Source organism: Nocardia sp. NPDC059236, assembly GCF_042754085.1.
In the GTDB taxonomy this organism is placed as follows: Bacteria; Actinomycetota; Actinomycetes; order Mycobacteriales; family Mycobacteriaceae; genus Nocardia.
This window is the reverse complement of the sequence record NZ_JBHZAF010000028.1, coordinates 1-88,860: the sequence shown is the minus strand read 5'-3', so window position 1 is coordinate 88,860 and position 88,860 is coordinate 1. Positions and strand designations below refer to the sequence as shown.

Annotated in this window: 83 protein-coding genes and 1 pseudogene; 44 read left to right on the top strand and 40 right to left on the bottom strand. The window is 67.1% G+C overall.

The features are described from left to right. Positions 1 to 423: 423 nt before the first annotated feature. Positions 424 to 552: a hypothetical protein gene (locus ACFXIV_RS42770; protein WP_379402680.1), complete on the top strand. Its 129-nt coding sequence runs from the start codon at positions 424 to 426 to the stop codon at positions 550 to 552. A gap of 10 nt (positions 553 to 562) precedes the next feature. Next, complete coding sequence (locus tag ACFXIV_RS42765) at positions 563 to 1,579, top strand: YncE family protein (RefSeq protein WP_379402679.1); 1,017 nt, start codon at positions 563 to 565, stop codon at positions 1,577 to 1,579. On the opposite strand, the gene mqo is transcribed toward ACFXIV_RS42765, so the two are convergent. Next, positions 1,510 to 2,988: a malate dehydrogenase (quinone) gene (gene mqo, locus ACFXIV_RS42760; protein ID WP_379402678.1), complete on the bottom strand. Its 1,479-nt coding sequence runs from the start codon at positions 2,986 to 2,988 to the stop codon at positions 1,510 to 1,512. The two genes, ACFXIV_RS42765 and mqo, sit on opposite strands and share 70 nt — an antisense overlap. Before the next feature lie 92 nt (positions 2,989 to 3,080). Here mqo and ACFXIV_RS42755 point away from each other — a divergent pair, with 92 nt between their 5' ends. Then, complete coding sequence (locus ACFXIV_RS42755; RefSeq protein WP_379402677.1) at positions 3,081 to 4,034, top strand: LysR family transcriptional regulator; 954 nt, start codon at positions 3,081 to 3,083, stop codon at positions 4,032 to 4,034. Here ACFXIV_RS42755 and ACFXIV_RS42750 read toward each other — a convergent pair. Further along, positions 4,000 to 5,352 carry an FAD-binding oxidoreductase gene (locus ACFXIV_RS42750; protein WP_379402676.1) on the bottom strand — a complete coding sequence of 451 codons (1,353 nt, stop codon included), beginning with the start codon at positions 5,350 to 5,352 and terminating at the stop codon, positions 4,000 to 4,002. The two genes, ACFXIV_RS42755 and ACFXIV_RS42750, sit on opposite strands and share 35 nt — an antisense overlap. Before the next feature lie 24 nt (positions 5,353 to 5,376). Next, entirely contained in the window at positions 5,377 to 5,841 is a 465-nt protein-coding gene (locus tag ACFXIV_RS42745) for an NUDIX hydrolase (protein WP_379402675.1), read from the bottom strand. Here ACFXIV_RS42745 and ACFXIV_RS42740 point away from each other — a divergent pair. From ACFXIV_RS42740 to ACFXIV_RS42705, 8 genes are all read left to right on the top strand, one after another. Then, entirely contained in the window at positions 5,807 to 6,721 is a 915-nt protein-coding gene (locus tag ACFXIV_RS42740) for an SDR family oxidoreductase (RefSeq protein ID WP_379402674.1), read from the top strand. The genes ACFXIV_RS42745 and ACFXIV_RS42740 overlap by 35 nt on opposite strands. Before the next feature lie 116 nt (positions 6,722 to 6,837). After that, a complete protein-coding gene (locus ACFXIV_RS42735) occupies positions 6,838 to 8,079 on the top strand; it encodes an AAA family ATPase (protein ID WP_379402673.1) in 1,242 nt (413 codons plus the stop codon). A 26-nt stretch (positions 8,080 to 8,105) separates the two neighbouring features. Then, the gene (locus tag ACFXIV_RS42730; protein ID WP_379402672.1) at positions 8,106 to 9,080 is read left to right on the top strand and encodes a DUF58 domain-containing protein; all 975 of its coding nucleotides are present in this window, start codon (positions 8,106 to 8,108) and stop codon (positions 9,078 to 9,080) included. Positions 9,081 to 9,097: 17 nt separating this feature from the next. Further along, complete coding sequence (locus ACFXIV_RS42725; protein WP_040863982.1) at positions 9,098 to 10,102, top strand: VWA domain-containing protein; 1,005 nt, start codon at positions 9,098 to 9,100, stop codon at positions 10,100 to 10,102. Between the two features lie 49 nt (positions 10,103 to 10,151). After that, on the top strand, positions 10,152 to 10,871 hold the full coding sequence (gene fabG1, locus ACFXIV_RS42720) for a 3-oxoacyl-ACP reductase FabG1 (RefSeq protein ID WP_364611676.1): 720 nt from the start codon (positions 10,152 to 10,154) through the stop codon (positions 10,869 to 10,871). An 88-nt stretch (positions 10,872 to 10,959) separates the two neighbouring features. Further along, the gene (gene inhA, locus ACFXIV_RS42715) at positions 10,960 to 11,799 is read left to right on the top strand and encodes an NADH-dependent enoyl-ACP reductase InhA (RefSeq protein WP_379388415.1); all 840 of its coding nucleotides are present in this window, start codon (positions 10,960 to 10,962) and stop codon (positions 11,797 to 11,799) included. A 114-nt stretch (positions 11,800 to 11,913) separates the two neighbouring features. Further along, positions 11,914 to 12,921, top strand: a complete 1,008-nt coding sequence (locus ACFXIV_RS42710) for a ferrochelatase (RefSeq protein WP_379402686.1) — start codon at positions 11,914 to 11,916, stop codon at positions 12,919 to 12,921. A 10-nt stretch (positions 12,922 to 12,931) separates the two neighbouring features. Beyond that, the gene (locus ACFXIV_RS42705) at positions 12,932 to 13,165 is read left to right on the top strand and encodes a hypothetical protein (RefSeq protein ID WP_354849335.1); all 234 of its coding nucleotides are present in this window, start codon (positions 12,932 to 12,934) and stop codon (positions 13,163 to 13,165) included. Positions 13,166 to 13,181: 16 nt separating this feature from the next. Here the strand turns inward: ACFXIV_RS42705 and ACFXIV_RS42700 are convergent, their stop codons facing one another. Next, positions 13,182 to 13,874, bottom strand: a complete 693-nt coding sequence (locus ACFXIV_RS42700) for a hypothetical protein (RefSeq protein ID WP_379402671.1) — start codon at positions 13,872 to 13,874, stop codon at positions 13,182 to 13,184. Between the two features lie 110 nt (positions 13,875 to 13,984). Here ACFXIV_RS42700 and msrB point away from each other — a divergent pair, with 110 nt between their 5' ends. The 3 genes from msrB (at position 13,985) to ACFXIV_RS42685 (ending at position 16,305) form a co-directional block, all read left to right on the top strand. After that, complete coding sequence (gene msrB / locus ACFXIV_RS42695) at positions 13,985 to 14,440, top strand: peptide-methionine (R)-S-oxide reductase MsrB (protein ID WP_379402670.1); 456 nt, start codon at positions 13,985 to 13,987, stop codon at positions 14,438 to 14,440. Beyond that, entirely contained in the window at positions 14,437 to 14,949 is a 513-nt protein-coding gene (gene msrA / locus ACFXIV_RS42690; protein WP_379402669.1) for a peptide-methionine (S)-S-oxide reductase MsrA, read from the top strand. Before msrB ends, msrA begins: the two co-directional genes overlap by 4 nt. A 141-nt stretch (positions 14,950 to 15,090) precedes the next feature. Beyond that, complete coding sequence (locus ACFXIV_RS42685) at positions 15,091 to 16,305, top strand: FAD-dependent monooxygenase (RefSeq protein ID WP_379402668.1); 1,215 nt, start codon at positions 15,091 to 15,093, stop codon at positions 16,303 to 16,305. A gap of 57 nt (positions 16,306 to 16,362) precedes the next feature. Here the strand turns inward: ACFXIV_RS42685 and ACFXIV_RS42680 are convergent, their stop codons facing one another. Continuing rightward, positions 16,363 to 16,557, bottom strand: coding sequence for a hypothetical protein (locus tag ACFXIV_RS42680; RefSeq protein WP_379402667.1), 195 nt, complete (start codon positions 16,555 to 16,557; stop codon positions 16,363 to 16,365). Between the two features lie 233 nt (positions 16,558 to 16,790). Between ACFXIV_RS42680 and ACFXIV_RS42675 the strand changes: the two genes are divergently transcribed. Next, the gene (locus ACFXIV_RS42675; protein WP_379402666.1) at positions 16,791 to 17,114 is read left to right on the top strand and encodes a hypothetical protein; all 324 of its coding nucleotides are present in this window, start codon (positions 16,791 to 16,793) and stop codon (positions 17,112 to 17,114) included. Positions 17,115 to 17,184: 70 nt separating this feature from the next. Here ACFXIV_RS42675 and ACFXIV_RS42670 read toward each other — a convergent pair whose 3' ends face one another. After that, complete coding sequence (locus ACFXIV_RS42670; protein ID WP_379402665.1) at positions 17,185 to 18,327, bottom strand: acyl-CoA dehydrogenase family protein; 1,143 nt, start codon at positions 18,325 to 18,327, stop codon at positions 17,185 to 17,187. A gap of 75 nt (positions 18,328 to 18,402) precedes the next feature. Here ACFXIV_RS42670 and ACFXIV_RS42665 point away from each other — a divergent pair, with 75 nt between their 5' ends. Both ACFXIV_RS42665 and ACFXIV_RS42660 read left to right on the top strand, forming a co-directional pair. After that, entirely contained in the window at positions 18,403 to 18,999 is a 597-nt protein-coding gene (locus ACFXIV_RS42665) for a TetR family transcriptional regulator (protein ID WP_379402664.1), read from the top strand. Between the two features lie 91 nt (positions 19,000 to 19,090). Then, positions 19,091 to 20,578 carry an FAD-binding oxidoreductase gene (locus ACFXIV_RS42660; RefSeq protein WP_379402663.1) on the top strand — a complete coding sequence of 496 codons (1,488 nt, stop codon included), beginning with the start codon at positions 19,091 to 19,093 and terminating at the stop codon, positions 20,576 to 20,578. Positions 20,579 to 20,582: 4 nt separating this feature from the next. Here the strand turns inward: ACFXIV_RS42660 and ACFXIV_RS42655 are convergent, their stop codons facing one another. Next, positions 20,583 to 21,329: a S1 family peptidase gene (locus ACFXIV_RS42655; protein WP_379402662.1), complete on the bottom strand. Its 747-nt coding sequence runs from the start codon at positions 21,327 to 21,329 to the stop codon at positions 20,583 to 20,585. A 72-nt stretch (positions 21,330 to 21,401) separates the two neighbouring features. Here ACFXIV_RS42655 and ACFXIV_RS42650 point away from each other — a divergent pair, with 72 nt between their 5' ends. The 3 genes from ACFXIV_RS42650 (at position 21,402) to ACFXIV_RS42640 (ending at position 24,274) form a co-directional block, all read left to right on the top strand. Further along, positions 21,402 to 21,917, top strand: coding sequence for a pyridoxamine 5'-phosphate oxidase family protein (locus tag ACFXIV_RS42650; RefSeq protein ID WP_379402661.1), 516 nt, complete (start codon positions 21,402 to 21,404; stop codon positions 21,915 to 21,917). 117 nt (positions 21,918 to 22,034) lie between these two features. Next, on the top strand, positions 22,035 to 22,760 hold the full coding sequence (locus ACFXIV_RS42645) for a helix-turn-helix domain-containing protein (protein WP_379402685.1): 726 nt from the start codon (positions 22,035 to 22,037) through the stop codon (positions 22,758 to 22,760). Between the two features lie 62 nt (positions 22,761 to 22,822). Further along, entirely contained in the window at positions 22,823 to 24,274 is a 1,452-nt protein-coding gene (locus tag ACFXIV_RS42640; RefSeq protein WP_379402660.1) for a DUF222 domain-containing protein, read from the top strand. A gap of 396 nt (positions 24,275 to 24,670) precedes the next feature. Here ACFXIV_RS42640 and ACFXIV_RS42635 read toward each other — a convergent pair whose 3' ends face one another. Genes ACFXIV_RS42635 through ACFXIV_RS42625 form a run of 3 tightly spaced genes read right to left on the bottom strand, consistent with a single transcriptional unit; the run spans position 24,671 to position 26,771 of the window. Further along, a complete protein-coding gene (locus ACFXIV_RS42635; RefSeq protein ID WP_379402659.1) occupies positions 24,671 to 25,063 on the bottom strand; it encodes a VOC family protein in 393 nt (130 codons plus the stop codon). Between the two features lie 51 nt (positions 25,064 to 25,114). After that, positions 25,115 to 25,924, bottom strand: coding sequence for a hypothetical protein (locus ACFXIV_RS42630; protein ID WP_379402658.1), 810 nt, complete (start codon positions 25,922 to 25,924; stop codon positions 25,115 to 25,117). A gap of 22 nt (positions 25,925 to 25,946) precedes the next feature. Then, on the bottom strand, positions 25,947 to 26,771 hold the full coding sequence (locus ACFXIV_RS42625) for a DUF3097 domain-containing protein (protein ID WP_379402657.1): 825 nt from the start codon (positions 26,769 to 26,771) through the stop codon (positions 25,947 to 25,949). A 128-nt stretch (positions 26,772 to 26,899) separates the two neighbouring features. Here ACFXIV_RS42625 and ACFXIV_RS42620 point away from each other — a divergent pair, with 128 nt between their 5' ends. Next, positions 26,900 to 27,331 carry an NfeD family protein gene (locus tag ACFXIV_RS42620; protein ID WP_357007533.1) on the top strand — a complete coding sequence of 144 codons (432 nt, stop codon included), beginning with the start codon at positions 26,900 to 26,902 and terminating at the stop codon, positions 27,329 to 27,331. Next, positions 27,331 to 28,572: an SPFH domain-containing protein gene (locus ACFXIV_RS42615; RefSeq protein WP_379402656.1), complete on the top strand. Its 1,242-nt coding sequence runs from the start codon at positions 27,331 to 27,333 to the stop codon at positions 28,570 to 28,572. The genes ACFXIV_RS42620 and ACFXIV_RS42615 overlap by 1 nt, the downstream gene beginning before the upstream one ends. A 97-nt stretch (positions 28,573 to 28,669) precedes the next feature. Here ACFXIV_RS42615 and ACFXIV_RS42610 read toward each other — a convergent pair whose 3' ends face one another. The 6 genes from ACFXIV_RS42610 to ACFXIV_RS42585 form a co-directional block, all read right to left on the bottom strand. Then, complete coding sequence (locus tag ACFXIV_RS42610; RefSeq protein ID WP_379402655.1) at positions 28,670 to 29,608, bottom strand: TauD/TfdA dioxygenase family protein; 939 nt, start codon at positions 29,606 to 29,608, stop codon at positions 28,670 to 28,672. Positions 29,609 to 29,626: 18 nt separating this feature from the next. Further along, a complete protein-coding gene (locus tag ACFXIV_RS42605) occupies positions 29,627 to 30,973 on the bottom strand; it encodes an LLM class flavin-dependent oxidoreductase (RefSeq protein ID WP_379402654.1) in 1,347 nt (448 codons plus the stop codon). 24 nt (positions 30,974 to 30,997) lie between these two features. Beyond that, positions 30,998 to 31,870: an ABC transporter permease gene (locus tag ACFXIV_RS42600; RefSeq protein ID WP_379402653.1), complete on the bottom strand. Its 873-nt coding sequence runs from the start codon at positions 31,868 to 31,870 to the stop codon at positions 30,998 to 31,000. Beyond that, positions 31,863 to 32,699, bottom strand: coding sequence for an ABC transporter ATP-binding protein (locus ACFXIV_RS42595; protein ID WP_379402652.1), 837 nt, complete (start codon positions 32,697 to 32,699; stop codon positions 31,863 to 31,865). Before ACFXIV_RS42595 ends, ACFXIV_RS42600 begins: the two co-directional genes overlap by 8 nt. After that, positions 32,696 to 33,775, bottom strand: coding sequence for an ABC transporter substrate-binding protein (locus ACFXIV_RS42590; RefSeq protein ID WP_379402651.1), 1,080 nt, complete (start codon positions 33,773 to 33,775; stop codon positions 32,696 to 32,698). The genes ACFXIV_RS42595 and ACFXIV_RS42590 overlap by 4 nt, the downstream gene beginning before the upstream one ends. 172 nt (positions 33,776 to 33,947) lie before the next feature. After that, positions 33,948 to 34,688, bottom strand: a complete 741-nt coding sequence (locus ACFXIV_RS42585) for an IclR family transcriptional regulator (protein ID WP_379402650.1) — start codon at positions 34,686 to 34,688, stop codon at positions 33,948 to 33,950. A 438-nt stretch (positions 34,689 to 35,126) separates the two neighbouring features. Between ACFXIV_RS42585 and ACFXIV_RS42580 the strand changes: the two genes are divergently transcribed. Further along, a complete protein-coding gene (locus tag ACFXIV_RS42580) occupies positions 35,127 to 35,462 on the top strand; it encodes a transglycosylase family protein (RefSeq protein ID WP_379402649.1) in 336 nt (111 codons plus the stop codon). Between the two features lie 78 nt (positions 35,463 to 35,540). Here the strand turns inward: ACFXIV_RS42580 and ACFXIV_RS42575 are convergent, their stop codons facing one another. Together ACFXIV_RS42575 and ACFXIV_RS42570 are read right to left on the bottom strand one after the other, a co-directional pair. Then, complete coding sequence (locus ACFXIV_RS42575; protein ID WP_379402648.1) at positions 35,541 to 36,002, bottom strand: ABC transporter ATP-binding protein; 462 nt, start codon at positions 36,000 to 36,002, stop codon at positions 35,541 to 35,543. Between the two features lie 98 nt (positions 36,003 to 36,100). Further along, a pseudogene (locus tag ACFXIV_RS42570) lies at positions 36,101 to 36,238 on the bottom strand (ABC transporter permease); the annotation flags it as partial. A gap of 182 nt (positions 36,239 to 36,420) precedes the next feature. Between ACFXIV_RS42570 and ACFXIV_RS42565 the strand changes: the two are divergent. The 3 genes from ACFXIV_RS42565 to ACFXIV_RS42555 all read left to right on the top strand — a co-directional run bounded on the left by ACFXIV_RS42565 (position 36,421) and on the right by ACFXIV_RS42555 (position 42,860). Further along, a complete protein-coding gene (locus ACFXIV_RS42565; protein WP_379402647.1) occupies positions 36,421 to 37,761 on the top strand; it encodes a lipase family protein in 1,341 nt (446 codons plus the stop codon). Between the two features lie 223 nt (positions 37,762 to 37,984). Further along, positions 37,985 to 39,277, top strand: a complete 1,293-nt coding sequence (locus ACFXIV_RS42560) for an ABC transporter substrate-binding protein (protein WP_379402646.1) — start codon at positions 37,985 to 37,987, stop codon at positions 39,275 to 39,277. Positions 39,278 to 39,284: 7 nt separating this feature from the next. After that, a complete protein-coding gene (locus ACFXIV_RS42555) occupies positions 39,285 to 42,860 on the top strand; it encodes a hypothetical protein (protein ID WP_379402645.1) in 3,576 nt (1,191 codons plus the stop codon). On the opposite strand, the gene ACFXIV_RS42550 is transcribed toward ACFXIV_RS42555, so the two are convergent. After that, complete coding sequence (locus ACFXIV_RS42550; protein WP_379402644.1) at positions 42,839 to 43,552, bottom strand: TVP38/TMEM64 family protein; 714 nt, start codon at positions 43,550 to 43,552, stop codon at positions 42,839 to 42,841. The genes ACFXIV_RS42555 and ACFXIV_RS42550 overlap by 22 nt on opposite strands. A gap of 168 nt (positions 43,553 to 43,720) precedes the next feature. Here ACFXIV_RS42550 and ACFXIV_RS42545 point away from each other — a divergent pair, with 168 nt between their 5' ends. The 4 genes from ACFXIV_RS42545 (at position 43,721) to ACFXIV_RS42530 (ending at position 49,435) form a co-directional block, all read left to right on the top strand. Further along, on the top strand, positions 43,721 to 45,538 hold the full coding sequence (locus ACFXIV_RS42545; RefSeq protein ID WP_379402643.1) for a methylmalonyl-CoA mutase family protein: 1,818 nt from the start codon (positions 43,721 to 43,723) through the stop codon (positions 45,536 to 45,538). 2 nt (positions 45,539 to 45,540) lie between these two features. Continuing rightward, positions 45,541 to 47,799 (top strand): methylmalonyl-CoA mutase, encoded by a 2,259-nt coding sequence (gene scpA / locus ACFXIV_RS42540; protein ID WP_379402642.1) that lies wholly within the window; start codon positions 45,541 to 45,543, stop codon positions 47,797 to 47,799. A gap of 125 nt (positions 47,800 to 47,924) precedes the next feature. Then, positions 47,925 to 48,923, top strand: a complete 999-nt coding sequence (meaB, locus tag ACFXIV_RS42535) for a methylmalonyl Co-A mutase-associated GTPase MeaB (RefSeq protein WP_379402684.1) — start codon at positions 47,925 to 47,927, stop codon at positions 48,921 to 48,923. Between the two features lie 5 nt (positions 48,924 to 48,928). After that, on the top strand, positions 48,929 to 49,435 hold the full coding sequence (locus ACFXIV_RS42530) for a GNAT family N-acetyltransferase (RefSeq protein ID WP_379402641.1): 507 nt from the start codon (positions 48,929 to 48,931) through the stop codon (positions 49,433 to 49,435). 334 nt (positions 49,436 to 49,769) lie between these two features. Here the strand turns inward: ACFXIV_RS42530 and ACFXIV_RS42525 are convergent, their stop codons facing one another. Beyond that, complete coding sequence (locus tag ACFXIV_RS42525; RefSeq protein ID WP_379402640.1) at positions 49,770 to 50,747, bottom strand: alpha/beta hydrolase; 978 nt, start codon at positions 50,745 to 50,747, stop codon at positions 49,770 to 49,772. A gap of 193 nt (positions 50,748 to 50,940) precedes the next feature. Next, entirely contained in the window at positions 50,941 to 52,125 is a 1,185-nt protein-coding gene (locus ACFXIV_RS42520; protein WP_379402639.1) for an acyl-CoA dehydrogenase family protein, read from the bottom strand. Positions 52,126 to 52,326: 201 nt separating this feature from the next. Here ACFXIV_RS42520 and ACFXIV_RS42515 point away from each other — a divergent pair, with 201 nt between their 5' ends. The 3 genes from ACFXIV_RS42515 to ACFXIV_RS42505 are packed head-to-tail and all read left to right on the top strand — an operon-like array spanning position 52,327 to position 54,208. After that, positions 52,327 to 52,779 (top strand): MarR family winged helix-turn-helix transcriptional regulator, encoded by a 453-nt coding sequence (locus tag ACFXIV_RS42515; protein ID WP_379402638.1) that lies wholly within the window; start codon positions 52,327 to 52,329, stop codon positions 52,777 to 52,779. Then, a complete protein-coding gene (locus tag ACFXIV_RS42510) occupies positions 52,779 to 53,201 on the top strand; it encodes an organic hydroperoxide resistance protein (RefSeq protein WP_379402637.1) in 423 nt (140 codons plus the stop codon). Before ACFXIV_RS42515 ends, ACFXIV_RS42510 begins: the two co-directional genes overlap by 1 nt. 11 nt (positions 53,202 to 53,212) lie before the next feature. Continuing rightward, positions 53,213 to 54,208: a zinc-binding dehydrogenase gene (locus ACFXIV_RS42505; RefSeq protein ID WP_379402636.1), complete on the top strand. Its 996-nt coding sequence runs from the start codon at positions 53,213 to 53,215 to the stop codon at positions 54,206 to 54,208. Here ACFXIV_RS42505 and ACFXIV_RS42500 read toward each other — a convergent pair. The 3 genes from ACFXIV_RS42500 to ACFXIV_RS42490 all read right to left on the bottom strand — a co-directional run bounded on the left by ACFXIV_RS42500 (position 54,194) and on the right by ACFXIV_RS42490 (position 56,593). Next, on the bottom strand, positions 54,194 to 54,556 hold the full coding sequence (locus ACFXIV_RS42500; protein ID WP_354849236.1) for a DUF1304 domain-containing protein: 363 nt from the start codon (positions 54,554 to 54,556) through the stop codon (positions 54,194 to 54,196). The genes ACFXIV_RS42505 and ACFXIV_RS42500 overlap by 15 nt on opposite strands. Positions 54,557 to 54,677: 121 nt before the next feature. Beyond that, positions 54,678 to 55,565 (bottom strand): amidohydrolase family protein, encoded by an 888-nt coding sequence (locus ACFXIV_RS42495; RefSeq protein ID WP_379402635.1) that lies wholly within the window; start codon positions 55,563 to 55,565, stop codon positions 54,678 to 54,680. Next, positions 55,562 to 56,593: a nucleoside hydrolase gene (locus tag ACFXIV_RS42490; RefSeq protein WP_379402683.1), complete on the bottom strand. Its 1,032-nt coding sequence runs from the start codon at positions 56,591 to 56,593 to the stop codon at positions 55,562 to 55,564. Before ACFXIV_RS42490 ends, ACFXIV_RS42495 begins: the two co-directional genes overlap by 4 nt. Positions 56,594 to 56,726: 133 nt before the next feature. Between ACFXIV_RS42490 and ACFXIV_RS42485 the strand changes: the two genes are divergently transcribed. After that, a complete protein-coding gene (locus ACFXIV_RS42485) occupies positions 56,727 to 57,299 on the top strand; it encodes a TetR/AcrR family transcriptional regulator (RefSeq protein ID WP_379402634.1) in 573 nt (190 codons plus the stop codon). 27 nt (positions 57,300 to 57,326) lie between these two features. Here ACFXIV_RS42485 and ACFXIV_RS42480 read toward each other — a convergent pair whose 3' ends face one another. Together ACFXIV_RS42480 and ACFXIV_RS42475 are read right to left on the bottom strand one after the other, a co-directional pair. Next, positions 57,327 to 58,895: an MFS transporter gene (locus tag ACFXIV_RS42480; protein WP_379402633.1), complete on the bottom strand. Its 1,569-nt coding sequence runs from the start codon at positions 58,893 to 58,895 to the stop codon at positions 57,327 to 57,329. Positions 58,896 to 59,063: 168 nt separating this feature from the next. Further along, complete coding sequence (locus ACFXIV_RS42475; RefSeq protein WP_379402632.1) at positions 59,064 to 60,434, bottom strand: CoA transferase; 1,371 nt, start codon at positions 60,432 to 60,434, stop codon at positions 59,064 to 59,066. Between the two features lie 65 nt (positions 60,435 to 60,499). Between ACFXIV_RS42475 and ACFXIV_RS42470 the strand changes: the two genes are divergently transcribed. Continuing rightward, entirely contained in the window at positions 60,500 to 61,288 is a 789-nt protein-coding gene (locus ACFXIV_RS42470) for a thioesterase II family protein (RefSeq protein ID WP_379402631.1), read from the top strand. A gap of 62 nt (positions 61,289 to 61,350) precedes the next feature. Then, entirely contained in the window at positions 61,351 to 62,712 is a 1,362-nt protein-coding gene (locus tag ACFXIV_RS42465) for a cytochrome P450 (RefSeq protein WP_379402630.1), read from the top strand. Positions 62,713 to 62,761: 49 nt separating this feature from the next. On the opposite strand, the gene ACFXIV_RS42460 is transcribed toward ACFXIV_RS42465, so the two are convergent. Both ACFXIV_RS42460 and ACFXIV_RS42455 read right to left on the bottom strand, forming a co-directional pair. Next, positions 62,762 to 63,538: an O-methyltransferase gene (locus tag ACFXIV_RS42460; protein WP_379402629.1), complete on the bottom strand. Its 777-nt coding sequence runs from the start codon at positions 63,536 to 63,538 to the stop codon at positions 62,762 to 62,764. Positions 63,539 to 63,573: 35 nt separating this feature from the next. Further along, positions 63,574 to 64,134: a helix-turn-helix domain-containing protein gene (locus ACFXIV_RS42455; protein WP_379402628.1), complete on the bottom strand. Its 561-nt coding sequence runs from the start codon at positions 64,132 to 64,134 to the stop codon at positions 63,574 to 63,576. 90 nt (positions 64,135 to 64,224) lie between these two features. Here ACFXIV_RS42455 and ACFXIV_RS42450 point away from each other — a divergent pair, with 90 nt between their 5' ends. From ACFXIV_RS42450 to ACFXIV_RS42440, 3 genes are read left to right on the top strand one after another with little or no spacing between them, the layout of a single operon-like run. Next, positions 64,225 to 64,428 (top strand): PLDc N-terminal domain-containing protein, encoded by a 204-nt coding sequence (locus ACFXIV_RS42450; protein WP_379402627.1) that lies wholly within the window; start codon positions 64,225 to 64,227, stop codon positions 64,426 to 64,428. After that, the gene (locus tag ACFXIV_RS42445; protein WP_379402626.1) at positions 64,421 to 65,248 is read left to right on the top strand and encodes an ABC transporter ATP-binding protein; all 828 of its coding nucleotides are present in this window, start codon (positions 64,421 to 64,423) and stop codon (positions 65,246 to 65,248) included. The genes ACFXIV_RS42450 and ACFXIV_RS42445 overlap by 8 nt, the downstream gene beginning before the upstream one ends. Next, on the top strand, positions 65,245 to 65,997 hold the full coding sequence (locus tag ACFXIV_RS42440) for a hypothetical protein (RefSeq protein WP_379402625.1): 753 nt from the start codon (positions 65,245 to 65,247) through the stop codon (positions 65,995 to 65,997). Before ACFXIV_RS42445 ends, ACFXIV_RS42440 begins: the two co-directional genes overlap by 4 nt. Here ACFXIV_RS42440 and ACFXIV_RS42435 read toward each other — a convergent pair. The 6 genes from ACFXIV_RS42435 to ACFXIV_RS42410 form a co-directional block, all read right to left on the bottom strand. Then, on the bottom strand, positions 65,981 to 66,121 hold the full coding sequence (locus ACFXIV_RS42435) for a hypothetical protein (RefSeq protein WP_379402682.1): 141 nt from the start codon (positions 66,119 to 66,121) through the stop codon (positions 65,981 to 65,983). The genes ACFXIV_RS42440 and ACFXIV_RS42435 overlap by 17 nt on opposite strands. A gap of 78 nt (positions 66,122 to 66,199) precedes the next feature. Next, entirely contained in the window at positions 66,200 to 67,729 is a 1,530-nt protein-coding gene (locus ACFXIV_RS42430; protein ID WP_379421439.1) for a tyrosine-type recombinase/integrase, read from the bottom strand. 245 nt (positions 67,730 to 67,974) lie between these two features. Next, a complete protein-coding gene (locus ACFXIV_RS42425; RefSeq protein WP_379402681.1) occupies positions 67,975 to 68,214 on the bottom strand; it encodes a helix-turn-helix domain-containing protein in 240 nt (79 codons plus the stop codon). Between the two features lie 1,429 nt (positions 68,215 to 69,643). Continuing rightward, positions 69,644 to 72,916: a protein kinase gene (locus ACFXIV_RS42420; protein WP_379402623.1), complete on the bottom strand. Its 3,273-nt coding sequence runs from the start codon at positions 72,914 to 72,916 to the stop codon at positions 69,644 to 69,646. Positions 72,917 to 73,291: 375 nt separating this feature from the next. Next, positions 73,292 to 74,158 (bottom strand): alpha/beta fold hydrolase, encoded by an 867-nt coding sequence (locus tag ACFXIV_RS42415; RefSeq protein ID WP_379421438.1) that lies wholly within the window; start codon positions 74,156 to 74,158, stop codon positions 73,292 to 73,294. Between the two features lie 25 nt (positions 74,159 to 74,183). Further along, positions 74,184 to 75,410 carry a serine hydrolase domain-containing protein gene (locus tag ACFXIV_RS42410; protein ID WP_379402621.1) on the bottom strand — a complete coding sequence of 409 codons (1,227 nt, stop codon included), beginning with the start codon at positions 75,408 to 75,410 and terminating at the stop codon, positions 74,184 to 74,186. A gap of 62 nt (positions 75,411 to 75,472) precedes the next feature. On the opposite strand from ACFXIV_RS42410, the gene ACFXIV_RS42405 reads away from it, so the two are divergent. Further along, the gene (locus tag ACFXIV_RS42405) at positions 75,473 to 76,588 is read left to right on the top strand and encodes an NAD(P)-dependent alcohol dehydrogenase (RefSeq protein WP_379402620.1); all 1,116 of its coding nucleotides are present in this window, start codon (positions 75,473 to 75,475) and stop codon (positions 76,586 to 76,588) included. A 65-nt stretch (positions 76,589 to 76,653) separates the two neighbouring features. Here ACFXIV_RS42405 and ACFXIV_RS42400 read toward each other — a convergent pair whose 3' ends face one another. From ACFXIV_RS42400 to ACFXIV_RS42380, 5 genes are all read right to left on the bottom strand, one after another. Next, positions 76,654 to 78,462 (bottom strand): flavin-containing monooxygenase, encoded by a 1,809-nt coding sequence (locus ACFXIV_RS42400; protein ID WP_379402619.1) that lies wholly within the window; start codon positions 78,460 to 78,462, stop codon positions 76,654 to 76,656. Positions 78,463 to 78,604: 142 nt separating this feature from the next. Continuing rightward, positions 78,605 to 79,561: an alpha/beta fold hydrolase gene (locus ACFXIV_RS42395; RefSeq protein WP_379421437.1), complete on the bottom strand. Its 957-nt coding sequence runs from the start codon at positions 79,559 to 79,561 to the stop codon at positions 78,605 to 78,607. A 63-nt stretch (positions 79,562 to 79,624) separates the two neighbouring features. Then, the gene (locus ACFXIV_RS42390; protein ID WP_379402617.1) at positions 79,625 to 80,653 is read right to left on the bottom strand and encodes an LLM class F420-dependent oxidoreductase; all 1,029 of its coding nucleotides are present in this window, start codon (positions 80,651 to 80,653) and stop codon (positions 79,625 to 79,627) included. A gap of 67 nt (positions 80,654 to 80,720) precedes the next feature. Beyond that, positions 80,721 to 82,109 carry a phosphotransferase family protein gene (locus tag ACFXIV_RS42385; protein ID WP_379402616.1) on the bottom strand — a complete coding sequence of 463 codons (1,389 nt, stop codon included), beginning with the start codon at positions 82,107 to 82,109 and terminating at the stop codon, positions 80,721 to 80,723. After that, positions 82,106 to 82,741, bottom strand: coding sequence for a TetR family transcriptional regulator (locus tag ACFXIV_RS42380; protein WP_379402615.1), 636 nt, complete (start codon positions 82,739 to 82,741; stop codon positions 82,106 to 82,108). The genes ACFXIV_RS42385 and ACFXIV_RS42380 overlap by 4 nt, the downstream gene beginning before the upstream one ends. Before the next feature lie 122 nt (positions 82,742 to 82,863). Here ACFXIV_RS42380 and ACFXIV_RS42375 point away from each other — a divergent pair, with 122 nt between their 5' ends. After that, on the top strand, positions 82,864 to 84,135 hold the full coding sequence (locus tag ACFXIV_RS42375) for an acyl-CoA dehydrogenase family protein (protein WP_379402614.1): 1,272 nt from the start codon (positions 82,864 to 82,866) through the stop codon (positions 84,133 to 84,135). A 29-nt stretch (positions 84,136 to 84,164) separates the two neighbouring features. Continuing rightward, positions 84,165 to 85,739 (top strand): long-chain-fatty-acid--CoA ligase, encoded by a 1,575-nt coding sequence (locus tag ACFXIV_RS42370; protein WP_379421436.1) that lies wholly within the window; start codon positions 84,165 to 84,167, stop codon positions 85,737 to 85,739. An 87-nt stretch (positions 85,740 to 85,826) separates the two neighbouring features. Here the strand turns inward: ACFXIV_RS42370 and ACFXIV_RS42365 are convergent, their stop codons facing one another. After that, entirely contained in the window at positions 85,827 to 86,924 is a 1,098-nt protein-coding gene (locus tag ACFXIV_RS42365; RefSeq protein ID WP_379402612.1) for a CaiB/BaiF CoA transferase family protein, read from the bottom strand. Between the two features lie 70 nt (positions 86,925 to 86,994). Between ACFXIV_RS42365 and ACFXIV_RS42360 the strand changes: the two genes are divergently transcribed. Both ACFXIV_RS42360 and ACFXIV_RS42355 read left to right on the top strand, forming a co-directional pair. Beyond that, positions 86,995 to 88,032: an LLM class F420-dependent oxidoreductase gene (locus tag ACFXIV_RS42360; protein ID WP_379402611.1), complete on the top strand. Its 1,038-nt coding sequence runs from the start codon at positions 86,995 to 86,997 to the stop codon at positions 88,030 to 88,032. Positions 88,033 to 88,366: 334 nt separating this feature from the next. Next, a complete protein-coding gene (locus ACFXIV_RS42355; RefSeq protein ID WP_379402610.1) occupies positions 88,367 to 88,744 on the top strand; it encodes a recombinase family protein in 378 nt (125 codons plus the stop codon). Positions 88,745 to 88,860: the final 116 nt, after the last annotated feature.

Below are 88,860 nucleotides of genomic sequence, written 5' to 3'. Positions count from 1 at the left end.
CCTATTTCAAGGTGCCCGCGCGCTGGCTGGTCACCGCGCAACCCTTGCCGCGCAATGCCACCGGCAAAGTCCTGCGCCGCGACCTAACCCTGGGATTCCACTGAGCTGGCTGGCACCGAGACCCGCCCGTCGCGCGTTCAGCGCACATGCCGATCATGAACAACCGCGTGAGCGGGTCGCGACCATCCTGGCCGTGGCGGCCGGCAACGGGGATGTCGCCATACTGCTGCGGGAGGCGTTCGAGTACTACGGCACCCCGCGCGGTGCGGTCCCCAACTATACGAATGGTTTCGCGGTCGAATCCTTCGAGCACACGGCCGGTTTCGACGCCCAGGAGGCCGCCGCGCGACTGACGGTTTCCTTCCTGCTGATGCATCCGAGAACGCGTTGGTCCCGCCCTGGGTCCGCACGTTCTATGCTGCGGTGGCATCCCCGAAATCGGAGCTGTGGCTGAACTCGGTCGGCCAGATCGACTTCTACGACGATCCCCGCCTGATCGAGCCCGCCAACGCGGCCGCCGCGCTGTTCCGCGACGTCTGCCGAGTCCCATGAGGTGAGCCGGATGTGGTCGAGACGGGTGGGGTGGGTGCTGGCCGGGGCCATGGTGGCGGCGGCCTGCTCCGCTGCCCAGGGACCGGCCACGACCGGCGGGCAGCTGCCGCTGCGCATGGTCGCGGAGGTCGACGTGACCGGGGGCTCCGGCCGATTCGATTATGCGAGCCTGGATTCCGGCCGCGGGCTGATGTTCCTGGCGCACATGGGGGCCGGTGAGATCGTCGAGGTCGATGTACGGGCACACACCGTGGTTCGGACTATCCCCGACGCGCCCGATGTGCACGGCGTGCTGGTCGTCCCCGGGAAGCATCGCCTGTACGCCACCGTGACGGGCCGCGATCAGGTCATGGCACTGGACGAGGACAGCGGGGCGGTGCTGTTCACCGCCCCGACCGGCGCCTATCCCGACGGACTGGCCTACGACCCGGTGCGGAACGCGGTGTGGACCACCAACGAGCGAGCGGGCACCGAGAGCGTCGTCGACGCGGACGGCGGAACCGTCCGCGGCACCGTCGCACTGGGCGGGGAGGTGGGCAATGTCGTCTACGACGCCACGGTCGATCGGATGGTGGTCGCGGTGCAGGGCCGCGGCGAGCTCGCCGTCATCGCACCGGATTCGCTGACCGTCATCGATCGCATCCCCACACCCGGATGTTCGGGGCCGCATGGTCAGGCACTCGATGCAAGCGCGCAGATCATGTACGTCGGATGCGAGGACAACGCGACCCTCATCACGGTGGATCTCGCGAAACATGCAGTGATCGACCACAACAGCGTGGGGGAAACGCCCGATGTCCTCGCCTACGACCCGGGTCCGCAACGGGTGTACGTGGCCAGTGAGAGCGGGTGGGTGAGCGTCTTCGATCGGCGGGACGGACATCCGAAACCGGCCGGGGCCGCGCACCTCGCGGACGGCGCGCACATCGTGGTCGTCGATCCCGCCGATCATCACAGCTACTTTCCGATCGCCACCGGGACGTCGGGCAGGGCACCCACGCTCTGGGAGTTCGAGCCGTCGGCATAGCCCGGCATGAGTTCCCGCAGCGTCGATTCCCACTGCGAGTGCTGCTGCGGGAAGCACCGGTTCAACAGGTCGGCCATGATGGCCGGCGCGGTCGAGGCACCGGGCGACGCGCCCAGCAGCCCCGCGATGGTGCCGTCCGCGCCGGTGACCAGCTCGGTGCCCATGGTCAGCACGCCGAGGCGGTCGGGGTCGGGTTTGACCAGCTGGGCGCGCTGACCGGCCTGCACCAGGTACCAGTCGGCGGGGTCGGCGTCGGGGTAGAACCGTTGCAGCTGTGCGAATTTGCGGCGGCGTGTCGAGAGCAGTTCGCGAATCAGATAGCGCACCAGCGGCAGGTTCTGGACGCCCGCGGCCACCAGCGCCACGATATTCGAGACCCGCAGGGTGGTGAACAGATCGGTGAGCCTGCCGTGCTTGAGCAGCCGCGTACTGAACGTGGCGTAAGGACCGAACAGCAGCGACGATTCGCCGTCGACGATGCGTTTGTCCAAGTGCGGCACGGACATCGGGGGAGCGCCGACCAGCGCCTGGCTGTAGACCTTCGCCTCGTGGCGGGCCACGACGTCGGGGTTGTCGGTGCGCAGGAACTGCGCACCGACCGGGAACACCCCGTAACCGCGGACCTCGGGAATCCGGGCCTTCTGGAGCAGCTTCAGGGCGTAGCCGCCCGCCCCGACGAACACGAAGCGCGCGCGGATGGTGAAGCGCTGCTTGCTGTTCCGATCGCGTCCGGTCACCGTCCAGATACCGTCGTCGCCGCGCCGCAGCCCGGTGACCTCGCGGCCGGTGCGCAGCTGACCGCCCGCACCGGTCATGGCCTTTACCAGGGATGCGGTGAGCGCTCCGAAATCGACGTCGGTGCCGCCCTCGCACCGGGTGGCCGCCACCGGCTCACCAGGTTCACGTCCGCCCATGAGCAGGGGAGCCCACCGCGCGATCACGGCCGGATCCTCGCTGTACTCCATCGCCGAGAACGCGGGCAGTGCCCGGAGCGTCTCGAAACGCCGGCGCAGATATGTCACATCCCGCTCACCGAACACCACATCCATATGCGGCGTCGCGGTGACGAAGGTCGTATCCGGCAGCATGCCCCGATCCGCGAGGCCCGCCCAGAGCTGCCGCGACAGCGCGAACATGGACGCGATTTCGGCCGATTTGCTCGGATCGCCCGCATCCGGCATGTAGTTGAGTTCGCAGAAGCCCGAGTGTCCCGTGCCCGCGTTGTTCCACGGATCCGAGCTCTCCGCCGCGACCCGATCGAGCCGTTCCAGCAGGACCATCGACCAATCCGGTTGCAGCGCCGCGATCATCGCACCGAGCGTGGCGGACATGATGCCGCCCCCGATCAGTGCGACATCGAGAATCGCTGTGTCCGTGTGGGATTCGGTGCTGTCGGCGTGCGTGTCCATCTGACTGACCTCCTCGGCTGCTGGTACCGACAATCGTCACGCCGCGCCCATTCATCCGTCCAATGTTCATTTCGAGCGATTATGATCCGAATATGGATGGATTGCCGTCTGCCCAGGTCGAGGCCCTGATCCCGCTGCTCGCGGCGTTCGACGCGGCCGCGGCCGAGGGGCATATCACGCGCGCGGCGCAGCGGCTCGGTGTGCCGCAGTCGTCGCTGAGCCGCCGGTTGAAAGCGGTCGAGCAGGCCGTCGGGGTGAAGTTGTTCCAACCGGTCGGTCGCCGAGTCGCGCTCACCGCCGCGGGCCAGGAGCTGTTCGACCGCACGCGCGGACTGGTCCAGGCCCTCGGCGATGCGGTCGACGTGGTCCGCAGCGACGCCGATCCGGAGAGCGGCCTGGTCCGCTTCGGCTTCCCCTTCACCCTGGGCCCGGTCAGCATCCCGTCACTGCTGGCCGACTTCCACGCGGGCGCACCCCGCATCCGCCTGAGTCTGGTGCAGGCGCACGGCACGGCCCTGGTCGAGATGGTCCGCGAGGGTCGCCTCGATCTGGCCGTCACCATCCCCGCGCCCGATGACCTGCCCGCGATCATCCTCGGGTTCCAGCGCCTGCACCTCTATGTCGCGAACGCCCACCCGCTCGCGACCCGCGGACTGGTCGATCTCGCCGAACTCGCCGACGAGCCGTTCATCGCCAATCCGCCGACCTACCACCTGCGCAGGCTCGTCGACTCCTGGTGCGCCGACGCCGGATTCACCCCGAATGTCGGCTTCGAGATCACCGAGTTCGAAACCCTGCGTGCCCTGGTCGCCCAGAACCTCGGCATCGCGGTGCTCCCGGCCCCGGAGACCCCGCACCCCGGCCTCACGCGTGTCCCCCTGACCGGGGAGCGGGAGCGCAGCATCGGCCTGGTCTCGGGCAATCACCGCCCGACGCCCGCGGTGGCGCGCCTGCGCGATCATGTTGCGGCGCATGCCATGTCGTACCTCGAGCATGCGCGCGAGACCGTGGTCAGGGACCGTTGGGAAGCGGATTTCCCGGGTTGACGTCGAGCACCTTGCCGGGGTTGAGCAGTCCCAGCGGGTCGAGCGCCCGCTTCACCGCCGCCATCAGGTCCACCGCGGCCCCGTGCTCTTCCCGCAGGTACTTCTTCTTGGCCAGCCCGATCCCGTGCTCACCGGTGGCGGTGCCGCCGACCTCGAGCGCATGCCGCACCACCAGATCCGAGAACTGCTGCGCAGCCTCGTATTCGGCCTCGGTATAGGGAACGATGGTGTGGACGTTCCCGTCCCCGATATGCCCCGCGACGGTGATGTTCAGCCCGAGTTCCGCCCCCAGCCGGGTGGCGGTCTCCACGGCCCCCGCGATCCGCGAATAGGGCACGGCGGTATCGGTGATCATGAACCGGCAGCCGGGATTGCCCGCCTTGACCGCGAAGTAGAGATTGTGCCGATCCTCCCAGAGCGCATGCCGATCCCCGTGCGTGCGTGCGGTCGCCACCTCGATCGCGTCGTGTGCGTCGGCGATCCGCCCGATCTCCTGCTCATTGGCGGCCACCGCCGCGGACGACCCGGATTCGATGTCGATGAACAGGGCGGGCGTCTCGGCGTACGCGGTACCGCGGAACACGTTGATGGCCGCCATGCTCGGCGCATCCACCAGTTCCAGCCGGCTCACCGGCAATGCCGCGCCCAGCATCTCGACCGCGGTGTCCACGGCATCGGCCACCGTCGGGAACGAAATGCGCAGCGAGTGAATCCATTCCGGAATCGGATGCAGCTTCACGGTCAGTTCGGTGATGATCCCGAGCGTGCCCGCCGACCCGATGAGCAGGTCCTTCAGGTCGTATCCGCTCGAGGATTTGCGCACCGCGCGCCCGATCCGGGTGACGGTGCCGTCGGCGAACACCGCCTGCAACGCGAGCACATTGGCCCGCATGCCGCCGTAACGGACGGTGGTGGTGCCGCTGGCATTGGTGGCCGCCATCCCGCCCAGTGACGCGTCGGCACCGGGATCCACCGTGAACTGCAGCCCGAATTCGGCGGCCGCCGCATTGAGCCGGGTTCGGCTGACGCCGGGCTGCACGGTGGCGGTGAAGTCGCCGGGGGAGATGTCGAGGATCTTGTCGGCTTGCGTGAAATCCAGGATCAGCTCGTCACCCCGGGCCAGGAGATGCCCTTCCAGGCTGGTCCCCGCCCCGCGCGCGATCAATGGCGTGCGGTGTTCCCGGGCCCAGTCGACCACGGTCACCACGTCCTCGGCGGCGACCGGATAGACGACGCCGCGGGGACGCTGCCCCGCCCGGCCGGTCTCGTCGACCGTGAATTGGTCGAGGACCACCGGACGAGTGTCGATCTCGAGCATGTGGTCCTCCGCAGCGGCGAGTGGCTACTCCTGGTACGTCTCGAGAATACGGCGGATCGACGGGGTGACCGGCAGTTCGCCACTGAGCGGGACCCAGCGGTATTCGGCGTAGTTCGTGACCCGCACCGGCCCAGAACTCGCCACCGAGGCCGCGAAATGCTCTCTGCGGACCCGCTTTCCGGCACTCGAGAGGTAGTCGAAGCTGCCGAGGTGGCGCACGATGTCGACCACTGCGAGCCCGGTCTCCTCCTGCACCGCCCGCACCACCGCGCCGGCCAGCGACTCGCCCGGGCGGACCACCGTCCCGGGCAGGTGTAGCGGGCTGCGTCCCTCGACGTGCTCCTCGTGCTCGAGCATCAGTACCGCGTCATTGTGTTCGACAACCACTCCCACCCGTAGCGCGACCCCGTCGGCGGCCGCCCGCTCCCGGAGTTCTTCCAGCACCGTCTCGCCGATGGATTGCCTGGGCGAAACCTCGAAATCCCACACGTCACACCACATCCCGTATCACCGGACACCGTCGACCGATACCGACAACGCTACCGGCGCAGAAGCGGTCGGCGGCAGAGACATTCGCAAGATTAGACGCATCTTCGCCCCGCGCATCGGTGCTCCGGAAACTTTCTGGTACCGATCGAATCCTTCCGCCGGTCCGATGGAAAGCTGGGGGTGTGCCCGCCTACGAGAGGAGTCACCGATGAAGGTATTCCAGATCGGAGCGGCCGGCGGCATCGGACGCCGTCTGTCGACGCTGCTGACCGGCCGCGGTGACACGGTCACCGGCATGCACCGCAACCCGGACCAGGCGGCGGTGATCGCCGCGACCGGCGCGACCCCGGTGGCCGGCGACCTGGTCACCGATTCGGTGGACGAACTCGCCGCCAAATTCCACGGCCATGACGCCATCGTCTTCTCCGCGGGCGCGCACGGCACCGGGATGGACCAGACCTCGCTGATCGATGGCAGGGGACTGGAAAAGTCGGCCGATGCTGCCCGATTTGCCGGTGTTGCCCGTTTCATTCTGGTGTCCGTGTTCCCCGACGCGGGTCGCGATCTCAATACGACACCCGCCTTCGAGCACTACATGCGCGTGAAGAAGATGGCCGACGCCTACCTCGTCGCGACCGACCTCGACTGGCTCATCGTGCGTCCCGGCACACTGCGCAACGAACCCGGAAAAGGCCTGGTCACAGCCGGACTGGCAATCGAATACGGCAACGTCCACCGCGACGACGTCGCCGCCTTCATCGACGTCGCCCTGCACCGTCCCGCCCTCAACCGCGTCATCATCGAACTGACCGACGGTCACACCCCCGTCGCCGACGCCGTCGAACTGGTCCTCGACCACGCCACCACGGCCAGGAAATAGCCGAAAGCCACATTTCACGACCGAAATTCGCGCCGCGATCGGATCCGGGTGCGGCAATTGCGCGAGATACCTGGAATAGTTGGGGCGGAACGCACAGGACCAAGGCGAAAGCGGGGATGTTGGTGACTTCGACTGACGGTGTGAGCGGGGTAAGCACGGTGAAGGATGCACCACCCTCGCCTCCGAACACCCTCGAGCGCGATGTCCAGACCCTGGAAAAGGCGATCTACGAAGTCAAGCGGGTGATCGTCGGTCAGGATCGGCTGGTCGAGCGGCTGTTGGTCGGTGTCCTCGCCAAGGGGCACGTGCTGCTGGAGGGCGTGCCGGGTATCGCCAAGACCCTGGCCGTGGAGACCTTCGCGAAGGTGGTGGGCGGCAGCTTCTCGCGCGTGCAGTTCACCCCGGACCTGGTGCCCACCGACCTCGTGGGTACCCGCATCTACCGGCAGGGCCGCGAGGAGTTCGACACCGAGCTGGGCCCGGTCGTCGCCAACTTCGTGCTCGCCGACGAGATCAACCGCGCGCCCGCCAAGGTGCAGTCCGCACTGCTCGAGGTGATGGCCGAGCGGCACGTTTCCATCGGCGGCAAGACCTACCCGATGCCGAATCCGTTCCTGGTCATGGCGACCCAGAACCCGATCGAGTCGGAGGGCGTGTACCCGCTGCCCGAGGCGCAGCGCGACCGCTTCCTGTTCAAGGTCGTCGTGGACTACCCCTCCGTCGAGGAGGAGCGCGAGATCATCTACCGGATGGGTGTCACCCCGCCGGAGGCCAAGCGGGTGCTCGATCCGGAGGAACTGGTCCGGCTGCAGAGCGTGGCCGCCAATACGTTCGTCCACCACGCGCTGGTCGACTACGTGGTCCGCGTGATCGCCGCGACCCGCAAGCCCGCCGACTTCGGCATGCAGGACGTGGCCGGCTGGATCTCCTACGGCGCCTCGCCGCGCGCCTCGCTCGGCATCATCGCCGCGGCCCGCGCGGTCGCGCTGATCCGCGGCCGCGACTACGTGGTCCCGCAGGATGTCGTCGAGGTGATCCCGGACGTGCTGCGCCACCGCCTGGTGCTGTCCTACGACGCCCTCGCCGACGAGGTCAGCCCCGACGACGTGATCAAGCGCGTGCTGCAGACCGTCGGCCTGCCGCAGGTCGCCGCCCAGGCCAATGCCCCGGCCGGCGCCCCCGCACCCGCCGCCCCGATGCCCGCCCCGGCGCAGCCGCCGGTGATGGTCCCGCACGGCGCCGCCCCGCAGCAGCCCGGCGTACCCGCCCAGGGCATTCCGCAGCCGCCGCAGCAGGGTATTCCGCAGCCCCCCAACGGTCAGGTGTCCGGAGTTCCCGGTCAGCCGCAGCCGAAGTGAGGCCGGTCTCGGAATCGATTGCGCCCGTGACGATCTCACCCCCCAGCGGCTCCACGCACGCCCCGCCCTCGTTCCGGCAGGGGCAGTTGACCGACCCGCGGTTGTCGGCGGCGTTGAAGACGCTCGAACTCACCGTGCGCCGGCGCCTGGACGGCGTGCTGCACGGTGACCACCTGGGCCTGATCCCCGGCCCCGGCTCCGAACCCGGCGATGCCCGCATGTATCAGCCGGGCGACGATGTGCGGCAGATGGATTGGTCGGTCACCGCCCGCACCACCCATCCGCACGTGCGGCAGATGATCGCCGACCGCGAACTCGAGACCTGGCTGGTCATCGACCTGTCGGCCAGTGTCGACTTCGGTACCGCGCTGTGCGAGAAGCGGGATCTGGTGGTCGCCGCGGCGGCCGCGGTCACGCATCTGACCAGTGGCGGCGGCAACCGGATCGGTGCGGTGGTGGCCAATGGCCAGCAGCTGATCCGCATTCCGGCCCGCAGCGGCCGCGTGCACGAGCAGGCGATGCTGCGCAAGATCGCGACCACCCCGCACGCTCCCGACGGGGTGCGCGGTGATCTGCGCGGGGCCATCGAGGCCCTGCGCCGCCCGCAGCGCAAACGCGGTCTGGCCGTGGTCGTCTCCGATTTCCTCGGGGACATCGACTGGCAGCGTTCGCTGCGCGCCATCTCCGGCCGCCACGACCTGCTCGGCGTCGAGGTGCTCGACCCGCGCGATCTGGAACTCCCGGACGTCGGCGATGTGGTCCTGCACGACCCGGAGTCGGGCCGGACCCGGGAATTCAGTGTGACCCCCACGCTCCGTGCCGATTTCGCGCGCGCCGCGCAGCGTCATCGCGACCAGGTCGAGCAGGCGCTGCGCAGCTGCGGTGCGCCGGTGATGACCCTGCGCACCGATCGCGACTGGATCGCGGACGTGGTCAGATTCGTGTCGACCCGGCGCCATACCTTCGGCGCCCCGACTGCCGGGCGGGTGCCGCGACAGTGAGCATTGGCAATGTCACTTTGAGCCTTTCGCATTTCACGGCGCAGTACTGGCTGGGCTTCCTGGCCGTGCTGGCCGCGATCGCGCTGATCTACATCCTGATCCAGCAGCGGCGGCGAAAGCACATGCTGCGCTTCGCCAATATGGATCTGCTGGAGAAGGTCGCACCCTCGCAGCCCAAGCCGTGGCGGCACATCCCGGTGGCGCTCACCCTGGTGGGCTTGATCTTCCTGACCTTCGCCGCCGCCGGTCCGACCGCGGCCAAGAAGGTGCCGCGCAACCGGGCCACGGTCATCCTGGTGATCGACGTGTCGCTGTCCATGGAGGCGACCGACGTGCCGCCCAGCCGAATTCAGGTGGCCAAGAAGGCCGCCAAGGAGTTCGCGGACAATCTGACGCCCGGTATCAACCTGGGCCTGGTCACCTTCGCCGGTACCGCGTCGGTGCAGGTGTCGCCGACGACCAACCGGGAAGCGGTCAAGGCGGCCATCGACAATATGAAGCTGGCCGAGCGCACCGCCACCGGCGAGGGCATTCTCACCGCCCTGCAGTCGATCGACACACTGGCGTCGGTGCTGGGCGGCGCGGAGAAGCCGCCGCCGGCCCAGATCGTGATGATGTCCGACGGTAAGCAGACCGTTCCGGACGACAAGGACGTCGAGAACCCTCGCCACGGCTTCACCGCCGCACGGCTGGCGAAGGAGAAAGGCGTTCCGGTGTCGACGATTTCGTTCGGCACCACCTGGGGCACCGTCGAGATTCCGGATCAGGACGGCAAGGGTTCGCAGCGGGTGCGGGTGCCGGTGGACGACGATTCGCTGCGCGAGATCGCGAAGTTGTCCGGCGGCGAGTTCTTCACCGCCTCCACGCTGGAGGAACTCAAGAACGTCTATGGCCATTTGGAAGAGCAGATCGGCTACGAGACCACCATGGGCGACGCCAGCCGCCCGTGGCTGTTGCTCGGCCTGCTGGTGACCGCCGGTGGCGTGCTCACCGCTCTGCTCTATCGTCAGCGTCTGCCGTAAATCGGTACCGCGCGCCGAGTCCCGAACACGAACAGATAGGTTTGCCCTTATGTCGAACATCACATCCCGGTCGGTACTGGTGACCGGCGGTAACCGCGGCATCGGTCTCGCGGTCGCCCAGCGCCTGCTCGCCGACGGACACAAGGTCGCCGTGACTCATCGTGGGTCCGGCGTCCCCGAGGGGCTTTTCGGCGTGAAATGCGATGTGACCGATGCCGAATCGGTCGATCGCGCGTTCTCCGAGGTGGAGGCGCACCAGGGTCCGGTCGAGGTCGTCGTCGCCAATGCGGGCATCGTGGACAACGTCCTGTTCATGCGCATGAGCGAGGAGTCGTTCTCGAAGGTCATCGACGCCAACCTGACCGGTGCGTGGCGAGTCGCCCAGCGCGCCAACCGCAATATGCTCAAGAACCGCTTCGGCCGCGTCATCTTCCTCGGCTCGGTGGTCGGTCAGATCGGTGCGCCGGCGCAGGTCAGCTACGCGGCGGCCAAGTCCGGTCTGGTCGGTATGGCGCGCGCCATCACCCGTGAGGTCGGCAAGCGCAACATCACCGCGAATGTGGTCGCGCCCGGGCTGATCGACACCGACATGACCCGTGACGAGATGACCCCGGAGATGCGCAAGACCGCACTCGATTTCATCCCCGCGGGCCGGATCGGTCAGGCCGAGGACGTCGCCGGTGTGATCAGCTTCCTCGCCTCGGACGACGCCTCCTACATCTCCGGCGCGATCATCCCCGTCGACGGCGGTATGGGCATGGGCCACTGAGCTTTTCACTGTGCACGGCACAGTGCGCTCAGGCCCGACCAGAACCCTCAACCCCAGCACTTTTCAAACGAGGAGAACCGACCACCCCATGGCTGGATTGCTCGACGGCAAAACCGTCCTCATCACCGGCATCATCACCGATTCGTCCATCGCCTTCCACGCGGCCGCGGTCGCGCAGGAGCAGGGCGCGAAGGTGATCATCACCGGTATCCCGGAGCGCCTGCGGCTCATCGACCGCATCGCCAAGCGCCTGCCGCAGGAGGTCCCCCCGGCCATCGGCCTGGACGTGACCAATGAGGAGAACCTGGCCGAGCTCGCCGACAAGGTCCGCGAGCTGGCGCCCGAGGGCATCGACGGTGTGCTGCACTCGATCGCGTTCGCGCCGCGCACCCTGATGGGCCCGGAGGCCCTGCCGTTCCTCGACGGCCCCGGCGCCGACGCCGCCAAGGCGTTCGAGATCTCGGCGTGGTCCTACGCCTCGCTGGCCCGCGCCGTGCTGCCGGTCATGAACGAGGGCGGCTCCATCGTGGGCATGGACTTCGATCCGCGCACCGCGATGCCGTACTACAACTGGATGGGTGTGGCCAAGGCCGCGCTCGAGTCGGTGAACCGGTACGTGGCGCGAGAGGTGGGCGAGGCCAAGAAGGTTCGCTCCAACCTGATCGCCGCCGGTCCGATCAAGACCCTCGCCGCCAAGGCCATCGCGGGCACCGCCACCGATGACGCCAAGCAACTGAACATGCTCAACACCTACTGGGACGGCGCGTCCCCGATCGGCTGGGATGTCGACGACCCGACGGTCGTCGCCAAGTCCGTGGTGACCCTGCTGTCGGATTGGCTGCCGGGCACCACCGGTTCGATCATCTACGTCGACGGCGGCGCCAGCCACAACACCTGGTTCCCGGCGGACGGCTTCGGCGCCAACTGAACCGGTAGAGACTCGAGGGTAAGGAGGAGAGCAGTGGCTGCGGAGCCCACGGCTCGTGAAGTGGACGCCCTGCTACTGCTGTCCTTCGGCGGTCCCGAGCGCCCCGAGGATGTGATGCCGTTCCTGGAGAACGTCACTCGGGGCCGGGGCGTGCCGCCGGAGCGTCTCGCCGAAGTCGCGCAGCACTACCTGCACTTCGGCGGGGTATCGCCGATCAATGCCCTGAACCTGGACATCATCAAGGCCATCGAGGCCGAATTCGCCACGCGCGGTATCGATCTGCCGGTGTACTTCGGCAACCGCAATTGGCATCCGATGGTCGAGGAGACCGTCGAGCGCATGCGCGCGGACGGTGTCCGGTCCGCGCTGGTGTTCCCGACCTCGGCGTGGGGCGGGTACTCCGGCTGCCTGCAGTATCACGAGGACATCGTGCGCGCCCGGGCCGCGGTCGCCGACGCGCCCGAATTGGTGAAGCTGCGCCAGTATTTCGACCATCCGCTGTTCATCGGAGCCTTCGCGGACTCGATCCGCGCGGCCGTCGCGGAACTGCCGGTCGACAAACGTGAGTCCGCCCGCCTGGTCTTCACCGCCCACTCGGTGCCGGTCTCCGCCGATGTCGCCTCCGGCCCGCCCGCCGAGCAGCACCTCTACAGCGGTCAGGTCGCCGAGGCGGCCCGATTGTGCGCTGCCGCAACCGGATTCGACGACTACGACCTGGTGTGGCAGTCGCGTTCCGGCCCGCCGCAGATCCCATGGCTGGATCCCGACATCGTCGACCACCTCGACGCCCTCGCCGAGCGTGGCGTGGACGCGGTCGTGGTGTGCCCGGTCGGTTTCGTCTCCGATCACCTCGAGGTCATCTGGGACCTGGACAACGAGGCGAAGGAGCGGGCCGCCGAACTGGGCATGGCCTTCGCCCGCGCCGCCACACCCGGCCCGGACCCGCGCTATGCGCAGCTGGTCGCCGACCTGGTGGACGAGTACCGCACCGCCGCCGCCCCGACCCGCCTGAGCGAGATCACCGCCCTGGGCTGCACCGTCAACGGCGCGCCCTGCGTTGTGGGCTGCTGTGTGCTCCCGCCGCGCCGCCCCGCGGTGGCACCGGCGGCCGCCGAATTGTAGTCTCGCCCAGGTGACTACACCCGGACGCGGAACCCCGCAACGCCGCCAGCCCGCCTCGAGCGGTGCCGCCGCCCGCAAGCAGCGCACCTTCGGCCCGCCGGACATGTTCGTCTGGGCGCCGGTCCTGACGCTGTTCCTCGCCGCCGGCATCGTCGGCACTATCGGCCAGTCCATCGGCTTCGCCGCCGCCTTCGTCGGTGTCGCGGTGATCATGCTGGTCGCCGACATGTGGTTCAACCGCTGACACAACAGGTTCGGCACTACTTCAGGACGTTGACCGCGCGGGCGATGACCAGGCTCACGGTGATCAGTGAGATCGCCGATTGGATCATCATCAGGGTTTTCGCCCAGCGGGACATGGGCATCACGTCGGTCGGGCTGAACGCGGTGGCGTTGGTGAAGGACAGGTAGAGGTAATCCGGAAATTGCGGTTCCCACTCGGGATCCGTGAGAGCCGGATTCTGCATCTGCACCCACAGGAAGTCGGGATAGGGCTTACGGGCGTGGGCTCGGGCGGCGGGCCCGCCGCGGTCGAAATCCCAGTACCAGAGCGCGAATACGAGCACATTGGTCAGCCAGACCGCGCCGCCGGAGGTCAGCAGGCCGGCTGCGTTGTCGCTGACCGAGCCATTGATCAGCGCCCGCACCAGGTGCGCCACCGACCACACCATGGCGAATCCGAGCAGCGCCATCAACAGCAGGCTGAAGCGGCGCAGGCGGATCTCGTCCCGGTCCAGCCGGACGGGGTTGCCGATCATCAGGACGATCAGCAACAGCAGCCCGATGCCCGGGACCACCCAGCGCGGTCCGGCCGTGAATTGCGCGGGCAGAAAGAACTGCACGACCAGGATTCCGACGATCGCCGCGGTCGCCGCCCACCGCGATTCCCCTGCTGTTCGCCGCGCCCACGCGGGTACCTGATCGTCGTCGGTCTCGTTCCCGGGCGCGCTCACGCTGGTGAGTATGCCCGGCGGCCAATGGTGACAGAAGTATGACGCGGGGTTGAGGGTGGACTTTCCAGCGGGCAGGGTGGGTTGTAGCTGAGGCCGATCAAGGAGGTCATGTGGCACGGGAGTACAACCGGAATCCGGCGGCTGTGGCCGCGCTGTCGCCTGAGCAGTATCACGTCACGCAGGAGAACGGGACCGAGCGGGCGTTCACGGGCGAGTACTGGGACAACCACGAGCCTGGTATCTATGTGGATGTGGTGTCCGGTGAGCCGTTGTTCGCGTCGACGGACAAGTTCGAGAGCGGATCGGGGTGGCCGAGTTTCACCAAGCCGATCGACAACGCCAATGTGGTCGAGAAGCGGGATCTGAGTCACTTCATGATCCGGACCGAGGTGCGCTCGTCGCACGGCGACAGCCATCTGGGTCATGTGTTCACCGATGGGCCGCGCGATGCGGGTGGGCTGCGCTACTGCATCAACTCGGCGTCGCTGCGGTTCATCCACCTCGACCAGCTCGAGGCCGAGGGCTACGGCCAGTACAAGTCTCTGTTCACGAAGGAGGAAGCGTGACCGACACGCGGAAGGCCATTCTGGCCGGCGGATGCTTCTGGGGCATGCAGGATCTCATCCGGAAGCAGCCGGGTGTGCTGTCGACCCGGGTGGGTTACACGGGTGGTCGCAACGACAACCCGAACTACCGCAATCACCCCGGGCACGCGGAGGCGGTGGAGATCGTCTACGACCCCGCGCAGACGGATTACCGTGCGCTGCTGGAGTTCTTCTTCCAGATCCACGATCCGAGCACCAAGGATCGGCAGGGCAATGACATCGGGACGAGCTACCGCTCTGCCGTCTTCTACCTGGACGACGAGCAGAAGCGGGTCGCCGAGGACACCATCGCCGACGTCGACGCGTCGGGCCTGTGGCCGGGCAAGGTGGTCACCGAGGTGACCCCGGCGAGCACGTTCTGGGAGGCCGAGCCGGAGCACCAGGATTACCTGGAGCGGTACCCGAACGGCTACACCTGCCACTTCCCGCGGCCGGGCTGGAAGCTGCCGAAACGGCAGGCCACGGCGTAGATCCGAGTGGGCCTCATCGGGGCGTGTCCCCGGTGAGGCCCCTTTTTGTTCCACAAACTAGTTGCGCAGAAACTAGTTGCATGGATACTATTACTGCAGCGGTCGCGAGGGTGATCGAAGGAACCGGGGAAGGCAATAGTCATGAACGGCATCAAGAAGGCACTGATCATCGGCGGCGGCATCGCGGGCCCGGTGACCGCGCTGGCGCTGCAGAAGGCCGGCATCGAGGCGACGGTTTACGAGGCGTACCCGGCCGCGGCCGACACCGGCGCGATGCTCACCGTCGCGCCGAACGGCCTTGCGGCGCTGGGGATCATCGGCGCGGACAAGCTTGTCGAGGCCGCCGGGCACCCGCTGCACAGCATGGTGATGGAGACCGGCACGGGCCGCACGCTCATGCAGGTCGACGCGCTGCCCGGCCTGCCGCCGAGCTGCACCATCCTGCGCTCGGACCTGTTCCGGGTGCTGCACGACCACGCGGTCGCCAACGGCATCACCATCGAGCACGGTAAGCGGCTGGTCGACCTCGAGCAGACCGAGACGGGCGTGATCGCGCAGTTCGAGGACGGCACCACGGCCACCGGCGACATCCTGATCGGCGCGGACGGCATCCACTCCACCGTGCGCACCCTGATCGACCCGCAGGCCCCCGGTCCGGAGTACACCGGCCTGATGAGCTTCGGCTTCGGCGAATTCACCCCGGACGGAAAGCTTTCCGACGGCGGCGAGGGCGATATCGAGGCGATGCACTTCGCATTCGGCAAGCGTGCCTTCTACGGCTACTGGCGTCAGCCGAACGGCAAGTATGTCTTCTTCAGCAACTTCCCGCAGGAACAGCCCATGACCCTCGCCGAGGCGAAGGCCGTGCCCGCCGAGGACTGGCTGGCGAAGCTGCGCGCCGCCCACATCGGCGACACTCCCGGCGAGCAGCTGTTCGCCGAGGCCGGCGTCGAGGACATGATCGTCACCGGCCCGATGGAGCGGATGCCCCACGTGCCCAACTGGTTCCGCGGTCGTGTGGTCCTGGTCGGCGACGCCGTGCACGCCCCGTCCTCCAGCTCGGGCCAGGGCGCGTCGCTGGCCATCGAGTCGGCCGTCGAGCTGGCCCGCTGCCTGCGTGACATCCCGGACCCCGCAGCGGCTTTCGCGGGCTACGAGCGCCTGCGCCGCCCCCGCGTCGAGGACATCTCGGACAATGCCGCCAAGACCAACAACGGCAAGACCTCCGGCCCGGTCGCCAAGGCCCTGTTCGGTCTGATGATGCCTATCGCGACCCGCACCTTCCTCAAGCCGGAGAAGATGTTCGGCCCGGTGCACCGTTTCGTCATCGACTGGGACGTAACGGTTACCGCGTGAGTCGGGCACAGTGATCCCCGGGGGCGACTCGGGGATTTCGCCTGTTGCGGGCGCCGGTCAGCGACGCAGCGCCCGGTACCCGGTCCAGAGCAACAGGCCCGCGCCCACCACGACGAGAACACCACCGAGGTAACTCCATTCGGAGTGCCCGGTCATGGGCGATCCGTGCAGGGAACCGGTGCCCTGCACGATCCAGATCACTCCGATGATGCACAACACGACGCCGATCACGGCCGAAACGATTCGCCCCATGACAACTCCTCGGTGGTCTCATCTCAGCATAGGAGTTCAAGGAGCGGGCCGTGTGACGAGACCAGACTGTAGGCGGACCGAGCATCGATCTTCCGCTGGGCCATCCGGTGATGGTCCCGGACCCAGTGTCACGGTCACGAATCCGCCAGTAGAGCGCAGTGCGTGGTTGCCACGTCGGTTGAGGGTGCCCCATCCTGACGCTTTTATGGCCGTGCCGAGAAAGAGGTATGGCCATGACTATTTCCGAGAAGGCACCCGCCCGACACCGGCTGGCTCGGGCTCTCGTAATGGGCTCACTCGTAGTCTTGCCGATCGGCTACGCCGCGCCCGTGCTGGCCGCGCCGCTCACCTTGGCCGACAACGACTACGACAACGGTTGGCGCCAGGACTGCGATCACACCGGCCAGAACAGCTGGCAGCAGGACCGCGGCCAGTGGGGGATGAGCTGCGACCACGGTCGTGGCCACTGGGAGTGGCGCGACTACGACTGGCGCTGGCATCACGACCGTGACGAAGCCCCGGCGCCGACCCCCTGGAACCCCTTCGGCAGCCTGTGACCGTTCCTGATGCCGTCCCGCGCGCCCATGCGGCGCGCGGGACGGCCGAACACTGTCGTTCTCGCGATGGTCAGCCGTTGGCCAGCGACCGCGCGATGACCAGGCGCTGGATCTGGTTGGTGCCCTCGAAGATCTGGGTGATCTTGGCCTCGCGCATGTAGCGCTCGACGGGGAAGTCCTGGGTGTAGCCGTAGCCGCCGAAGACCTGGACGGCGTCGGTGGTGACCTTCATGGCGGCGTCGGTGGCGGTGAGCTTGGCGACGCTGGCCTGGCGGGAGTAGGGGAGGCCGGCATCGCGGCGGCGGGCGGCGTCGAGGTAGGTGGCGCGGGCGGAGTCGACGGCGGCGGCCATGTCGGCCAGGACGAAGCCGAGGCCCTGATGGTCGATGATGGGGCGGCCGAAGGCTTCTCGCTCCTTGGCGTAGGCGACGGCGTCGTCGAGGGCGCGCTGGGCGATGCCGGTGGCGACGGCGGCGATGCCGAGGCGGCCGGAGTCCAGGGCGCTGAAGGCGATCGGAAGGCCCTGTCCCGGTTCGCCGATGAGGCGCTCGGCCGGGAGGAAGACGTCGTCGTAGGCGGCGGTGGTGGTCGGGACCGCGCGCAGGCCCATCTTCTCCTCGGGCTTGCCGAACGACAGGCCCTCGGTGCCGGCGGGGACCAGGAAGCACGAGATGCCGCGTGAGCCCTCGCCGGTGCGGGCGAACAGGGTGTAGTAATCGGCCTTGCCGCCGTTGGTGATCCACGCCTTGGTGCCGGTGATCCGGTAGCCGCCCTCGGCCTCGACGGCCCGGCAGCGCAGGGCCGCAGCGTCGGATCCGGCGTGTGACTCGGACAGGCTGTAGGCGCCGATCAGATTGCCGGACAGCATTTCCGGCAGCCAGCGCTGCTTCTGCTCGTCGGTGCCGTAGGCGAACAGCGGATGGCACGACAGGCTGTGCACGCTCACCGCCACCGCGACCGCGGCCCAGCGTGCGCCGAGCTCCTCGAGCACCTGCAGATACACCTCGTACGGCTGCCCGGCCCCGCCGAACTCCTCCGGATACGGCAGGCTCAGCAGCCCCGCCGCACCGAGCGCGCGGAACGCCTCGGCGGGGTAGCGCTCCTGCTTCTCGTACTCCACGACCTGGGGCTCGAGCACCTTGTCCGCGATATCGCGGGTGAGCTCGATGAGGTCGCGGGCTTCGGGCGTGGGCAGCAGGCGATCGACGGGCATACCGGTCACATTACGACCGACACCCAATTGCGTGCAAGGGAGCACGCAATTTCGCCAGGCGGCTAGACTGACCAGGTGGTATCCGGTCTGCCCCCGAACAAGCATCAGGAGAAGAGTCTCCGCACCCGAGCGCTGCTGCTGGACGCGGCCATCGAGAGCCTGGCCGAGGTCGGGTACGCGAGCGCGTCCATCGCCGACATCACCGCGCGGGCCGGGGTGACGCGGGGCGCGCAGCTGCATCATTTCCACACCCGGCAGGAATTGTTCGCCCAGACCATCGAGCATCTGACGCAGCGGCAGGGGGAGGCGCTGCAGCGGCGGGAGCGGACGCTGTCGCGGGCGGTGTCGGCGGGGGAGGTGCTGGTCGAGCTGGTGACCGCGCCGTTCGCGGGGAAGCTGGGCAAGGCGGCGGTGGAGCTGTACGTCGGCATCGCCAATGACAAGGACCTCCGCCGGAACATGCTGCGCGTGCAGCACGACCTGACGATCGAACTGCTCGACGCCTGCGGGCGTTTCATCGACGCGCCGCGCGAACGCCTCGAGGCCGCGTTCTGGCTCACCATCAACCTGGTGCGCGGCGCGACCCTCGACGAGATCGTGGGACGGGATCGCCTGCGGCGCAAGCAGGTTCTCGCCGATTGGGCGCGGCTCGCCGAGGGCATGCTCGGGTGAAACACGAACGTTCGCGGTCGCGATAACCGACCGTTGGATGGTTCGTGTGTGCCCGGCGGGCCGGGCACACCCTCGGGGGAGGGACGCCGTCGTGGCGATCAATCGGCGAAATCTGTTGCGGGCGGCCGGACTCGGCGTGAGCCTGGCCGCACTCGGATCGGCGACCGGCTGCGTGCCGGAGGTGCCAGCGGCGCAACCGCCTGCCGGAAAAGTGGATTGGGTTGGGCTACGGCAGCGCTTGAGCGGGACACTGAATCTGCCGTCCGACTCCGGTTATGCGACGGCGAAACTGGCCTACAACCCCGCGTTCGACACCCGGCAGCCTGCGGCAATCGCGCAGTGCGCCACGGCTTCCGATGTGCAGGCCTGCGTCGGTGCCGCCGCGAGTGCGAAGATCCCGGTGGCGGCGCGCAGTGGCGGGCACAGCTACGGCGGCTACTCCACACCCGACAACGGCCTGGTCGTGGATCTGGGCGGGATGAGCGGGGTCGAGGTGAAAGCGGACGGCACCGCGGTCATCGGTGCGGGCACGCGGCTGATGGACGTGTACTCCGCGCTGGCCCAGGCGGGCCGCTGCCTCCCGGCCGGGTCCTGCCCGACGGTCGGGATCGCCGGGCTGACGCTCGGCGGCGGGGTCGGCGTGCTGGCCGGGAAGTACGGATTGACATGCGACAACCTGGTTTCGGCGCAGGTGGTCACCGCGGACGGCACGCTGCGGACCGCCTCGGCGACCTCGGAACCGGATCTGTTCTGGGCGCTGCGCGGTGGCGGTGGCGGCAACTTCGGCATCGTGACCTCGTTCACCTTCCGGACCGTGGCGGCACCGCGGCTGGCGGTCTTCCAGGTCCGCTTTCCGGCCGGATCGCTGACCGACGTGCTGGGCGCCTGGCAGACGTTCACCGCGTCGGCTCCGGACGAATTCTGGTCCACCCTCGGTCTTTCCGCCGGGAGCCCGCCGACGTGCCGGATCAATGGCTGCTATGTCGGATCCGAGAGCGAGATGAACGGTCTCGTCGACAAACTGGTGGCAGCCACCAAGACCCAACCGTCCAACAGGTATTCGCTGACCAAGGACTACCTATCGGCAATGATGTATTTCGGCGGGTGCGCGAATTATTCGGTGGAGCAGTGCCGGCCGAATTGGAATGGCGGGGGAGTATTGGGTCGCGAGTCGTTCACGGCCTCCTCGCGAGTACTGACCACACCGCTTTCCGACCCGAGTCGGTTGACTGCACTGGTCACCGGACGGGAAGGGATGGATATTCTGCTGGACAGCCTCTGCGGGGCTCCCTCGCGAATCGGCGCGAAGGACACGGCTTTTCCGTATCGCGGCGCACTCGCGACCGCCCAGATCTATGTCGGCGCCACCACATCGGATGCGCGGAACGCCGTGAACGAGGTACGGGATCGGCTCGGCGACCTGACCGGGAACACGGCATTCGTCAACTACATCGACCCCGACCTATCGAATTGGGGCAGCGCCTACTACGGCGACAACGCGTCTCGTCTGCACGGCATCGCCGAGCACTACGACCCCAATGGCGTCTTCACCTTCGACCAGTCGGCGGCGAAGGTCTGACGGCTCAGAACGGTGCGGGCAGCCGAGCGTAGACGGTCGGAGAGCCGGCCAGGGCTGTCCCGCGCGCCCACGAGGTGATGCCGACCAGCTTGCCGTCGATGAGTAGCGGTCCGCCGCTGTCGAATTCGGCGGTGTCGGCCTCGGTCGAGCCGGCGCACACCATCTCGGTGGCATCGAAGACGCCGGGGTAGTCGGCGGCGCAGTCGGCATCGGAGACCAGTGGGACGGTGGCGCGCCTGAGCACGGTGTTGGACAGGTCGTTTTCGGAGGTCCCGCCCCAGCCGAGCACGGTCGCGCTGCCGCCCTGCGGCGCGGCGATCGGCACGGTGGGTCGGTGCTGTGGGGTCGCGAGGGTCAGGATGGCGAGGTCGTGATAGTAGACGTTGACGCCGTCGACCGTGCCTGTGCGGAAATCGGGGTGCAGGTGAACATTGGTGACGCTCACGGTGATTCCGTCGTGCGAAGTCAGGTCGCTGCGATCGAAGGTGACCGTCAGCGCCTGCGGCAGCAGCTGGGCGATCGCCACACAGTGGGCGGAGGTGAGCACCTGGTCGGGCGCGATGAGCGCGCCGCCGCAGAACTGGCCGGAGGCGCGGGGGAAGAACAGCGGGGTGCCGACTGCGGCGAGCCAGGGATAGTCGCCGGCCTGGGCTTCGGTGCCGCCGACCACGGCGTTCGCCGGGAGCGTGGCGGGGATGACGCAGCCGATGAGCGCCGCGGCGAGCACGGCGATCCGGCGGGAGATCGACATCTGGCCATTCAAACAGAGATCAGGGAGTTTCGACGAGCGGAGGTGTCGGTCCCCCGGAGTACGGTCGCGAACATGACCTCCTGGACCGAGTTCGCCGCCGCCGCACCCCGCATCTCGACCATCTTCACCCGTCGTCATGCCGCCACCGGCAACCTGTGCATGCTCGCCACCCTCCGCAAGGACGGCTTCCCGCGCATCAGCCCGCTCGAACCGCGCATCTTCGAGGGCGAGCTATGGCTGGTCGGCATGCCGGGGACGAAGAAGTTCGCGGATCTGGCCCGCGACCCGCGCTTCTGCCTGCACACGGCGACGGTGGACACGCAGGTCAGCGATGGCGACGTGAAGATCTTCGGCACGGTGCACGATGTCCAGGATCCCGAGCTGCAGCGGCGCTGGGCCGAGGACCTGTTCGCCGAGAGCGGGTTCGACCTGCGCGGCCGCAAGTTCGAGCCGTTCTACGCCGTCGACATCACGGGGGCGTCGTCGGTCGAGATCGTGGACGGGCGCATGGAGGTGACGGCCTGGAAGCCGGGGCAGTCCGAGCACGTGGTCGAGGTCTCCGATGCAGCGGAACCCGCGACGACATAACGTGCAATATTGCATCGAGTGCAAACAAGCAAACGATGCAAGTGCGCACGAAGTGCTGAACAAGGGTGTATTTCAGCGCTTTTCGGGGTCGGGATGCGGTGAGGAGTGGGTGTGGTGATGGAAATCCACCCGCCGCGGGGCTATCGGGAGCGGCTGTCGGGGGTCGGCGGCGCGGTGGTGTGGACTCGCGAGGGCGTCGTGGACACGGATCTGCCCGTGCTGCCGGACGGCAGCATGGATCTGCTGTGGATCGACGGGCGACTCTCGGTGGCGGGCCCGGACACTCGCGCCTACCGTCCGCCGGTGGGATTCGCCGACCGGATCACGGGGATCCGCTTCTTCCCTGGCGCCGCTCCGGCTCTGCTCGGGGTGCCCGCGCACGAACTACGCGACGCCAGAGCTGATCTCGCCGACCTCTGGTCGCCGGCAGACCTCCGCCGCGCCTCCGAGCTGATCGCCAAGGCGCCGAATCCGGCGGTCGGTCTCGAGACCATCGCACGCTGGCGTGCGAGCGAGACCGATGCCGCGGATCCGATGGTGCGATTCATCGTGACCTCGTTGGGCTCGGGGATGTCGGTGTCGGCGACGGCCGAAGAATTGGGGACGGGTCCGCGGCGGCTGCATCGACTCTCCTTGGCGGCCTTCGGGTATGGGCCGAAGACTCTGGGCCGGGTATTGAGGATGCAGCGGGCGTTGGCGCTGGCGCGGGGTGGGATGGGGCTTGCGGAGGTTGCCGCATCAGTGGGATACGCGGATCAAGCGCATTTCACTCGGGATATTCGAGAGTTTTCGGACATGTCGCCCGGGCAATTGCTTGGGTTAGTGGAAATGTCCTTGGTCTGAATTTCCTTATATCACATGGTAATTCATGCTTTATTGGCATGTGGCAGACGTATAATTGATGCATGGATTCGAAGGGGGAAACACTCGACACGTGCGGCATCGCCGACCTGGCGACCGCCGTCGAAACCCTGTCGAATTCCGTCCTCAACGGAAACCTCACCCCGTTCTCCGACGATGATGTCGTGGAGTTGATGCAGCGCCTGGAGACCTGCAAACGTCAACTGTCGGCGCTGGATTCACGTCTGATCATCGAAGCCTGCAACCGTTCACTGCCCGAAGGCAGCGGGGCAAAAGACGTGGTGCCATTCCTGCGGCAGACATTGGGATTGTCGAGGTACGACGCGTCGGTGCGAGTGAAGATCACCCGCCAGTGCGGAGAATTCTTCGAACCCACCGGCCACCTGCGCCCGCCCACCTTGGCCGCAACCGCCGAAGCCTATGAGGCAGGCGACATCTCACGCGACCACGTCCGCAACATCATCGACGTCATAAACCACCTGCCCACCGACATCCCCGCCGAGACCCGCGCCGAGGCCGAAGACATCCTCGTCGGCCACTCCCGGGTCGGCTGGCCCGACGACCTGCCCAAGATCGGCCGCGACATCCTCGCCCGCATCGACCCCGACGGCAAGGTCGTCTCCGACACCGACCGCCGCCGCCGACGCGGCCTCATCCTGGGCCGCCCCGGCGTAGACGGGATGAGCTGGATCGAAGGCTGGATCACCCCCGAACTGCGGGCCCTGCTCGATGCCGTCTTCGCCAAGCTCGCGCGTCCGGGCATGTGCAACATCGACGACACCGACAGCGTCGCCGCCACGGTCAAAGTCGTCGATTCCAAGGTGCTGGAGGCCGCCGCGCGTCGTGACCGTCGCGATGCCGGTCAGCGCACCCACGACGCGTTGTTCGCGTTGCTGCAGCCCGGTGTCGACCCGGCCAAGCTGGGTTCGCACCGTGGCCTGCCGGTGCAGGCCATCCTGACCATGTCCGTCGCTGATCTCGAGCGTGGTTCCGGGGTCGCGACCACGGCTTCCGGTGGGCACGTCTCCATCGACGAGGCCCTGAAGATGGCCGAGGGCACCCGCCCGGTGCTGGCGGTCCTCGACGCCGACGGGCTGCCGCTGTACCTGGGCCGGTGCGAGCGACTGGCCACTCCCGCCCAACGGTTGGCGTTGATCGCCCGCGACAAGGGCTGCACCCGACCGGGATGCGATGCGCCCGCGTCGATGTGCGCGGTCCACCACATCACCGACTGGGCCAAGGGCGGCCCCACGGATCTGACCAACCTGACCTTGGTGTGCGATCACTGCCATGCGCTGGTCAATGACAGTGCCGACGGGTGGAAAACCGTTGTCATGGGCAAAGATTCCCCTCATCAGGGGCGGATCGGGTGGATTGCCCCGAAACGTCTTGACCCCACCGGCATTCCGCGCGTGAACGACAGGCATCACGTGGGGCAGTGGGTCGCCGCTGCGATCGATTCCAGTTGCCTGAGGTGGGGTTCACGGGCGGCGTGATTCGCGGCTGCTCGTGTCGGGCTGGCGTGCGCAGGGACGGGGAAGTGTGGTCACCTCGCCTGCCCTACCGGACTCGAGCTGACGCCAGGTTGACAGCCGCCACCCGCCGATCCCGGCCCACGGACTGCACCCATCACCTTTTACGGACACCCCCACCGCCACCTCACCGCTGATCCCCGAACCCACAACGCCCACAGTCATATTCCCGCCACGGCGATTGCCGCGGCCATCTCCACCACACTTACCTCCGTGACCGTGGAATACCTCCTGCAGTAACCCCACATGTGGCTTCAAAGGTGAGCGGGCTGGTAGGTGGAGGCGCGGACGTGAGCCCGGCCCCTCCCTTCTCCAGGCGTCTGTTGATCCTTTGTCTTTTCGTCCTTGGGCCTTGCCGCTTTACGCGAGGGCGGCGTAGAGGTCGACACCATTCCCGTCGGGGTCGAGGACCGTGGCGTACCGCTGACCCCAGAACGCATCGAAGGGTTTGAGCTCAGCGCGGTAGCCTGCGCTGACCAGCTCTTCGAACTTCTGGTCCACCCGGGCGGGTGAGCCGCAGTCACACGCGAGACCGATTCGCCCGGCCCCGGGAACCGCCTTCCAGTTCGGATGGAATGACCGGACTGTTTGCTCGGTGTCGAGCATCAGCTTGATACCGCCGCCCAGGTCGGCGTCCACGTGCGGCTGCTGCTCGGAGCCGTCGGCGAACTCCACGCCCAGACGCCGATAGAACTCCAGCGAGGCACCCATGTCCGTCACCACGATCCCGATCACATTCAGTCGAATAGCCATATCCGAACGGTATGCGACCCCATCACGAGAGGTCTTGAAGAAATCGGACAGTCAGCGGGCGTGGACCGCGGCCAGGCGGGCGGCCCGGATCGCATTCCAGAGTGGCCGGAGTAGGGCCTCCTGTGCGGCCACGGCGGTCGCGGAGGTGGGGGCCGAGGCTGGCTCGCGTTCGGCGACGGTGAGGATCGCGGCCACCTGGTCGGCGGTATCGAGGATCCGCCGGGCACGCAGGGGCATCGAATCGGGGTACTTGTGCTTGGTATGTCCGGCCAGTTCGGCTTCGACGAGTTCGCGAGGCCCGACTCCGCCGGACCCGAGCCGGGTGGTCTGGAGCTGCTGGAGTGCGTCGGCGGCATCGCGGACCGCCTCCCGCATGGTGTATTCGGCTTCGCCCAGCGGCATTTCGGGTGCGAGCGCGAAGGGGATCGGTGCCGAGTAGACCCGCCATTGCAGTGCGTCGTCGTCGGTCCAGACCGGTACCAGCCCGGTACCGGACGATCCGGCCGTCCCGATCAGAATGCCTTCCTCGGCTTCGGTTGCGGCGGCGGTGAATTCGGTGCCGACCGGGAGTCCGCGCACGTCTCCGGGAATCGGCAGCACCAGCCGCATCTGTGCCTCGGGCCCGTCGATCGCTTCGCGGATGACTTTGAGCAGCACCATGATTCCCGCCCCGGCCACCGCCGCGGGCTCGTCGTCGGACGCCCACGGTAATCCGGTGCGCCCGCCGGTCACGGGATCCCCGGCGGCCACCGTCTGCTGGGGAGCCCAGGCGCGCAGCGCGTCCAGCACGTCGTCGGGGGCGCTGCGGCCGGCCAGCCAGGCACCGGCCCAGACCGTCAGCGATGCACTCGGGGAACTCATGCATTCGAGGATAACTGGCGGGCTACTCCTGCTCGGTGACGAAATCGATCAGTCGTTCGACCGCGCCGATGAGCGGGGTCTCGAGGTCGCGGTAGGAGTTGACCGCGTTGTAGACGCGCCGCCACCCCTCCTGCGGCGTGCCCCAGCGTAGCCGCTGGCAGATGCCGGTTTTCCAGTCCTCGCCGCGAGGGACATCGGGCCAGGCGGGGATGCCGACGGCCTGCGGGCGGACGGCCTGCCACACGTCGATGTAGGGGTGGCCGGTGACGAGAACGTGCGTGCCCAGGCCCTGGGTCAGGCCGGATTCCTTGGAGCCGGTGATCAAGTGGTCGACCAGGACTCCGACGCGCCGGGTCGGTCCGGGCTGGAATTCGGCGAGTTTGGCGCCGAGATGGTCGAGGCCCTCGAGCTGTTCGACCACCACGCCCTCGACCCGCAGGTCGTGTCCCCACACCCGTTCGACCAGAGCGGCGTCGTGCACACCCTCCACCCAGATGCGGCTGGCCTTCGCGACGCGCGCCTTCAGCCCGTCGACGCGGGTCGATCCCGAGGCGGATCGGGTGGGCTGCGTGGGCGCGGCGGCGGTCGGCTTCACGAGTGTCACCGGCTGCCCGTCGATCAGAAAGGCGGCTTCCCGCAGCGCGAACAGCCGGACCCGCCCCCTGCGATCCTCGAGTTTGACGAACTCGCCGTCGTAGCTGCGATCGAAACCCACTACGGCGCCGCAGAATCCGGTGGCCGCGTCCTCGGCGACGAGGTCGCGTTCGGCGACCACGCGGGGCACCTCCCGTTTCTGCTTGCGCGCGTGCCCGGAGAAGATGTCGCCGTACCGTTGGTGCCCACTCACCGCGTCGAGGTTACCGGCGGTGAGCGGGAATCCCCCTCGCGCCGCGCCCATTCCGATATGTCCGGTAGAAAGCGCGGAGTGATCACGAATACCGGCCGTAACCCGCGATTACGGTTACTGTTGGTGACGTGGCCGCAATAGTTTGGCTGGTCGCGGGGATCCTGCTCGCGGCGGCCGAGATGCTCACGGGCAGTCTCGTGCTGATCATGCTGGGTGTTGCCGCGCTCATCACTGCGGGCGCCAACGAGCTCACCGGCTCGTCGGTACTCATCGACGCGGTGGTGTTCAGTGTCTCGTCGATTGCCCTGCTCGTACTGGTCCGCCCATTCCTGTTGCGGCGCTACGCGATTCCGCCGCCGCATCAGACCGGGGTGGACGCGTTGCCCGGCAAGACCGCGAAGGTGCTCGAAACGGTCGACGAGCACGGCGGTCGCGTGAAGCTCGGTGGCGAGGTGTGGAGCGCGCGTCCCTATGACGCCGCGGAGTCCTATCCCGTCGGTTCGACCGTGTACATCATGAGGATCGACGGCGCCCACGCCGTCGTCATGAAAGGGCCGTGATGGCTGTACTGATAGTCGCCGTCGTACTCATCCTGCTGGTCGTGGTGGTGGTCTTCAAATCGGTGGCCCTGGTGCCGCAGGCCGAGGCCGCCGTGATCGAGCGGCTGGGCCGGTATTCGCGGACGGTGTCCGGGCAGCTGACCTTCCTGGTGCCGTTCGCCGATCGGGTGCGCGCCAAGGTGGATCTGCGCGAGCGGGTGGTGTCGTTCCCGCCGCAGCCGGTCATCACCCAGGACAACCTGACCGTGCAGATCGACTCGGTGGTCTACTTCCAGGTCACCAGCCCGCAGGCCGCCGTCTACGAGATCTCCAATTACATTGCGGCCGTGGAACAGTTGACGATCACCACGCTGCGCAACGTGGTCGGCGGGATGACCCTCGAAGAGACCCTGACCTCCCGCGACCAGATCAACACCCAGCTGCGCGGGGTGCTCGACGAGGCCACCGGCCGCTGGGGTCTGCGGGTGTCGCGTGTCGAGCTGAAGGCCATCGATCCGCCGCCGTCGATTCAGGAATCGATGGAGAAGCAGATGAAGGCCGACCGTGAGAAGCGCGCCATCATCCTCACCGCGGAAGGTCAGCGGGAGGCGTCGATCAAGACGGCCGAGGGCCAGAAGCAGGCGCAGATCCTCGCGGCCGAAGGCTCCAAGCAGTCGGCCATCCTCTCCGCCGAGGGCGAGCGGCAGTCCCGCATCCTGCGCGCGCAGGGTGAGCGGGCCGCCGCCTACCTGCAGGCGCAGGGCCAGGCCAAGGCCATCGAGAAGGTGTTCGCCGCGATCAAGAACGGCAAGCCGACTCCCGAGCTGCTGGCCTACCAGTACATGCAGACCCTGCCGCAGGTCGCCAAGGGCGACGCCAACAAGGTGTGGCTGGTGCCCAGCGATTTCGGCAAGGCCCTCGAGGGCTTCGCGCGCGGCTTCGGCAAGCAGGGTGAGGACGGCGTGTTCCGGTACGAGCCGTCCGAGGACGGTGCGGCCGCGGAAGCGCCCGAGAACGATGCCGACGAGGTGGCCGACTGGTTCGACACCGCCACCGACCCGGCCACCCAGCGGGCCGTCCGGGCAGCCGAGGCGGATGCGCGGGCACCGGTCGAGCCGGTCGGTTTGCCGCAGACCTCGACCCGGCCGAATCTGGAACAGCGGTCCCCTCAGCAGCAGCCGGTGCAGCCGCAGTACCGCCAGGAACCCCCGGACCAGCGCTGGCAGAACCCGCCTCCGCCGCCGCGTCCGCTGGGCCGCTGACCGTCCGGGGTATCGAACACAGGGATCGAATTAGGAACTGGGGCCCTCTCGACACTGTCGAGAGGGCCCCGCTGATTCCCTGGCGAGCGCTGCGGGATCAGTTCTGCGAGCCGCCGAAGTGCTCACCCGCGATGGAACGTGAGGGCTCACCGTCGACGCCGACCGGCACGTCGCCCTCCAGGGTCGTGCGGTAGAGCACGCGGGTCACGTCCAGGTGGGTGAGGTCGCCGGGTGCGAGGTGCGCGGTGGCACGGTTGTCCCAGAACGCGACACTGCCCTTCTCCCAACGGAATCGGACCGTGTACGCCGGATCGGAGAGTTCGGAGTAGAGCAGTTCCAGCAGCGCGTCGCTCTGGCGCGGGCTGAGGCCGACGATGCGGGTGGTGAAGCCCGGGTTCACGAACAGCACGCGTTCGCCGGTCACCGGATGCACCCGCACCACCGGGTGTTCGGTGATCAGCGGTGCGGCCGCGACCCGCTTGGCGTAGTCGCTCTCCGCGTCCCAGGCGGGCAGTTTGCCGCCGAATCGGTGTTCGGCGCGCAGTCCGTCGAGGAAGGACTTGAGCGAATCCGGCAGGCCCGCGTAGGCGGCGGCGAGGTTGGTCCACTGGGTGTCGCCGCCGCGCTCGGGCGCGATCTCGGCCCGCAGCAGCGAGGCCGCCGGCGGGTTGATGAGCGGCGAGACGTCGGTGTGCCAGTGGTTGGTGTAGCTGAATTTCTTCTTCCCGAACCGCTTTTCGTACAGGCGGCTGTCGACGGCGAGGATCTCCGGGTACTCGGTGGGCGCGTTATCGTCGTACGGGTGCGAGGGCGTGACCGTGCCGAATCGCCGGGAGAAGGCGATCTGTTCGGCGTGCCCGATGTGCTGGTCCCGGAAGAACAGCACCTTGTATTCGGGCAGCGCGGCGGTGAGTACCTCGATCTGGTCGTCGGTGAAGTCGTCGCGCAGGTCGATGCCGCTGATCTCGGCGCCGATATGCCCGGCGACGGGTCCGATGCGGAAGGTGCCGACCTGATTCTCGGTTGCGGTGGTCATGTGCTTTCCTTTCAGATCTCAGGCGGTCGCCTGGGTACGGGCGGGGGCGAATTGGCTTTCCACGGGCGCGAGTCCGTAGTGGCCGCGCAGGGTCGGGGCGGTGTAGTCGGTGCGGAACAGGCCGCGCTCCTGCAGGATCGGGACCACGCGGTCGGCGAAGTCCTCGAGCCCGCCGGGCAGGTAGGGCGGCATGATGTTGAAGCCGTCGGCCGCGCCCTGGTCGAACCAGGACTGGAGTTCGTCGGCGATCTGTTCGGGCGTGCCGGCGAAGGTGCGGTGGCCGCGGCCGCCGCCGAGTTTGCCGATGAGCTGGCGGACGGTCAGGTCCTCCTTCTCGGCGAGCTCCTTGACGAGGGTGAATCTGCTCTTGCCGCCTTGGATGTCGCTTTCCTGCGGCAAGGGCGGCAGCGGTGCGTCGAGGGCGTGCTCGGTGAGGTCGACGCCGAGCAGGGTGGAGAGTTGCCGCAGCGCGTAGTCGGGGGAGATGAGGTCGGTGAATTCCTGTTCGAGTACGCGGGCTTCGGCCTCGGTGTCGGCGATGAAGGGGACCAAGCCGGGCAGGACCTTGAGGTCGTCGGCGGAGCGGCCGTATTTGGGCAGCCGGGACTTGAGGTCGCGGTAGAACTTCTGCCCCTCCTCGATGGTGCGCTGCGCGGTGAACACCGCTTCGGCGTGGCGGGCGGCGAATTCCTTTCCGCTCTCGGAGGATCCGGCCTGCACCAGCAGCGGGCGGCCCTGGGGGCTGCGAGGCGAGTTCAGCGGGCCCCGCACCTGGAAGCGTTCGCCGCGGTAGTCGAGAGTGTGAACCTTGTCGGGGTCGGCGAAGATGCCGGTCTCCGGGTCGAGCACGATGGCGTCGGATTCCCAGCTGTCCCAGAGCCGTACCGCCAGATCGACGAATTCGTCGGCACGCTCGTAGCGGCGGGCGTGCTCGGGGATGGCGTCGTAGCCGAAGTTGAACGCCTCGTCCTCGCTACCCGAGGTGACGATGTTCCAGCCGGCCCGGCCGCCGCTGATGTGATCGAGGGACGCGAATTTCCGTGCCAGGTTGAAGGGTTCGTTGTAGGTGGTGGAGGCGGTCGCGATCAACCCGACGTGCTCGGTGACGGCGGCGATGGCGGCGAGCAGGGTGATCGGCTCGAAGACGGAGAGCGCGTTGCGCTTGATCCGGGGTCCGACGGCCAGCCCGTCGGCGAAGAACACCGAGTCGAGCTTGCCGCGTTCGGCGATGCGGCCCAGTTCCTGGAAGTGCTTCACATCCAGGACCCGATGCTCCTCGGTGCGCGGATGCCGCCAGGCGGCCTCGTGGTGGCCGACGCCCATGAGGAAGGCGTTCAGGTGGAAGGTCTTGCGTGCGTTGGACATAGAAGAGGGTTCCTTCGACGGATTTCAGTGGGCGCGCCAGCGGGACAGCCGTCGCTCGATGGCCACGAGCACGCCGTTGTAGGTGAGTCCGACCACGGCGATGGCCACGATCCCGGCGTACATGTCCGGAATCTGGAAGTTCTGCTGGGCGGCGGTGATCAGGTAGCCGAGCCCGGAGCGGGCCCCGAACATCTCGGCGGCGATGAGCACCAGGATCGATCCGGACGCGGCCATGCGGATGCCGGTGAAGATCGACGGCACGGCGGCGGGCAGGATCACCTTCTGGAACAGGCGGAGCGGCGAGAATCCCAGCGAGACAGCCGATTTCACGAGCAGCGGATCGACCGTCCGCACCCCGCTGATGGTGTTGAGCAGAATCGGGAAGAACCCGGCGTACACCACCAGCGCGATCTTGGAGGTCTCGCCGATGCCGAGGATCAGGATGAACACCGGCAGCAGCGCCAGGGCGGCGGTATTGCGGAACAGTTCCAGCACCGGGCTCAGGAACTCCGCCACCGGCCGGTACCAGGCAATGGCCACACCCACCGGAATGGCCGCGACCAGGGCGATCGAGAAGCCGATGAGCGACCGGGTCACGCTGGCCGAGACGTGTTCCCACAGTTGGCCGTTGCGGATGAGCTCGAGCCCGGCCTGCACGACCGTCGAGAACGGCGGCAGGAACACCTCGTCCACCAGCCCCAGCCGTGGCGCGGCTTCCCACAGGGCGAGGAAGGCCGCGATCACGATGGCGGGCTTGCCGATTCGCCATGCGATGCTGGCGACGGTGGGCAGCACGGCCGGAGCACGCCGGGTTTCCGTGTGGGTGCCGTCGCCGGTGCCGGCCGGCTCCGGACGGAGATCGATGGATGCTTCGACGAGTTGCAGTGCGCTAGACATGGGAGCTCCTCTTGTCGGCGGTGAGCGCGGCCTGCTCGAGGTCCTGTGCCCGCGCGACCTCGTCGTGCAGCAGGGACCAGACGTGATGGCGTAGTTCGCGGAATCGTTCGCTGGAACGGATATCCGGATCCCCGGCACGGTCGAGGTCGATGTCCACGACCGCCTTGATCCGCCCGGGCCGCGAGGTCAGCACCGCCACGCGCTGCCCCAGGTACACCGCCTCGTCGATGCCGTGGGTGATGAACAGCACCGTCTTGCCGGTGGCCCGCCAGATCCGTAACAGCTCGTCCTGCAACGACTCCCGGGTCTGGGCGTCGAGGGCGGCGAAGGGCTCGTCCATCAGCAGCACCTCCGGGTCGAAGGCCAGGCTGCGGGCGATGGCGACCCGCTGTTTCATGCCGCCGGACAATTCGTGCGGATAGCGGTTCCCGAATCCGGCCAGGCCGACCAGTTCGAGATAGTGCTCGGCGATCTCGCGGCGTTCGCGGCGGCGAATGCCCTTGGCCTCCAGCCCGAATTCGATATTCGCCCGGGCGGTGCGCCAGGGCAGCAGCGCGTACTGCTGGAAGACGATCCCGCGGTCCAGACCGGGTCCCGTCACCGGCGCCCCGTCCAGCAGGATCTGTCCGGAGGTGGGTTTGCCGAGCCCGCCGAGCAGATCCAGCAGGGTGGACTTGCCCGAGCCGCTGGGCCCGACCAGGACCAGGAACTCACCGTCCCGTACATCGACGCTGATATCGGCGAGCGCGGTGAAACTCTCCTGCTCCCCGCGCACGGCGAATTCCTTGCTGACCCCGGTGAGCGCGAGTTTGACGGTCGCGGAACTCATTTCGCCACCGCCTCACCGCTGGGACCGCTGGTGGCCGGGTAGGTGCCGTTGGCGTAGGGATTGTCCTTGTTGGTGTAGAGGTCCTTGGCCGCGAGCTTGCCCGCGGGCAGTTCCCCATTGCGGACCAGCCAGTCGATCCAGATCTGCAGTTCGCGTTCGGCGATCACGCCGCCGGGGACGGGGATACCCGAGCTCTTGTAGTACTGCAGCAGTCCGGTGTTCTCGTTGTGCCCGCGCTGGTGGATGATGTCGGCGAACCGCGCCACCACCTCGTCGCGGGGCGTGACCTGCAGCCAGCGGGTGGCCCGTGCGGTGCCCTGCACGAAATCGGCAACGGCCGCGGCATGCGACTTCAGGTAGTCGTTGCGGAAAACGTAAGTGCCGTAATCGAACTGTCCGAACAGGTCCTTGTCGGTGTAGAGCGGATGCACCCCGCCCCGCCCGACGGCGGTGTCACGGAAGACGCCACCGAGCGCGGCCACATCGATCTGGCCATTGCGCAGCGCGTCCTCGGTACTGGCGGGCGGCAACACGACCAGCTGGACCTGCTTGATCTCCTGATCGCTGAGCCCCTGGTCGTGCAGCCACTGCCGGGTGATGAACTCGTGGTGTGCACCCAGGGTGTTGACGCCGACCTTCTTGCCGATGAGGTCGCGCGCGGAAGTGATGCCGGAATTGTCGCGGACGAAGTAGCCGGTGAAGTTGAGTTCGTCGGCCCCGTAGGAGCTGAGGACAGCGGTGACGGGAGCGCCGCCCGCGACCAGCTTGATGACCGCGCCGTTGAAGGCGCTGCCGAATTCGACCTGCTTGGTGGCGGCGGCCTGGATATTGGCCGGCCCGCTGGTGGTGTCGCCCTCCCAGTGGAGGTCGATCTTGCTGAAGTAGCCGAGGTCGGCGGCCAGTTCGAAGGCGGAGACCTGACCGGTCGAGCCCTGATAGCGGAGGACGGTCCTACCGTCGGCGGTCGTGCCCGCGTCGGTTTTCGCGCAGCCGGTGAGCAGGACCAGAGCACTGGAGACGGCGAACGCGGCGGCGAGGGCGCGGCGCACCCGGGTCCGGCGGGGAGGGAATGCCATGGGGGAGTCTTTCGGTGAATACGACTGTCGCTCGGTGGGATTCGAGGGCTGGGCGACAACAGAGCGTCATGGGGATTCCTTTGCCGGACAGGGGAACTGGCGATGATTCGGCGGTGGTCACATGCTGCGATGGGCGCTGCGGTGCGGCAACCGGCGTTTCACCATGTGGAAATCAGCGTGAGCGAAACTCGGCGGCGGCGGGCACCGCGCCGTCGGTGGTCTGGAACAGCGGTGCGATCCGGCCCGCGGCGATCCGCATGGCGGGCACGACGGCCCGGATCAGCTCGCTGTCCAGGCGGGCCGAGCGGGCCTGCACCGCCAGCGCCCCGTGCACCTGCCGGCCGGGCCCGACGATGGGCACCGCCAGGGCGCGGATGGGGTCGTCGGTCTCGATCAGCTCGGAGGCGAAGCCGGTGCGGCGGACCCGGTCCAGGTCGACGTCGGCGGCGGCGCGGGCGGGGGAGTGGGCCAGCAGGGCGTGGCCCGCTGCACTGGCGTGCAGGGACTGCCGGGACCGCGGCACCTGGTGGTGGCAGAAGTGGATCGGTGGTCGGGCCTGGAAGACGGTGAGCGCGTCGCTGTCGTCCATCACGCTCACGCTGACCGTGATCCTGATGCCCGCGGCGAGCGCGTACAGATGCGGCGCAGCGGACTCCAGACCCAGCCGGGCGAGTGCGGGCCGGGCCAGGGTCGCCAGCCCGTGCCCGACGCGGTAGCGATCACCGGCTGGGCCCTGCTCGAGCAGGCCGCCACGCACCAGCGCCTGGGCGAGACGGTGTGCGGTGCTGACGGGCAGCCGGGCCCGCTGGGCGAGTTCGCTCAGCGACAGCTCCGGATCGTCGCCGTGGAAGCAATTCAGCACCTGGATCGCACGGTCGACAGCGCGTGCTCCGGAGCGGGGTTCATCGGCCATGGAGGCACTATGGTCAGGGCGCTGAACTGGGGCAATGATTGTGCGCACCGCGATCCGAGCCGGTCGGAGGGCGATTTCGGGGCGCGGATCGTTTTGTTTCGTGTTTGTATTGCGCGATCGAGGTCACTATTTTCGCGTGACCTCCGTCACAAAATAGTTTACGAATTCCAGAAATGTCATTCGACGAAATTCCGATGCGAACTGCAAAAACGGATTGAGCATCCCAGACATCGATCTGTCAACTGCCCGTGATCGTTACGTGATCTAACGTGATTGATCCGTTACCGTCGTTTCATGGCTCGGATTCGACCGGGCCCCGCTCGAATCGACGAACACCGGCAACTCCGTCCCGCGATTCGAGAGCAACCGAGAAACCCCTGGGGACGGGGACCCGCAGCCGAGAGCGCGGGCCGGCGGGCGCAGGCGAGGAAATACCTTATGCATCGCAACCGGAAGCTCACCACCCGCACATTCGCCGCCGCTGCGGCCATCGGTGCGCTCGTGTCCATCCCGTTCGCGCTGTCCACCGCGACCGCCTCGGCCGCCGGGCACAACTGGGACGCTGTCGCGCAGTGCGAGAGCAGCGGCAACTGGGGCGCCAACACCGGCAACGGGTTCTACGGCGGTCTGCAGTTCACCCAGAGTACCTGGAACGCATACGGTGGTGGCGGCAGTGCTGCCAACGCCAGTCGTGAGGACCAGATCCGCGTCGCGGAGAACGTGCTCGCCGGTCAGGGTGCGGGCGCCTGGCCCGTGTGCGGCGCCTACCTGTAATTCAGGTTTCGCGTCGGTTCGAAACGTCCGATGGCCCGTTCCGCAAAGTTGCGGCACGGGCCATCGTCGTATTCATGATCAAACGTGGGCTGCGTAGATCGCCTTCGCCAATTCGGTTTTGAGGGCCTGGAATTCGGGTGTCGCGGTGACGGTGATGGCCCGGGCGCCCGCCTCGTCATCGCCCGGTAATACGACCTCACGGTCCACGATGATTCGCCCCGGACGGGTACTCATGACCAGGACCCGGGTGGAGAGGAATACCGCCTCCTCCACCGAATGGGTCACGAACACAATGGTTTTGCCCGATTCGCGCCACAGTCGCAGCAGCTCCACCTGCAGCAGCTCCCGGGTGAGCTGATCCAGCGCCCCGAACGGTTCGTCCATGAGGATGATGCGCGGATCGTTGACCAGCACCCGCGCGATCTGTGCCCGCTGCTGCATGCCGCCGGACAGCTCGTAGGGCCGCTTGCCGCCGGCATCACCGAGCCCGACCAGCTCGAGCAGGCGCTGCGCCTCGGCGCGCCGCGTCTTCCGATCCACACCTCGGCATTTCGGACCGAACTCGAGGTCCGTATCCAGAGACCGATGACAATGATGCGGGCCATGGTCAGCGGTGTATTGAGTTGCTGACCGGCCAGATAGGCGAGCCCGCCGATGCCGGGAATGCCATTGTCGAGTTCGGCGGCGACCACGGTGGTCCAGGCGAAGCCGACCGCGACCCGGATGCCGCCGATGAGGTCGGGGAGCGTGGCGGGCAGCAGGACGCGGCCGATCACCTGGATCCGATTCGCGCCCAGGGAGCGCGCGGCGTTGATCCGGTCGGCCGTCAGCGTGATTCTGAAGGGTGAATGTGGGTCGGACCGGAGTCAACCCTCTTCCCACGGTCTTCGCCTGTGGCTAGAGTAACCGCGTTACTCGAGTAACGGTGTTACTCGCGAGTCCGCAGAGAAAGCAGAAAATGTCTGGACAACGCCGTCCGAATCCTGGGAAGCGACACACGTCCCGGAAGGTCGATCACGCCCTCGCCATCGCGGCGGCGCTGTGCCTGACCGCCGCCGGTGCCGCCGCCGTTCCGGGGTCGGCCTCCGCCGATCCGGTCAACGACTTCTATGTTCCCCCTGCGCAATTCGATTCGACGCGCGGAGCGATCATCAAGACCACCGATATCTCGGCCTACCTGGCGCAGCCGGCGGACAACGGAGTCTGGCCGTTGCCCGCTGAACAGGTCATGTACACGACCCGGATGCAGGACGGCACGCCCGTCGCGGCGACCGGTGTCTTCCTCGATTCCACCCGGCCCTGGCACGGGTCCGGGCCGCGGCCCACCATCGTCATCGCGCCCGGCACCACCGGTCAGGGCGATCAATGCGCGGTGTCGCTGGCCTTCTCGACCGGGATGTACGCGAGCATCACGCCGCCGACCTTCTCCGCGAACCAGGAGGCGATCTCGGCGCTGGTGTGGAATTCGCTGGGCGCCCGCGTCTTCGTGGCGGACTACATCGGCATGGGAACACCGGGGACCCATACCTATGTCAACCGCGTCGAGGAGGCCCACGCCGTCCTCGACGCCGCGCGCGCGGCCAACAACCTCGCCGGTTCCGGCGATGACACACCGCTGGCGCTGTGGGGGTACTCCCAGGGTGGCGGCGCCACGGCCGCAGCGGTCGAGATGCAACCCGACTACGCCCCCGAACTGAACCTGAAGGGAACGTGGGCGGGCGCGCCGGTCGCGGATCTGACCGAGGTGCTGAAGCGGGCCGACGGCAGTCTGATCAGCGGCGTGATCGGGTTCGCGCTCAACGGTTTCGTCGCGCGCTACCCCGATCTGCAGCCGATTCTGGACGAACGCACCACGCCGGAGGGCAAGGCGCTGTTGAGCGACCTGGGCAACGAGTGCATCGGTGATGTGATCCTGAAGCACCCGTTCCTGCGCAGCACCGAATTCACCGTCGATCATCGGCCGATGATCGATCACCTGCAGGAGGTCCCCGAGGCCGAGGACATCCTGCGGCAGCAGCACATCGGAAACCTCACTCCGGCAAGCCCTGTCCTGATCACCAGCGGCCGCAACGACGACACCGTCCCCTACGGTCAGGCCCGGCAACTCGCCACCGAGTGGTGCGGCAGGGGCGCCACCGTCAGCTTCCGGACCGACGAGCTGCCCCCGATCCTGCCCGGGGCCACCCTCCCGAACCATTTCGGCCCCGAATTGATCGACGGCTTCGGCACCGACAATGCGATCGGCTACCTGGTCGATCGCCTCGACGACGTGCCGATCTCGGGCTGCACCCTCGACTGACTCCCGCCGCGAAAACCCCCGCGCTGCTGTCCATTTCGTCCTGACCGCAGTGGCGTGGGGCGCAGCGCGGGGGTGGGGCCGGCTCGCGAATAGCGATCGTGCCGGTCCGTCCACAGGAGTAACGTGTCCCGCACCGAGGCCGGAACCGGGGCAAAGTCGCATCGGTTGGGGGGACGGAATGGCGACCCGCAGAACCATTTTGCGTGCAGGCGCACTGCTTCCGATGGCTGCGGCGTGCACCCCCTTCGTGTCCGGGCCGAATTCCGACACGGTGAAACTCGCGGTGCCCTGGGGCGGCGCGGAGTTGCGGGCATTCGAGGACGTGCTCGCCGATCTGCGGGATTCCCACCAGTTTTCGCACAGCACGCAGGTATTCACCCTGGGCGACGATGTGGGGACGGTGTTCTCGGCCGGCCGGTACACGCCGGACATCGTGGTGTTGCCGCAACTCGGGCAGATAACCCGGTTGGCGCAGGACGGACGGCTGCGCGCGCTCGACGAATCATTGTGGGGCGATGAATGGAAAGCGCCGCGTTATGCCCACGGCTGGTGGGAACTGGTGCATGTCGAGACGGTGTCCGGCAATCGGCTCTACGGACTGCCGTTCAAGGCCTCCTGCAAATCGCTGGTGTGGTTCGACCTGGCGAAGTTTCGACGGCTCGGCCTGCCGCCACCGGGCAGCTGGGCGCCGTGGCAGTGGCCCGTCCTGCTGGACCGCCTGGCGCGCAGTGGAACCCACCCGTTGGCGCTGGGCGCGGCCGACGGCTGGATGCTCGCCGACTTCTTCGCGAATGTGCTGCTCGCCCAGTCACCCGACGCCTACGAGAGCGTGGTGAGCCCGAACGACTGGCGTCCCGGGCAGCGGCGTGCCGAAATCACCCGGGCACTCGAGACCCTCGCCGGAATCTGGGGTTTTCCGAATGCCTTTCCCGGCAGTATCGGCCGAGCGCTCACCCAGCAATTTCCCGATGCCGTGCGCGAGGTGTTCGCCAAGGGTGACGCGGCCATGGTGGTGGCGCCCGATTTCGCCGAGCCGATAGTCAGGAGTTGTTTCCGCGGCGATGACGTGGCGATGAAACAGGCCGTCGGGGTGTCGCTGTTTCCGAGCATCCTCCCCGGATTCCGCGACGGCCCGGTGATCGGCGGCGGCGACGTCATGGTCCTGACCCGATCGGCCAAGGACGCGGCAGGCGAACTGATCCGCTTGCTGTCGCTGCCCGATGCCCCCGGCAGCTGGATCGGAAAGGAAGGCGGATTCATCGCACCCGACCTGCGCACCCGCCCGGCCTATTCGGCCATGCTCGAACCCCTCGGTCCGCGCGTCCGCTCCTGGACCGAATTCGACCTGGCCGACCGCATCGGTTCGCGGGGCGGCGACAATCCGCTGTGGGGGATCATCACGCAATTCCTGATGGATCTCGATGGCACTGCGGCGAATTCGTCGCAGCGCGCCGCCGCGGCCGTGCGCACCGCCGTGGACGCCATCTACGAGCTGGAACGCAATCGGCAGGGGTGAGATACGCGTGTATTCGGTGCATTCCAACGGCCTCGAACTGACACTCGCCACCCGCAGGCTGTCGGGGCCGCTGGTGCCGGGCCGGCATCCGCACGTCGAGGTCGTGGTCAACTACCTGGTCCGGGCACCGGCCGTCGTGCTGATGGGGCTGCTGCTGGTGGCTCCGGCGCTGTACACCGTCGGGCTCGGCGCGCGCACGCATCCGGGGCTCGCCCTCGGCTGCGGACTGCAACTGTTCGGTGGCGGCACTCTGCTCGTCGTCGACCGGCGGCGGCTGCGCACCGGAATGGCCGCCCTGCCAAGCCTGTTCGCGTTCACCGTGTGGGCGTTCGCGGCCGCGCTCGGGCTCGGTTGCCTGGCGGCCGGATCCCTGGTGGTGTGGCGGGAGCTGCCCCGCGCGAGCCGCAGCGCGTACCTACACACCGCGGGCTGGGTGGCGCTGGCCATCGTCCTGGTCGGTGTGGCCCTGGTGCTGGCCTGGCCCAGCCGACGCCTGCCGTGGCTGTGGTGGCCGTTCATCGTGCCGTTCGGCGTCTCGGCCTTCACCTCGGGGATCGCCTTCCGGCTGATACTCGAAACCGTCACGCGCGGACGGTATTTCAGCGGTGTCGCAGCGGAACGCTATGCGTTCGAAGCGGTTCTGGTGGCGGCCTTCGTCTGGACCTGGCTCGGACTGCTGGTCGGCCTGTTCCGTGCCGCCATCCTCGCGATCGAGGACGATCCGGTGCGCGCCCCGGAATTGGCCGGCGGTCCGCGCTGGCTCATCCCGATCCGGTTGTGGGCGCAGGTGCGGCCCGTCGCCTCCGTGGCCTTCCTGGTGGTGGCGGTCGCCGCGGCCCGGGTATTCGACGCGGTACTCGGTGCCGTGCCGCGGTCGCTGCAACACGATGTCGGCACCGCGACCGTGGAATGGTGGCGTCTCAACAGTGCGTGCGAGGCGAATTCGTGCGGCGAAGCGGCCGCGTACGCCCTGCCATTGACGGCCGCTCTCGTGCTGGCCGCGCTGTTCGCGCAGGATCGGATCAATGTGCGCCGCCCGAGCGGTCCGCGTCCGCTGCGCCCGCGCCCCTCCGCGTGGCGCGAGCACCTGCCCCTGTGGCGGGCCATTCCGCGCTGGCTGCTGGTGGGAGTCGCCGTGCTGGTGGTGCTGTCGCCGATCGGGGAGCTGGTCTACGTCGCGCTGCACGGGACCGTCGGGCCGAAAGCCGTTGGCGTACCAGCTGTCACGATCGATCCGGCCCTGCGCGACGCACTGCGCACCACCCTGACCGTGGCGGTCCCCGCGACCGTGATGGTCGTGGCCTTCGCACTGCCGGTCGCCCACTGGCTGGCCGCCGCGCGCGTCCGAATCGCGGTGCCCTGCCTGGTGATTCTGACCGTGCTGCCCGTATCTGGGCGCACTGCAGCGGGTGATCGGGTCCTCCGGCTGGTTCGGCACCCTGGTCCCCTTGATCTTCACCCATGCCGCCGCGGGACTGCCGATCTCGATTCTCGTCCTGCGCGGGGCCCTCCTCGCACCGGCCTACACCCCGGCCGCCGATGCCCTGTACGGACTGGCATCGCTGCGCACCATCGTCGCCCGGCTGGGTGCCGTGGTGCCGGCCGTCGTCGCGGTGGCGGTGCTGGAGTTCATCCAGGTGTGGAACGACTTCTTCATCGGACTGCTGGTCAACGGCACCGGGGGCAGCCCATGGTCGCTGCTGCTGTGGGGCTACACCCGCCAATTCGACGAGAGCTCCGCCCAACTCGCGACCGGGGCGCTGGTCTCGGCGGTCGTCCCGCTGGTGCTGCTGCTGGTGTGCTGGCGACGCTGGCTGGTGCCGGGCCTGGCCGGGGGAGCGCGGATATGAGCGAAACCGAATCCGCGCCCGGCGGACCCGAGTCCACCGAGCTGGCCCGCGAGAGCCGCAGCCTCATGGCCACGCCGAAATCCGCGGTGTGGCAGTGGCTGCTGGGCGGACCGGCGCTGGTGGGCATCGGTATCGCCACCCTGATCGCCAATGTGATGACCGAAGCGTTCAAGGCGAACCCCGCCGTGCGGTGGACCGAGTCCGCCGTCGGGTGGGTCGTTCTCGCCTACTTTCTCACCGAATCCGCCCGGCGCGGTTATCGATTGGTGCAGGATCGCGCCGGGCTCAGGGGTCCGCGACCCGTGGAGTTGCCCGATCCCGAAGCGCCCTGGGGGCCGGAGCCCGAGCCGGAGACGAACCCGGAGCTGAGGGGCAATTGGGCCGCGGCCGTGCTCCGCGAGCTGCCCATTCGAACCTATGAGACTGCGGTGCTCCTCGATGTGCTCGGGGCGAGCGCCGCGGCTCGGCTCCCCGCCACCACGGCGGAGACCGAATCACCCTCCGCACCGCGACTATTGGCGAGCCTGACCAGAGCGGGCGCGGTGGAGCCGATGCCGCCGGGGCGCTACCGGCTGGCCGAGGTCCCGTCCGCCGGCGAGGATCCCGCCATCACCGAGACGCCCGAGTGGCGGGCCGCGCTCGCGGTGCTGCTCCGCAGGCACGCCGAGGAGGCCACGCTGTGGGCGCGGGCGCTCGATCTTCCGGCACACGCCGTGGTCGCGCGCCGCTGGTTCGAGAACGAGGAGCCCCGGCTCTGTCTCCTCCTGCGCAACTGTGCGCAACGGGCCGAACCGGAAGCGGGACAGGCGAACAACACCCTGCTGAACCGGGTCCGCGCGGTGGTGCCGGATCTGGCCGCGATCGCTGACGCGCTGGACATCTGGTATGCGCGCACCGGACGCGCGGAGGACAGCCCGGGCACGGGCGGCGGCCCGCACGACCCCGGCCCGGCGGCAGCGATGGTGACGATCACGTCCGTGACCCGATACGGCCCGCTGCATGCGCTGGCCGATATCCGCGCGACGGTGCCGGAGCGGCGACCGGCGCGCTACAGCCCGTGGACGGTGTCCCGCAGCCTGCGCGCTCGCGCCCTGCATCGACAGGCCCTGGAGGCCATGGACACCACGGACGCGAATCTGAGCAAGGCGGTCAACCTCCTGGAACAGGCGTGGTGGCTGCTACCGCGCGAAGACGTCGCCGGTGAGGTGTGCGCCCTGGTGAACATGGCGATCGCGCACCTCGTGCAGGGGCGGCACACCGCCGCACGCGACCGCCTGGAATTGGCCGAATCCATGGCCGCGGGCGGGCGCGACCCCAGCGGGCTGGCCCACGTGCACGAGATCGCGGGTGTTCTCGACTGGTCGGTGGGCGAACCGCGGCATGCGCTGGTGCGATGGCAGACCGCCCTGGGCGAATGGCGCGCTCTCGCCGACGATCTCGGCACCGGCCGGTGCCTGCAACATCTGGGGTCGGCCGCGGCGGTCGAGCCGACGCTCGCCGCGTTTCTCCTCGACTCCGATGGCGCCGCACCGGCCGAGGTGGTCCGTCGGGCCATCGGCTGGCTGGTCCGGGCACACGACCTCGACAGCGCGCTGAATTACGCCGAGGCACACCAGGATGACCTGCTCGCGCAACTGAACGAGCTGATCGAACCCGCACCGCCCCTGGATTCGCTACCCGGCTTCGACCAGTGGCCGCTGCTGCCGCCCGATCAGGCGACGGGCTCCGGCTGAGCCTCGGGTTCCGCCACGGCCATCCTCGCGTCCACGACCAACCCGATCACGCCGACCGCCAAACAGGCTGCCGTGACGATCAATTGGGCGGGGGAGGTGCGATTGGTGAGGGCGTCGCCCAGCAGCACCGTGCCCACGGTGCCCGGGATGATTCCGATGAAGGTGGCGATCAGGTACGGGGTGAACCGGATCGAAGACAGTGCGGCGCAATAGTTCACGATCGAGAACGGCGCGAACGCGATCAGCCGCAGCGATCCGATCGCCAGCCAGCCCCGCCGCGCCAACCGGGTGTCGACCGCCTGCACGGTCGGATGGGTGAGCCGCGCGCGCACCCGCTCGTGATCGAGGGCGCGCACCAGCCACAGCGCCAGCACCGCACTGAGTGTCGTGGCGGCGAGGGCCAGTGTGAGTCCCTCCACCGAGCCGAACAGCATGCCCGCGCTGAGGGTGAAGATGGTGCGCGGGAAGGGCGCGACACATACCAGCGTGTGCACCGCGAAGAACACCAGCGGCAGCAGCGGCCCGACCGAGTCGGCCCACTGCCGGATCTGCTGGGGTGCCGGGTGCGGTGCGAAGGCGGCCAGCGCGAAAAGTAGCCCGCAGCCGATCAGCAAGGCCAGATTTCGCGGTTGACGGAGACGGCTGAGCAGCCCGGATACCCGCTCGAGCGGCACACGCACGGTTGTTGGCACCGCGCCAGGTTACCCGCTGGTAGTGAGACTCCGGAGACCGTTATCTCGAGGCTGCCGCTAGCATCAGGGGAAAGACGATGAATGCTCGTTAACCAAAGTGGCCGTTGAGCTGGGTGAATGCCGGTGCGACGGCCATCCGGTCAGGGAGTGGAAGAAGGAACAGCAGCTATGCCGATTGCTTCCGACTCGGACACCGATCCGGTGCCCGAGTATGCCGCCTGGCGCAAGGGTGTCGCCGGGGTGCTGGCGAAGGCCCGCAGGGTGGATGCGAGCGACTTGCCGGATGAGCCGGAGAAGCTGCTCGCGGTCACGACCTATGACGGCCTGACCGTCAACCCGCTCTACACGCGCCGCGACGAACTGCCCGAGCAGCCGCTGCCCGGGCAGTTCCCCTACGTGCGCGGTGGCGACGCCACCCGCGACGTGCACCGTGGCTGGTTCGTCAGCCAGCGTTTCGGCGGCCCCGATGCCGAGGCCGTGAACGAGGACATTCTCTTCGCGCTCGACAACGGCGTGAGCGCGGTGTGGCTGGGTGTCGCCGAGCGCGGCGTGCCGGTCGACGGGCTGGCCACCGCACTGCAGGGCTTCCTCTTCGAGCTGGCGCCGCTCACCCTCGACGCCGGGCCGGCCGCCAATGAGGCTGCGGCCGCACTGTTCTCGGTGCTCGACGGCTATGAGGCCCCGAACCGCAAGGACATTCGGGTCTCGCTGGGCGCCACCCCGCTGACGAGCCTGTTCGCCGGCTCCTCGGCCATCGACCTGGACGGCGCGGTCGCGCTGGCCCAGCAGGCGGTGGCCCGCACCGAGACGGTCCGCGCGATCACCGTGTGCGGCGTGGCCTTCCACAATTCCGGCGCCTCCGACGCCCAGGAACTGGGTGCGGCGGTGGCCGCGGGCCTGGAGTACCTGCGCTCGCTCACCGACGCCGGGGCCGACATCGCGGATGCGCTGGAGCAGCTGGAGTTCCGCTTCGCCGCCACCGACGACCAGTTCGAGACCATCGCCAAATTCCGTGCCGCCCGGCGACTCTGGGCGCGCGTCGCGCAGGTCTGCGGGGCTCCGGCCTTCGGTAACGCGCCGCAGCAGGCGATCACGTCCGCGGCCATGATGAGCCAGCGCGACCCGTGGGTGAACATGCTGCGCACCACCCTCGCCGCGTTCGGTGCGGGTGTCGGTGGCGCGGACATCGTCACCGTGCTGCCCTTCGACGACGCGCTGCCCGCGGGGGAGCTCGAGGTGTCCAAGGCGTTCTCGGAGCGCATGGCCCGCAACACCCAGCTGCTGCTGCTCGAGGAATCCCGCCTCGGCCACGTGCAGGACCCGGGCGCGGGCTCCTGGTACGTGGAGTCGCTGACCGACGAGCTCGCCGCCAAGGCGTGGGAGTTCATGCAGGAGATCGAGGCCGCCGGCGGCTACCTTGCCGCGCTGCAGGCGGGCCTGCTCGCCGAGCGCATCGCCGAGACCAAGGCGAAGCGCGATTCCGATGTGGCGCACCGCAAGACGGCCGTCACCGGCGTCAACGAGTTCCCGAACCTGGGCGAGAAGCCGCTGTCGGAGGCCGCGCGCGCCAAGACCTCGCCGGCCCGCTACGGCGCGGCCTTCGAGGCGCTGCGCAACCGCTCCGACGCCTACCTGGCCGCCAACGGCGTGCGCCCGCAGGTGCGCCTGGTTCCGCTGGGCCCGGTGTCGGAGAACAATGTTCGTGTCACCTTCACCACCAACCTGCTGGCCTCCGGCGGCATCGAGGCGGTCGCCGAGGCCGGCCCGTCGATCGCCGTGCTGTGCGGCTCCGACACCCGCTACGGCACCGACGCCGCCGCGGCCGTGGACGAATTGCGGGCTGCCGGTGTGACCACTGTGCTGCTGGCCGGACCCGAGAAGGCGGTCGCGGAGCTGACCGGCGCGCAGCGCCCGGATGGCTTCGTGGCGGCCCGGATGGATGCTGTGGCGGCTCTGACCGGCCTGCTCGAAAAGCTGGGAGCGTAGAGATGAGCGATATCAAACATCGCATCGGCAATTTCGCCGAAGTACCGCTGACCGAGGGCGACACCGCGCCCGCCGACGTCAGCGCCGCGCAGGTCGACGCCTTCGTCGCCGAGGCCGCGAGCGCCAATCACTATGCGCCCGAACAGCTCACCTGGTCGACCCCCGAGGGCATCGAGGTGCCGCCGGTGTTCACCAAGGCCGACCGGGACGCCATCGCCGCCGAGGGCTACCCGCTCGACAGCGTGCCGGGTGTGGCCCCGTTCGTGCGCGGCCCGTACCCGACCATGTACGTGAACCAGCCGTGGACGATCCGCCAGTACGCGGGCTTCTCCACCGCCGCGGACTCGAACGCCTTCTACCGCCGCAACCTGCAGGCGGGCCAGAAGGGCCTGTCGGTCGCCTTCGACCTGGCGACCCACCGTGGCTACGACTCCGACCACCCGCGCGTCACCGGTGACGTCGGCATGGCCGGTGTCGCCATCGACTCCATCCTGGACATGCGGGAACTGTTCGATCACATTCCGCTGGACCAGGTTTCGGTGTCGATGACCATGAACGGCGCGGTGCTGCCGATCCTGGCGCTCTACGTCGTCGCCGCCGAGGAGCAGGGCGTCAAGCCCGAGCAGCTGGCCGGAACCATTCAGAACGACATTCTGAAGGAGTTCATGGTCCGCAACACCTACATCTACCCGCCCAAGCCCTCGATGCGGATCATCTCCGACATCTTCGCCTACACCTCCGCGAAGATGCCGAAGTTCAACTCGATCTCCATCTCCGGCTACCACATCCAGGAGGCCGGAGCCACGGCCGACCTGGAGCTGGCCTACACCCTCGCCGACGGCGTGGAGTACATCAAGGCCGGTCTGGACGCGGGCATGGAGGTCGACAAGTTCGCGCCGCGACTGTCGTTCTTCTGGGCGATCGGCATGAACTTCTTCATGGAGGTCGCGAAACTCCGTGCGGGACGGCTCCTCTGGAGCGAGCTGGTCGCCAAGTTCGAGCCCAAGAACTCGAAGTCGCTGGCGCTGCGCACGCACTCGCAGACCTCGGGCTGGTCGCTGACCGCGCAGGACGTGTTCAACAACGTCGCGCGCACCTGCGTGGAGGCCATGGCCGCCACCCAGGGCCACACCCAGTCGCTGCACACCAACGCGCTGGACGAGGCCCTCGCGCTGCCGACGGACTTCTCCGCCCGCATCGCCCGCAACACCCAGCTGCTCATCCAGCAGGAGTCCAACACCACCCGTCCGGCCGACCCGTGGGGCGGCTCGTACTACGTGGAGTGGCTGACCCACCAGCTGGCCGAGCGCGCCCGCGCCCACATCGCCGAGATCGAGGCGCACGGCGGTATGGCGCAGGCGATTTCGGAGGGCATCCCGAAGCTGCGCATCGAAGAGGCCGCCGCCCGCACCCAGGCGCGCATCGACACCGGCCAGCAGCCGGTGATCGGCGTCAACAAATACCTGGTCGAGGAAGACACCCCGATCGAGGTGCTCAAGGTCGAGAACTCGCGCGTGCGTGCCGAGCAGAACGCCAAGCTGGAAAAGCTGCGGGCGGAACGCGATTCGGCCGAGGTCGAGATGGCGCTGGCCGAATTGACCCGTGCGGCGGCCTCGTCCGAGGGCGGCATGGACAACAACCTGCTCGCCCTGGCCATCAACGCCGCGCGCGCCAAGGCCACCGTGGGTGAGATCTCCGACGCGCTGGAGCAGGTGTACGGCCGCCACCAGGCCGAGATCCGCACGCTCTCCGGCGTTTACCGTGAGGAGGCCGGCAAGGTGACCAACATCAGCAAGGCCATCGAACTGGTCGAGGCGTTCGCCGAGGCGGAGGGCCGTCGCCCCCGCATCCTGGTCGCCAAGATGGGTCAGGACGGCCACGACCGCGGCCAGAAGGTGATCGCCACGGCCTTCGCCGACCTCGGCATGGACGTCGATGTGGGCCCGCTGTTCCAGACCCCCGAGGAGGTGGCGCAGCAGGCGGCCGACAACGACGTGCACGTCGTCGGTGTCTCGTCGCTGGCCGCAGGCCACCTCACGCTGGTGCCCGCCCTGCGGCAGGCACTGGCCGATGTCGGACGCCCCGACATCATGGTCACCGTCGGCGGCGTCATCCCGCCCGGTGACTACGACGAGCTGTACGCCGCGGGTGCCGCCGGCATCTTCGGCCCCGGCACCATCATCGCCGATGCCGCGATCGACCTGATCAAGAAGCTGGCCGCACAGCTGGGCCACGAGATCGGCACCGGCGCAACGGAATGAGCGACGCCGCACGCGGGACCGAGGGTGGCGGAATCCACCCTCGGCTCGGCACCACCGCCGGCGTCGGCCTGCCCGGCCCCGCCGGCGCAGAAACGCCCGGCCCCGGCGCCCAGCCCGCCACTCCGGTGGCGCGCCGAGTGATCGACGTCGACCAGCTGGCCGCGCAGGTCCGGGCAGGGGAGCGGGCCGGCCTGGCCCGCGCCATCACCCTGGTCGAATCGACCCGGACCGACCACCGGGACCTGGCCCAGCAGCTGCTGCTGCGGCTGACCCCCGAAGCGGGCAAGGTGGTGTCCAATCGCGTTGGCATCACCGGTGTTCCGGGTGTCGGCAAGTCGACGTTCATCGACGCGCTGGGCATGTACCTCATCGGCCAGGGCCACCGCGTGGCGGTGCTGGCCGTGGACCCGTCCTCGACGCGGACCGGCGGCTCGATCCTCGGCGACAAGACCCGCATGGCGCGACTGTCGGTGGAACGGGACGCCTTCATCCGCCCGTCTCCCACGGCCGGAACCCTCGGCGGCGTGGCGAAAGCGACCCGCGAGACCATCGTGCTGCTGGAGGCGGCAGGCTACGACGTCATCCTGGTGGAGACCGTCGGTGTCGGCCAGTCCGAGGTCACCGTCGCCAATATGGTCGATGTCTTCTGCTTCCTCACCCTGGCCCGCACCGGCGACCAGCTGCAAGGAATCAAGAAGGGCGTCCTCGAACTCGCCGACCTGGTGGCCGTGAACAAGGCCGACGGCCGCCACGAACTGGAGGCCAAGGCCGCCGCCCGGGAGCTGCAAGGAGCCATGCGGCTCATCCACCCGCGCGAATCCCTGTGGCGTCCACCGGTTCTCACCATGTCCGGCCTGAACGGCATCGGACTGGATTCGTTCTGGGACACAGTCCTCACCCACCGCCGCGTCCTCACCGAAGCAGGCGAGTTCGCCGAGAAGCGCCGCCGCCAGCAGGTCGACTGGACCTGGACCATGGTCCACGACAACCTGCTCCGCCGCCTCACCGAGAACCCGAACGTCAAGGCCCTGCGCACCCAGGTGGAAAAACAGGTCCGCGACGGCTCGCTCACCCCCGCCCTCGCCGCCGAAGAAATCCTCCGGGCCTTCGACGAACGGTCCTGAGCCCCATGGACATCCGGATCCGACCAGGTACCGAATCCGACGCGGAAGCGGTCGCCACGCTGCACACCGCCAGCTGGCGCACCGCCTACGCGAGCATCATGCCCGAGACCTATCTGACCGGTGCGCTGTCCGACGACCACAAGGCGCTCTGGCACAGCCGCCTGACCGGCGACCGATCCGAAGGCGACCTGTTCATTGCCGAATCCGGTTCGGAAATACTCGGATTCATCTACCTGGCACCCCGCGCAGACGGCCGCATTCTCATCGACAATCTGCACGTCACCCCGACCCTCAAACGAGGCGGCATCGGCTCCCGCCTCTTGCACCACGGATTCGAATGGGCCGCTGCCGAATACCCCGGCCGCCCCGTCTACCTCGAAGTCCTCCAGGCCAATACACCCGCCATCGCCTTCTACGAGCGCCACGGCGGCCACCCCGGCGAACCCCGGACCGCGCACTTCCCCCAGGGCTTTGATCTCCAGGAACTGGAAATTACCTGGTCACGCAGCTGATACGGGAATCGCGATCAGTCGATCGATGCGGCGCAGCCGGGCAGCCATCACACCGACGGTGAACACCGACAGACTTACGGTGACCAGGGCTCGACGATGACTGTGTCGGCGGCAGACCAAGCGAAAAGCCGAAGAACCAAACCTGAAGAGACAAGGGATTAAGGACAAAGGATGCAGTAATGATGGGGTGAACCCCGCGGCGGTCGTCCTGACTCGAAAAGATGCTGACCGTGGTGTCATGTCCAGAATCTGTCGGTCGATCCGGCCATATCGTCGAATTGAACTGCGGCAGAACAGTTTTCACTCCATGCCCCCCAACTAATTCTTTCTCTTCCTAAACTCCCAAAGCCCCCGCGAAAAGCGGCCAAGAATCATGTATGTCGTCCTGCCAATACGGCCACGCATGGGTCCCATTCCGATAAACCACCTGCGCCGGAATCCCCAGCGAACCCAACGCTCCGACAAGCGAATCCGTGCAGGCTCGCACTACCGTCTCCATGGCCCCACCCACGGCCAGCCGATCCGTCAGCGCGTTGACATCCCCACCGATGCTGGGATCGGTGAGCGAGTCATGAACTCCCAGAATGCCATTCCCCGCAGAAATGTAGAGCGCCACACCGCGCAGTCGGTCCGCGTTGAGAACCGGGTCGTGGGCGCTCCAGGCCGGATTGTCGTCGCCGCCCCACATATTGGCGGCATTCGCGCCGAACAGCTCGAGCGTGGATCGCACGTAGGTCCGCGCCGCCGCGTCCGCCGTGCGCGGGCAACCGCTGAAGGAACCCACCGCCTGATACATACCGGGTGCTTGGATAGCGAGGTTGAGTGCGGAGGTGGCCGACATCGATGCGCCCGCGACGGCATTGCGCCCCGTCATCGCGAATCGCGATTCCAGCAGCGGCGGTAATTCGTGAATAAGGAAAGTGGACCATTGGTTCCGGCCCAGTGTCGGATCATCGGCGACCCAGTCGGTGTAGAAGCTGGCACGGCCGCCGATCGGGGTGATGACATTGACCGGCTTGTCGGCGAAGAACTGGGCGACATCGGTGCGATTGGTCCACGGGCCGCCGGTCTCACCGCCGTCCACGGCATTCAGCAGGTACAGGGCGGGCGCGGGGCCGTTCGGGTGCGAAACCCACACCGGAATGGTCCGGTTCATGGCCGCCGAGTAGACGGTGACCTCGTACTGGCGGCCGCCCAGCGGGCGCACGTCGACGATGGAAGCCCCTTCGCTGGGGTCGGCCGCCGCGGTGACGGGCGCAAGGGCAGCAAATGTGGCGATCAGGGCAACGAGGTAGCGTGACAGCCGATGCATGACAGCGAGTATGTCGCTTTTGAGGCTATTTTCCAGGAATAATCGTGCGTGTTGGTCTTCGGAATGTCCTGCGGTGACGCGATTGCATCCTTCTAGAAACCGTTCGGTAGCAAACTTGTAGCATCACCCATCGGAACGGCCTGGAAGCGTGGCCGCCCAGCGCGTAAACCGTGCCGGGCCGACCCGCCGGTTGTCAGATCATGGCGCGCAGCGGACCCTCGGGCTCGATGCCCATGATGGTCAAGGCCGTCGAGTGGTACAGCGATCCGGGCGTGTGGATGGCGTGCTGCAGACCCACGTGCGCGTCCCGCCAGAACCGCTGCATGACGTTCTGCCGCCGCACCGCATTGCCGCCGGACCGGGCGAAGATCTCGTCGACCGCCGACACCGCCCGCCAGGCGCAGCGAACTTGATTGCGGCGCACCAGGGAACGATCCTCGAAGGTGATGGTCTTCCCGGCCTCGGCCTGGTCGTAGAGGCGGCTGATGCCGTCCAGCAGTTGAGTGCGTGAGGCCGCGATATCGGCCGCCGCCTCGGAGATGGCCGACAGCACGTACGGATCGTCCTTGATCTTGGTGCCCATGGCCGTGACCCGGTCGCGCTGATAGTCCAGGTGCGCCGCGAGTGCGCCCTCGGCGATGCCGATCACCGCCGAGGTGATGCCCAGCGGGAACATGGCCCAGAACGGCAGCTGGTAGACGGTCTCGGTGCGGCCCGCCCGCTCGGCCGCGATCTCACCTGCCGCGACGGCATCGAATTCGATGGTCCGATAGGCCGGAACGAACGCGCCGTCCACGATGACGTCCTTGCTGCCGGTGCCCTGCAGCCCGATGACATCCCACGAGTCGTCGACGATCGTGTAGTCCTTGCGCGGCAGCACCACGTGCAGCACGGTCGGCGGCATGACCGGATTACCGTCGGCGTCACCGAGCAGCGCGCCCAGGAAGATCCAGTCGCAGTGATCGGTGCCGGAGGAGAAGTTCCAGCGGCCGCGCAGGGTGTATCCGCCGTCGGCCGGCGTCGCCACGCCCTGGGCGGCATACGGCGAGGCGATCCAGGTGTCGGGGTTCTCACCCCACACCTCGTTCTGCAGCCGCCGGTCCATCAGCGCCATCTCCCACGGGTGCACGCCGCCGACGCCACATACCCAGCCGGTGGACCCGCAGTGCTGGGCCACGGCCATGACCGCCTCGGCGAAATCGCGCGGATGCGCCGCGTACCCGCCGAAATCGGCGGGCTGCAGCAGCCGCATCACCCCGGCCTGACGGATCAGCTTCACGCTCTCGTCGGAGAGCTTGCCCCGCCGCTCGGTCTCCTCGGCGGTCGCCGCCAACTGGCCCGACAGCTCCGCGACCCGGTTCACTACCTCGTGCGTCATCGCCACTCCCCACTGGTTCGGTGTGCCCCTATTAGAACGCGTTCTAGCGGCGATGTCCGGGAATCCGCTTGCCCGCGAGCGAAATTCCCGATGATCGGAACCCGCCCTGCGCCGGGGTCCGGGCGATGTTATCGCCGGGTGTGACGCAGCCGACGGTCAGATAAATTGTGCACAATCTAATTGCTGGCTACCGTATTGGACATGACCGATGAGCTGGCGCTGGAAAACCAGCTGTGCTTCGCGCTCTACTCGGCGTCCCGGGCCATGACCGCCATGTACCGGCCCCAGCTGGACGCCCTGGGCATCACCTATCCCCAATATCTGGTGCTGCTCGCGCTCTGGCAGCGCGACGACCGCACCGTCGGCGATCTGTGCTCGGCCCTGGAACTGGATTCGGGCACGCTGTCGCCACTGCTCAAGCGGCTCGAGGCGGCGGGCTTCGTGGCACGCCGCCGCTCGACCGCCGACGAACGCCGCGTGGAGATCACCCTGACCGATCGCGGACGGGAACTGCGTTCGGCCGCATGCCGGATCCCGGCGCGCTCGGCCGAGATCGCCGGCCTGCCCGGCGAGGAACTGATCCAACTGCGGGAAACCCTGCACCGACTCACCGAAGCTCTCACCGCCCACACCCGATCGAAGGAGACCCCCTGATGAACGTGCTCTACACCGCCGAAGCCCTCGCCACCGGAGACGGCCGCAACGGCCAGGTCCGCACCGCCGACGGCAAGATCGACGCCACGCTCTCGATTCCGAAGGAGATGGGCGGCAACGGCCTCGGCACCAACCCGGAGCAGCTCTTCGCCGCCGGGTACGCCGCCTGCTTCCACTCGGCGCTGCGCACCGTGGCGCGGTCGCTGAAGGCGAACGTGGACGACTCGGCCGTGGGCGCGAAGGTTGGCATCGGCCCCAATGACGCCGGCGGATTCGGCCTGGTCGTTACCCTCGAGGTGTCGCTGCCACACCTGCCCCTGGACGAGGCGCAGGCGCTGGCGGACAAGGCTCACCAGGTGTGCCCGTATTCCAATGCCACTCGCGGCAATATCGAGGTCGACGTCATCGTGGTCGAAGACTGAGGAGGATGAGCATGCGTGCGGTAATCATCGAACAGTTCGGCGAGCCCGAGCAGGTCCTGACCACGGCCGAGCGGCCGGTGCCAGAGCCCGGGCCGGGTGAGGTGCGGATCGCGACCACGCTGGCCCCGATCCACAATCACGACCTGGCCATCATCCGGGGCGCCTACGGCTACCGGCCCGAGCTGCCCGCCATCCCGGGCACCGAGGCCGTGGGCCGCATCGACGCCCTGGGCCCGGGGGTCACCGGCCTGGAAATCGGTCAGCGCGTGACGGTTTCGGGTGTGCAGGGCGCCTGGGCGGAGTATTTCGTGGCCAAGGCGGGCGGGATCGTCCCGGTGCCGGATACGGTGTCCGACGCGACCGCGAGTCAGCTGCTGGCCATGCCGCTGAGCGCACTCATGCTGCTCGAGGATCTCGATGTCGAGCCCGGCCAGTGGATCGCGATCAATGCCGCCAATGGCGCGGTGGGACGACTGGTGAACCAGCTCGCGCGCGCCCGCGGCGTCCACGTCCTGAACCTGGTGCGCAGCGCGGCGGCCGCGAAGTCGTTGCGGGAGCTGGGCTTCGAACCGGTGCTCGAGACCGGGTCGGGGGACTGGCACCAGCAGGTCGCGGAGGTCACCGGCGGCGAACCCATCGCCCGTGCGGTGGACCAGGTCGGTGGGCCGGCCGCCGATGACCTGCTGTCGGTGCTCGGCCCGCGTGGTGAGCTCATCACCTTCGGCGCGCTGTCGGGCCAGCCGCTGGTGCTCAACCCCGGCCCGATCATCTTCAAACAGGCTGTGGTGAAGGGCTTCTGGGGTTCCAAGCGCGCCGAGGAGATCGGCGGTGACGAACGCCGCCGCCTCATCACCGAGCTGGTGACCCTGGCCGCCCGCGGCGAACTGGACCTGGCCATCGAGGCCACCTACCCGCTCGCGGAGGCCGCCGAGGCCGCGGCCGCCAGCGAACGCCCGGGCCGCAATGCCAAGATCGCGCTCAGCGCCGCGGCGCTACCCGGCCAGTAGGACCGCGATCAGCGTGATCGCGCCGGGCAGCGCCTGCCCGACGAAGATCCGGCGGCTCGCGGTGGCCCCACCATAGAGTCCGGCCACCACGACGCAGGCCGCGAAGAAGATCTTCGCGGCCTGCCCGACCGGATCGGCGGCAATCAGACCCCAGATCAGCCCCGCCGCCAGAAAACCGTTGTAGAGACCCTGATTCGCGGCGAACACCTTGGACTCCTCGGCGAACTCGGCCGTGACGCCGAAGCCCGCGCGCACCCGCGGAGTGGTCCAGAGGAACATCTCCATGATCAGGATGTAGACGTGCAGCGCGGCGAGCAATCCGACCAGGATGTCCGCGACCAATCGCATGACCGACCCGCCTTCCGTGAGGTTTCAGCCGACACCGACCACCGCGTCTCATCGTGTCAGACCCACGCGCCGGAAGGCCCTGAGCCCATCGTCGAAACCCGGAGTGTCGCGCCCCGGTGAGCTATCCGATGCCGAAGAGGTCCGCCGCATTGCGGTAACAGACCGCTCGCAGCCAGTCGTCACCGAGACCGAGCCGCTCGAGCGCGAACAGCGCGTGGCCGTACGAATAGGGAATGTTCGGGAAGTCGCTGCCGAACAGGATGCGATCCCCGAAGTCCCGCAGGCGCGGCAGCTCGGCGGCGGGGAAGGGGTCACCGGCCTCGAAGAAGTCGGTGAAGTTCATGGTGGTGTCGAACAGAACTCCGGGGTTGTCCGCGGCGATGTCGAGGAACTCGCTGTACTCGGGCACCCCCATGTGCGCGATGATCAGACGGAGTCGCGGGAACCGCCGGAGCAGTTGGGCGATCGGCTCGGGACCGGTGAATCGCCCGGCGGCAGGCCCGGATCCACAGTGGGTGACCACCGGGATGCCCGCCTCCTGGACCAGTCCCCACACCTCGTCCAGCAGTGGATCCGCCGGGTGATAGTTCCCGACCTGGATGTGCAGCTTGAAGATTCGCGTCCCCGACCCGATCGCGGCACGCACATACTCGGCCGCGCCCGGCTCCGGGTAGAAGGTCGACGTGTGCAGGCAGTCCGGGGTGCGGTCGGCGAAATCGGCGGACCAGTCGTTGAGCCAGGCCGCCATCTCCGGCTTGTGCGGGTAGACCATCGAGGTGAAGGCACGAACGCCGAAGCTGCGCAGGGTCTTCAGCCGCACCTGCTCCTCGGCGCGGTAGGTGATCGGCCACGCGCGGTGGCCGAGCAGTGGCCCGGCCGAATCGAAGTAGCCCCACACCTTGCGCAGCACCTGCTCGGGCATGAAATGCGTGTGGACATCGATGATCCCGGGCAGCCCCAGCCGCGTATGGAAATCGGTGACGTAGTCGAGGTCCTGCTCGTCGGTCACCGGCTCGAATCTCCTTCCGCGAACGCGGTTCGCGCGTAATCCCCGACCCGGTCGACGAGCCGTTCGAAGAACAGCTCCGGATCGGTCCCGATCACGATGTCGGCGTTGGGTTCCCGTCCCCACATGCCCGCCCAGTCGGCGACCGTGGTGGCGCGGGTGATGGTTCCGGTCAGCTCCACGTCCACGGTCGCCGGTTTGGTGACGGCCAGGCTCGGGTCCAGTGCCACGGCCGCCGCGAACGGGTCGTGCATGTGCGCCAGATACCCCTGGTCGTAGTGCTTGTGGAAGTCGAAGTAGAAGCGGATCGCATCGGTGAGGTACCGCACCAGCGGATTGCTGGCCGCCGACCGCGCCTCGGGCGGATCGTTCTCGCTGACGTGCTCCACCGGTGTGCTCCCGGCCCGTTCGGCCAGCAGCGCCAGGTGTTTGGGCTTCATCTCGATGGTCTCGGTGATGTCGAGCGCGCACACGATGGGCCGGCGGTCGGCGGGCGCGGCGGAGAAGGCGTCGAACACCTCCTTGGCCGCTTCCGGATCCACGTGCACGTTCCACTCGTTGGTCGGGGTGGTGTTGCCGGGATGGTTGAACGCGCCGCCCATGATCACCAGGCGCCGGAGCAGCTGCGGCAGTTGGGGTTCCATCCGCAGCGCCAGGGCGAGATTGGTGAGCGGCCCGGTGCACAGCCCGACGATCTCGCCCGGATGCTCGCGCACCAGGTCCACCCACAGCTGGGCCGCGGATCGGCCGGACAGGGTCCGGCTGGTCGGCGGCAGCTCGGCGTAGCCGACGCCCTGGGGCCCGTGGGTGTCCTCGGTGGTGCGTAGCGGTACGGCCAGGGGTGTCAGCGCGCCCTGGGCGACCTCGAGCTCCGGGGCCCGCACCAGCTCGAGCAGCGCGAGATTGTTGGCGGCCACCTGCGGCGCGGGCACATTGCCCGCGGTGGAGGCGATTCCGACGATCTCGGCCTCGGGGGAGGCGAGGAGGTAGAGCAGGCCCAGGGAGTCATCGATGCCGGTGTCGTTGTCCATGAGGATCTTCTGCCGCACGCGTTCGAGGGTAGCCGTATCGATGCCGGGGCCCTGCGGGGAGGATGCGCCGGTCTCGCCAGCTTGTGAAACACCCGTCTAGAACGTTTGTCTAAGACGCTGGTAGGATGGTCCCATGGGAAATCGAGAAGACCTCCTGGCGGGCGCCCGCAAGGCCGTCCTGGAACGCGGCCTGGCCAAGGTGACCGCCCGGGACATCGCCACCGCCGCCGGGGTGAGCCTGGCCGCCATCGGCTATCACTTCGGTTCCAAGGATCAGCTGGTCACCGAGGCCATCACAATGGGCGTCGGCACCCAGATCGGCGACGATATGGAGGCCGCCATCCGGGACGCGGGGGAGGGTCGCACGCTGTGGGAGTCGCTGGCCGCGATCTGGAACGGCTTCGTCGATGTGGTGCAGCGCAATCGCGACGGCCTGTTGCTGAGCACCGAGAACGGCATCCAGATCGCGCGCGATCCCGCGCAGCAGGTCTACATGGCCGAGGCCAGCGCGGTCGCGCATCGGGATATTGCCGCAACCGTCCACTCGGCGTACCCGGATCTGACCGACGAGCAGGCCGCAGCGGTCGGGCAGCTGCTGTTCCTGCTGTTCCAGGGCCTCGCCATTCAAAAGATGATCGCGCCGGGTGCCGTACTGCTGGACGGTGATTCGCTGGTGACCGCCATCGAAGCCATCCGGGGCAGATGAACTCACCGTCCGGCCGGCCGGGTGAACTCAGCCCGGCGGCACGTGCCGCAGCCGGGTCATGGCGATGACGGCCAGCAGCAGCGCCGCGCCCGCCGCGATGGCGGCGGTCAGGTGCATGCCGGTCAGGAAGGCGTGCTTGGCCGCCTCGGCCATGGCGCTGCCCACCTTCCCCGGCATGTTCCGGGCGACTTCGAGTGCCGCGCCCAGGGTGTCGCGCGCGGCGCGGGCGTCGGGCTCCTGCACCCCGTAGGGCAGGGTGGTGTTGAGCTGGTTGCGGTAGATGGCGATGCTGATGCTGCCGAGAATGGAGATTCCCAGCGCGCCACCGAATTCGGCCCCGGTCTCCGAGAGCCCGGAGGCCGCGCCCGCCTGCTCCGGAGGCGCGGTGCCCACGATGAGCTCGGTGGTGATGCCGAAAACCGGTGCCAGCCCGAAGGACACCAGCAGCGATGCCGCGATGGTGAGCTCCACGCCGCCGGTCGCGGTGATCCGGGTGAGCAGCAGCAGTCCGCACGCCGCCATGGTCATGCCCCCGCCGATCATGTAGGCGGGCCGCATCACCTTCATGATGCGCGGGCCCAGCTGCGAGCCGATCATGAAGCCCAGGCCCGCCGGGATGGTGGCGAGACCCGCCCGCAGCGGCGACATGCCCAGCACCAGTTGGAAATACTGTCCGACGAACAGGGCGTACCCGAAGGCCACGAAGATCGCGACCATATTGATGGTGAGCGCGGTGCGGAAGCTGCCCAGCCGGAACAGCCGCAGATCCAGCATGGGTTCGCTGGTATTGAGCTGCCGCCGGACGAAGAGCGCGCCGACCGCGAGACCGGCCACCAGCGCCGAGACCGCGGCCGCGCCGGGACCGTCCTGGGCGGCCTTCTTCATGCCGAAGACCACCAAGAGCACTGCCGTCGTGCACAATCCGGCACTGACCAGATCCAGACGGCCGGCGTCGGGATCGCGGAACTCGGGGAGCACGCGCGGCGCGAGAACGATCAGCAACACCATGACGGGCACCGCGAGCAGGAACACCGAGCCCCACCAGAAGTGCTCGAGCATGATGCCGCCCGCCAGCGGCCCGATGGAGCCGCCCACCGAGTAGGACCCCACCCACACCCCGACCGCGATGGAGCGCTGGCCCGGATCGCGAAACATGGTGAATATCAACGAGAGTGTGGACGGCGCCAGGGTGGCCCCGGCGACGCCGAGCAGGGCCCGGCAGCCGATCAGCACCGGCGCCGAGGGCGCGAAGGCCGCGATCACCGAGATCACGGCGAAGGCGGCCGCCCCGACCATCAGTAGTCGCCGTCTGCCGATGCGATCGCCGATGGTGCCCATGGTGAGCAGCAACCCGGCGACCAAGAATCCGTAAACGTCGATGATCCAGAGCAATTGGGAGCTCGTGGGGCGGAGTATCTCGCTGATCTGGGGGACCGCCAGGTGCAGGACGGTGAGGTCCATCGAGTACACCAGGCAGGCCAGCGCCAGCACCGCCAATCCGGCCCATTCCCGTCTCCCCACCGAGATGGCGCCGGCGTCGCTGGCGGCGGTGAGCAAGGGAGTAGGTGTGTCCACGATGACGTCCTCCATCTGCATGTCGACATACGGGTCGACAATTTTGATGTCGGTTTCAGGGTCTCAAATATTAACGCCGGACGTGGGATAAGTCCGGTGTGTTGAAAGCGCTGTATTGCAAGTCAATTCGCCTAATTCGCTGATGCACTTGCGGGTGTGCGTGCAGCGCGTTGTATACATTCGCGCGCACTACGAACCGTCCGGTCGGGCTTTCCACTCGGGAGCACTCGAACCGTGGGCCGGAGCGGGCCACGGATGGTCCGGATACTCGGTCAGCGCGGGTCCGGCGGTGGTCACCGCGTCGTGGGTGCGTGCGTACCGGGCATCCGGCGCCGCGGCGGGTTCGTGGGCGGGCGTCCGGCCCGGCGCGGTGATCAGCCAGGATGCCGTACGGGCCAGGGCGACCCGGACATCGCGGCCGAGGCCGTCGCCACTGCGCGCGCACAGCGCGTCGAGCACGCCCGCGGCGAGCAGGTACCCGCTGGCGTGATCGAGCGCCTGGGCCGGCAGGGCGCCCACGGATGATTCGCTACGCGAATTATTCTGTGTGCCTTCGATGAGCGAAATTCCCGATGCAGCCTGCACGATGCTGTCGAAACCGCGTCGATCACCCCATGGGCCGAGTTCACCCCAGGCCGAAACTCGGCCGTGCACAATTCCCGGGCGAATTTCCCCGGATCGTACTCCGAGGCGTTCCAAGCTGCCTGGTCGGTAACCCGAGATGATTATGTCTGCATTGCTGATCAATTCGCGAAAAACAGGAAGCCCGGTACGCAAATCGACTACAGTCGAGCGCTTCCCCTGACAAGTGTCCAGGTACTGCCAGCCGATCTCCGGCAACCCGGGCGGGTCGATCCGCAGCACATCGGCTCCGAGCAGGGCCAATGCCCGCGTCGCCACCGGTCCGGCGATCACCCGGGTGAGATCGAGAACCCGGATCCCGCGCAGCGGGAGCAGTTGTGTTGCGGCAGTGGGGCACTCGAATCCGCCCCGATCGCCGCGCTCGGCCACGGCGACGAGCGGGCCGGAGGCGGCGGCCTTGCCCTGCGGGCTGTCGGCCCACTCCCGCTCGGGGCGGACCCGCACCGCGATCGCACCGTGCTCGCCGGCCCGCTGTTCGATGTCCGCCGCCGTCAGTGTCGCTGCGCGCCGGGCGAAGTCCTCGCGACCGGCCGTGCCGGGCAACTCCACGGCGGCCAGCAACCGGGCGCGATGATGCGGATAGTTGGCGTGCGTACGCACCCATGCGTCCGCAGCCCTGAAGAATCCCGACAACTCTGCGAAGATGTCCGGCGGTTCGCCGTGGAGCCGGAACAGGCGCTCACTCGAGAAGGCCGCGGCGACCCGGGCCGGGTCGACCGTACCGCCGAGCGGCGTCACGCCGCAGGCGGCCCGCCAGCGATCCGCCGCCGCGGCGAAGGCCGCCACCGCACCGCCCGCCAGCGCCCAGACCGGCAGCGTCGCAGCCAGATTCGCACCCGGATCGACTGCGGGCAGCGGTGCGCCCGGGACGCCGATTCCGGCCTCGTACTCACGGACCAGCGCATCGTAGGTAGCCACGATCCGACTGTATCGCCGGCACCGGGTCCGACCACGGTGGCACATCTCACGGCATACTCGATCGGATGACAGCCCAACGACTCACCGGAACCGCCTGGCTGCGCGAACTGAAATCCGCTCCCGGCCCCGCAACCGTGCTGGTCTGCTTCCCGCCCGGCGGCGGATCGGTCACCGTCTACCGAGCGCTGGCCCAGCGCGTCGGCTCGGGTACTGCGGTGTTCGGCGTGCAGTATCCCGGCCGCCAGGACCGCCTCGGCGACGCGCCGGTGCCCGAGCTCACCGAACTGGCCGACCGGGCCGCCGCCGACCTGCTGGCCTGGCCGCGGGACGTGCACCTGGCCATCTTCGGGCACAGCATGGGCGCGACCGTCGCCTACGAGGCCGCCCGCCGGGTCGAGGCGGGCGGGCGCGAGCTGACCCACCTGTTCGTCTCCGGCCGTCCCGCACCGGCTTTCGCCGAGACCGGAAGCCTGCACGCCGGACCCGACGAGGGCCTCATCGCGGATCTCGAACGGCTGTCGAACGATCCGGCGTCGGTGCGGATCCTGCGCGACGAGCCCGGTCTGGCCGAGCTGGTGCTGCCGGCCGTGCGCAGCGACTACCGCGCGGTGGAGACCTACCGGCACGAGCCCGGTGCGCCGCTGCGCGCGCCGATCACCGCGCTGGTCAGCTCCGCCGATCCGACCACCTCGGCCGCGCAGGCGGGGGGTTGGCGCGACTACACCACCGCCGGATTCGACCTCGCCACGTTCCCGGGTGGCCACTTCTATCTGGATCTGCCCGAAAACCTGCCCGCGATAGGCGATTTGATCACCCGCGCGCTGGCCGCGGCGGTTCCGGGGCGCTCGAGTTGAGCACTCCGTCTTCGTGCGGGTAGCTTCCTCCGTTGCGTCTTCGTAGCAGGAGGGGGTTCTCAATGCCCAGAACACAATTCGTCGCCGCTCCGCCCGAGGGCAGTGATCTGAAGCAGATCAGCGGGCCCGCGACGCACTGGATCGCCCAGCTGCAGCGGCAGCGGCGCGACCCCACCGGGGCCGCCTTCGAGGACGAGGCGGCCTACGGCCCGCTCTATGTCCTGAACATGTTCGGCGACAAGTGGATCATCGCCGGTGGCCCCGAGGCGGCACAGCGCATCCTGATGAACAAGGACCGGGTGTTCGCCAACGGTCCGGCGTGGGCGCCGCTGCAGGGACCGTTCTTCGACCGGGGTCTGGTCCGGCTGGATTTCGACGAGCACCGCAGCCACCGCTCGATCATGCAGCAGGCCTTCGGTCGCGGCGCCCTCACGTCGTATCTGAAGGATATGCACGAGATCGCCGACCGCCACCTGAGCAAGCTGCCGGAAGGCAGTGTGGCCGACGGCAATCCGGTGCTCGTGCACCAGCACCTGCAGCGGCTCACCCTGGACATCGTGCTGGAGGTCTTCATGGGCGCGCGCCTGCCGCGCGACGAGGCCGAGCACATCTGCGGCGCCACCATGGACATCCTGCAGGCCGGCGGCGCGATGGTGCGCGTCGCCATTCCCGGCAACCGCTGGTGGCGGGGCATGCGCGCGCGCAAGACCATGGCGGCCTTCCTCTCCGACCGCATTGTCGCCGCCCGCGAAAACCCGGGCACCGACCTGCTCTCCATGCTGTGTCAGGCCGCGGGCGACGACGGCGATCGGTTCACCGACCAGGACATCGTGAACCACATGATCTTCCTGCTGGCCGCCGCCCACGACACCACCACGACCACGCTGTCCGGGGTCGTCTACAACATGGCCAAATACCCGGAATGGCAGAAGCGCGCGCGAGCGCGCTCGCTGGAGATGCCCTTCGAACTCGGTTACGACGAGCTCGCCGAGCTGACCGAACTCGACTGGATCATCAAGGAAACCACCCGGCTGTGCACCCCGGTGCAGATCTTCCCGCGCGCGGTGCAGGAGGACACCGAGGTGTGCGGCTATTTCGTGCCGAAGGGATCCTTCGTCGTCGTCCCGATCAGCGTCAACCACCGCCGCCCCGATATGTGGTCGCACCCCGAGGAATTCGATCCCGAGCGTTTCTCCGACGAACGCGCCGAGCACAAGCGGCACCGGGTGGCGTGGGCCCCGTTCGGGGCGGGCGCGCACAAGTGCCTCGGACAGCACTTCGCGGGCCTCGAGATCAAGACGATCGTGCATCAGCTGCTGCACACCTTCGAATGGGAGGTGCCGCAGGACTACGTCATGCCCCTCGACATGAGTGCGACGCCGCTGCCGAAGGACGATCTGCCCGTGACGCTGCGGCGTCGCTGAACGCCTGCCTGGGCCGAGAAACAGTCTCGGCCCAGGTGTTCCAGCCTTCTCAGCCCAGGTACTCCGACTCGAGTACCCGGTCCTTGAGCAGCGACTGGTACTCGATATGGGTGTCGTGCTCGACGGTGCGCCAGGCCTTGCCCTCGGCCTCACGCATGTACTGCAGGTAGTCCGGAGCGCCCGGGACGCGCATATTGTCGGCGACGACAATGCTGCCCGGGTGCAGCCAGCCCGCCGCGAGAATGTGCTTCAGGTCGGCCAGGTAGGCTGACTTGTCGTGGTCCACGAAGACGAAATCTAGTGCGCCCTCGGTGATTCCGTGCTCCTCGGTGAGCCGCCGGATGGTCTCGCCGCCGTCGCCGATGGTGCCGACCACCACGGTCACCCGCTCCGCCAGCCCGGCGTGGGCGATGATGGCGCGGGCCACCTCCGCATTGGCCGCGCTGAACTCCACGGAGACGAGGCGCGCGCCCTCCGGCATGGTGCGGGCGGTGCGGACCGCGCTGTAGCCGACATAGGTGCCCAGTTCGAGCAGCAGCTTCGGATTCGCTTTGCGCACAGCGGCATCCAGCAGCAGGCCCTTCTCGTCCCCGACATTCACCAGGTTGCTGCGGGTGCGGGCGAACTTGTCGATGGCCGCCAGCACACTCTCCGGATCGCCCTGCTCGGCGTTCGCGAGGACGTGGTCGCGCACGGCGGCCTCACGGCCATCGCCGAATTGACCGGTGCGCGTGAAGTTTCCGAGTCCGCGCACGGTACTGACGGCCGTGCGCACCGGATACACCACACGCTCGCGCAAGATCGACCCGATCGATGTGCCACCCATTGATTCCCCTTCGTTCGCTCTGACGGCCAGCGCGATTATGCCGGGCCCGAAGCGGTTTCGCCTCCGGGGGCAGGGAAGTCGGGAATCAGGATGGTGCGCAGGATACGACGCTTCCGGCCCGGCGCGGGGGCATTGGCCAGGCGCGGGGCCAGCACGCGGCCCAGATCGCGGGCGAAGTCGGCGAATTCGGCATCGTCGAGCCACAGACCAGCCATGCGGTAGCCGACTCCGTCTCGCAGGTAATCGATATCGCCGCCGTCGACGTACCGGTCGAAGTCGGCCATGAGCCCGGCGACGAAGCCCATGAAGGCGCGGCGGTGGTCCTCGGGACTCATGGCGTCGAGCTGGTCGGGGGTGATCTGGGCGGCGCTCAGGCGTAGCCGGTAGGTGCGCTCGACGGTGCCGCGCACGCGGCGCTCGGTGACGATATCGAGGACGCCGGCGGAGACCAGCTTGGCGACATGCCGGTAGAGGCTGCCGGGCGGAACATGGCCGAGTTCGGCATTGAGCTCGCTCGTGGTCAGTGTCCGGTCGCCGAGGAATGCCTGCACGATCCGCAGCCGAACCGGGTGCAGCAGAAGTTCGACGGATTCCACGGGCTGAACACTAGCACCATTGCTATCGGTATTGATAATGTTCGCATATCTGGTAGCAATCGCGCGCTCGCGCTGAGGAGAGGAATCGCGGTGTCCAACATTCCGGTAGCCGCACTGGTGCCCCTGATCGTGGTGGGGCTCGGCTTCGTCGGTTTCTGCTGGTACGACCTGTCCCGCGCACGGGTGAAGTACCTGCCGAAATGGGCGTGGGCGATCATCTGCCTGATCAGCATTCCGCTCGGCGGGATCATCTACCTGATCGTCGGCCGGGACGGTGACCCGGTCCGTGGCTGAGCCCCACCTCGAGGTCACCGATGTGTCGGTGCGCTTCGGCGACTTCCTCGCCCTGGACACCGTGAGCTGGACCGTGGACGGTCCCGGGGTGGTAGGGCTGATCGGACTCAACGGCGCGGGCAAGACCACCCTGATCCGCACCGTGCTGGGCCTGCAACCGGTGACCGGCGGTGCCGTGCGGGTGCCGATCGGGCTGGACGCCCTCGGATACTGCCCGGACACACCGGGTTTCGAGCCCTGGCTGTCCGCCCGGGAGATCCTCGAACAGTCCATGGCCATCGGACCGGCCCGCGGCGCCGGTACGTGGTCCGCCGACGCCGCGCTCGCGGCGGTCGACCTGGAACGGCACGCCCACCGGCGCGCCGGAGGGTTCTCCCGGGGCATGTTGCAGCGCTTGGGAATTGCCGCGGCACTGGTCCGCGAGCCCGAGGTGCTCATTCTCGACGAACCCACCAGCGCACTGGATCCCGAAGGCCGCGCCGCCGTGCTGGGGCTGATCCGGGACCTGGGCAGTCGGATGACGGTCGTGTTCTCCAGCCACCTGCTCGCCGATGTCGAGGATCTCGCCGACCGGCTGCTGGTCCTGCATCGCGGGCGGGCCGTCTTCGCCGGGGAGGCAGGGGAATTCCTGGATGAGCACACCGCCGCGCCGATCCTGCGGATCGCCATGACCGACGGCCGGATCATCGAGGCCGAGCAGCCACAGTGGGGCCCGGCGCTGGCGGACGCGTCCGCGAACAGCGGCCGGCTCGACGACATCCGAATCACCCGTCCGACCTTGACCGATGCGTTCTTCGCTGCCATCGGGGAGAAACCATGAACCGCACCGTATTCCGGGTCGAGTGGTACCGGTGGCTGCGCACGCGGCGGCTGGTCGCCCTGGTCGCCGCATTCGTCCTGTTCGGATTCGTCTCGCTGCTCGGGGCGAAGTACCTGCCGGATCTGATCGGACACTCCTCGGAAATCCAGCTGCTGCGCGTGCCCGACTGGCGAGACGGGTTGCAGCAGTATGTGAAGAACACCGGCCTGCTGGTCGCGGCGGTGGCGATGATCCTGGCGGCGCAGGCATGCGCCCTGCGCAGTACCGATCCGATCGGGATCTACTACTTCAGCCGCGAGGTCTCGCCGGTGCGGCTCTATCTGCCCCGGATCCTGGTCGCGGCGGCGGTGATCGCCGTAGCTGCCTCGATCGGGGCCGCGGTCGGGCTGTACGAGTGCTGGGCGCTGTTCGGATCCTACCCGCTGGGTCCGGCGGCGGGTTCGCTTGCGGTGCAAGCCCTCGCGGTGGTGTCGTTCGCGGTGTTCGCCGCGGCCCTGGCGGCGCGGTTCGGCTCGGCGGGCATCGCCGCCGGGGTCACCGCCGTGGTCTACGTGGGATGCCTGCTGGTGTCGGCCGTGCCATCGGTGCAACCCTACCTACCCACCACCGCCCTGCAACCGGCCATCGAGGCCGCGAGCTGGTCCCCGGCCGGCGCGGCGAAATCGCTACTGGCCCTGCTCATCGCGACGGCACTCGCCCTGACGGCCGCCCTGACCACACCGATTCGCGCGATCAGGACCGCTGCGTAGCGGCCCGGCGCCGCGACAGCAGATACAGCCCCACCCACGACACGACGACACAGATCACCACGAGCACCCGCACCTCCTCCAGGGCGCTGCGCGGATAGAGCACGCCGGTGATGTAGTAGTCGATGACCTTGTTCCAGTCGATCGAGCCTGGTCGGGCGTGATTTTACGGCTTCTGAGGGAGGGCTCTGGCGCTCCGGCTTGCCTAGAGCTTGCCAACCGGCCATGGTCTGCGTCCATCTGCTGGACCGAAGAGAGCGGCTCCGGCCGCCTCCAAATCGCGAGGATGGGCGTCGGAGTAGATGCTCAACGACATGGCTGGATCGTGGCCGTGCCACGCTGCGACGATGTGGACCGGGATCCCCGAGGTGAGCATCAGGGACACCGACGTGTTCCGCAGGCCCTTCAATGGGATTCGGCGCAGTCCGGTGCGCTTGCGAATTCGCTGAAACTCGGCGGAGTACCAGTCGGGCCGGACCGGGTTTCCGTTCTCGTGCACCGCGATCAGCCGATCGTCGGACCAGGATGCGCCCATTGCCAGGCACTCCGCTTTCTGCCGGGTCTTCAACGCGCGCAGCGCGGCCTTCAGGTCTGCGGGCGGCGGAAGATCGCGACGGCTGCGGCGAGACTTGGGCAGGTTCTCCTCGGTCTCTCTGCCGATGGCGACCCGCCCCCGGCGCACCCGCAACGCGGTGGCATCGAACCGGTGCCACCGCGCGCCCAGCACTTCCGAGCGGCGCATCCCGTAACACGACATCAGCCAGCACGCGGCCAGGCGTTCGCCGGCGATCGCGGCTCGGAAGACCTCGACCTCGGCCATGGTCCATGACTTCGCGTTCGTTTCGTCGTCATCGTTGTCGGTGATGTCGTCGGCTGGCCGGTCCACCAGCGCAATGACGTTGCGCGGCAAGGCACCCTGATCGACATAGGACTGAACCATCATGCTGAAGGTGGTCAGCATCGACCTGACGGTGACCGGCTTGACGCCCCGAGGCGCCACGGCGGTGACCGGCGGTGGTGCCAGGACGTAGACGGCCCGTCGAGGGCGGGTCACCCGGCCTGCCCGGACCAGGCCGGCGAGACAGTGATGTACGTCCCTGCCGAACTCGGTCTTGAGTTCCGCGGTCGAGATGCCTTCCGGGTGGCGCGCTATCAGCGCTGCGACCTGTGACACCAGGCTGTCGGGACGAGGTTGCCTGGGGGAGCGCCTTCCCTCGGTCAGCATCCACTCCACGAGAGCGTCCCCGTCGTTCTTGGTGAGTTGCGCCAGCTTCTTGGTGCCGAGTCGGCGGCGTACCGGCTTCAGGTCTTGGCGGCAGCGCTCGAGTGAGTTCCGCCGGATTCTACGACGATCGGCCAGCCACTGGTCGCACGCTTCGTCGACGGTGATGTCAACGAGCTTGGCGTAGGTTCCGCGTGCGACTTCTGTTGTGATCCGACGATATTCGCGCCGTGCCTCGGCCAGGGTTCGATAGGTGGACTGCTGTCGGTTGCGTGTGCCGTCAAGTTTTGTTCCGATGTCGACCTGGAAGCGATAGGTCACCGTGCCGTTCTTCGCGATGTGCTTGTTGATCGGCTCGGCCCGGCGTTTCCTTCTGGTCGGCGGTTGTGTGCCGGGCATACTGGGCCTCCTCTGTGCGGGTGGATTGCTGGAGTAAATCGGCGGTGTCGACTCAGGCTGGCGACCATTCGAATGAACAGCCGGAATCGGCGAACTGCGTTTGGCTGCAAGCATTTCGGAGCCCGAAGGCATCGACGATACGCAGAAGGGGTAGGAGTGCGAGCGCACCGAACACGCAAGGTCGTGTGCCGTTGTTTCGCCCCGCAGTCCGTCCGTGGGGACAGATATGAGGCCGCAGGACCATCGTTCGACCGAGCGGAAGTGAGACCTTCCCGTTGTCCAGACGCAGGATCAGCACTGCGTGGTGCACGAGCGCGGCGGCGGATGGTGGAATGCTGCGTCGGCCAGTCGAGAAAGCTCTACCGTGTGCCGATGTCCGGTTCGTCCTCGACACGTAGTGCCTCGCGAATCCATCTGGACGGAATGCGCACTCGGTGGCCGACCCGAATGGCGGGTAGCTCACCCGATTTGACGGCGGCATAGACGGTGGAACGTCCGATCCCGAGGAGTCTGGCCGCGTCAGGTATCGATATCGTCGGCTCGCCCAGCAGGCGTCGCAACGCTTCTCTCGCACCCGTGTCGGTGGTATCGCGTTGCATACGAGGTTGTTTGGACATAATAGGCTCCTGACAGGCTTGTTGCCGGTCAGTCCCTCGCGACCTTCAGGATACCGTCCGGTTCTGTCGGTGGCGTATGACCTGCTGCGCTGCCGATGGGGAAAGGTTGTCGCTCGGCGGAATTCGCGAAGCCACCCTGCGTTGCCACGCGGCGATCACATCATGCCCGTTCGCGACACCGGCCCCATGTAGTTCACCCGGCGCCCTTCACCCTTCTCAACGGAGTCGCAGCACCGAGTCAGGGCGCTCACGAGTTCGAACTGGTTCGAATCAGCAGCGCGACAGGGAGAATCGGCCGGCTTCCCGGGCGGTTACAGCTGCCGTTCGGCGACTAGAAGATCAGGTTGTCCGAGGTGAGGTCGAGCAACCAACGCTCCACTGCCCGGGTCGGGAATTGATATCCCGCTGGCTTGCTCAGACAGGATGTAGCGATACCCGGCGGCACGCTCGGAACTGTTTCCGGTTGGCTCATACCCCAGAGGTCGCAGGTTCAAATCCTGTCCCCGCTGCTGCGAAAGGCTGTCCTGGCCAACAGGTTTCAGGACTGTCTTTCAATCTTTATGGAGGTTGGTGGCATCGCCGTTGGCATCACGCCGAAACGGTCATCGCGGTCAGCCTCGGAAAGCTCAGTGAAACATATGTCTACCAGGTGCTTTCCGTTGGACAACCTGGGACGGATGGGACTGTGATCGTTGGGTTGCCAGCCCTGTGATCGCACGACCTCGTCGGCGTCGCCGGGGAGTCCACGTAGCCCATGGTCGGTTGCCGACGAGAGCGGTTGTGACGGTTCGAGTCCGCGGTGTGGCACGTACAGCATCTACAACAATGCGTACCCGTCGTGAGCTGCGGACTTCCGCCGATTTGCCGGTAGCCCGGCGGATTTATCGGCGGTTATCGTCTTCTGGAGGGGGCAGATGTGTCGACCAGAATTCGAGGTCGGTCATTGTTTGCACGAATCGATGTCCCGGGCTCGAAACCCGGCCGCGGCTCCCCCCTCCAACGCGGCCTCAGCGAAACCCGACTGGTATCCGCTCAACACCCTTCGGCGGTGCCGGCGCCGGCGAGCTGTTCGTGAATTTCGGCGTCACCCGTCAGCGGTTCCTACAGATGGTGAGCGGGGCGCTGGGTCCTCGTGCAACGGACAATCGGAGTGCACGTGGCCTGAAGAGGTACCTGTTGGAGGCACTGACCCGGGCGTGGTGGGCTGGTCCGGACGCGGGTTCGGCGTCCGGGGTCCTCGTGTAGCGACCGAGGCTCCGTAACCCGGCTGCGGTAACGGGCCGGTCCGGCAGCGACCTTCATCGACGTCTCGAGCCAGCCGGTGACTTCGGCGGTCATGCAACCGGGATCAATAAGACGTTCGCAGCGCCGAGCCACCCGGGGCACCGGCATCTGTTGCTGGTCGGCACGGTCAATGAGTCTGTCGTTCGGCGTCTTCTACAACCCAGGCCGCGATTTGTGCGCGGGACGTGAATCCGAGTTTGGTGAGTATGTGCTCGACGTGGCCTTGGGCGGTGCGTTGGGAGATCACCAGTTTGGCGGCGATCTGTTTGTTGGTGAGGCCTTGCGCGATGAGGTCCGCTACCTGGTTCTCACGCTTGGTGAGAGCCACGCCCGGACCCGATGCGGGCACAGTGTCGGCAGGTTTCTCACCGAGTGCATAAGCCACGGCATCGTCCATCCCCATCGCCCGGCCTTTGCGGAATGCCGCATCGAATCCGCGGGCGCCCAGGGCGGATCGCGTTGTCTGGACGCACTCGTCGTGATCGTCCAGCATTGGGAGGATAGGCGCAGGATTACCCACGGACCGCTGTAGTCCCTCTGTGGCTCCCATCAGTACGGCTGCGCGCTCGGCGTCACCGTCGGCGCCGGCAACCCAGGACAACACCTCGAGACTCATCGCGGCAACGAGCGTGCTACGCATTGGCCGGTTGATTCGCAGCGCATCCTCGAGCAGTTCGATCGCCCGCGATTGTTCACCTTGCCGCCAGGCGGCAACACCCAGGCCCCACAACGCGCTCGATCGGAAGACCGATTCACCACACGCTTCGGTGACGGAAAGTATCATCCGGTGGCACTCGATCGCCTGTTCTGTATCACCGGCCAATGCGTGCACCGAACCGAGCACGGATAGTGCGGCTGTGTAAAGGAATCCTTGCCGATTCGAGCTGAACAGCTCGACGGCACGTTCCAAGGAGGAGACCGCCAGAGCAAGCTCACCGCGATACAGCGCCACGGCGCCGTCGGCGTAGGCGACCAGCGCCTCGGTCATCGGGGTGGGAACCTGTTCGGCGAGCACGCGTCCCTCCTCGGCAAGGGCAGCAGCAGCCGACAAGTCGCCCTGCAGCACTGCCAGAATGCAGCTGGCATGAAGCCCCTTGACACGGTCAGATACGGATTGCCGGGCAGGGTGGTCGAGGAGCCGGTCGATCCAGCGGCGACCTTCGCTGTACAGACCTCGGAAACTCCAGAACATGAACAGGGCGGCGGCCGTCCGAAGTCCGGCTTCGGCCGCCTGCTCGCTGTCTTCGGCCAGGCTGTATTCGAGCGCGTCACGCAGGTTGGGTAGTTCACGCTCGAGCCTGGCGGAGCAGTAGGGCTGCCGGTCGCTGATCCATTCGGCTTCAGCGTCCAGCGCCAACTGCTCGTACCAGTCGCGGTGCCGACGCTGTAACTGCTGTTCCTCGCCGGACTCCCGCAGCTTCTCTCGGCCGTAGTCGCGGACCATCTCCAGCATCCGGAACCGCACCACGCGGTGGGAGTCATCGCGGATCAGAATCGACTTTTCCGCCAGCGAGGACAGCACATCGAGCGGATCCTCAGGAGCCAGATCGGCGCCGCACACCTGTTCGGCAGCATCGAGTTCGAAGCCGCCGGCGAACACCGACAACCGGTCCCACAGCCGTTGTTCGACCGGGCTGCACAACTCGTAGCTCCAGTCGACACACCACCGCAGGGTCTGCTGGCGTGTCGGCGCGCTGCGGCTGCCGCGGGTCAGCAGCGCATACCGATCATCGAGCCGCGCCAGGATCTGCTCGGGCGACATCATGCGCATCCGCGCAGCCGCCAGCTCGATCGCCAGCGGCAACCCGTCCAGGCGTGCGCAAATCCGGGCCACGATGGCCTTGTCCTCGTCGCAGAGTTCCAGACCCGGCACCACCGTGGCCGCGCGGTCGGCGAACAAGGTCACCGCGTCGTAGCGGGACAGACCCCGCTGCGACAGTTCCTGATCCAGGTCCGGCACCGCCAGCGGCGGCACCGGCAAGACCGCCTCTCCGGCGATATCGAGCGGTTCGCGGCTGGTGATCAGGATCCGCAGGTGTGGGCAGTCCCGCAACCAAGTCTCGACCAGCTCCGCCACCGCGGCCACCACCTGCTCACAGTTGTCCAACACCAGCAGCGACTCCCGCACCGACAGGAACTCCTCCACCACCTTCGGCAATGGCCGCGCCGAATCGTCGCGCAACCCCAGGGCCGCTGCTACCGCATGGACCAGCAGCGACGGATCCGACACATCCGCCAGCTCGACCAGCCACACCCCGTCGGCAAACTCCTGGCGCGCGGCCTCCGCCGCCCGCAGCGCGAGCCGGGTCTTGCCCACCCCGCCGATCCCGGTCAACGTCACCAACCGCGCGGACGACAGCAGATTCCTCACGTGCGCCAGCTCGGTGCGGCGGTCGACGAAACTGGTCAACTCCGCCGGCAGACCGCCGGCATCGCGCGAAAGCGCTGACGCCGGTGGACCCCACCCCGGCGTGACGGGCTTGCGGCGTTCGCGGGCCCGATCGGCCTGCAACGCCATCTCCTCGACGGCGAACCCGTAGCGGCGCTGCGCCTGCCGGATCATCTCCCCCAGCGCCGCCGCCGAGGGCCGCTCGCGCGGGTCGCGGCCCATCGCCGCCGCGACCACCGCGGAGACATCCTCGGCGATGCCGTGCTCGCGCAGGTCCGGCACCGTCTGGGTGGTGATCCGCAGGAACTGGGTCACCACGTTCTCCCCGCTGCGTCGCTCGAACGCCGCGTGCCCGGTCAGCGTGCAGAACAAGGTGGCACCCAGCCCATAGACATCCGCGGCCGGGGTCGGTGCCTCACCCTCGAGGACCTCCGGGGCGGTGAACGCCGGGGAACCGGTCAGGGTGCCCGCGGTTGTCTGGAACCCGCCGGCGATGCGGGCGATGCCGAAGTCGGTCAGCGCCGGCTCGCCGTAATCGGTGAGCAGAATATTTCCCGGCTTCACGTCGCGGTGCACGATGCCGAGGCGATGGGCGGTCTCGAGCGCCCCGGCGATCTTCACCCCGATCCACAACACCGTCTCCGCCGGCAACGGACCCTGCCCGCGGATCCGTGCTTCCAGGGAGTCCAACGGGTGATACGGCATCACCAGATAGGGATGTCCGCTCGCTGTGGTACCCGCCTGCAACATCGTCACGATGTTCGGATGCCCGGTCAGCCGGCCCATCGCCCGCTGCTCCCGGAAGAACCGCGCCCGGTTCTCCGTGTCCAACTCGGTGGTCAGGATCTTTACCGCCACCGTCCGATCCAGCTCCGGCTGGGTACAGCGAAAAACCACACCGAACCCGCCCCGCCCGATCTCCTCCGCATCCTCGAACCCGGCCGCGGCCAACTCCTCCGTGATCGCCATGGAAGCGTCACGAAGCGTCCGAAACGGATCATCCTCGCCCATCAGTTGCGCACCATCCGCCAGAATTCCAGCAACGAGCAACACCGGCTAAATCTTCGTTACTGAACCAGCGTATCCCCACTGAACATCGACGACTGAGACTATGGGAAGACCCTGGCAAACTCGGATTCGAGCAGTCGAGCACGGCGGAACGATGGGCAAGATCCGGCTACCACCAACTGGGTGATGAGGTTTCGGTCGTTAGGCGCGGACCCCGGACGTCAAACTCGCACCCTGGAGCCACTGGCCTGCGATGCCCAAGCCAGTCGCTCCAGCAGGTGCCTCTTCAGACAACTACTCCAGGAGACAGGGCTACTTGGCGCGGGCAGGCGCCGGTTTCCGGGTCTGGGAGAGCGAAAACCGTTGCGCTTCACTGGTTCAGTCTGTCAGCGCGGCCACGACGATCTCCTCCGGAGCCTCCCAGTTCATCATGTGGCCTGCGCCGGCGATGAACTTGATCTGGGCATTCGGGGCACGCATGTAGATCAGCTCGGCATGCCATGACGGTGTCGTGCGATCTCGGGTGCCGGACAGGATCTGCAGGGGTAGGTCGATCTGCTCGAGGCGGCGAGCGATCGACTCCTGGCGGACCATGGTGATGCATGGCCCGACCGTTGGCGGAATGGCCGCAAGCGACTGCCGAGTGGCTTCGACAAGGTCGGCGGAGGCGAAGGGTCCGAGACTCCTGGTGGCGAGGTAGCGCCCGGTGCGCGGTTGTGCCGCCAGAAACTGGGTGAAGCCCAATCGGATCATCGGCGTATGCAGCAGCGCGGCGCGAGAGGCCTTGCGTGACATGCCGGTGATCGGGCTTACCAAGACAGCACGGCGAAATCGGTTTCGGAACGTCTTGTCGCTCAGGAGGCCGAGGGCGATGAAATTTCCCATCGAGTGGCAGACCAGGGTGGCGTCGGCGATATCGTAGGCGGTCGCTACAGCGTGGAGATCGGCACGCAGTTGCTCCGAGCCGAATCCGTCTCTGCCACAGGATGATCGGCCGTGCCCTCGATGGTCGTACGCGATGACTCGTCGGTCCGCTGCAACCAGCCTCGGTTGTACGAGGGACCAGCAATCCGACGAGACACCGAATCCGTGGACCATCAGGATGTCATCACCTACACCGGCTTCGACGGTGTGCAATCGGGTGCCGTCCGGTCGTCTGATGATACCCGCGGCGCCGTCCAACGTCCGTAGCAGATCGGACAGGGGTGGCTTTCCTGTCGAGCGCTGGACGGGCTCCGGGTTCACACTCATCTGAGGACTCCTTCTGATGTCAGGACTGGGGACGGACTCCGAGTACGTTGTGGAACAGCGCCTCCCGGAGCGCGAGTTCTCGTGGGTCGTTCCAGATGTGAAAACCCATGCGGTTCATCACGTACGCGAAACCGATACCGGTGTCGGGGTCGGCGAAACCGAATGAGCCGCCCGCTCCCGGGGTTCCGAATGCCCGCTGCGACGAGCCGAAGATAAACTTCGGGAACGGCTTCATGAATCCCAGCGAGAACATGGTGTCGACATGCAATACCTTGTCGCGCAGGCCGTTTGCGGGGGTCGACGCGGGGGTCGCCAACGCGTCGATGACCGCAGGCGTCAAGCCGAGATAGGCATCGCCCGTCGCGGCGCTGCCGTACAGCTTGGCGACCGCTCGTGCTGTCCCGATGCCGTTGGCCGCGGGCATTTCCATCACCCGGAGCTCTTCGTTGTTGTACTCCTCGAGGAATTTCACCCCTGGCGCTGCGATGGCGCGCGTCGAAAGACTGCGCGGATTGAGCAGGGCCATGACGAGTCGTGGCGGCATCGCGTTCATATTCAGGAGCATCTCGGCCCGAGACCAGCAGTGCAGCTGCGCTACCCGATCGCGGTCCACCGAGTCCGGCAATCCGATGTAGAAATCGAGGTCGAGAGGCTTGGCGATCTCTTGAGCGAAGAATTGGCCGATAGTGCGTCCGGCTGGATCCGCGTGGCGAATGAGCTCCGATTCGTACCAGCCGAGCGTGACCGCGTGATACCCGTGATTACTGCCAGGGGTCCACGCGGGGGCCTGGGCGGCGATCTTCGCCGACATCGCGTCGGGGTGCGCCACGTCGTCGAGCGTAAGCGGAAGGTCGATCGCGGCCAGTCCTGCTTGATGGGAAAGAAGCTGCCGGACGGTGATCGACCCCTTCCCAGCCTGCGCGAACTCCGGCCAGTAGTCGGCAATCTTCGCGTCATAGTCGATGAGACCGCGGGAGGCTGCGACCGCGACGGCCAGCGAGGAGATGCCCTTCGTCGTGGAGAAGACAGGGACCACGGTGTCGCGTTCCCACGGCACCCGGGTGTTTCCGTTCTGATACCCGCCCCAGAGATCGACGACCTTCTTGCCGTTGCGGTAGACCGCGATGGCGGCGCCGACCTCCTGACCGCTGGTCAGATTGCGGCGGAAGACGTCGGCGACCTTCCCGTAGCCCTCGTCGACGTCGCCGCCGATGGTGTCGGGTGAGGCTTTGATTTTCAGGACCATGGCACTACTCCGTGTCTACTTTCCCTCTCATCACAGGATGAGAGTGAGCCGTTACTGACTCAATGTCAATATATGTAGCATGTGCGTTGGTGAGCGACCCCCGGATTCGGTGGCGCTCCCCGTGGATTCCCCAGACTCAGAGGAGCCGTTTCATGCGCGCAGTGCAGCTGACAGCGCCAGGTCGTATCGCCATCCAGCAGGTTCCGATCCCGGAACTCGGGCACCGGGATGTGCTGGTCAGGGTTGCCGGAGCTGGCCTGTGCCATTCGGATCTGCATGTGCTTCGGCATCCGCGGTACGCGCTACCGATGACGCTCGGTCACGAGGTGGCCGGCTACGTCGAGTCCACTGGACCGGATGTCAGTGAGTTCGCCGGTGGCGAAGACGTGCTGGTGTACCTCGTCTGGTCGTGCGGCACTTGCCGACCCTGCCGCGAGGGCCGAGAGAATGTCTGTGCCGCCCAGAAACGGGGTGCAGTGCCTCCCGCTCCAGGATTGGGACCCGACGGTGGCATGGCCGAGTACATCAAGGTCGATGTCCGCTACCTCGAACGTCTGGGAGGCGTTTCGCCGCTCCTGGCGGCGCCCCTCGCGGACGCGGGCCTCACCTCGTACCACGCCATCGATGATGTCCGGCATCTGCTCACGTCGGGCTCCAGCGCTGTCGTTATCGGGGTTGGGGGATTGGGGCATGTGGGACTCCAGATTCTCCGGGCGGTCACCGGCGCACGGATCATCGCCGTCGACAATTCCCAGCCCCAGTTGGACTTGGCCCGCGCGTTGGGAGCCGATGCGGCGCTGAACAACTCGCAGGACGTCGCCCGTGCCGTTCTCGAATTTACCGATGGATACGGAGCCGACGCGGTGTTCGATTTCGTCGGTCTGCAAGCAACCGTCGACCTGGCTTGCCGTGTCGTCGCGCCAGGGGGCGCGATTCGGTTGATCGGGCTGGCCGGCGGGACGCTGTCGTATGAGACCGCCGGTGTGACGGTTCCCTGGGGCGTGGATGTGAAGCGTTCGTACGCTGGAACGCGCGCTGATCTGCGAAATGTCATCGAGCTCGCGCGGCAGGAGAAGATCCGGATCGAAACCCGGACATACAAACTCGACGACGCACAGACAGCATTCGATGACCTCGCCCGCGGATCGATTGTCGGCAGAGCGGTGCTTGTCCCGTAACCGGGAAGGTGCGAGGCGGCCGGGAAACTGGCCGCCTCGCCTCCTGCTCTGCGCGGCTCTCGAGATCAGCTGAACTTGAGGCTCTCGAACTCGCCCGACGCCCGCCACTGCTCGATATACGCGAAGAATGCCGCAGTACCCGCCGGATACCCCACGATGGACGGATCAGCCTGCTGTCCCTCCATATTGTAGTAACCCGGCGTGCATTCGTCGGCGCCCCACGAAGCTCCCTGGGCGAGATGCAGTTCGACCCACGCGTCCTGGGCCTCCTGAGTGTTCTCGACCTCACGGTAGCCATTGCTCACCGCATGACCGACGACCGTCCCGATCGTTTTGGCGGTGTCATTCCAGCCGCTGGTGGCGTTGAGGCCGAAGAACGCCGCCTGGGCGAGCTGGACGATGAAGAGGTTCGGGAAGTTGTGAACGTGCATGCCGTGCAGCGTTTTCGTGCCGTCGGCCCATTCTTGCGCCAGCGAGACCTTATCCCGTCCGATCACCTCGAAGGTCAGGCTGCGGAGGGTGCTCAAGGCGTGTTCGAATCCCGAGGCGTAGACGATGCAGTCGACCTCGTACTCGATGCCGTTCGCGACCACACCCCGCGAGGTGATCCGTTCCACGCCTTTGCCATCGGTGTCGATGAGGTGGGTATTCGGGCGGTTGAACGAGGGCAGATATTCGTCATGGAAGCAGGGGCGCTTGCACAGCTGGCGGTACCACGGCTGGAGCCGGGCCGCGGTTTCTTGATCCTCGACGATCCGGCCGATCCGGGCCCGGATCTCTTCCATCGCCGCGTCGTCCACGGACTCGATCGCAGTGATCATCCGTTCCAGCGAGAACTCTTCCGGAGGCACCGAGTGGATCGCGGACCGAATGCGTTGCGCGATGGGGTAGAAACCGTTGTCCTCCAACAGATTCTTCACCTCGACGTCGGGACCCGGGCGCCCGAAGATGCCTTCCCAGTTCGCGACGTAGTTGTCCTGGAGACGTTGCTGCCACCCCGGAGTCGCGATCGACTCGAACCAGTCGGGATCGATGGGGGCGTTGTTTCGGGCGTCCACACCCGAGGGTGTGCGCTGAAATACGAAGAGTTCACCCGCATCTCGGGCCAGCTTGGGGATGACCTGGACACCGGTCGCTCCGGTTCCGATGACAGCGACCACCTTGTCGGCGAGGTTCTGCAGCGGAGCTCCGTCCGGGGTGCCGCCGGTGTACTCGTAGTTCCATCTGCTGGTGTGGAAGGACTCTCCCGTGAAGTCCTCGATACCCGGTACGCCGGGCAATTTCGGCACGCAGAGCGGGCCCAGGCCCATGCCGAGGAACGATGTGGTGAATCGGTCGCCGCGGTTGGTGATCACGAGCCAGCGGGAGTGTTCCTCTTCCCAGACGACCTGTTCGACCTTGGTGTGGAACAATGCGTTGTCGTACAGTCCGAACTGTCGTCCGATGCGCTGGCAGTGTTCGAAGATCTCCGGGCCGTGCACCCACTTCTGGCTCGGCATGTAGCCGGTCTCCTCGAGCAGGGGCAAATATACCAGCGCGGGGGTGTCGCACATGACGCCGGGGTAGCGATTCCAGTACCAGGTTCCGCCGAAATCACCGGCGGTGTCGATGATTCGAACGTCGGAGATTCCGGCCTCGTGGACGCGGGCGCCTGCCAGCAGACCCGCGAAGCCGCCACCGATGAAGGTGAAGGTGACATGGTCGGTGACGGGTTCCCGTTCAACCACCGGTGTGAACGGGTCTTTCAGGAGTTGGTCGCCGAGGTGGTGGAACTGGGCGTTGCCGTCGGTGCGCAGACGCTTCGAACGCTCTTCGGCGTATTTGCGACGCAGCGAGTCTCCATCGGAGGGAACGGTGCTGAGGGGCGTTGACATGCGACTACTCCATGGTTGAGCGATTCCGCGTGCCGTGGACATGCATCGACAGCGGAATTGTGAATTGTGAAGGGCGAGGCAGGGATTCGACCGCCTCGTGAATATGCGGCGCGCCGCTGGTGCGATTGCGCGCCAGAATCGATCAGTCCGCGATTACCGCGCGCACAACGAGCTCGGGAGCTTCCCAATTGAGCATGTGCGCCGCACCGGGCACGACCTCGATGTGTGCGTGGGCGGCACGCGAGACGATGAGCTCGGCATGCCAAGCCGGTGTCGTGCGATCGGCGGTGCCGGTCAAGATGTGAAGGGGCACTTCTATTTTCGCCAAATCACCCTCGACCGATTCTCTCCGCAGAAGTCCCAGATATGGGCTGGCTGACATCGGCACGGTGGTCAACACGATTCGCGTGGCCTCGAGGACATCCTCGGATACGTTCGGGCCGAGGCTCGCTGCGGCAAGGGAGCGGCCGACGCGCGGCCGCCGCGCCAGGGCCTGGGCGATGCCACGCTCGATCAGCGGGCCCTGGAATCGGGCAACCGGTGCGCCCTTGCTCGAGTGGCCGGTTACTGGGGCGACCAGGACCGCTCGGCGGAACCGCTGGCTGAATCTCTTGTCGGCAAGCGACCCGAGGCCGACGAAATTGCCCATCGAATGGCAGACGAGCGTGCCGTCGGTAATTCCGGTAGCGTCCGCGACCGCCTGTAGGTCGTCGAACAGTTGGCGTGACCCGATTCCCGCGCTGCCACATGATGATCGACCGTGCGCACGCTGGTCGTAGGCGACGACGCGCCGGCCCTGCTCGACCAATGCCGGTTGCACCAGCGACCAGGAATCGGCTGAAACGCCGAATCCGTGAACGAGTAGGACATCTGGGCCGGTGCCGTTTTCGATGACATGCAATTTGGTGCCATCCGGCCGTTTGATGACGCTTTTTGATCCGGCCAAAGGTCGTAGCAATTCTGATAGGCCGGGGCTGGATTTGGCAGCGGGTTCGATATTCGGATTCATCCGATCAACTCCTTGCGGATGCCACACCGACGGGAAGCCGATTGTTCTGTGTTGGCTCGCACAACGTGTGGCAAGAATGACTTGAGTCACATGTGAGTGTACTGACCGTATGACAGTTAATCAAGGATCAATCCCGCTGCTGCCAGCCAATTTTCAGTTGGATACTGACAATGTGTCGGTCAATTGGAGGTCTTTGCTGGTTGTGTTATCGGTATAGGCGCGGCCGATCGCGGTGATGGAGGCCATGGAGGAGTAGTTGCCTCCGGCTGCCGGAATCACGGCGAGCACCGGTGTGGTGACGCCGGCGTCGGCGTAATCCTTTACGCGGGAGGCGATCTCGGTGGGATTACCGTAGAGGAATAGCTCATCGATGAGTTCATCGGGTATCGCAGCCAAAGCGGCTGCTCGCTCGCCGGCCTGCCACGCCCGCCACATCTGCGCCAATTGATCGCCGCGGCCCAGCCAGCGGTGAAACTCCGCATAGACCGGCACGTTCAAATAGGCCGCGATGGCCCGGCGCGCCGCAGCTCGCACGGCCGTCACGTCTTCGCTCGGAATGACGAAAAGTCGTGCCACGATCTCCGCGTCCGGGTTCGCCGCATGAACATATGGTGCGACCTGCCGTACGTCGGCAGGGGAGAGCCAGTTGACGATCGCGCCGTCCCCGACGGTGCCCGCGAGCCGGAGCATGCCGGGGCGCAGCGCGGCCACCATGATCTTCGGCTGCCGGCGCGGGGCGCGATCGAGCCGAAACCCGCTGATGCTGAAGCTGTCACAAGACATGTCGACCCGCTCGCCGGTCAGGGCTCGGCGTACGAAGGTCGCCACATCCCGCACGCGTTGGTACGGCGCCTCGAAACGCAGGCCGTTCCACTTCTCGACGATTACGTCGGAGCTGGTGCCGATACCGAGCACCACCTCGCCCTGTGCGATGTCGGCCAACGCCGCAGCTGACATCGCCATGAGTCCGGGGCTGCGGGTGTACGCCGGGACGATCGCTGTGCCGAGCCGAAACGAGGGGTGGCTGACCGCGGCACCGACGAGCGGGGTGAAGGCATCGGCACCCGATGCCTCCGATGACCACAAATCGCTGAATCCGCTGGTTTCGATCTCGCCGAGGTGATCTCGTTGCCGTGCGAGCTGAATGCCGTCGAGTGGGATGGTCAAGCCGAGTCTGCCCATGGGGGTTCTCTTTTCGTGCTGTCCGGCCGCGGGAACAGCGACCGGGAGTCTGGTGGTTGCTCGCCGATCAGCTTGCGGATTGTTGCAGGTAGGCGGGATTGGCAACCGCCAGCCTGGCGGTCACGCCTGTACGAATCGCTCGCAGGACATCAGGGTCGTGTGCGTCGATCGAACCGCACCGAAGAGCCTCGGCCAGTTCCCTGTCATTGGCACAGCCGAGCAAGGAAAGCTGTTTCTGCCGTTGTGTTTTCGCTGGCGCCTGACGAATCTCACGGCGCGCGATGGCGACAGCGTTTGCCGCTACCTTCGCCAGAAACCGCTGCCTGGCCTCGCTGTTCGGTGCGACCTGAGTGGTGAGGAAATCGTGGACGGCTTCGAGCAGGGCGTCCGCATCCGGGCGGTCGCTGTCCGCATCGCGCTCGTCATCGAGAGGATCCGTCAGGATGTCGGGTGCGGGGACGGACTCGGTCAACCGAAGCGCCAGCAGGATGTCGTGCTCCTGCTCGCATACCCGGCGTCCGAGCACCGCGTATTCGATCGATCGGTCGTCGCCGGAGAAGAAGCGCTCGGCCTGTAGGCGGCACAGCACCGCCCACCGGACCGTGCCGAAGACCTCCCACCAATGCAGCTCGTCGTCGTCCGGTCGGATCCCGGATACATCGGCGTAGGCCGCGAGCAGGTCCTGTCGCGAGCCGAATCCGCCTACAGGATGGGCATTGCCGAAGCGCCACGCTTTGACACACAGCCAGCCCAGATCTTCGATCGGGTTGCCGAGGTGCACGAGCTCCCAGTCGAGCACGGCGCGTACACCCTCGGGGCCGACGATCAGGTTGCCGTTGCGGAAGTCGCCGTGTACCACCGTGGCGGGCCGCTCCGGAGGTCGATGCTGGGCCAGCCATTGCAGGCCGAGCTCGATCGCCGGGCGCGGTTCGTCGAAGGCGCGGTAGATCGTCACCAATTGCCGGAGCGGATCCTCGGCGGAGAGTCCGGGGACCGAATCGGTAGGGATCGAATGGATTTGGGCGAGTATTCGCCCGAACTGCGCGGGTAGTCCGGGACGCACGGCCGCGTACCGATCGTCGCGCAGAAGTCGGCGCGGAACGGTTTCGCCCTCGATGCGGTCCATGAGGATGTATGCCTGAGACGCTGCAGCACCACCACCATCGTGGCCGTCGCCGTAGTCGATGACTCGGGGCACCGGTACGCCGGAGGCGGCCGCGGCGGTCAACACGCGCGCCTCACGCGCCATCTGTTCGGGGTCGGGCCGGCCAGGCGGGTCGCAGCGCAGCACGAATGGCCTGGGGCGTTCGCCGATCGGAGCTGCATCCAGCGACCAGGTGTGCCTGCTGGCACCGCCGGACAATCGGCTCAATCCTTGCACGACAGCGGGTTTGCCCCAGATCGCTGAGAGACATGCCTGCAAGCTCGCGGTCAGTTCGGCGGTTTCGTGACTCATGGCTGTCCGGCCTGTCCGCCTCGATATCCCACCGCGTTCCGGGAGATCACCTGGTACTGCTCGATCAGTTCATCGAGGTCGAGCCGACCGCCGATTCGGTACCAGCCCGCGACGGAAGTACATGCTGTGACAACGTATTTCGCAGCCATTGCGGGGTCCGGTGTCACGAACAGGCCCTGTGTCACACCATCCGTGATGACGCGGTCGAACATTCGCTGCTGAGTGTCCCGCTTGGCTACGACGACCGCCAACCGTGGAGGTTCGAGGCTGCGGAGTTCGGCGTTTCCGATAGAGCTCCACGGCCCATACCCGGCATGGGCTCGGACGTGCGCAGCGACCAGCGCATCCAGGCGATCGACGGGGTTGGCGGGTGCGTCGTAGAGTGCCTGCTCGCTGACTGCGAGCAGGCCGTCCATCCCGCGGTTGATGATCACGTCCAGCAAGCCCTGCTTGGACTCGTAGTGGTTGTAGATCGAACCGGCGCTGACATTCGCCGCTTGCGCGATATCGCGGACCGACGTGCCGTGGTAGCCGCGTGTCGCGATCACCTCGATCGCGGTTTCCAATATTCGTGCCGCGGTGGGGTCGTCGTCCGCCTGGACAGGCTGATACTCGACCGAAGCTCTGAACATTCGTTCACGCTAGCAAGCCGTGAGTGGGGCGGCAAGAGGTAGTCAACCGCATCTAGCTCTTGATTTCCTCGAGCTCCGGTGGTTTTCTCGCTCTGAACGATCGTTCAGAGCGAGGAGAGCTTGTGTCCACTACCCACGACACCGATCCGTCGATCAGCGAAGCGACGAAGTCCCTGCTGCGCAGCATCGACGAGTTCATCGAAGCCGAGATCGAATCCCTGCAGCGGCAGGACGACAACGACCGGTTCTTCGATCACCGCCGGGAATGGGCGCGTACCGACTTCGACCATGGCGGCCTGCCGCGGCAGGACTGGCAGGACCTGCTGCGCGAAATGAAGCGCCGCGCCGACAAGGCCGGGTTCTATCGCCACGACCTGCCCGCTGAACTCGGTGGCAACGACGCGACCAGCCTGGAAATGTCCATCATCCGTGAGCATCTGGCGCGGCGCGGCCTCGGACTGCACAACGATCTGCAGGACGAGTCGTCGATCGTCGGCAACCACCCGACGGTGCGCCTGGTCTGGACGTTCGGCACCGACGAGCAGAAGGATGAACACTGCGAAGCCGGCATTGTCGGTGAGGGCGGCCTCGCCTTCGGACTGACCGAGCCGGGCCACGGTAGTGACGCGACATGGATGGAAACCCGAGCGGTACGGCGGGGCGGGGACTGGGTCATCAATGGCGGAAAGCGCTGGAACTCCGGCCTGCACGCCGCGTCTCACGATCTTGTCTTCGCGCGTACCTCGGGAGCGGACGGAAGCGCTCGGGGCATCACCGCGTTCATCGTTCCGGTCGACACCCCCGGGTTCCGGATCGACGGCTACCGGTGGACGTTCAACATGCCCACCGATCATGCCGATGTGACGTTCGAGAATGTTGTCGTCGGCAACTCGGCGATCCTCGGCGCAGAGGGCGAAGGGCTGGTGATCGCGCAGCAGTTCGTCCACGAGAACCGAATTCGCCAGGCCGCCTCCAGTCTCGGTGCCGGCGAGCACTGCATCGACTTGTCGGTCGCCTACGCCCGGGAGCGGGTGACCTTCGGTGAACCGCTGGCGCGTCGTCAGGCGATCCAGTGGCCCCTGGTCGAACTGGCCACCGAGGCGGAAATGCTGAAGGCGCTGATCCGTAAGACCGCCGGCGAACTCGATACCCGCGACCATCTCGAGATCAGTGACCGGGTGGCGATGTGCAACTACCGGGCCAATCGATTCTGCTGCGCGGCCGCCGACCGGGCGATGCAGGTACACGGAGGCATCGGCTACAGCCGACACCTGCCGTTCGAGCACATCTACCGTCACCACCGCCGATACCGCATCACCGAGGGATCCGAGGAGATCCAGATGCGGAAAGTGGCGGGGTACCTGTTCGGCTTCACCGGTGCCGGTAAGTACTGAATTCTTTTGGGCGAGAAGAAGGTCGAACCATGAATACCGTTCGCACACAGCGTATGACCATCAGCGATCAACTGGCGCGGCACGCCGGAAAGATCCCTGAGCGGGTGGCAGTGCGGTTCCTCGCTCCGGACGGCGCCCGCGATCGCACCTACGCTGAGCTCGACGAGCGCGTCGGCCGGCTGGCCAATGCCCTGCTGGAACGAGGGGTCCGGCAGGGGGACAGGGTCGCGGTCCTGACGATGAACAACATCGAAGCACTGGAGGCATACTTCGCGTCCGCGCGCATCGGGGCCATCACCGTCACCGTCAATTTCCGTTTGGTAGCCGACGAGGTCGCATACATCCTCGAAGACAGCGGTGCTTCCGTGATCGTGGTCGATGAATCACTCGCACCGCTGGTCGCCAAGGTGCACAGCAGGATCCCGTCGCTGCGGCACTGTCTGGTGGTCGGAACGCCGGGCGCCGCCGAAACCGGTTGGGAGGCTTACGAACACGCCCTCTATTCGGCCTCGCCGGACGAGGTGCGGATCGACGTGGACGAGCACGCTCCGGCATTCATCATCTACACCTCGGGTACGACCGGGCGCCCGAAGGGAGCCGTGCTCACGCACCAGGGCCTGTTCGTCATCGCGACCAGCTTGCTGATCCATCTGGGAGTGCCGACCGACGCCCGGGTGTGGCTGGTTGCCCTGCCGCTGTTCCATATCGCAGCCGTGGCCGGGATCCTGCCGTCGATCCTGCGTGGCGATCGCCTCGTGCTGGCACCGATGGGGGCCTTCGACGCCGCCGCCGCGGTCGACGTGCTCGAGCGGGAGGCGATCAACGTGTGCTTCTTCGTTCCGGCGCAGTGGCAGCTGATCTGCGACGCGTCGGACACCGCAGATCGCGACCTGTCGGCTCTGCGAGTAATGGCGTGGGGAGCGGGGCCCGCCGCCCCTGCACTGCTGCGACGGATCATGAGCACCTTTCCGGATGCGTTGCTGTACAGCGCTTTCGGAATGACGGAGACGACCGGGACGACCACGGTTTTGATGGGGGAGGACGCGGTGGAGAAGATCGGGTCCGTGGGAACCCCGATGCTCAATGTGGAAGTACGCGTCGTTGACGCGGAGATGAGGGATGTCGCGGTCGGCGAGGTCGGGGAGATCGTGTACCGCGGACCGACCGTGATGAAGGAGTACTGGAACAAGCCCGACGCGACCCAGGTAGCGTTCGAAGGAGGCTGGTTCCACTCCGGAGACCTCGTGCGCCAGGACGAGGACGGCTACCTCTATGTAGTCGACCGGCTCAAGGACATGATCATCTCTGGTGGCGAGAACATCTACTCGGCCGAAGTCGAGAACGCGATCGCGGACCACCCGAAGGTCGCCGAGGTCGCGGTGATCGGTGTGCCGGACGAGAAATGGGGTGAAGTTCCGCTTGCGGTCGTGGCGGCCCGTGAGCCTGACGAGACGCCCACGGCCGCAGAGATCGAGCAGTGGTGCCGGGAACGTCTGGCGGCGTACAAGGTTCCGAAGCGGACGTCGATTGTCGCCGCGCTGCCGCGTAACGCCAGTGGGAAGGTGCTGAAGAACCAGTTGCGGACGCAGCTGCAAGGTTCCTGAGCGCCAGCGTCTTTCGACGGCGGGGAGTCCGAACCTGGGTTCGGGGTCCGGATGTACCTTTCACGTCCGGACCCCGACCCCGTCAGTTCATTCGGACCATACTCGGTTGATATCGGTTGCCGCGGATGGCGGAGGTGTCGGGACTCCGCCGGGGGTTCGTGAGAACCTCGGCGCCGGAGCATGCTGAACGACGCCGTCGATCTCGATCAGGCTGTTGCGGGCGACGATATGGGCGTTCTGTTCAGCCTCGGTCAATGTGAGAACGGGGGTGCAGCAGGCATCGGTGCCGTCGAATATCGCGGCCCACTCGTCTCGTGTCTTGGTCTTGAACTTTTCGGCGAAGAGCTTGCGCAGCTCGTCCTGGCCGGCCGGATCGGTCTGTTCGGGCAGGCTGTCGGCGTCGATCTGCAAGCCTCGCAGTAGTTCGGTGTAGAACTGAGGCTCGATCGCGCCGACGGCCATGTACTTGCCATCGGCGGTCTCGTAGGTGTCGTAGAAGGCCATGCCGGTGTCGAGCAGGTTGGTGCCGCGTTCATCGGACCACCCACCCATACCTCTCATGCCCCAGATGATGTGCGAAAGAGCAAGCGCGCCATCGGTCATGGCGGCGTCGATGACCTGGCCCTTGCCGGAGTTCTGGCGTTCCACCAGCGCGGCCAGGATGCCGAAGACCAGGAACATGGAACCGCCGCCGAAGTCGCCGACCATGTTCAGTGGCGGTACGGGGCGTTCGCCCTTGCGGCCGATGGCGTTCAGCACACCGGTGAGCGAGATGTAGTTGATGTCGTGTCCGGCGCGGTCGGCCATCGGGCCGTACTGGCCCCAGCCGGTCATGCGGCCGTAGATCAGGCGTGGATTGCGTTCCAGCGCCGTGTCGGGGCCCAGTCCCATGCGCTCGGTGACGCCGGGCCGGAAGCCCTCGATCAGCACATCGGCCTTGGCGATCAGGGCGAGAGTCTTCTCGATGTCGGCCGGATCCTTCAGGTTGGCCTCGACAATGGTCCGCCCGCGCCACTGTGGCCGCTCCGTGGAACCGGGGAACTGCCCCGGCCGCTGTACGCGCACCACATCTGCACCCAGATCCGCGAGTAGCAGCGCGGCGTGCGGCGCGGGGCCGATGCCGGCCAGTTCAACGACCCGGACGTCCGCAAGCGGGCCTCGTTGTGCGGTGGATGACGTGTTCACGCCTGCCCTCGGCTTTCGTCTGTTACAAATTAATAGAGTGAACACTCAATATAATAGGAGTAATCGGCCAATGCGTATCGGACTGGGCATCAACTACGCGGGCGGCTTCAGGGAAGTCGCCGCTGAAGTCGCAGACCTGGAGCAGGCAGGACTGGATATCGTGTTCGTCCCCGAGGCCTACTCGTTCGACGCGGTCAGCGGCCTCGGCTACCTGGCGGCCAAAACCCAACGGGTACAGCTGGCTTCGGGCATCCTGCAGCTCTTCACCCGTACTCCGACGCTGACTGCCATGACCGCGGCGGGACTGGATTATGTATCGGATGGGCGGTACATCTTGGGAATCGGTGCGTCCGGTCCGCAGGTGATCGAGGGCTTTCACGGCGTGCCGTATGACGCGCCCATCGGCAGAGCCCGAGAGGTGATTGAGATCTGCCGCAAGGTGTGGCGACGTGAGCCGCTGGAGTTCGCGGGCACGCACTACACCATCCCGTTGCCGCCGGGAGCGGGCACCGGGTTGGGCAAGTCGCTGAAGCTCATCAATCACCCAGTGCGCGAACGTATCCCGGTTCTACTGGCAGCGTTGGGGCCGAAGAATGTAGAGCTGGCCGCAGAGCTGGCCCAGGGATGGCAGCCGCTTCTCGTGCTGCCGGAGAAGGTCGATGCGGTGTGGGGAGCGGCGCTGACCCGGGGCAAGGCCAAGCGCGATCCGGCCCTCGGTGAACTCGAAATCTATGCCAGCCCGGCGCTGGCCATCGGTGACAACGTCGAACCGCTCCGGGAGCAGGTGAAGCCGCACCTGGCGATGTATGTCGGCGGTATGGGGGCGAAGGGCAAGAACTTCTACCACTCGCTGGCCACCAAGTACGGCTACCGAGCTGAAGCCGACCGCATACAGGAGTTGTATCTGGCGGGCAGGACCGACGAGGCGGCGCGTGCCGTGCCCGACGATCTCGTCCGCGACATCTCACTGATCGGTTCAGCCGGATTCGTGAAGGAACGAGTCGACGCGTTCAGGGAGGCCGGAATCACGGTCCTGAACGTCACACCCATGGCGTCAGCTCCCGGAGAACGTGTGAAGCTGATCGAAAAGCTCCGGGACATCATCTAACTGGTGATTTCGATCGTTCCGGGTCGGCAGGCGTTGGCGCGACGACCCGGAACGAGCGCGGCATCTTCGACAGGTGTCAGGTAACCAATCCTGAAGCTGGCCCCAGGCCCAAAGTAAGGCCGCCTGAAGCCATCGAGGTCCGTTTGTCCTGGGCGGTAGCCGGGTTGGCTATCTGTTCCGCTTCCTTGGAAGTGGAACAACCCGACGCCGCACCGAACACGCCGCGGTCGGTGATCGGACACCAGGGCGAAGCGGAACGGCATTCGTTCCGGAAATCGTTCCACCGAAGATGTTCCGAAAGGCATGTACGGCAGCGAATTCCGATATTTCGGGTATGGCGAACGCACCACAGCATCCGGTCGGCGGACTCGAACTCGGCTACGCCCGAGTCTCGACCACCAAGCAAAGCCTGGAACGCCAACTCGACGCCCTCACCGCCGCAGGCCTGCCAGATGAGCGGATCTACCTCGACAAGAAGAGCGGGGCGGTCGTCGACCGGCCCGGACTGGCCAAACTGCTCGACGGCGACACCATCGTGGCCTACACACTCGACCGGCTCGGCTGGAACCTGTGCGAGGTGAAATCACGAGCAAGACCGGCATCCCGAAGACATCACTGCACCGCTACTCCACGCTGGCGACCGAACAAGAACAGTGATCGCGGTGGCTACTTGGCTGAACAGGGCTTCATGTACCAGGTGACACGACCGTGAACGGCACTCCTATTAGGTCGTTTCGGCCGCGCGGGTGCGGGTGGCGGTCGGTGTCTCGCCGGTGTGCCTGCGGTAGATGCGCCGGAAGGCCGCCGGATCGGCGTAACCCACCGCGC

Excerpts from the sequence above, each read along its gene's own strand:
- ACFXIV_RS42765 (WP_379402679.1), top strand. The coding sequence starts at position 563 with ATGTGGTCGAGACGGGTGGGGTGGGTGCTGGCCGGGGCCATGGTGGCG.
- mqo (WP_379402678.1), bottom strand. The coding sequence starts at position 2,988 with ATGGACACGCACGCCGACAGCACCGAATCCCACACGGACACAGCGATT.
- ACFXIV_RS42755 (WP_379402677.1), top strand. The coding sequence starts at position 3,081 with ATGGATGGATTGCCGTCTGCCCAGGTCGAGGCCCTGATCCCGCTGCTC.
- ACFXIV_RS42750 (WP_379402676.1), bottom strand. The coding sequence starts at position 5,352 with ATGCTCGAGATCGACACTCGTCCGGTGGTCCTCGACCAATTCACGGTC.
- ACFXIV_RS42740 (WP_379402674.1), top strand. The coding sequence starts at position 5,807 with ATGGATTGCCTGGGCGAAACCTCGAAATCCCACACGTCACACCACATC.
- ACFXIV_RS42735 (WP_379402673.1), top strand. The coding sequence starts at position 6,838 with ATGTTGGTGACTTCGACTGACGGTGTGAGCGGGGTAAGCACGGTGAAG.
- fabG1 (WP_364611676.1), top strand. The coding sequence starts at position 10,152 with ATGTCGAACATCACATCCCGGTCGGTACTGGTGACCGGCGGTAACCGC.
- inhA (WP_379388415.1), top strand. The coding sequence starts at position 10,960 with ATGGCTGGATTGCTCGACGGCAAAACCGTCCTCATCACCGGCATCATC.
- ACFXIV_RS42710 (WP_379402686.1), top strand. The coding sequence starts at position 11,914 with ATGCCGTTCCTGGAGAACGTCACTCGGGGCCGGGGCGTGCCGCCGGAG.
- ACFXIV_RS42685 (WP_379402668.1), top strand. The coding sequence starts at position 15,091 with ATGAACGGCATCAAGAAGGCACTGATCATCGGCGGCGGCATCGCGGGC.
- ACFXIV_RS42680 (WP_379402667.1), bottom strand. The coding sequence starts at position 16,557 with ATGGGGCGAATCGTTTCGGCCGTGATCGGCGTCGTGTTGTGCATCATC.
- ACFXIV_RS42675 (WP_379402666.1), top strand. The coding sequence starts at position 16,791 with ATGACTATTTCCGAGAAGGCACCCGCCCGACACCGGCTGGCTCGGGCT.
- ACFXIV_RS42670 (WP_379402665.1), bottom strand. The coding sequence starts at position 18,327 with ATGCCCGTCGATCGCCTGCTGCCCACGCCCGAAGCCCGCGACCTCATC.
- ACFXIV_RS42655 (WP_379402662.1), bottom strand. The coding sequence starts at position 21,329 with ATGTCGATCTCCCGCCGGATCGCCGTGCTCGCCGCGGCGCTCATCGGC.
- ACFXIV_RS42650 (WP_379402661.1), top strand. The coding sequence starts at position 21,402 with ATGACCTCCTGGACCGAGTTCGCCGCCGCCGCACCCCGCATCTCGACC.
- ACFXIV_RS42645 (WP_379402685.1), top strand. The coding sequence starts at position 22,035 with ATGGAAATCCACCCGCCGCGGGGCTATCGGGAGCGGCTGTCGGGGGTC.
- ACFXIV_RS42640 (WP_379402660.1), top strand. The coding sequence starts at position 22,823 with ATGGATTCGAAGGGGGAAACACTCGACACGTGCGGCATCGCCGACCTG.
- ACFXIV_RS42635 (WP_379402659.1), bottom strand. The coding sequence starts at position 25,063 with ATGGCTATTCGACTGAATGTGATCGGGATCGTGGTGACGGACATGGGT.
- ACFXIV_RS42630 (WP_379402658.1), bottom strand. The coding sequence starts at position 25,924 with ATGAGTTCCCCGAGTGCATCGCTGACGGTCTGGGCCGGTGCCTGGCTG.
- ACFXIV_RS42615 (WP_379402656.1), top strand. The coding sequence starts at position 27,331 with ATGGCTGTACTGATAGTCGCCGTCGTACTCATCCTGCTGGTCGTGGTG.
- ACFXIV_RS42610 (WP_379402655.1), bottom strand. The coding sequence starts at position 29,608 with ATGACCACCGCAACCGAGAATCAGGTCGGCACCTTCCGCATCGGACCC.
- ACFXIV_RS42605 (WP_379402654.1), bottom strand. The coding sequence starts at position 30,973 with ATGTCCAACGCACGCAAGACCTTCCACCTGAACGCCTTCCTCATGGGC.
- ACFXIV_RS42600 (WP_379402653.1), bottom strand. The coding sequence starts at position 31,870 with ATGTCTAGCGCACTGCAACTCGTCGAAGCATCCATCGATCTCCGTCCG.
- ACFXIV_RS42595 (WP_379402652.1), bottom strand. The coding sequence starts at position 32,699 with ATGAGTTCCGCGACCGTCAAACTCGCGCTCACCGGGGTCAGCAAGGAA.
- ACFXIV_RS42590 (WP_379402651.1), bottom strand. The coding sequence starts at position 33,775 with ATGGCATTCCCTCCCCGCCGGACCCGGGTGCGCCGCGCCCTCGCCGCC.
- ACFXIV_RS42585 (WP_379402650.1), bottom strand. The coding sequence starts at position 34,688 with ATGGCCGATGAACCCCGCTCCGGAGCACGCGCTGTCGACCGTGCGATC.
- ACFXIV_RS42580 (WP_379402649.1), top strand. The coding sequence starts at position 35,127 with ATGCATCGCAACCGGAAGCTCACCACCCGCACATTCGCCGCCGCTGCG.
- ACFXIV_RS42565 (WP_379402647.1), top strand. The coding sequence starts at position 36,421 with ATGTCTGGACAACGCCGTCCGAATCCTGGGAAGCGACACACGTCCCGG.
- ACFXIV_RS42560 (WP_379402646.1), top strand. The coding sequence starts at position 37,985 with ATGGCTGCGGCGTGCACCCCCTTCGTGTCCGGGCCGAATTCCGACACG.
- ACFXIV_RS42545 (WP_379402643.1), top strand. The coding sequence starts at position 43,721 with ATGCCGATTGCTTCCGACTCGGACACCGATCCGGTGCCCGAGTATGCC.
- scpA (WP_379402642.1), top strand. The coding sequence starts at position 45,541 with ATGAGCGATATCAAACATCGCATCGGCAATTTCGCCGAAGTACCGCTG.
- ACFXIV_RS42530 (WP_379402641.1), top strand. The coding sequence starts at position 48,929 with ATGGACATCCGGATCCGACCAGGTACCGAATCCGACGCGGAAGCGGTC.
- ACFXIV_RS42525 (WP_379402640.1), bottom strand. The coding sequence starts at position 50,747 with ATGCATCGGCTGTCACGCTACCTCGTTGCCCTGATCGCCACATTTGCT.
- ACFXIV_RS42520 (WP_379402639.1), bottom strand. The coding sequence starts at position 52,125 with ATGACGCACGAGGTAGTGAACCGGGTCGCGGAGCTGTCGGGCCAGTTG.
- ACFXIV_RS42515 (WP_379402638.1), top strand. The coding sequence starts at position 52,327 with ATGACCGATGAGCTGGCGCTGGAAAACCAGCTGTGCTTCGCGCTCTAC.
- ACFXIV_RS42510 (WP_379402637.1), top strand. The coding sequence starts at position 52,779 with ATGAACGTGCTCTACACCGCCGAAGCCCTCGCCACCGGAGACGGCCGC.
- ACFXIV_RS42505 (WP_379402636.1), top strand. The coding sequence starts at position 53,213 with ATGCGTGCGGTAATCATCGAACAGTTCGGCGAGCCCGAGCAGGTCCTG.
- ACFXIV_RS42500 (WP_354849236.1), bottom strand. The coding sequence starts at position 54,556 with ATGCGATTGGTCGCGGACATCCTGGTCGGATTGCTCGCCGCGCTGCAC.
- ACFXIV_RS42490 (WP_379402683.1), bottom strand. The coding sequence starts at position 56,593 with ATGGACAACGACACCGGCATCGATGACTCCCTGGGCCTGCTCTACCTC.
- ACFXIV_RS42485 (WP_379402634.1), top strand. The coding sequence starts at position 56,727 with ATGGGAAATCGAGAAGACCTCCTGGCGGGCGCCCGCAAGGCCGTCCTG.
- ACFXIV_RS42480 (WP_379402633.1), bottom strand. The coding sequence starts at position 58,895 with ATGCAGATGGAGGACGTCATCGTGGACACACCTACTCCCTTGCTCACC.
- ACFXIV_RS42470 (WP_379402631.1), top strand. The coding sequence starts at position 60,500 with ATGACAGCCCAACGACTCACCGGAACCGCCTGGCTGCGCGAACTGAAA.
- ACFXIV_RS42465 (WP_379402630.1), top strand. The coding sequence starts at position 61,351 with ATGCCCAGAACACAATTCGTCGCCGCTCCGCCCGAGGGCAGTGATCTG.
- ACFXIV_RS42460 (WP_379402629.1), bottom strand. The coding sequence starts at position 63,538 with ATGGGTGGCACATCGATCGGGTCGATCTTGCGCGAGCGTGTGGTGTAT.
- ACFXIV_RS42440 (WP_379402625.1), top strand. The coding sequence starts at position 65,245 with ATGAACCGCACCGTATTCCGGGTCGAGTGGTACCGGTGGCTGCGCACG.
- ACFXIV_RS42430 (WP_379421439.1), bottom strand. The coding sequence starts at position 67,729 with ATGCTTGCAGCCAAACGCAGTTCGCCGATTCCGGCTGTTCATTCGAAT.
- ACFXIV_RS42425 (WP_379402681.1), bottom strand. The coding sequence starts at position 68,214 with ATGCAACGCGATACCACCGACACGGGTGCGAGAGAAGCGTTGCGACGC.
- ACFXIV_RS42420 (WP_379402623.1), bottom strand. The coding sequence starts at position 72,916 with ATGGGCGAGGATGATCCGTTTCGGACGCTTCGTGACGCTTCCATGGCG.
- ACFXIV_RS42410 (WP_379402621.1), bottom strand. The coding sequence starts at position 75,410 with ATGGTCCTGAAAATCAAAGCCTCACCCGACACCATCGGCGGCGACGTC.
- ACFXIV_RS42405 (WP_379402620.1), top strand. The coding sequence starts at position 75,473 with ATGTCAATATATGTAGCATGTGCGTTGGTGAGCGACCCCCGGATTCGG.
- ACFXIV_RS42400 (WP_379402619.1), bottom strand. The coding sequence starts at position 78,462 with ATGTCAACGCCCCTCAGCACCGTTCCCTCCGATGGAGACTCGCTGCGT.
- ACFXIV_RS42390 (WP_379402617.1), bottom strand. The coding sequence starts at position 80,653 with ATGGGCAGACTCGGCTTGACCATCCCACTCGACGGCATTCAGCTCGCA.
- ACFXIV_RS42385 (WP_379402616.1), bottom strand. The coding sequence starts at position 82,109 with ATGAGTCACGAAACCGCCGAACTGACCGCGAGCTTGCAGGCATGTCTC.
- ACFXIV_RS42380 (WP_379402615.1), bottom strand. The coding sequence starts at position 82,741 with ATGTTCAGAGCTTCGGTCGAGTATCAGCCTGTCCAGGCGGACGACGAC.
- ACFXIV_RS42370 (WP_379421436.1), top strand. The coding sequence starts at position 84,165 with ATGAATACCGTTCGCACACAGCGTATGACCATCAGCGATCAACTGGCG.
- ACFXIV_RS42360 (WP_379402611.1), top strand. The coding sequence starts at position 86,995 with ATGCGTATCGGACTGGGCATCAACTACGCGGGCGGCTTCAGGGAAGTC.
- ACFXIV_RS42355 (WP_379402610.1), top strand. The coding sequence starts at position 88,367 with ATGGCGAACGCACCACAGCATCCGGTCGGCGGACTCGAACTCGGCTAC.